This is a genomic window from Salinicola sp. LHM, from assembly GCF_034479735.1.
Lineage (GTDB): Bacteria > Pseudomonadota > Gammaproteobacteria > Pseudomonadales > Halomonadaceae > Salinicola > Salinicola salarius.
In genome coordinates this window covers 1-115,343 of sequence record NZ_CP140261.1, presented here as the reverse complement: position 1 = coordinate 115,343, position 115,343 = coordinate 1, and the positions used below count along the sequence as shown (strand labels likewise).

Sequence of the window (115,343 nt, the reverse complement as noted above, 5' to 3'; positions counted from 1 at the left end):
CACCCCAGGTCGAGATGTAGGGCAGCAGCCGCGTCGAGCCGCCTTCATCGCGCAGGCGCTGGATGTTGGGCAGCACGCCCTCGGCGCAGAAGCGCTCGACGAGCTCGGGGATCAAGCCGTCGACGCCCAACAGCAGGATTTTACGGTTCTGACTCATGTGGCTCTCCTGTGGGCACGGCTTAGCGGATGGTGTAGTGATCGATGATCGAGCGGTCGATCTCGATACCCAGGCCGGGCTTGTCGAGCACCTCGACACAGCCGTTGGCATTGAGCTGGAATTCGCCGCCGATCAACTCCTGGCGGAACGGATGGGCGGACTGGTCGTATTCGAGCATGGGTTCGTCGGGCGTCAGCGACAGCGGTTGCGGCGGCAGCGTGGCGATGAACTGCACCGCCGCCGCCAGCCCGATGCCAGTCCCCCAGACGTGGGGAATCAACGGCACGTGCCAGGCCTGGGCCATGGCGGCGATCTTCTGGCACTCGGTGAGACCGCCGGCGGCGCCGAGATCCGGCTGGATGACATCGAGCACGCCTTCGCTGATCAGGTCGCGATAGCCGATCTTGGTGTACTCGTTCTCGCCGGCGGCAATCCAGGTACGGGAAATCCCCTTGAGCTCGCGATAGCCGTGACGGTTCTCCGGGCTCAGCGGCTCCTCGAACAGGTGCACCCGTGTCTCTTCGAGTTCCATCAGGATGCGCCGTGCCGCCGGCACGCTGTAGGCGCAGTTGGCATCCATCATCAGCGCGATGTCGTCACCCACCGCTTCGCGCACCGCGCGCATGTCGCGAATGTCCGCCTCGATACCGAAACCGGTCTTGAGTTTCATCGCCCGGTAGCCATTGGCCTGGTGGCGCAGCGCCTCCTCGACCACCTCTTCGGGATACTTTCCGCCTTCGCGACGATAGAAGCCGGTGGCGTAAGGCCGGATCTCGTTGCGAAATGCGCCCCCCATCAGGCGATGAATCGGCTGGCCCAGCGCCTTGCCTGCGAGATCCCACAGCGCGATGTCGATCGCGGCAATGCCGAACAGCGCCGCCCCTTTCTGACCGTAGGGCCGGGTGTGGTTGTACATCGTCTCCCACAGCACTTCGCGGTCGAAGATCGAGCGGCCGATCACCAGCGGCTTGAGCGCATGCTCGACCATCGCCTGGGCGACCTGCGGCGGCTGCAACCCGTGATTGATGCATTCGCCCCAGCCCACCAGGCCGTCATCGGTATGAATTTCCACCAGCATTGCCGTGCGCTGATGCACCCAGCCCTGAGAGAAGGAGAAAGGCTGCTCCAGCGGCGCGGCCAGCACGTGGGTCTTGAGGTCAGTAATGATCATGGCAAGAAATCGCTCTGCGGGTAGTATCGGCGAAGGAAGAAAAATCGAAGGTGTCGATGCTCATGCGCGGCTACTCGAAGGCGATACGGGCTCGCGTCGGGCTGCGATCTTCGCCCGCCAATCGAGCACGCCCGCCACCGTCGTCCAGACCAGGAACAGCCCGATCAACGCGAACAGCGTCGTGGCGATGCCGCTATGGGTGAAGAACGAGAAGAAGTCGCCGCGCGAGATCAGAAGCCCCCGGCGTAGCGAGCTTTCCAGCTCCGGCCCCAGCACCATGCCAATGACCAGCGGCGCCAGCGGATAACCGCCGCGTCGCAGCACGTAGGCGAGAATGCCGGTCAGCGCCGCGACCACCAGATCCAGCGGATTACCGCGCACCGACACCGCGCCGATGAAGCTGAACATCACGATGCCACCCATCACGAAGCCCAGCGGCAGCTTGAACAGGTAGCGGAACAGGCCGATGGAGGGTTTGCTGAGAACCAGCATGGCCACGTTGACGATGATCAGCACCACGAACAGCGCATAGACCGTCTGCGCCTGGTCGACCATCAGACGAACGCCCGGCGTAATGCCGTGGATCACCATCGCGCCCATCATCATCGCCGTGACCACATCGCCGGGAATGCCCAGCGCCAGGGTGGGGATGAAGGCGCTGCCGGTCACCGCGTTGTTGGAAGATTCCGAGGCGATGATGCCGTCGGGCTCGCCCTTGCCCAGATTGGCCCGCCGCGGCGACAGCTTCTGGGCCGCGGCATAGCTGATGAAGGCCGCTGCTGCCGCCCCGGTGCCCGGCAGCGCGCCGACGAAGCTGCCGATGAACGAACCCCGCACCAGTTCGATCAGACGGCGGCCGATCTCGCGCAGGTTCGGGAAGCGCAGCCGCGCCTCGGGAATGGTCGTCGCCTCTTCGTCTCGCGCCGAGAAACGCACGAAAACTTCCGACAGCGCGAAGGCCCCCACCACCACCGGGATCAGATCCAGCCCGGAGCTGAGCGCGTAGGTGCCGAAGGTGAAGCGGTCGGCGCCAGTGATCGGGTCACTGCCCACCGTCGAGAAGAAGAAGCCCATCATCCCGCAGACCAGCCCCTTGAGCAGGCTGCCGCGGGAAATCCCGACGATGCACAGCATCGCCAGACAGACCAGCGCGAACACCTCGATCGAGCCGAAATTGACGGCGAACTTGGCCAGCTGAGGGGCGCAGAAGATCAGCAGCACGCAAGAGAGCACGCCGCCGAAGAAGGAAGCAAAGGTGGCCCAGCCCAGCGCTTCGTCGACGCGGCCCTGCTGGGTCATCGGATAGCCATCGAAGGTGGTCGCCGCCGACTGCGGCGTGCCGGGGGTATTGATCAGAATCGCGGTGATCGAACCGCCATAGACCGAGCCGCAGTAGACGCCGATCAGCAGCGCCATGCTGGTAATGACATCCATGCCGAAGGTGAACGGCAGAAAGATCGTCAACCCGACCACCGACCCCAGCCCGGGCAGGCCGCCAATGATGATGCCTGCCCAGGTGCCGATCACGATGGCGAGCAGCGCCTGCCAGGTGAAGGCATCGTTGATTGCCGCCAGAATCACATCCATCTCAGATCACTCCATTCGTGAGCAGCGCCGGCAACCGGATCATCAGCACGTGGTGAAACAGGAACCACAAACCGCCACCGATCACGATCGTGCCCAGCAGCAGCGGCAATGGCCGCCGGATACGAAACAGCCATAGCGTCAACGCCACCAACGGCAACGCCGGGATCAGAAAGCCGAGACTCGCCGTGGCAATCGCCGCGATCAATATCGCCGCCATCAACAGCGGCAGAGGCGTCAGCGTCACGCGTTTCACCGGGACGCGGCGGATCAACTCGCCGATCAGGATCGCCAGCGCCACTACGCACCAGATCGTCAGCACGATGCGGGGGACCAGCATGGCGCTTGCCGGCCCCTGCCACGCGGTGATCGAAAGACCGGCGCCAGCCAGCAACAGGGCCAGCGCGGTCAATACTCGAGGATGGATCAAGAATGCGAACATGGGACCGCGGCTCCTGAGAAATCGAGAGAACAAGAGGTCGAAAGAACGGGTTACGGCGTCAGGCCAGCGTCCTTGAGCACCTGCTTGTTGGCCGCGAAGCGCTTTTGCACGAACGCCTTGAACTCATCCGGTCCGAGATAGGCGATATCCGCCTTGGCCTTGTCGGCGAATGACTTGAACTTGTCCGATTCCACCGTCGCCTTGCACGCCTCGGCATACTGCTGAGTGCGCTCCTCGGAAATTCCCTTGGGCGCGACGACGCCCTGCCAGACGGCGAAGTCCATCTCCGCCAGGCCGAGTTCCTGCATCGTCGGCACGTCGGGATAACCCTCTACTCGGTTCTCTGCAAAGACCGCCAACGGGCGCAGGTCGTAGTTTTCGAGGATGGTCTCGGTATCGGCCATGATCTGGATCTCGTTGCCGGCAAGCGCATTCATCGCCGGGCCGGAACCGCTGTAGGGCACGTGCTCCGCCTTGAGATCGCTGTTGACCGTCAATGCCGCCATGGCGAGGTGAGGCAACGTACCGGGGCCGGAAGAGCCATACAGGAAGGGATATTCCTGCGATTCCTCGACCAGTTGCTTGAACGACTCGATATCGGAGGATTTCGAGACCATCAGGAACATCGGATTGGAAACGGTGCGGCAGATGTAGGTGAAGCTGTCCGAGCCATAGGGCAGCTTCTTCAGCGAAGGCTGGATCGACAGCGCACCGGCGGGTTCGTAGCCGATGATGTTGGGGTTGCCTTCGCTGTTGGCGACCTCCGCCGTACCGACCGTGGCGCTGGCGCCGGCCACGTTACGTACCACCGAGGTGACGCCCAGCTGCTGCGAGAAGATCGGCTCGAAGCTGCGCGCGACGATGTCCGTAGCGCCACCCGCCGCGAACGGCACGATGATATCCAGATTGTCGGCGGCCACTGCCGAATGGGTTGCGCCGATCAGCGCGAGGGCGGCCAGCGAATAACGCAATGATGTCATGGTTAGCTCCATTTTTTCGTAGCGCTGCGAAATCGGCGGAAACAGAACGCTTGGCTGTCGTCATTAGACTCGTGAGCGCCCTTTCGGTCTAGTTCGAACTCTTTCTCTCGCCTAAGCCTTTGGACGAATAACGGATGCCCGCCGAGATGGATTAGAATCGTAGCGCTACGATTTTGACCGGACAATCGCTGCCAATCGTCCATTCGTCGTAGCCTTAGACCAAAGGACAAGTAGCCGCGCCGACACGGCAGAGCGTCGCTTCAGCCCGGACCGTAGCCGGAGAGAAGACGAAGCCTCAGCGTTGACTGGATACACTAGCGAACGGCATCGACACGAAAGCAATGACATTCATACGTTATCAGCGAGACACCGGGTGCGAGGACCGATACACCCCGGTGATCGCGAAGGAAGGGGCCAGAAGCCGTGGCAAGAAGCAGACGCAGTTCCCAGCGCGTGACCATGGGCGAAGTCGCCCAGTTGGCCAACGTTTCGCCGAGCACGGTATCGCTCTACCTGCGTCGTCCCGATGAGGTCTCCTCCCGGCGTGCCGAGAAGATCCAGTCGGCCATCGACCGCCTGGGCTATCTGCCGAATACCATGGCTGGCGGGCTGGCCTCGTCGCGCTCCAATGTGATCGGCGTGCTGGTGCCGACCATCACCAACTCGTTCTTCTCGGAAACGCTCGAGACGCTGGAGCGCCATCTGCGTAGCGCCGGTTATCAGCTGTTGATCGGCAATACCGAGTTCGACGACTCCCGGGAAGAGGAACTGATCCGGTCGATTCTGAGCTGGAACCCCGCCGGCCTGGTGCTGACCGGCTTTCTGCACAACCGCAAGTCGCTGTCGGTGCTCGCCAGCAACGACACGCCCATCGTCGAAATGTGGGATTACGGCCAGCCGGGGCTGGATATGATCGTGGGCTTTTCGCATCACACCTGTGGCCGCCTGGTGGCCGAACACATGTTGCGCCAGGGCCGGCGCCGAATGGCCTTCGTCAGCACCAACTTCCAGCGTGACGTGCGCGCCCGCGACCGCTATCACGGCTTTCGAGACGCGGTCGAAGCTGCCGGCGGCACCGTCGAGCTGCGCGAGCTGAGCGGACGCAGCCATGCCGAGGAGACCGGCCATCTGACCCAGGCACTGATGCAGGCCCACCCCGAGATAGAAGCCATCGGCTGCTCCAACGACATGGTGGCGCTTGGCGTACTGTGCGAATGCCAGCGCCAGGGCTGGGAGATCCCCGGCCGGCTCGCCCTCGCCGGCTTCGGCAACCTGGACTTCACCACCAGCACCGTCCCGCCGCTGACCACCGTCGAGCCACCGCGCCGGGAAATCGGCCAGCACACCGCCCGACTGCTGCTGTCACGCCTCAGGGGGGAACTGCCGGAAAGCGATAAACGGCTGGACCTGGGGGTGAGGCTGGTGGAGCGGGAGAGCGCATGACGATCCGGGGTGTGAGGCAACATAGTGGATCGACGCCTTACGCGGCAGTGGCTGCGCAAGATTCTACAGCATCGCATAGCCAATCATGAACGCGAATGAAATTGAGAAGAATTATCATTATTGACTGACAGGTGTGTCCTCCGGATAATCCTCGAGCCGCCATAAAAAAACCGCGGGTATATAAGAAGAGATCATTCACTTTCGGGGACACCACGATGAGCGGTCGCAATCGCACGATCGTGAGCCGCGAGAAACCGTCATGGTGTCATCACACCACCACGGCGATTCTCTGCGGTTCAGCACTATTCACCATTCCCGCGCTCGGAAACGCGCAGCAGACAGGGAGCGACGATGGGGCGTACCGCCTATCTCCCGTTATCGTCAACGCTCAGGCAGCGCCTGACGACGACGCCGATACCGTCGTAGCGCGGGAGCTTTGGGTAGGCGGGAAGGTCGCTACCAGCATTCAGGACACGCCCGCTTCCGTCTCGGTGATTACCCAGAAAGAGATCGAGCAGCGCGACGCCCAGACTACCGAGGAGGTTCTGCAATACACCCCCGGGGTCATCACTGACTATTACGGTACCGATGACCGCAACGACTATTTCCAGATTCGCGGCTTTCAGGCCACGACCTATCGCGACGGGATGACGCTGGGCTCCATGCGTGGCGTGCGTGAAGATCCATACGCCTACGAGCGCATCGAGGTGCTGCGCGGCTCGAACTCGACGCTGTTCGGCCCCGCCGACCCGGGCGGATCGGTCAACTTCGTCAGCAAGCGACCACGATTCGAGCGCTTCGGCAACGGCTTTCTCTCCTACGGATCGTTCGATCACAAGGAAGCCGGCATCGATGTCGGCGATGTCCTGGATTCCGACCAGACACTGGCCTATCGCTTCACCGGAAAGATTCAGAACAGCGACCGAGAGTACGATCACTCAAAGGATAACAGTGGTCTTTTGATGGGCGGCCTGACGTGGGAACCGACGGATCAAACCACGGCAACGCTGATCGTCGACTATCTCAACCGAGACGACACGCCCAATAGCGGCGGCTATCCGCTCGACCGAGAGTATGACCGCGACGACTTCTTCGGCGAGCCCGGCTTCAACGATCAAGACGTCGATCGCACCAGCATCACCGGCCAGCTGCGCCACGACTTCGAAAACGGCCTGACGCTGAGCACGAACCTGCGTTATAGCGATCTCAAGGATGACTTTCAGTACGTCTATATCAACGATGTCGCTGCGCGCACCAGCACGGTGGTGAACCGAGACTATTTCGGTACCGATACCGAAGCTCACGAGTTCATCGGTAATACCATCCTGCAGTACGATGCTAGCTTCGGCGAGATCGACAGCAGCACCCTCGGTGGTATTGAGTACCGCGACGCCTCGACTGATAGCCAGTCGATCTACGGGAATGCGGAACCCATCGATATCACCAACCCGGTTTATAGTGGCGGTCCCGAAGACCTGACGCCCTACCGGTACGAAAACCAGGATTACCAGACTCGTTCGGTCTTCCTGACGCAAAATCTCTCTTTCTATGATCGCTTCGTGGTCAGCGCCGGCGTACGCAACGACTCGATGGATCTCTCGAGCGAGGGGGAATCCTACGGCGCCGCTTTCGACGACAGCGACGATTTCTCGGAGACCACCGTGCGTGGCGCACTGACCTATATCGTCAACGACGAACTCTCCACTTACGTCAGCTACGTAGAGTCGGTCGCACCGCCCACCATTGGCGTCACGCCGGAGCGCGGCAAGCAGCAGGAGATCGGTCTGAAATACTCGCCCGACGGGATGAACGCCCAGTTTTCTGCGGCGATCTACAACCTGGAAAGAGACAACGTGACCATCGCCGTAGTGCAGGACAATGGCGCCATCGACCAGCAAACCATCGGAACGTCCCGGGCGCGCGGTCTCGATCTCGAGGCCAAAGCCGAGCTGACCGATAATCTGAGCATCGTCGGCGGTTACTCCTATCTGGATACGGAGGTCGAAGAGGGCACGCTGCGTGATGGCACCTCGATCAAGGGCAACGATTTCGCCATCGCTCCGAAACACACCGCGATGCTCTGGGGTTACTACACGCTGCCGGGCGAGAAGATGAGCGTCGGTCTGGGCGCCCGCTACACCGATGGCTACTACTTCGATGCCGCCAATACCTCGAAGAGCGATTCGGCAACGCTGTTCGACGCCGCCTTCGACTATCGGATCGTCCAGAACACCGACTTCACGATCAACGTCAGCAATATCTTCGACGAGCAGCACGTCGTCGGCTCCGGCACGGCCAACTACTACAACCCGGGCCGCGAGATTCGGGCGAAAGTCAGCTACCACTGGTAACGCCAACGATAGCGTTTTAACGTCCTCGAGCGGTCGAGATCGCTCGGGGGGAGTGCTCGTACTTCTACCGTATACGTCGCCTTCGGATTTCCAGTTACAGCGACGCTGCAGAGCGTGCTGACACACAAAACGGCCGGACCTTCTGGCCCGGCCGTCTTCAATGGCGAGACTTGGCTACTGGCTGGCTTGCGACGGATAACGATGCATCAGATCCAGCAGGACGCCGTTGGTCCAGCCGAACCCGTCGACGACATCATATTCACCGCCGCCGCCCACGGCGGGGTCGACCACGTCGTATTTTTCGACCAGCTTGCCGGTCTGTCGGTAGACCGCGCGATTGGTTTCGATCCAGCGCCGGGCGATGGTTTCGGCCAGGTCGTCGTGTCCGTAGCGGTCGAGACCGGAAACCGCCAGCCACTGCAGCGGCGCCCAGCCATTGGGCGCATCCCACTGTTCGCCGGTGTTATGCGTGGTGGTGACCATGCCCCCTGCGCGCAGCAGCTCGCGCCGCACCGTCTCGGCCGTGGCATCGGCCTTGGCCGGGTCGGCAACGCCAAACGCCAGCGGATAGACCATGGCCGCTGAAATCGCGTTGGTCAGATGCCCCTCCCGCCAGTCGTAATCGGTGTAGTAACCCCCGTCAGGTTGCCAGAAGACCCGGTTGATCGCGCTTCGACGTTGTTCGGCCAGCGCCTCGAAGCGTGCCGCCTGGGAGTCATCGCCCTGGACCCGCCACGCGTGCGCCAGGGTGCGTTCGAGCTGGTACAGCAGCGCGTTGAGATCCACCGGCAGGATATCGCGGGTTTCGATGGTGGTCTGGTGCTGGCCATCGGCCATCCAGCGCGAGCTGAAGTCCCAGCCACTTTCGGCAGCGGCTCGTAGATGGCCGTACAGTTCGGGAGCCGGCCGGTCGCTACGCGCGGCCAGCTCGCGTTCGGCGGCGTAGGCTTCCGGCCGGGGCCAGTTCTCGCTTCCGTGATAGCGATTGAGCAAGGTGCCGTCGGCCAGTCGAACCACGTGCTCACGTACCTCGCCGGGGCCGATTTCATCGGCGCCGCGCATCCAATAGTCGTGTTCCCGCATCAATTCGGGCAGATAGCGGCGATAGACGGCTTCTCCGTCATGCTCCGCCAGCAGCGCTACCATCGGAGCGAAGAACGGCGGCTGGCTACGCGTCAGAAAATAGGTCCGCGTACCGTTGGGCACGAACCCGTAAGTGTCGATCAGCCAGGCGAAGTTGTCGACCATGTCGCGCACCAGGTCGAAGCGGTCGCTGCGCGCCAGGCCTAACATGGTGAAGTAGCTGTCCCAATAGAACATCTCATTGAAGCGCCCGCCCGGCACCACGTAGGGCTCGGGCAGCGAGACCAGACTGCTCCAAGGGCCTTCGTCGGTATCCGCTGGGTCCCGTGTCAGATAGGGCCACAGGTTGACGACGTGGGTCTCGATCGAGGTATCGGCCGCCTCGCTAAGGCGCGTTTCGTTCTCCGGACGCGGATCGAAGTTGGCATCGACGAAGGCTTGCAACCGGGCCTTGTCGATTTCCCCTTCCTGCTGCTGCAGCCGTTCGAAGTCGGCCACGATAGCCGCGGGGTCGCGCTTGGGCACCAGATCGACCACCGACTTCCCATCCGGATAGAGCTGCGCCATGGCGACGGCCTTCATTACCGGCCCCCAGGTACGATCCGGGGACTGCCTGGCGGTCTTGGCAGGCGCCTCTTGCACCGGTTCCCGCTCGATGCCCTGCGTGCCGCAGCCGCCCAGCAGCAGCGCTGTCAGCAGTAAGGCGGTCCACCCCAGCCTCATCTGCCGATAATTCCCAAGCCATTCCATTGTCGTTCTCCTCACGGCCATGTGTCGGAAGTCAGTGTCGGAAGTCATAGCTAGCCAGACTTCAGCGACGAAGCCCATGCCGCTTTCGAGGTATGGCGCCTGTCCGAATGACAAACGCCCCGATCATGAATCGAGGCGTTTCCAAGAGTGGAGATTCGAATATCCCCAGCGGTTACAACGCTCCGTCGGCGATGGCTCTGGCCATGGTGGGAGACAGCGGCAATCTGGGCAGCAGCGTTGCCTGATAGGCATGATAGAGATCCGCCTTGCCGCTCCAGATTTCGCTGGATGGGTTGTTGTGGCGGTCGAGTTCCTGCCACCAGCTGCCCCGTTCGCGATCGATCAGGAAACGATCGATGTAATCCCAGAAACGGCGATACCAGGTTTCGTAGGTTGCGTCGCCGGTACGCTTGAGCAGCGCCGCGGCCGTGGCGGCGGCTTCGGCCAGCGTCCAGTGCATGCGCTCGTGAACCACCGGCTGGTTTTTCCAGTCGTGAGTGTAAATGAGCCCTGGCTCGCCATCGACGTTCCACGCCAGCTCGGTCGCGCTATGGAACAGCCCCTGCGCATCCTCCAGCAGCCAGCCCGGCGCCGCTTCGCCATGGCGCAGCAGCCCGCCTTCGAGATGCAACATCAGCCGCGCCCATTCGAAGGCGTGACCAGGCGTGGCGCCGTAGGGTCGGAACTGATCCTTGGGCGTTTCCTGGTTGTAGTCGCGCCATTCGTTCCACTCGCTGTCGAAGTGCTCGACGACACGATAGTCGTTGGGCCTGGCGTGGGCGTGAATGATCCTGTCGACGATGGAGAGCGCCCGCGCCCGCCACTTCGGCTCGTCGAGAACGTCGGCGAGTTGCAGGAAGGCCTCGGTCGAGTGCATGTTGCTGTTGCCGCCGCGATACGCCTCGTCTTCGCGCCAGTCGCGGGAAAACCCCTCGCGCATGCGCCCTTCGTCTTCGGACCAGAACCGGGTTTCGATCACGTCGATGATATCGTCCAGCAGCGGCTTGGCGTCTTCGTTGCCGGCTTGCCAGGCGCTGGCCGCCGCCAGCGCGACGAAGGCGTGAATGTAGGCTTGCTTGGTCTGCGTTTCGCCCGCCTTGGGCCGTTCGCCATACCAGCCGCCGTGCTCATCGTCGTGCAACCCACCTCTCAATGCCGCGACGCCGTGTGCCACCAGCGGTGCCATGCCGGGCTCGCCACGCATGGCGGCCAGCGCGAAACAGTGCGTCATGCGGGCAGTGATCATGGTGTCGGGGTTGGCATCCGCCGGCAGTCGTCCGTCTTCGTCCAGCGCCGCAAAACCGCACTCGGCATGGCGCGAGGCACGATAGAACGCCAGCAGGCGCTGGCCTTCGCACTCCAGCCAGTGATGATGCGCCGGCCGATCCAGCCAGCTGTCCTGACGTGGCGGCAAATTGTGAGTCGTACCTGGCATGTTCGGGGCCTCCTTTTGCCCGAGAATTGCTGTTGGTGCTCGAAGACCCTGGGCGATTCCCGAGCAGGGCTCCATGACTTCGATCTTTGGGTGACCGATCAACCGTTGACGATCATGCCGCCGTTGGGGTGTAGCGTCTGGCCGCTGATGAAGGACGCGTCCAGCGATGCCAGAAAGACATAGCACGGCCCCAGCTCGGACGGCTGCGCGGCCCGCCCCATCGGCGTGTCGGAACCGAAATCTTCCAGCATCTGCGGATCGTGGGCACCCAGGGTGGCGGGTTGCAGCGGCGTCCACACCGGGCCGGGCGCCACCGCATTGACCCGAATGCCGCGCGCCACTACCTGATTGGAGAGCGAACGGGTGAAGCTGATGATCGCGCCCTTGGTGGCGGTGTAGTCGACCAGGAAATCGGGCCCGATATACGCATTGACCGAAGCGGTGTTGATGATCGAATCATCTTCTCCCAGGTACGGCAATGCCGCCTTGGTCAAATAGAACATGCCGTGAATGTTGGTGGCGAAGGTCTGTTCCCACTGGTCATCGTCGAGCTCGGTAAGATCGGTGCACACCTGCTGGGTGCCGGCGTTGTTGACCAGAATGTTGAGCCCGCCGAAGGTGTCGACGACCTGCTGGAGCGCCGAGCGACAGAACGCGGCATCGCGAATGTCTCCGGCAATCGACAGGCAGCGCCGCCCTTCCGCCTCGATCAGACGCTGCGTCTCTCTGGCGTCCTCGTCCTCGCTGAGATACATGATCGCGACGTCGGCACCCTCGCGAGCAAAGTGGATCGCCGCGGAGCGGCCGATGCCGCTGTCGGCGCCAGTCACCAGGGCGATCTTGCCCTCCAGCTTGCCGCTGCCGCGATAGCCCGGCCGGATGAACTCCGCCGGTGGCTGCATCAAGCCTTCCTTGCCGGGTAGTGACTGCTGTTGCGCATGGATTTCGGTCTTCTTGACCATATTGGCCGCTCCTTGGCTTCGGGTTGGATACACTGACTGAATCGAGTCATCCGCGATGCAGAGCGAACGCCAGAGCGCTTGCCCATGAGCGTAGCTTTACTACGCGACGCTATCAGTCTTAGTTGAGCGCTGTTCTCTCGACAAGCCGAGCGCGATCGGAACAGGCAGCAAGCCAGACACGACCGGAACAGGCCGAACGCGAACCCGATCAAGTGCCGACGACGCCGAACACCCAACCGACCCCGGCCGTGGCGGCCATGGCCAGCACACCCCACACGACCACACGGACGACAGCGACCCGCACGCGCGAACCACCCACTTTGGCCGACAGGATCCCCAGCAGGCCGAGTGCCAGCAGCGAACCGATGGCGACGACCAGCACGATCCCCTGACGAGGTGCCAGCAGCGAGGCGACGATCGGCAACGCAGCGCCAGAGAGGAAGGTCAGTGCCGAGGCCATCGCCGCCTGTAAAGGCCGCGCTTCACTGACATGGCTGAACCCGAGTTCATCACGCGCATGGGCCGCCAGCGCGTCGTGGTGCATCAGCTTCTCGGCGACCTCCTGCGCCAGCGTGGAAGAGAGACCCCGCGCTTCGTAGATCTCCGCCAGCTCACGGGTTTCGGACTCGTAGTTGGCGGCCAGCTCGCGACGTTCTCGTGCCAGGTCGGCGCGCTCGGTATCCTTCTGCGAACTGACCGAGACGTACTCGCCCGCGGCCATCGACATCGCTCCGGCCACCGCCCCGGCCGCCCCGGCAGTCAGCACGCCAGCCAGCGTCGCACCCGCCGTCGCCATGCCGATGACCAGGCTGGCGGTGGAAACGATGCCATCATTGGCACCCAGTACCGCCGCTCGCAACCAGCCCACGCGATCCGAGTAGTGACGCTCCTTGGGTATGGACATTCCCGGCTCGTGCCGCAGCTCCGATTTCATGAGACTCCCGTCGCTTGCAGGCTCGGTATGGCCCGATATTCGTCGTTTCGCAGCTCCGTTGGCTTTGGCAATACCTAAGGCATCAGAAGCCACAGTTTCATCCTCAGTATCTTTCGTTCCAACGACAAGGTGCAACACGCGCCCTCGATAAATCGCCCGGGAGAGGACACGGGCGAATCTCGTCGCGCAGCGGCCACGCCAGCCAGCATGAGTTTTCTCGTTCCGAACGAAATCGATGAATCGATCGGCTGTAAAACGTCATTTTCTGACGCCCTATTTTCGCGCGGCTGGCAAGTCCTTATCACAACCTATCGTTAGTAACATTTAATACTTTAGTAGCCTGAGCGAATAGCGCTGTGTGAAAACAAAGTCTTTAACCTATTGTTTTTAAAATTAAATTAGTAAAAACCGCTGGAGTTAGTTTAGACTTTTGTCTTTATAGACCATGGTTACAATGAAAGTTTACGTAGTAATAGAAATAATGGCTCTCAATCGGATAGCCGGCGATAGCGAATAACGAACGGTCGCGTCGCCATTTCGGCTAACGCCTGAACGGTGGGCGTTTGACTGTCTTCAAGGCCATATCATTAAAAGCAGAGCGTGTTACGACGCGAGGAACACTGGCCCAGGAAAATGCCCCAAGCCCAAGGGAACGCAAGAACAGAGATACCGACAATTTCAAAACCCGAATCGACTCATGTCTTCGCTGCTATCGATCACGATGTGAGTACGCCGAGCACGACGCTTTGACAGAGCCTCGCGTGTGTCCCCGGACACGCCGGTTGCGAGTTTTCCAGAGCGTCTTGCGCAGCCGAATGATCCATACGGTTGCCAATGACAGCAGTCAAAAGCAGCAATCAACGACAAGACCACGAGGGACACCGATAATGATTGCCTCACACTCCGTGCTACGCCGGCCGCTCCTCGCCGCGGTCATCGGCGCTTCCTGCGTCATGCCGGCACTGGCCCATGCCGACATCAACCCCAACTTCTTCGGCTACGCCCGTTCCGGCATCGGCTCGACCGCCGGCGGCGGCAGCCAGACCTGCTTCAAGTCAGCGGGTGCGCCAGCCAAGTATCGTCTGGGTAACGAATGCGAAACCTATGCCGAGATAGGGCTCGGCGCGCAGCTTTATCAGCAGCAGGATACGACGTTCGACTTCACCAGCCGCGTATCCTATGTCACCGCGCAGGACAACGATGACGAGTCGCTCAAGGACGATGACAACAACATCGCCCTGCGCGAGATGTTCGTCACCGGCACCAATGTCGTCGACGGCCTGCCCGACGGCGCCCAACTGTGGGCCGGTAAGCGCTTCTACAAACGTCACGACATTCACATGAACGACTTCTACTACTGGGACGTTTCGGGTCCCGGTGTGGGGTTGTCCGACATCGATGTCGGCACCGGCAAGTTGAGCTTCGCCTGGGTCAGAAGCTCCGGCGGCGATAACGGCGATGGCTCCTTTCCGGACGCCGGTCAGCAAATATCCGACGACACCATCGACGTGCGCTGGACCGATATTCCGGTTAACCCCAACGGCTCGCTACAGATCGGTGTCGACTACGGCCGATCGTCGCTGTCCGATTGGCAAAAGGATTACTACGACGATTACGACGTCGACTACGACGACGGTGACAAGGGCTGGATGGGTACCATCGAGCACACACAGAGCAACTGGTTCGGTGGCAGCAACATCATAGCGCTGCAGTATGCCACCGACGGCATCATCACCCGCGACGGCAATGCGGTGGGTCGTGGCACCGGCTCGCTGCGCCAGGAAGGCGACATGTGGCGCGTGCTCGACCAGGGCCAGGTCTGGCTGGTGCAGGACAAGCTCGACATGCTCTACACCGCCATCTACGAAGACAAGGACATGGACGACAACACCGGTCGCAAGTGGTTCTCTGCCGGCGTGCGTCCCGTCTACTACTGGAGCGATATCATGAGCACGGCGGTCGAGCTGGGCTATGACCGCATCGAGCCGCAGGGTGGCGTGAACGGCTATGACAGCGGCGATCACCATCTGACCAAACTGACCCTCGCGCAGCAGTGGTCGGCCGGACGCGGTGCCATGATTCGCCCCACCATCCGTCTGTTTGCCACCTACGCCCAGTGGAATGGCGATGCCTATAACAGCGATGCCGATAACTACAGAACCGCTCACGCGCTGGATGCCGGCGCCGGCCCCAACAATGTCGACATCGACGACAACAACGGGCTGACCTTCGGTGCCCAGATGGAGGTATGGTGGGGGAGTTGATCGTCTCTCGGTCGGCCGCCGCTCGCCGACAACGCTAGCCTAATCGTTTCGATCCTTGAGGCTCCGTCGCACTGTCGGCGGAGCCATTTTTCTTTCGCACTCGGGAGTTCATCGCATGTCACAACGCCCTCTCGCCATCCTGCTCTCGGGACTGGCCCTTACCAGCCTGGCGGGCTGTGCCTCGCTGGGTTCCTCTGACACCCCTGTGGCGCCTGCCAAGCAAAGCCAGCAAGCACTCGATCAAGCCACGGACTGTTGTGACTCGCTCGCCGCCTTGCCTTATCAACCATTGGAGGTCGGCAAATCACAGCCACTGGCACTCGACACGCAGGCCCCGATGCACCGTTTCGAGGACGGGACCAGCTACTTCCAGGCGTTTGAATTGCCACGCACGCGCGAACCGCTGACGTTCGAACTCACCAGCACCATCGCCAATGATCAGGTCTTCGCTCCTACCGTGCTGGTCCTCGATGACGATTTTCAGCCCACGCAGCGCGTCACCAGCGATAAATTCGACTACCTCAGCCCCAACGGTTTCGCCGGTGCGCGTCTGGGTGCCACCTTCGACATCACCCCCGGCCCCGATGCCGCCTATCTGGTGATCTACAGCAACGACACCGCGCGTCAGGACACGACGCAGTATGAAAGCGCGGAAAAAGTCTATGCCCGCGTGCGCGGTTTCGAGCTCCCCCCGGGTCCCGATCCGGTGGCCGAGCACACCGCGACTGGCAACGTCATGCTAGAAAGCGAAGCCCGTGATGCCGCTGGTGGCCTGCTGACACCCATCCTCGGCACGCGCTCACGTTCCGACAATGCACCGACGGATATCCGCACCGCATCTTCGAGCGACAGGCAGGCAAGCACGGCGACCCCGGCCGACGCAGCGGACTTCGATTACCGCCGAATGATCGATGCCGCGCTCAAGGCCGGCGATGTCGAACTCGCGCTGGATCTTGCCGAACGCGCCGAACGCAGCGGGCACCCCGGCACCCGGGCCTGGCTGGCCGAGCGCCTGCAAACCAAGACGCCCTGAGTCATCCCGGGTTTCCGGACTCGCGATTCCCGGCGACGAGACAGTCTCTTTCTTACCATCGTGACGCCTTGCCATCGTGACGCGGCGAACGCGTCACGATGGTAAGCCAGGCTTAAGTCAATCCTAAGCCGGTGATGTCTAGGATGAGGCTGACTCGTTCGCTCAAGGATCATCCACCGTGAACCACTCGTTGTCCAACCGCTATTCGGCCAAGGCCCGCCACTTTCACTGGACCGTTGCCGCGCTGGTTATCCTGGCTTACTCACTCATCCTGTCGACGGATATTTTCCCGCGAAGCACCGGCATACCGGCCTTTCTGCTGCAGAGCCATTTCTGGGCGGGTATCGGTGTGTTCCTTCTGGCGTTCCCCCGATTGATCGAACGCCTGCGTCACTTACCTCCTCCCGTGTCGCCACCACTGCATCCCAAACTCGAGCTGGCGTCGCGCATCACCCACTGGGCGCTCTACGCGTTTCTGTTCGCGCAGCCGCTGCTGGGCATCATGACAGTCTGGCTGAGCAATGGCGCGATCCCGGTCCCCGGCACGTCGCTGGCGGTGCCGTCGCCGTTCGGCGTGACGCCGCATCTCGGCCACTCGCTGGAGTCGATCCACAAGACGCTGGGAACGGCGTTCTACTATGTGATCGGGCTGCATATCGCCGCGGTGCTGTGGCACCAGTTCGTCCGCCGAGACGATCTGCTCAAGCGGATGTGGTAAAGCGATTCAAGCGGACAGGGTGAAATTTGGGCGGCGCGAGGAGGCTCGCGCCGCCGGAGGCGCTCACTCGAGAATGTGGAATCCATCCAGGTGGCGTTGATTGAGCGAGAGCCCCAGCCCCGGCACGTCGTCGGCGAGATCGAGATGGCCGTCGACGGGTTCCGGGTCGCCTTCGAACAGGTAGTAGAAGAGTTCGTTGCCGATCTCGACGTCATGCACCGGAAAGAACTCCGACATCGGCGACGCCAGTGACGACATCGTCAGATGGTAGTTGTGCATCTGCCCGGCATGCGGAATCACCGGCACTTCGAACGCTTCCGCCATGGCGTTGATCTTGCGCGCCACGGTGATGCCGCCGACCCGATTGGTGTCGTACTGGATCACCGAGACCGCGCGCTTCTCCAGCAGCTGACGGAACCCGTGCACGGTGAATTCATGTTCGCCGCCTGAAATCGGCATCGGCGCGATGCGATTGAGCTCGGCGTAACCGTCGATGTCGTCGGCGATCACCGGCTCCTCCAGCCAGCGCAGCTCGAACGGTGCCAGCTTCGGCAGCATGCGTCGGGCGTAGTCGAGATTCCAGCCCATATAGCAGTCGGCCATCAGGTCGATATCCTCGCCGATCACCTCGCGCACCGCCGCGACGCTCTTCACGTTCTCGCGCATGCCCTTGGGGCCATCCTTGGGGCCGAAGCCGAAGCGCATTTTCATCGCCTGGAAGCCCTGGTCGAGATAGCGCTGCGCCTCCGCCTGCATGACGTCGAGATCGTCATGATAGAGTTTGGAGGCGTAGCACGGGATCTTCTCCTTGGTTCGCCCGCCGAGCAGCTTGAACACCGGCTTGTCGAGCGCCTTGCCCATCAGATCCCAGATCGCGATATCGACCCCGGAGATCGCCGCCATGCCGATACCGCGCCGCCCCCAGGCCAGCGTGGCGCGATACATGCGCTGCCACAGATACTCGTAGTCGAACGGATCCTGCCCCACGACCAGCGGCGCCAGATGCTGGTCGACGATGGTCTTGGCGACCCGTGGCGCCAGCGCCACGTTGCCGAGACCGACGAGACCGCTGTCGGTCTCGATCTCGATCACCGTCCAGCCGTGGAAGCGAAAGCTCTGCATGGCGTCGCCGCGATCCCATAGCGCATCCATGGCATTGGTGCAGAAATGCGCCTTGGGCGGCACCGTCTCGCCCTTCCACTCGAACACGCGGGCGCGGACGTGGGTGATTTTCATGTCGGAACTCCTTGTCGTTGGCGTTTTGACCTCGATTCGCCGTGTCGCTTTCAATCTACCGTCGTCTCTCAACCCACGAACGCATTGGCGATCAGCAGCGCCACCAGCCCGGTGGCCCAGCCCAGCGTGGTCGGCACCGACAGCACCAGCAGCTGATGCTTGGCGGTCTTGACCCCCAGCAACCGGTTGACCACCCAGAAATAGCTGTCGTTGAAATAGCTGAAGAAGAGCCCGCCGAGACACGCCGCCTGCGCCGCCAGCACCATGTTGACGTCCGGCATCGAGGCCAGAATCGGCGCGGAGATCGAGGCACCGGTGATCATCGACACCGTGCCGCTGCCCTGCACGAAGCGCACCAGCGTGGCGATGAGGAACGGGATCAGCACCGCCGGCAACGCCAGCCCGGCAATGCTTTCGCCGATGTAGTCGCCTGCGCCGCTGGCCCGCAGCACGGCGCCCAGCGCGCCCCCGGCACCGGTGACCAGCAGGATGATACCGGCGCTCTCGACGCCTTTTTCCAGATGCGCCAGCACCTGATCCTTGGGCATTTTCGGCACCAGGCCGTAGACCGCCGTCAACACGCCGATGCCGACCGCGATCACCGGATGGCCGACGAACTGGACGACCTGCACGAAGAGCCCCGGCGAGTCACTGTCGCCCACCACGGCGGTGACCAGCGTATTGAAGAAGATCAGCACGATCGGCAAGGCGATCGGCAGCACCGACTTGAACAGTGTCGGCAGTTCGCTCTCGGCCAGTTGCCCGCGCATCGGGTCCTCGTCGTCGTCGCGTTTCAGCGATCCCGGCACGTCGCGCTCGATCATCGCCTCGATTCGCGGCCCCATGAAGCGTGCGTAGAGCACCATCACGATCAACGCCGGTGCGGTAAAGACCAGCCCCCAGGCGATCATCAAACCGATATCGACACCAAAGATACCCGCCACCCCCAGCGGGCCCGGCGTCGGCGGCACCGCGCTGTGGGTGACCGCCAGCCCGGAGGCGAGCGCAATGCCCAGCGTCAGCACCGAGCGCCCGCTATTGCGTGCCAGCGCCCTCACCAGCGGGTTGAGAATCACGTAAGCGGAGTCGCAGAAGATCGGGATCGAGACGATATAGCCGGTCAGCGCCATGGCCCAGTCTTCACGCTCCTTGCCGAGCAGCTTGAGGATCGAATAGGCCATGCGCTGGCCGGCGCCGGAGACCTCGAGAACCCGCCCCATCATCACGCCGAAACCGATGACCAGACCGATGGTGGAGAGCGTCGAGCCGAAACCGGTGGTAATGGCACCGATCACCGCGTTGGGAGGCATGCCGCCGATCAGGCCGGCGATCGAGGCGGCGATGACCAGGGCGAGCAGCGCGTGAACGCGGGTTTTCAGCACCAGCGCGATCATCACGAAGATAGCGATACCCAGGCCGATGATGACCTGGGGACCTGCGACAGTAGCATCTGTCATGGCGTGAACTCCTTGAGTGGGGTTTTGTGGTGTTGTTGGCTATCAAGGATCGGCGCTGGGTGCGCCGAGAGGCATTTTGGAACGCCGTCAAGCGCGTCCCGAGTTGTCATTGGGTGCCGGATTCATCCTCCCGGTAGGCGTGAATGATGGCGTCGAAATCGGCATCGGCCTGGAACCCCAACGCCAGCGGCCGCGCGGCATCCAGCCCGCCCGGCCAGCTGGCGACGATGGCATCGATGGCGGCATCGGGTTCGAATCGCACCAGCTGGCGGGCTGCCGGGCCGGCCACACGCTCCAGCGCCTCCAGCATCTCGTTTACCGTGACCGTGATGCCGGGCAGGTTGAGCGTGCGCCAGTCTCCCAGCGGCTCGCCGGACAGCGTCAGCGCATGCACCAGGTTGGCGACGACCGCCCGTGGCGAGGAGAGCCACAGCGGCAGCTCCCCCGCCACCGGGCAGACCGCCTCGATGCCGGAGAGCGGCTCGCGAATGATCGAGCTGGCGAACGACGAGGCCGCCTGATTGGGTTTGCCCGGGCGCACCACGATGGTCGGCAGGCGGCAGACACGGCCATCGACGAAGCCGCGCCGGCTGTAATCGTTGACCATCAGTTCGGCCATCGCCTTCTGCGCGCCGTAGGAAGAGCGCGGCCGAGGGCCGATCGCCTCCGGCACCGGCTGGGAGCGCCCTTGAGAGAGCCCTTGTGACAGCCCCGGCCCGAACACCGCCAGCGAGCTGGCGAACAGGAACCGCAGCCGCTTCGAATGTGCCCGGCACGCCTCCAACAGCGTTCGCGTGGCATCCAGATTGACCCGCATGCCCAGATCGAAATCGGCCTCGGCCTGCGAGCTGACCACCGCCGCCAGATGGCAGACGGCGCCTGTATCCTCGGCCAGCGCCTGCTGGATCAATTCAAGTTCGGCGATATCGCCGGTGAGCGATTCGACACGGTCATCGGCTACCGGACACGGCGCCAGATCGATCGACGTCACCCGCGTGACGGCCTGGCCTTCGAGCACGGTTTCTTCCGACAGCAACCGCTGAATCAGTCTCGCGCCGAGAAAGCCGGCGCCTCCGGTCACGATCACATGCATGGCATTTCTCTCCTCTGGCCTCGCCTTCGTCCATCGCATGGCCCTGGTTCGAATGGCGCTGAATCGAACGGCACTGGTTCGAATGGCGCTGGATTGACGAAAGGCGAATTGCGCTGACGTTTGCGATTTAACATCTTGTCTGACAAATTCAGCCGACAGGCAATATCGCCATTGGTCGGAGAACGTCGTCGCACGCCGCCATGGCAGCATCGACGATGTCGCGACTACGACGAATGCATGAGGAATACCGCAGTGAGAGAAGACACGAGGCAGCCGTCGCGCGGCCCGCAGCTTTCCGAACAGGTCGCCCAGCGCTTGAGCGACGCGATACAGGCCGGCGAATGGGGCCGTGGCGCGCGGCTGCCCACCGAAGCGGCACTGGGCGAGCGCTTCGGCATCAGCCGCTCCGTGGTGCGCGAGGCGATTTCGATGCTGCGCAACGGCGGTCTTGTCACCTCGCGCCGGGGCAGCGGCAGTTTCGTCGCCGAATCCCCGACGGTATCGCTACGGCTGGCGATTCCCGATCCCGGCCTGCAATCGGTGGTCGAGGTGCTGGAGCTGCGTCGGCCGCTGGAAGTGGAAGCGGCACGGCTGGCCGCCGAACGGCGCACGCCGTCCCAGCTACGGCGGATTCGCAACGCCATGGTGGATATCGATGAAGCGGTCGAGGCGGGGCTTTCCGGCGTCGATCAGGATCTCGCCTTTCATCGCGCCATCGCCGAAGCGGCCAACAACACCCATTTCACCGCCGTGCTCGATTTCTACAACCGCTTTCTGCACCACGCCATCCGCGTGACGCGGACCAACGAATCGCTGCGCGAGACCTTCATGCAGCAGGTGGTCGCGGAGCATCAGGCCATTCTCGATGCCATTGCCGCGGGCGATGCCGATGCCGCCGCCCGCGCCGCCGCCATTCATCTGGAACACGCCGAAACGCGCCTGCGCCAGGCGCCTACCGACCTGCTCGAGCGCGTGCAGGCACAGAGCGGATCGGGGCCTGCAGCGTCTTCGATATCGAAATCGCCAGAACACATGGGAGACAAATCGCCATGAGTACGACACAACGAACCCGCGTCGGGGTCATCGGGCTGGGCTCGATGGGAATGGGCATGGCCACGTCGCTGGTGCGCGCCGGCTTCGAGACCTGGGGCTGCGACCTGCGCGAGGAAGCACGAGCGAGCTTTGCCGGTGCCGGCGGCCATGCCGTGGCGACGGCGGCGGAGATGGCTGCCGAGGTCGAGATCGTGCTGACCGTGGTGGTCAACGCCGAACAGACCCGCGCGGTGCTGTTCGGCGACAACGGCCTGCTGCCGGGGCTGAAGCCGGGCAGCGTGGTGATCTCCTGCGCGACCTGCGCGCCGGATGCCGTACAGGCGCTGGGGGCCGATCTCGCCGCCCACGATATCCACCTGCTCGATGCGCCGATCTCAGGCGGCTCGGTCAAGGCGGCCGCGGGCCAGCTGACGATCATGGCGTCCGGCCCGGCGGCGCTGTTCGAGCGTGCCGACGACGTGCTCGACGCCCTTGCCGCCAAGGTCTTTCGTCTGGGGGACGGCCTGGGTCAGGGCTCACAGGTGAAACTGGTCAACCAGCTGCTGGCCGGGGTGCATATCGCCGCCGCCGCCGAGGCAATGGCCTACGGCATTCGCGGCGGCTGCGATCCGCAGACCCTGTATGACGTGATCACCCAGAGCGCCGGCAACTCGTGGATGTTCGAAAACCGGGTGCCCCACATCCTGGCTGGCGACTACACCCCGCACTCGGCGGTGGATATCTTCGTCAAGGATCTGGGGATCGTTCACGACACCGCCCACCGCGACAAATTCCCGCTGCCGCTCACCGCGCAGGCGCTCAACCAGTTCACTGTGGCCTCCGCCCAGGGGCTGGGTCGCGAGGACGACTCGGCGGTGATCAAGGTCTACCCTGGCATCACGCTCCCCGGCACGGCCGCCAACGATGCCGGTTTCGGCAACGGCGACGATTCCGGCCCGGGTAGCGATCTCGACGATGGCCCCAACGACCACGGAGGCGCTTGAACGATGGCGAATACCCCTTCAGGACCGATCCTCGGCTGTATCGCCGACGACTTCACCGGCGCCACCGATCTCGCCAGCCAGCTGGTCAGCGCCGGCATGCGCACGCTGCAGACCATCGGCATCCCCGACACACCGCTGGAAGCGGGCGTGGACGCCGTGGTGGTGGCGCTGAAATCGCGCACCATTCCCGCCAGCGAGGCCATCAAGCAATCGATCCAGGCGCTCGACTGGCTGCGGGAACAGGGCTGCGAGCAGTTCTATTTCAAATACTGTTCGACCTTCGATTCGACGCCGGCCGGCAACATCGGCCCGGTCACCGAGGCGTTGATGGAGGCGCTGGATACCGACTTCACCGTCGCCTGCCCGGCGTTGCCGGCCAACCGCCGCAGCGTGTTCAACGGCTACCTGTTCGCCAACGGCGTTCTGCTCAACGAGAGCGGCATGCAGGATCACCCGCTGACGCCGATGACCGATGCCAACCTGGTTCGCGTGCTCGGCGCGCAGACGACGCGGGAGATCGGGCTGATCGACTACGCCACGCTGCGCCAGGGCGACGCCGCGGTGACCGCGCGCATCGAGGCGTTGAAAGCCGACGGTATCGGTATCGCGATCTGCGACGCCATCGATAACGAGGATCTGTTCGTGCTGGCCCGCGCCTGCCGCGATCTTCCATTGGTGACGGCGGGTTCCGGCCTGGCGCTGGGGTTGCCGGCCAATGTCGCCGATCGACTCGATCACCGGCAGGACGCCGCCCGCCTCGAGCCGATCGCCGGTCGCGAGGCGGTATTGAGCGGCAGCTGCTCGCGGGCCACGCTGGCCCAGATCGACCATGCCAAACAGCACATGCCGAGTTTTCACCTCGATGCTCAGGCGCTGCACGATGACTACGCAAGTGTCGTCGACGCGGCGCTCGCCAGCGCCGAAGCCCATTTCCAGGCGCACGCCGACAACGACGGCGGCCCGGTGCTGATCTACGCCAGCGCCGCCCCGGAGGAGGTGCGTCAGGCCCAACAGCGGCTCGGCGTGCAGGAAGCCGGCGAACTGGTCGAGCGGGCGTTGGCCGAAATCGCCAGCGAACTGGTCGGCCGCCTCGGCGTGCGCCGCCTGCTGGTCGCCGGCGGCGAGACCTCCGGCGCCGTGGTTAGCGCGCTCGGCGTTCAGGGGCTGCGGATCGGCGAGAGCATCGACCCCGGCGTGCCGTGGACGACCACGCTGGGGACCGAAGAACCGCTGGCCCTGGCGCTCAAGTCCGGCAACTTCGGCGCCACCGATTTCATGACCAAAGCCTGGAACCTGATGCCATGACCGCGATTCACACTTCGACCTCCTCGACCGAAAGCCGCCTGCGCGAAGAGATCGCCGAGATCGGCCGCTCCTTCCGCAACCTGGGCATGGCGCCGGGCACCTCCGGCAATATCAGCGCCAAGCTCGACGATGGCTGGCTGATGACGCCGACCAACGCCAGCCTCGGCGCGCTGGACCCGGCGGAAATTTCCAAGCTCGACTGGGACGGCAACCTGCTCGCCGGCAAGCCGCCGACCAAGGAGTCGTTCCTGCACCGGGCTTTCTACGAGCAGCGCCCGGATACCGGCGGCATCATCCATCTTCACGCCACCCATTCGGCGGCGGTGTCCTGTCTCAACGGGCTCGACGAACACTCCTGCCTGCCGCCGATCACGCCCTACTTCGTGATGCGGGTCGGCCGCCTGCCGCTGGTGCCCTACTACCGCCCCGGCGATGCGGCGCTGGGCGAGGCGGTGCGCAACTATGCTGCGGACCATGCCGCCGTGCTGCTCGCCAATCACGGCCCGGTGGTGGCGGGCAAGACGCTGGAAGCCGCACGCAACGCCATCGAAGAGCTGGAGGAGACCGCCAAGCTCTATCTGCTGCTGCGCCACCATGACGTGCGCACGCTGAACGAGAAGGAGATCGACGAGCTGCGTGACGCCTTCGGCGCCCAGTGGTAAGCGCGCATTCGTCTGTCCATACCGTCAACCGGATCACCGAGGAATCAGACCATGCCGCGTTTCGCCGCCAATCTCAGCATGATGTTCAACGAAGTCCCGTTCATGGAGCGCTTTGCCAGAGCCGCCGCGAATGGTTTCACCGGAGTCGAGTTCCTGTTCCCGTATGACTTCGAACCCGAAGCGATCGCCGCCGAGCTGAAGCGCCACGGGCTCGAACAGGTGCTGTTCAACCTGCCGCCCGGCGACTGGGCTGCCGGCGAGCGCGGCCTGGCCGCCCTTCCCGGTCGTGAAGCGGAGTTCCGCGACAGCGTCGATACCGCGATTCGCTACGCCAAGGCGTTGAACTGCCCGCGCCTGCACGCCATGGCCGGACTGGTAGAAGAGCCGACATACGAGACTGTCCCGGAAAACGTTTCCCGTGAAACATTTTCCGATAACCATCAGATTTATCTTGAGAATCTTCGCTTCGCCGCGCGAAAGCTCGCCGAACACGATCTGACGTTGCTGATCGAGCCGATCAATACTCGCGACATGCCGGGCTACTTCCTCAATCATCAGGCCGAAGGGCATGCGATCCTCGCCGAGCTGAACGAGCCCAACATCAAGGTGCAGATGGATTTCTACCATACCCAGATCATGGATGGAGATATCTGGAAGACCTACGAGCGCTACCGCGATGGCGTGGGCCATATCCAGATCGCCGGTGTGCCCGAACGGCACGAACCGGATACCGGTGAGGTCAACTACCCGTGGCTATTCGCCCAGCTCGACCAGGCCGGCTACGACGGCTGGCTGGGCTGCGAATACAAGCCCCGCGGCGAAACGGAAGCCGGGCTCGGCTGGTATCGCGCCTATCGGATGTGACCGGCAATCATTCTTCGATCAGCCGGATGCCATCCTCTTCGATGACGATCCGGCGCTGCTTGTAGAGGCGGCCGATGGCCTGCTTGAAGGCATTCTTGCTGACGCCCAGTCGCGCCTTGATGGCGTCGGCCGGGCTCTTGTCGCCCAGCGCCAGGAACCCGTCGTTGTCGGCCAGCGCCGCCAGCACCTTGTCGCCGACCACATCCAGACGCGCCTGTCCCGGCGGCAGTAGCGATAGATCCAGGCGGGCGTCGTCGCGCACGCGACGGACATAACCTTCCACGCGGTCGCCGCGACGCAGCGGCCGCGACATGTCGTCGTGATACAGCAACCCCCAGAAGCGGCTATTGACCACCGCCTTGGCGCCGAGATCGGTCAGATCGGCGATCACCAGCGATACCCGGTCGCCCGCCTTCAAGCCTTCCGACTCGTCCTGCAGGAAGCGATCGAGCTTCATGCTGGCCACCGGGCGCATGCGGTCGTCGACATAGATCATCACCAGCACACGCTTGCCCTCGTCCGGGCGGAAGCGCTGTTCGCCGAACGGCAGCAGCAGATCCTTGGGGCGGCCCCAGTTCAGGAAGGCGCCAATATCGTTGACCTTCGTCACCCGTAGATAAGCGACATCACCCACGTTGACCTGTGGCTCGGCAGCGCGTGACGATTCGGCGGGAGCGTTATCCCGAGGCGTGCGGGTCATAAGGGGTTCTCTGCTGGCAAGCGATGGATGAGATGCTGCCATTATGGCGGGCGCGCCGGTATCGAGCAAAACCGTTCGAAGGCTCTGGCCGGAATGGGAAACTCGGAGCCGGCTTGGCTGAATTCACACAACCGGAGGGAAAAGGTTTACACTCCAGAGCCAATCCATGGATTCGACCTTAGTATTAATCCTGTCGATAGTCGAATTCACTACGCGTGATTAGCAGACTAAAGAGTCGGCTCCCATAATGTCGCCACAGGTTGAGGCCGAGAGGCCATCAATCAAAAAGACATTTTGGAGGTAACGCCATGAAAACTCGCATTCTCGCAGCCATCGCAATCGCCATTGCTCTGCCCGCCGCCGCCCAGGCCAACAGTGCCGTCGAACAACGTCACTTTGATCAGCAGAGCGAAGCGCTCAATATCGAACAGACCGCGCAGTACCACGCACTGCCGACTCGCTACAGCGCCGACACCGTCGATGGCGGCCACAGCACCGCTGCCGATCAGGCCCTGAAGAACGTGGCCGAATCCACTCAACTGACTACCAGCGTGCAGCCGTCCAACAACAGCCTGATCGGCGAAGGTCAGAGCGCTGCTGCCGGCCAGGCGCTGCAGAACGCTACCCAGACCGTCAGCAATGACAAGGGCAACGTCGAAGTGAACTTCGCCACCCTGTAAGTCTTGCCTTCGGCAAAGTGCTAGCCGCTAGCGTATCCAAGGGAGCCATAGGCTCCCTTTTTAGTGTTATCTACTGCATTCCTGCTTTATATCCAGACTTATCCTCCAAGATCATTCTTATCGATAGCTGATTTCACGTCACTTGATTAGTCATCTAACGGAAATCGCCCGATAATGACATCACAGGTTGAGGCCAAGGGCCCCACGCCACAACAGATGATCATTGGAGGCAACACCATGAAAACCCGCATTCTCGCAGCCATCGCAATCGCCATTGCTCTGCCCGCCGCCGCTCAGGCCAACAGTGCCGTCGAACAACGTCACTTTGATCAGCAGAGCGAAGCGCTCAATATCGAACAGACCGCGCAGTACCACGCACTGCCGACTCGCTACAGTGTCGATACCGTCATCGGCGGGCATAGCGCCGCAGCGGACCAGGCATTGGAGAACATCGCCGACGCCACGCAACTCGCCACCAACATCTCGACCAGCCATAACCCGCTGGTGGGTGAAGGCCAGAGCGACGCCGCCGCCCAAGCGCTGCAGCACGCTACCCAGAATGGCAGCAACGACCGCGGCAACGTGGAAATGAGCTTCGCCAGCAACAGCTAAATTGCTGAGCGAGGAGTAGAACAAGGGCCTTCGGGCCCTTTTTTCGTAGCTGTCATTCTCTTTCTTTCGCAACGTTTCAGCCAAGGGAGCGCTCATCGAGCTGCTGCTGAACACATAGGCGAACGGGATGAAGCGCAAGACGACCGGAACGGAGAAGGCAAGACATAACACGGGGGTTAGTCGAATCTCGACCGGGCTGGCGCACCCGTACCGCGCAACGTAGCGATTCGCCTGTGCAGACATTCGTGCAGTGTTTTCCTAAGCGGATCTTTCCGTACTCTTATCTCTTCGTTAATAAGGCAAGCACTTCGCTTCTTTAGCCCAGCGGAGCAGTTGGACAAGCTGAAGCTTTACACTACCTTGATTTATCAGCTGTAACACCAATGGCTCCCTGCACAGGCCGGCTTCCTCGGTTGCCGATTAATGAAATGCGTAAACGGATTCTTCAAGCACTTCTCGCATGCCTGCTTGCCTTCGCGCTGGCCCCAATTTCCGTGGCACAGGAACCGGCATCGCCGGACTCCTTGGATAGCGCGCTCGTTCCGTTGGAAGCGAACGGGCTGATTACCCAGGCGCTGAGTCAGGTCGGCCGATGGGCCGGCGGCCTCGGCGATCAGTTCGGTCAAATCAAACAGGCGGCCCTCGAGTTACCTGACTGGTTCGGGACGCTCTTCAGCAGCGACGATGGCCGAACGTTGCTGATGCAGGCGCTCATCGGTCTTGCTGCAGTATTCATCATCGGTCTTGTTCTCGAGTGGTGGCTGCGTCGTGTACTGAGCCGGCCCCGCCGCGCGTTGATCGAGCACGCCGAGGAAGCCGAAACGAATGCCCGGAAGGAACAGAACCGCAACGGCGAAACGCAACGCCAGGCATTCGAAAGGAAGCAGGACGAAGAGCGGAACGCGACGCAACTATCAGAACAACGTGCCTTCATGGAGACCGTAACGGCTGGAGGCACTCGCCCAGCGGAGGGGAGTGTGGCGCTGGTGCAGACCCATCGAAACGGCATCGATCGGATAGAAGCCGTCCCGGTCGATCCAGCAAACGCGGCGAGTGGCGGACCGGCGGCGGCACAGCAAGCCGTTGCCAGCGCTAACGAGGCAACCGGAAATGACGATATCGCGGCGGAGAGCGCCCGGCATGATCGTAACGGCGCAGCGCCGAGACCGAGCGAAAACTGGGGCACATTGCGACATCTGCCTTTTGCCGCCGGTGTACTGATCCTCGACCTGTTGCCGTTGGTGCTGTTTTTCTGCGCGTCGGGCCTTGTCATGCATTGGCTAGAAGGCGGTAACGAACGCATCCATGCCGTGACGAGTGAATTCGTCAACGCCTATGTCATCACCCGCGTCACCATGGCTGTGGTGCGTCTGCTGGTTTCTCCCGCAAGCTGTGGCCTAAGCCTGCTGAAGGTGAATCACGATCTTTCGGTCGTTCTACACGTCTGGATACGACGCTTCGTCGTGCTTTCCACGTTCGGCATTGCCCTTGCAGGGGCGGTACAAGCCCTGGGTGCCAGCCCGGCGGGAAGCCTGGCGATCATCAAGATCGCTTCGTTGTTCGTGCACATCTTCCTCGTGATACTGATTTTCAAGCTCCGGCATCCGGTCGGCGAAGCCATTGCAGCACCGGCGGAGGCACACGGGCCGCTTGCTTCAATGCGCAACTGGCTGGCGCAGGTCTGGGCTTTTTTTGCCGCTGTCTTGGTGATGGGTGCCTGGGTCGTCTGGGCGCTTGGCGTCGAGAATGGCTTCCCCAGGCTGATTCATTTCATCAGCGTTTCGGGCGTCATCATTATCGCCGCTCGCGTGGTGGCGATCCTCGCGCTAGGCGCTCTAGAGCGGCTATTTCCCACTGCTGCTTCTGCCGAGACGCAGGACAACGGTACGTATGAGAGCCCCGAAACCGGTATTTTCGGTCGCCTGATCGAACGCTACCATCCATTGATCCGTCGCCTGATTTCGCTGGTCATCACGGCCTGTACGGTTGTTCTACTCTGTCAGGCCTGGGGGCTGAACGCGATAGGCTGGTTTGCGCCCGGGACCATCGGGCGCAGTTTAGTCTCGGCGGCTTTGACTATTCTGGTTGCCGTCATCGTCGCGACCGTTGTCTGGCAGACGGTAAACGCCGCAGCCGAGCGGCGGCTCGCGCTCTGGGATAAGCAGGGTGAACGCATGCGAGTGGCGCGCTTGCGTACGCTGTTGCCGATGCTGCGAACCTGCCTGCTCATTCTCATCGTGTTGATTGTCGGCCTGACAGCGTTGAACGAGCTCGGAATCAACACGACACCGCTGCTGGCCGGTGCCAGCATTATCGGCGTTGCGATAGGCTTTGGTTCGCAGAAGCTGGTGCAAGACTTCATCACCGGGATCTTCTTGCTGATGGAGAATGCGATGCAGGTCGGTGACTGGGTGACGGTAGCTGGCGTATCAGGGGTGGTCGAGTATCTGTCGATTCGCACCGTGCGACTGAGAGCCGGCGACGGTTCGCTGCATATCGTTCCCTTCAGCTCGGTATCGACGGTCAACAACACCAACCGCGGAATCGGTAATGCGGAGGTCAGCATCAGCGTCAGTTACGACACGGATATTGAACGAGCGATTACCGAGCTGAAGGATATCGGTGCCGGCCTGCGCAGTGATCCGGCATTCAAGGACCTGATTCTCAATGACCTCGAAGTGTGGGGTGTCAACGCGGTGGATGGCTCGATGGTGACACTGGTCGGCCGGATACAGTGTGTCGATAAAGGGCGCTGGGGAGTTCAACGTGAAACCAATCGACGCATTCTGGAGCGCTTTCGCAAGCTGGGAATCGAAATCGCCGACCCCCGTATACGTCTGCTGGTGCCGCGCGACGCTACAGGGCCTGACGCATCATCAGCACAGTAGCAGGCCGCGCCCGCAGCTTGAGATCGTAGAGTCGCCTTAGTGAGCCCTTGAGGATTTGAGCTTCATCGTCCGAATGCATGGTTCGAAGCTGCTAATGACCTGGTTCCGCACGCAATAGTCATGTGCCGAATTGGAAGCCAAGGGAGAGCGGTTCGGAGGAAGGGAAAGCGTCGGGATCAATTGATTTGTTGGCGCCCAGCAATTCTATAATCACAGGTAGACACGTGTTTTTAATTATATTTTCTAAGTTTGATAATCCAGGTATACCTTCCGATATACCCCTCAGCCTCGTAAGCTAATCGTATGGTTGCTCATCGCACATCCCGTAGCCGCGGCTCCAAGCCCCCAAGCTAGCCTGTCTCTGGGCACTATGTGCCCACAATGTATGCGACGTCAACTACTTTGGCCGCTTGGCGACAATTAAAATGGCCGGTTGGGTGGGGTAGTTGTCGTCAGTCCGACGACCCAGCTTTTCCTCCTTGTAATTGTCGTTGATAAGCACGCTTACGGTAGCTCTCCCCGCTCAGCTCCATCAGCGTGGCGTGGTGCACCAACCGGTCGATGGCGGCCACGGCCATCATGCTGTCGGGGAAGATACTGTCCCAGGCGCTGAACGGCTGGTTGGCGGTGATGATCAGGCTGGCCGACTCGTAGCGATGGGCGATCAGCTCGAACAGCACTGACGTCTCGGCCTCGCTGCGTTGGACGTAGCCGATATCGTCGATCACCAGCACGGCGTACTTGTCGAGCTTGATCAGGGCGTCGCTCAGGCGCAGTGCCTGCTTGGCAGCCTGGAGCTCCTGGACCAGGCTTGAGGCGGTGGCGTAGCGCACCCGGTAACCCTGGTCGACCAGCGTATGCCCGAGCCCGGCCGCCACGTGGCTCTTGCCGACGCCGGAGGGCCCAAACAGCAGCAGGTTGTGAGCCTGGTCGACCCACTGCGTGTCGCCGGCCAAGGCGCTCAGTTGCTGGCGCTGCTCGGCCGCGATGGCGTCGAACTCGAAGGACTCCAGCGTCTTGCCCACCGGCAGCCGGGCCTCCTTGAGGTGCCGGGCCAGCCGGCGTCGCTCACGCTCGGCCAGCTCGTGCTCGCATAGGGCGGCCAGTGTTTGTGGCAGGCTCCAGTTTTCGGCTCGGGCGCGGGTTTCCAGCTGGGGCCAGCAGGCGGCCATGGTGGGCAGGCGGAGCTGTCGCAGTAGCAGCGGCAGCGTCTGGGCATCAGGCATGGCAGCACACCTCTGTGGTCGGCACGCTGGGCACCAGATGGTTGTAGCTGGCGATGTCATGCTGAGTCACCTGGGGGAAAACCAGCGTGGCGCTCGGCGTGGCGGCGAAGCGGGCCTGGAGCTCGGCCAGCGTCGGGCTCTTCCCGCGCGCCAGGGCGCCCAGCCAGTAACTGGCGATCGCCTCGGCCTGGTCCTGCTCGGCGGCCAACGCCAGAGCGCCAACGATGCGCTTGCAGGCCTCGGCGACCGGCAAGGCGGCGGTCAGCCGGGCGTACAGCTCGCGCCACTCCGCACTCGGCAACAGGTCGTCGCGGAACGTCAGCCCCGCCAGCGCCCGGGGCTTGCGGACCAGCCAGCCGATCACATGGCGGTAATCGATGACCCGCAACCGGCCGCTTTCCGGCGTGGCATGCAGCCGCCTCAGCGTCAGCAATGCTTGCTGTGCGTGATGCAGCACCAAGCGATCATCGTAAAGGTGCACCCGCAGGTTCTCGCCGATCAGCCGGGACGGCACCGAGTAGAGCACCTTGCGCACCTGGATGGTGCTGGAGGTAGTGACGCGCACCGTCACCTCGCTGTAGTCGGTACCGGGCCGGCTGGGCAGTGGCTGCAGCGCGCCACGCTCGACGGTGATCCGGGCCGCGTTGCGGCGGTTGATCGCGGTGGTCACCTCATCGAGGAAGGCCTGGTAGTCATCGAGGCTAGCGAAGTCCTGGGAGCCGCGCAGCGTCAGGCGCTGTTGCAGGCGCCGCTTGAAGTGGCCATGTGGCGACTCGATGCTGGCGTTTTCATGGCCGCGCCCTGGGTTATTACGGGTGGCCGTCATGCCGTAGTGAGCGCACAGGGCAGCATAACGCTCGGTGAGGTCGGCTTCCGCCTCCCGGCCGAGGTTGCGGAAGGCCGCCGACAAGCTGTCGGTGCGGTGCTCCGCGGGGACACCGCCAAGCCGCTCCAGCGCACGGGTCAGGCCTTCAGCCAGCGCCGGGTAGCTCTCGCCACCGAGCACCACCCGGACATAACACCAGCCGCTGTAGGCCAGGCGGAAGTGGTAGAGCCGGTGATCAAGCAGCTCCCCTGCCACGGTAATGACAATCCCCTTGAGCTCGGTGAAGTCGGAGAGGCCGCGCAGCCCGGGGCCATGGGTTTGCGGGAACATTACCTCTTTCTCCGGGCCGTGCGCGGCTCGCCAGCCCTTGACCCGGCGCTGCAGGGTTCGCAGCAGGCTGTCCGGGTACTGGCCGGGGTGCTGCTCCTGCAACCACTCCAGCAGGGTCAGTGCCTGCAAGCCCGGGGCGGCGGCCAGCTGGGGGACGAGCGTGGTCTCCCACACATCGGCGAAGGGGTCGGGCCGGGTTCGCCAGTGCCGTGATGCCGGCGGCTCGGAGGACTCGGCCCGGCGTTCGAGGCGGCGAGCGGTTCTGACGGAGAGGCCGGCCTTGGCGGCGGCGACCTCCTGGGTCTGGCCTTGTTGACGTTGCGACATATAGAGCGTGACCTGTTGGCTGGTGACCGCCATACCGGCTCCCTGGTGGGTCGGGACAAGCGGTCAAGCTTAGGGCAACCGGTCACAGTAGTTGTCGTCGGCCGGCCAGAGTAATTGTCGCTCTATACACAATGATCGCCCGTGGGCTTCTCAATCACGGCCAAGGATATCGATCCATGTCAATTCAAGTGAGAGAAGCGAGAGAGACAGACATCGGGGAGATCTTCGCCATTCGCACCAGCGTGGCGGAGAACCACCTTTCGCTCGAGCAGCTTGCCGGAATGGGCATCACACCCGAGGCCGTTGCCGCCGAGATCGCTCGGGGCCCTTGTGTGTGGGTTGCGGAGATTGATCGAGTACCCGTGGGCTTTTCGATGGTTCGTGACGAGACCGGGTGCGTGTTTGGACTCTTCGTCCGCGCCGACCATGAGGGACGAGGCGTGGGCCGCTCACTCCTTGAGAGAGCCGAGCGCCATCTATTCGCCAAATACGACGAGATTTGGCTGGAAACCGAGATCGGCAGTCGAGCCTATGTGTCGGGTCCCGTGTGATTAACCACCCGCCTGGTAAATAAGTCAGGCCGTTTAGTCTGCCATTCTTTCATCATCGCAATAGGTGATTGATGGTGCAGTGCCTTCTGCGGGATGTGGTGATTGTACAGCCAGGTATAGCGTTTCAGCGTCTGTTCCAGGTCCTCGCCTGAGGCATAGCTCCGAGTCGCCAGCACGTCGCTGATGCGGCCGTTGAAGCGCTCCACCATGCCGTTCGTTTGCGGCTTTCCCGGCTTGATCAGGCGGTGTTCGATGTCATGTGCCTGGCACTCCTGGTCAAACGGATGCCGGCCGCTGGGCTTGCGCTCACCTGCACGTGTGAAGCGATCGGTAAAGGATTTGCCGTTGTCAGTCAGCACCGTCTGGATCTTGAAGGGCGCCTTCTCTTCCACCTGCTTCATGAACGCGCGAGCATCCTTCGCGGACTGACTGCTTCGGATCTCCAGATACACCCAACGCGTGGCGCGATCGATGGCGACGTACAGGTAGCGTTTCTGCTGCTCGTCGGGCATCCGAGGCAGGTGCTTGATGTCGATGTGCACATACCCCGGTTCGTAGTCCTTGAAGGGCTTGTGCCTCGGCTTCTCGTCATCTCCGATGTCCTGCCGAGCCAGTTCCGCCAGTGTCGGCACGCCGCGCCGCTGGAGCATGCGATGCAGGCCGGAGCGAGACAACCGGGAGTTTAGGAACTCACGCGCCACGACGAGGAGATCATCCAGGCCGAGGCGAAGGAATTCGCGTGCTGCGATCAGCACCTCCTCCTGCTCGGGCGTGAGCGTGGCCAGCAGGTTGTGACGCGTGTGCGATCGATCATGGACATCGTCACGGTAGCGCCAGCGCCGTATGGTCGCGGTGGCGACGCCATACTGGCGAGCCAGCTCGCTATCCGTGATGCTGGAGGGCGCTGCCTGGATCTCGGCCCGGATCTTCGGTGTCGTGGTCGCTTGTTTATGCAGCTTGATGTCCATGAACTTGCTCCCGGATGAATTGCTGAAGAAGCTCTCTCGCTGCTAGCAGAGGATAACTTCTATAGGCGATCCGATCATCCGGGACCCTACACCTATGCATTTTACGAGCGTGCCGATTGGCTTCCCGTTGAGAAACGGGATCGCGGCTTGATGAAATTCGTCAAAGTCCGAGGCGCGGCGAATAACCTTTGACTGGCAGCATTAAGCCAGAATAAATATAACGCCCCATTTTCGGGTGGTTTTAAGCGCAGCGAAAAGTGAGATCAAAACGTGAGCTTTTTAATTTTGCTTTGAATAGTGCTTATCGAACTCTTTCTGAATGTTTGGGTTATAAAATATCTTCTTCCCACCATTTGGGTTTTTCGGGTTCAGAAGCCGCTCATACGCATACTTCTTGTTCCCTTCCAGTTTTTTTCTGATTTCGTGATATTTTGCATTCATCTTAAAATCAGAATACCGTTTGGACAAGCGCGTGCTCAGGATGTCATAGTCCCACGGGTACTTATCCGAAAAGTCTTCTTCTGATAGATAAACCGCGGTGGCACTTGGATCATTAGTGACCTGGACAGGTAAACCAGAGATGCTCTTAACCTTCTGAAATTTCACATCAATTCTCAGGGTTAGGTTGTAATCGCCAACATCTTCACTGCTGTCGTATCCTTCCTCTGACTTTCTTATATACTCTAAAACTTTTCGTTCATTCGAATTTAGCGAAACACCGGGAGCTTCAGTAAAATTCCTGAAGAATGATAGGGGCATGAGGTAAAAGTTATATCTTGATAGAACATCTCCAAACCAAGTAGATACAAGATGAAGATAGTTCTGCAGTGATGCACTACCTAGTTCTTGAATTTTCAGAGATAATAGTAGGTCGTCATTCACGAAATGTATTGAATTATCCCTAATTTCAGTCAGCGCGACCAGGTTGTCATATACTGCCTTGTTTATCTTTACGCCATAGTCCTCGGTCGCGATCCGATGGGCTTCATAGAGATTAATTGAAAGAGGGTTTCCTGAGCGATTATATTTTGGTCTTTTTACGGTGGATTTTTTCCCGCTTTTTAACGTTCTGTACTCCATCGCGTAAAGCGAGGCCACTTTATTACTGGCCAAGTTAAGAACTTTTGCTTTTAACAGTAACTCCCAAGAATTAATACATAGAACAGAAAATGTCTCCTCGCGGTACTTGAAGTCCGGCTTATTGTAGATTTCTATTGCAGACAACATAGCCGCGATAGATTTTTCAAGCATCAATCGAGATCGTGACTTCATAGAGCTACCTTGGCTAAATTAACGCCCCAAAACCCAGGCGCAGCTTTGCTGCGTCCAAGTGATTTGTAATGTTAGAAATTCACTTTAGTGATATCACCTACCTCCAAACCTGTAAAAACCACACCATCATCAACCAATAACTTTTTGGGCTCAAATTCAAATGGATTGACGCCTGCCATAATGAGTTCTTGGATCTTGCATTTTTGTGAAGCTTCCAGACTATCCCACCATACTGGAGATATAAACGTATTCTCCGAAACACCAAAGAAAAACCGAATTAGCGCACTAAAAAGGCCATCACTATCTATAGCCAGAAAGGTGTTAATAAACCCTAAAACCTTACTTGATTCTTTTAGCCAACTAAATACCACATAACCCTTACCATCACTGGAAAACGAGTTGAATACTAAGGACTCGGCTGGAACACTTAAATCTCCTAAGTCTTGAATTAGATTGCCTTCAAAATCAGAAACAGGAGATACGATGGATGAGACGGCAACCGGGACGGGTGATTTAGCTCTCACTATCAAATGACTAAAGTTACTTCTCGTTTTACCAAGAAATTGTTCATCCAGTTTCCTTTTGAGTTCAGACAGTTCTTTTTGTGCCGCTTCTACTCCTGACTGGTTACTCGCAGCAAAGTTCTGAATAAATAGTTGATCTATAGGATGTCTACCTTTGTCTCCACCCTTAAGTAATTGTGAGGTTAAAAAGCTTCCTTCTTTTGCATATAGTTCTTTTGCCACAGATCTGTACATTAACGCGTGTAGCTGCCGTTCCGATCCACAAAACTCTTGATCTTCAATGCACGAAAACAACTCTTTATCATGCTTCGCACAAAACCCTGAAAAAGTTGAAGCTTGGTTAATTCCAATTCTTTCTGGTATAAGCCTTCCTTCATGCTTAAAAAAATTGGCAAGATCAATTTTGAGACCCAGCACATGATTAGTAGAGTCAGCTATCTCCTTTAAGCTTCCACTCTTAGAGATAGTGTGTGCATTAATAATTTTTTTATCACACTCACCTTTTAACTCATCAGGAACATAACAGCACTTCCTTGAGCCTATTTTTTTGGATTCTCCAATAGCTTCACCCTTGCTAAGGGGCTGCTCCTTTTCTCGACCATAATGGCAGTATTTAAATTTCTTTTTTGACCCGCACCAGCATTTCTCATTACGACCGATTTTCATGTATTCTCTATACTCGTCTATTCTATCAGCAAGCACTATGCATAATCTTATTTCCTGACAGGTATTAGACAGCGCGCCCGTTTATTGACTTTAACGCGCACGCGCGTTTAATAGTGATATTGCGCATGGAAGCAGACCATCAACCTATTGAGTTTGCTCGCCATCAAGGATGGCTCGGCAACATCACGGCGATCACCCGGCATGCTACATACCCTTAATGAGCGTGCTTCCTGCCTTTGTCGCCCTTGCTACTTTGGTGGGAACCAGTCAGCCTTCTCAAGCCCTGTCAGGAATAACTTTCGTATCAATTTGCCACACTTCGTTTCATTTCTCTATTCAATGCCCCCCGCCTTTCGTCGAGTGGACTGCAAAACGCATCATTCCGCATCACTTTATGGGCTCCGAAATCGCCCTACTATCCCAGTAGTGGCGCGGTTCGCAGCCCCTTGCAACGCTGCATCAAAACCGACCCATTTAGCGCGCAGGCGGGGCGGGGAGTCGACAGCGCGCCGGGAGGAAGCAAGGCCATGGAGAGGCAGGCGGTGGCCACAGGGTGTCCGTTGGCTACTCGGCTCGTTGAATGGTCAAGGCGACGTGCCGTCTCTCTACTCACTCTCTACTCACTCGCTGCCGTCGAGTGAGCTTCTCGAGCCTGGCGGAAGTCTTCCGCGTGCTCGAAGATCCAGAGCCACATAGGGATGATCTTCAAGAGAAATTCCTCCCCCAGCCGAGTCAGCTCGTAATCGACTCGTGGTGGAACTTCCTCGTAATCCTGGCGAAGAATCAGCCCATCGCGCTCGAGCTGCCGCAGCGTTCTCGTTAGCATCCGCTGAGTGACACCATCGAGCCGTCGGCGAAGCTCGGCGTGTCTCAACCGCCCTCCCTCCTTGAGCGCGTGGATCACCCCAAAAGCCCAGCGGTTGCCGGCGTGGGTTAGCACCTCTCTTTCAGCCAGTCGTCCTCGTCTTCCAACGCGTCGCAGAGCACCCGGGAGCGAGTGAGAAGGTCATTTTCGTCTTTCGGTATCACTGATGTACCTACTTATGCGGGGAATCCTGACGTTGCTGTGGATCGAAATCGTCATGTTGTGATTGACGGGAAGTCGGTATTTCCATGGAAGAAGTCGAGGAGCGCACTGGCCGGCACTTCCTCAGCTATATGATGGCCACGACCGATTGGGCATCGAACTCGCACCCGAGCTCGTAAAACCGAAATAATAAAGCCCCGACGGAGCGAGGCTTTGAAAAGATTAGGCAGCGACGCCGCTCATCAGGCTTTCATAGGGGATACGCAGCCCCTCATGCAACCGCTTGATCATTCTGAGGCTGAGTTGACGCTTCCGGTTCAAAACTTCGGAGACACGGCCGCTCGAACCGATGTAGGCCTCGAGATCACGCTGGGTTAGCCCCTGTTGTTCCATCCGGAACTTGATGGCTTCGACCGGATCGGATGGCCCAATCGGGTAGTGCTCGTTCTCGTATTTCTCGATGAGAATGGACAGAACCTCGATCTCATCGGCCTCCGGCGTGCCATCGGCCGCGTCCCACAGCTCATCGAGGCGAGTAAAAGCGGCCTGAAGATCTGCATCGTTGTGAATAGGCTGAATGTTCATTACACAGTCTCCGCATCGACTAGATCGTATTGGGCGTGAGTTCCAACGAAGCGCACCCATGCGATCTGTTGCGAGTACCGGATCGAGACGATGACCCGATATTTGTTGCCACCGATATTGAATACGGCCCGCCCGTATTTGAGGATACTGGCCGTGCCGATATCGGCTTTGAGTTCTTGGGGCGTGGTCCACGATGCTCTAAGCATCATGTTGTACCACTCGGTAAGCGGCGTTTCGGCGGAGTCATGGCCCTGTTCCCAGAACGCCCGCAGTGTACTTTTTGCGATGACTCTCATCGAACCTCCCAATATGGGAGAAATATAGCGTCTCGAGTTTTCCGAGTCAATATTTTGACTGCTTGCGTATCTACGTGAGCCCCCGGCCTCGGTAGGTTTGCCACCAGAGGGCCTCGCATGTCTGGCGGTGCCTGATAGACATAAAGACTCATCGACAGCACAGCCTGCCGGTTATGACTACGAAGTTTCACGCCGAGCGAAGTCCACGATATTTACGTTAGTGACGAGCGTGGCCACACCGGCCACAAAGCGCCCTTCATCCAATCAATTTGAGCTCGAGGACGTGGCGAATGCGTTCGCCATCCCATTCGTAGCCCAAATGCCGGCCCTGCCGCGTGGCGGACATGACTGGCGGGCGTAGCACCGCCGCGCACTCGCCACCAGGATCGCGCACGCTGGGATAGACGATGCCGTCCCCGCTGGCTTCCCAGACTTGCCGGCCGAGCGCTTGCCCTGCGCTCCAATCATCGGGATCTAATAGGGATGTGGCGCTTGGCTCGCCACGCAGGTCATGCAACGTGCCTACTAGGTCCGAGAGATAGACGCGCTGCTGAATTTGCATGGGTGGTTCGCTGGAGTCGCGCAGAAATCGTTCGGCATGATAGCGCGTCTCGGCGATGGCGGTGGCTTCACTCAGAGCGCAGTAGTAGACCCCGAACGCACCATCGCTGAAACGCGAGCCTTGACCGGTGAAGTGGCAAAAAGCCGCCATGACGGGCGTCCAGCCTGGGCCGTAACGACGATCCTCCTTCCGGACCATGTGAATGGCGCCGGCTTCCTCTCGCAACCGGGCGGAGGTCTGCCCTTCCAGCAGATTGAGGAGACCCCAATCGCCGGGAGCAGCCACGCGCTCGAACAGATCGATAGGCGGAAACCGGGAAGGTACGACGCGATAGCTTGGACGCCACTGCACCGCCGAGAGGGGAAACGTCATGCGTGGCTGCCACCACGTACGGCATCGAGATACTGACGCACCACGTAGAGATCGGACACCAGTCCGCTACGCAGTCGCTCGAGAGGCGCTTGCCCGGAGAACAGTGGGTTGCTATTCGGTCGGCGCAGCCAGCTGTCCGCCGCGTCGCTGCGCGGCAAAAGGATCTGCAACGCCTTGTAGATCCCCAGGATCAGCGACATGCGCTCTAGCTGGTTCACGTCCAAAGCGGCCTTGTCGGGTTGCTTCTGCCAGCGGCGGTAAGTCGAGCCCGGCACGCCCAGCAGTAACGCGGCCTCCTGCTCCTTCAACTGCCAATCTCGGGCGATGTTGGGATAGGTCCGCATGGCTGCGGCGCTCATGTCCTGGCGTTGGTCGTGTGACATCTGGCTGATGACCATACCTCCTCCTCTTGCCGTATGGCGATATTTCGTCATTATCCGCCATATGGTATGGCGCTGCCACCCTGCCGGGCTCCGTCCGCGCTCGCCACCAATGCGTAGCAGGCGTCGCCGATGACATCAGCCTTGCGGTAGGTGGCGAGTCAAGAATGCATTCCAGAAGATGCCAAACAAGAAAAAGCCGCCGTCCGATGAGTATCGAACGGCGGCTTTCCGGGGATTCTGGCGCGCCCAGCAGGATTCGAACCTGCGACCCCTGCCTTCGGAGGGCAGTACTCTATCCAGCTGAGCTATGGGCGCGCGATGACATGCGTCGTGCCGAAGCGGCGATGACCGGGGTGGCCGGGGAGCTGCCGCAAACAGCGCGGCCATCCTAACCGCTTGGCCATTGGCTGTCCAGCCATGCTCCACTCGGCTGGCGTGTCGGCTTTCGCCATGCAGGAGTGCGATTATACTGGGAAGGCGACGACACAAGAAACGAACGACACGACCGACGACGAGGACGACATGCGCTTGAGATTTTCTCTGCCGTTAACGGCAATCCTGCTGGCCTCGAGTCTGACAGCACCGGCACAGGCCGCCGACGGTGAAGCCATCTTCGAAGACAATTGTGCCGGTTGCCACGACGGCGGTGGCGCGCCGCAGATCGGCGACAACGACGCCTGGCAATCACGGATCGACGAAGGCATGGATGAGCTGTATGCCAATGCGATCAACGGCGTCGGCGGTATGCCGGCCAAGGGTGGCAACGCGGATCTCACTAATGGCGAGGTCAAGGCAGCCGTCGACTACATCGTCGATGAAAGCGAGTGACGGCATGACCGAGGCACCGCTCCAGACGCGTGAGTGGCAGCAGCGCCTGCTGGCAACACGTGATCATCTGCGCGAACGGGCGCCGCTCGTGCATTGCTTGACCAATCAGGTCACCGTCAATTTCGTCGCCAACGCGCTGCTGGCGGCGGGAGCCTCTCCGGCGATGACCGATCATCCTGAGGAAGCCGGAGACCTGGCCGCAGCAGCGGACGCCGTGCTGATCAATCTGGGTACACCCAATACGGATAGCCTGACCGCGATGCGACGAGCGAGCCAGGCCGCCAACGAGGCCGGGAGGCCCTGGGTGCTCGATCCGGTCGGGGCAGCGGCACTGCCGTTGCGGCGAGAGGTGAGTCACGAACTGATGGCGCAACACCCGGCCGTGATTCGTGGCAATGCGTCGGAGATCATGGCACTGGCCGAGGCCGATACGCGAGGCCGCGGGGTCGATACGCAGCATGAATCCCGGGATGCACTCTCCGCTGCTGACGATCTGCTGAAGCGAACGGAGGGCATCGCCATTTCCGGACAGGTCGATCGCTTGCTGGGACGTTTAGCCGATGCCCGCAATCCCGTGACGATCAGCCTTGCCGGCGGGAGCGCGTGGCAGCCGCGGGTGACGGGAACCGGCTGCGCCCTGGGGGCACTGATCGCCGCCTATCTGGCCGTTGCCGATACGCCGCTGGACGCGATGATCTGTGCCCATGCACACGCCGCCGCCGCAGCCGAACAGGCAGAGCGAACGGCGCGTGGTCCGGGCAGTTTTGCCGTGGCGTGGTTGGACGCGCTGGATAGCGTCGACTTGGCGGGCTTTTTCTCGGATCGCCTGAGGCTAGATTGCTAGCATCGCTGCGCTAGCGCCCACAACAGAGCTTGCTGCTGGAGGGAGCGGGCTGCGCCGACCTTTGCGAATCACGCGGCTTGTCGAGGCAGTGCTGCATTTCCCGTGAAGGTGCCGCGCAACCGGCATCGCCGACAACGCGCGCCGGCACGCCAACCGCCGTGGTATGAGGCGGCACCGTCTTCAGTACCACCGATCCGGCGCCGATACGGGCGCCTTCACCGATCTCGATATTGCCGAGCACCTTGGCGCCGGCGCCGATCAACACGCCTCGCCGAATCTTGGGGTGGCGATCCCCCGCTTCTTTCCCCGTTCCGCCGAGCGTGACGCCCTGCAGCAGTGAAACCTCATCCTCGATCACCGTGGTTTCACCGATGACGACCCCGGTCGCGTGATCGATGAAGACGCCATTGCCGATCCGCGCGGCGGGATGAATATCGGTCTGGAACACTTCGGAGCTGCGGCTCTGCAGGTAACGCGCCATCTGCCGACGCCCGGTCTGCCACAGCACATGCGCGAACCGATGCACCGTCAGCGCATGAAACCCCTTGAGATAGAGCAGCACCTCGGTGACCTGGCGAATCGCCGGATCGCGTTCGATCACGGCGGCGAGATCCTGCCCAATGCCATCGCTGATGGCAGGATCGCCGTCCAGCAGTTCGTCGAACAGCTTGATCAACTGATTGGCAGCCAGATCGGGATGCGCCAGGCGCTGGCCCAGTCGATAGGCCAGACCGGCACCCAGCGTCGAGCGGTTGAGCACCGCGCCCAGCATCAGTGGGGTCAGCAGCGGCTCCTGACGAGAGATCGTCATCGCCTCATCGCGGGCCTGTTGCCACAGCTCGGTGGTGTTCATCGGCATCTCTTGTTGGCGTGGATGGGCATCGAATGACTTCTAGCCTAGCAGCGATCGCAGGCCCGCGATCGCACTCTGGCCCCGCTCCTGTTTCTTCTCGGGGTTTTCCTTGTCGGCGCGACCTTCCCATTCGAGGTCGTCCGCCGGCAGCTCGTCCAAGAAGCGACTCGGGGTGCAGTCGAGCAGTTCGCCGTAGGCCTTGCGCTGGCGGGCGAGCGTCAGGGTCAACGTGCGCCGGGCACGGGTGATACCGACGTAGGCGAGTCGCCGCTCCTCCTCCACGGTGCCGGATTCGATGGAGTTACGGTGCGGCAGCAGCTCCTCTTCCAGCCCCATCAGATAGACGTGGGGAAACTCGAGGCCCTTGGAGGCGTGCATGGTCAGCAACTGGACCCGGTCGGAGTCGTCCTCTTCGGCCTGCTGCTCGAGAATGTCCCGCAGCACCAGCCGCGAAATGGCCGACTGCACATCGTCGGTTTCTTCGCTGGCTTCGCCGTCCTCGTCGTCGCGATGCATCGACTTTTCGAGCTGATCGATCAGCGTCCAGACGTTGGCCATGCGGCGCTCGGCAATGGTCGGTGCGCTGGCGTTCTGATAGAGCCAGGCTTCGTAATCCATGTCGCGGATCATCTCGCGAATCGCGGCGATGGCGTCGCCCTGGTCCATGCGCTTGCGCACGCCGTCGATGAAGTGAGCGAAGCACCCCAGCCTCTCGACGGCGCGGGTCGGCAGGACCTGCTCCAGGCCGAGCTCATGACAGGCAGCGAACATCGAGGCGCCGCGCTCGGTGGCGTAGTTGGCGAGTTTCTCCAGCGTGCCGGGGCCGATCTCGCGGCGCGGCACGTTGACGATGCGCAGGAAGGCGTTGTCGTCGTCAGGATTGATCAATAACCGCAGATAGGCCATCGAATCCTTGATCTCGTTGCGCGAGAAGAACGAGGTGCCCCCGGAAAGCTTGTAGGGAATCTGGTGGTGCTGCAGCTTGAGCTCCAGCAGCCGGGCCTGGAAGTTGCCGCGATAGAGCACGGCGAAGTCGCGCCATTCGGCGCGCTCCTTGATCCGGCGGGTCAGGATCTCGCCGGCAACGCGCTCGGCCTCGGCCTCTTCGTGGCGGTTGACCACCACGCGGATCGGATCGCCCTGACCCATGTCCGACCACAGCGTCTTCTCGTAGACGTGCGGGTTGTTGGCGATCAGGGTGTTGGCGGCGCGCAGAATCGTCGCCGTGGAGCGATAGTTCTGCTCCAGCTTGATCACGTTCAGCCGCGGGAAGTCCTCGCCCAGCGTTACCAGATTCTCCGGCCGCGCGCCGCGCCAGGCGTAGATCGACTGGTCGTCGTCGCCCACCACGGTGAAGGTGGCGCGCTCGTTCATCAGCATCTTGACCAGCTGATACTGGCTGACGTTGGTGTCCTGATACTCGTCGACCAGCATGTACTGGATGCGCTTGCGCCAGCGTGCCAGCGCCTCCGGGTCGGTCTGCAGCAGCACCACCGGCAGCATGATCAGGTCGTCGAAGTCGACCGCGTTGTAGGCCTTGAGATGACGGTTGTAGGCTTCGTAGATTCGTGCGGCGTACTGTTCGTCTTCGTCGGCGGCGTGGGAGATCGCCGGCCCCGGCAGCACCAGGTCGTTCTTCCACTGGGAGATTCGGTTCTGCACCGCGTTGATCTGCTCGGCGTCGGTGTCCGCTTCCTTCTGCATCAGGTCGCGCAGCAGCGCCTTGGCGTCCTCCGGATCGAACAGCGAGAACCCGGGACGGAAGCCGAGCGTCTTGAGCTCGCGGCGGATGATGTTGAGGCCGAGGTTGTGGAAGGTCGATACGGTCAGGCCGTGCCCTTCGCGGCCCTTGAGCATCTGCCCGACGCGTTCCTTCATCTCGCGCGCCGCCTTGTTGGTGAAGGTGACGGCGGCGATCTTGCGCGCGCTCATCCCGCACTCCTGGACCAGATAGGCGATCTTGGTGGTGATCACGCTGGTCTTGCCGGAACCGGCACCCGCCAGCACCAGACAAGGGCCGTCGATGAAGCGCACCGCTTCCTGCTGGCGCGGATTGAGCTTGGCGAGACGTTGGCGAATATCGGACATGAGGGCAGAATCGCAGAGAAAACAAAACGGAGAAGGAAGTGCTTCACCCGTTGACGAGCAAGATGAAACGCGAGGCGCGCAACGCACAGAAACCGGAGCATAGTAGGCTATGTGAGGATTTCGAGCATTGCGCAACAAAGCGTTTCGCGTGCGCAGTCACGAGTGAAGTATTTCCGGGAATGATACACCTCATGCAAATCATACGAGATGATTTACGCGGCCCCGAAATCGCCGCGTTGCTGGAATTCCATCTCAAGGACTTCGAGCCGCACTCGCCACCCGAAAGCCGCCATGCGCTGGACCTCGATGGGCTACGCCATCCGAACGTTCACTTCTACACCGCATGGGAGGATAACGAGTTGCTGGGCTGCGGCGCCTTCAAGCACCTCGATGAAAAGCACGCCGAGATCAAGTCGATGCGTACCGATCCGAGCCATCTACGCAAAGGCGTGGCGCGGGCGATACTCGCACACCTGATCGAGGAAGCGCGTGCCGCCGGCCTGCAGCGGCTGAGTCTGGAAACGGGGCCGATGGCGCATTTCGCTCCGGCCCGGACGCTTTACGAGGCGTTCGGATTCACCTACTGCGAGCCGTTCGGCAGTTACCGCGAAGATCCCTACAGCGTGTTCATGACGCGGGGGCTGCATAACTGACGCCTCGACGCCTAGAGATCCACCGCCCCGGCAAAATCCAGCTGCCGCCAGGCTTCATAGACGATGATCGCGCAGGCGTTGGAAAGATTGAGGCTGCGACTGTCAGGCAGCATGGGCAGGCGCAGACGCTGCGCGGGCGGCAGCGCCTCGAGCATCGACTGCGGCAGGCCACGGGTTTCCGGGCCGAAGACCAGCGCATCGCCTTCACGGTAGTGAACGTGGCTGTAGCCATGACGCCCCCGCGTGGAGACGGCAAAGACACGCTCTGGCCCTACCACTTCGAGAAACGCGGCCCAGTTGGCGTGGACCTGAACCCGCGCCCATTCGTGATAGTCGAGCCCGGCGCGTCGCAGGCGCTTGTCGTCGAGTTCGAAGGCCATCGGTTCGATGATGTGGAGACGAAAGCCTGTGTTGGCGCACAACCGGATGATGTTGCCGGTGTTGGGCGGAATCTCGGGTTCATAGAGCACGATATCAAGCATGGCGGCCGACTCGGAGGCGGGTAACTCTCGCATCATACGCAATCGGCGTCTTTCTCTATAGGGCCCCGAAGCCGGCTCTCGCTCCAGAGCCCCGAAGCCGGCTCTCGCTCCAGAGCCCCGAAGCCGGCTCTCAGGAAGAGACGCCGATTGTTTCAGCGCCCCGAAACCGACGCCAGGCGTAGCTCGTAGCTCGTAGCTCGTAGCTCGAATACCTTAAAACCCGACGCTGACGCCCAACACCGGCCCGCTATCCAGCGTATGGCCGTTGTCGTTGTCGAAGTCGGTACGCATGTAGCGATAGCCGCCATAGACGTAGGTATGCGAGATGATGTTGACCCGCGCCTGGGCGCCGTACTCATAGCTCTTGTCGATGTCGCCGTGGGCCAGCCCTTCCGGCGTGTAGAAGCCGTAGCCACCGATCGAGGTCAGCGGGATGGGCGTATCGACGAATGCGGAGCCGCCGAGCCCCAGACCGCCACCGTTGCCATAGTGGGTATCCTGATACTGGTAACGCCCACCCACGGAAAGGTCGATGCCCGGCAGCCACGGTGTGAACATCAGCGAACCCGAGTAGGCCTTGGCATTGTGACCGCTGTCATCGGTGTTCAGGTAGCCGACACCGGCCCGCAAGGTGGGGAAGATGGTCTGACTGGCTTCGACACCGAAGGATTCATCGCCGCCGTTGGCGGAAACACTCAGCGCCATCGCCTGCTGACTGGCGAACATGAAGGTCGCTGTGGCAAGGGCAAAGCCCCAGGGTTTGATCCTGCTGCGGTTGATCATGATGCGTCTCCCGAAATTGGCGCCAAATCGCATTGGACTAACGGCGTAAGCGTGGCATAATTTTCGAGTTTATCAAACGCTGTTTTTTAAACATTTTGTAACACGCCACGACGACGAGGCTGCGGCTAATCGTAGCAGGCGAGAGCCTCGGAACGCCCTGCCTCGTCACGGACTGCAGGATCAGCAGTCGCTGATGATGCCGTAGCGATCACGGTAGGCGCGGATCGCCTCGGCATGCTGGGCAATGGAAGCGCCATCTTCGCCGCTGCGGGGTTCGCGCGTTTCCAGATAGGCGAGCAGTTGGTCGAGGTTGACGATGCTCACAACCGGCATATGATACGTCGCTTCGACTTCCTGGATCGCGCTGTGCGGCTTCAGACCGTCGGCATCCTGGCCACGTTCCTGACGATCGAGCGCGATCACGACACCCGCGGCCTGGGCTCCGGCATCGTTGATGATCTGCATGACCTCGCGGATCGCCGTGCCGGCCGTGATGACGTCATCGATGATGAGGACCTTGCCGCGCAGTTCGGCACCCACGATATTGCCGCCCTCACCGTGAGTCTTGGCTTCCTTGCGGTTGAAGGCAAAGGGCATGTCGCGCTGGTGATGGTCGGCCAGAGCAACGGCTGCACTCGCCGCCAGCGGTATACCCTTGTAAGCTGGACCAAATAGTACATCGGCCTCGATACCGCTGTCGGCAATGGCGCTGGCATAGAAACGTCCGAGACGGGCCAGCGCACGGCCGGAACGGAATAGACCGGCATTGAAGAAATAGGGACTGACACGACCGGACTTGAGCGTGAATTCACCGAAGCGCAATACTCCTTCGGCGATCGCGAATTCGATGAACTCTTGCTGATACGGCTGAATCTCGACGCTCACCCCGGGGTCCCCCTATTGCCTCATGTTTCTTGAAGACTGCTCTCGTCCTGGCCTGACGCAGCGGTCATTTACCTAAACCTTTCAAGCTCGGGTATCATACACGCGCGACAAAGAAGGAACACTGTATGAAAATCGCCAGCATCAATGTGAACGGGATCCGAGAGGCCGTCGAGCGGGGCTTTCTCGACTGGCTGGCCGAACAGGATGCTGACGTCGTCTGCGTGCAGAACCTGAAGGCCAAGAGCTTCGAGCTCGATGACAGCATTCTCTATCCGGAAGGTTACGAAGGTTATTTCCTGGACGCCGAGCAGGATGGCTTCTCCGGGGTCGGGCTCTACTGTCGCAAGATCCCCAAGGCCATCATGTATGGTCTGGGTTTCGAGCAGTGCGACAACGAAGGGCGCTTCCTGCAGGCGGACTACGACCGCTTCAGCGTCGCGACCTTCCTGATGCCGAGCGGCGACGACGATCCGGCCGCCAAGCAGACGTTCATGACCCAGTATCTCGAGTACCTGAACAAGATGGCTCGCAAGCGTCGCGAGTACATCATCTGCGGCACCTGGCACATCGCGCACAAGACGCTCGATCTGGCCAACTGGACCGACAACCAGACGACGCCCGGCTTCAAGCCCGAAGAGCGCGCCTGGATGGATCAGGTATTCGGCCCGACCGGCTTCATCGATACCTTCCGCGAAGTCAACCGGGACGCCAACCAGTACACCTGGTGGCCCAGGCTCGATCAGGAAGTACCGCGTTCCCGCCAGGAAGGCTGGCGCCTCGACTATCAGGTCGTCGGCCCCAACTTCCGGCGCAACGTGAAAAACGCCTGGATCGATACCGACGCAACCTTCAGCGAGTTCGCCCCGCTGATCGTCGAGTACGATCTCGAGCTGTAATCGCCGCTCGACGCCGCACGCCAGCAGCCGTCAGCGATTCGCAACGAAAACACCCCGCCAGCCGGACATCGGATGGCGGGGTGTTTTTCGAGGCGGGCTGGATTCGGCTACAGATCCCCGAAGTGATGCTGCAACAGCGTCAGCGCCACCACCGGCGCGGTTTCGGTACGCAGAATGCGCGGGCCAAGGGTGAGCGGCTGGAAACCGCCGCGCCGGGCGGCCTCGACTTCGGCCTCGCTGAGCCCGCCTTCCGGGCCGATCAGCAGCGCAGCCGAATCGGCTGAATCCGTCTGTCGCCAGCTGTCGTCGGTGGCGGGATGCAGCACCAGCCTGAGGCTTTCGCCCCGTCCGACCAGCCATTGTGCCAGCGTCTGCGGCGGATGGATCGTCGGCACGCTGGCGCGCCCGCACTGCTCGCAGGCGCTGACTGCCACGCCCTGCCAATGGGCCAGCTTCTTGGCCTCGCGCTCGCCCTTGAGGCGCACGTCGCCATGTTCGACATAGAGCGGGGTGATTGCGGCCACGCCGAGTTCGACGGACTTCTGGATCGCGTAGTCCATGCGATCACCCTTGGAGATTGCCTGGCCCAGATGCACGCGCAACGGCGATTCCCCGCTACCTGCGCTCACCTGCTCGATGCGCGCGACGACTCGCTTGCGACCCACTTCGACCAGCGTCGCCTGCGCCTCGTGGCCGACACCATCGAACAGCGTCAGCGGCGCGCCTTCACGCAGCCTCAGCACCAGCGCCACGTGGCGAGCCGGCCCCTCCGGCAGAACGACATCGCCGCCAGCGACAAGGCTGACGGCGACATGAATACGCGGCTTGGCCATGGGCTTACTGCGTGGTTTCGCTGGCCTGGGCGGTGCGCTGCTTCTTCTGGGCGTACATCGCCTCGAAGTTGACCGGCGCCAGCATCAGCGGAGGGAAGCTGCCGCGGCCGACCAGGCTGTCGATGCATTCCCGGGCATAGGGAAACAGCACATTGGGGCAGAAGGCGCCCAGCGTGTGATCGAGCTGGTCGCCGGCGAGACCGGAAATGCGGAACAGGCCGGCCTGCTCGACCTCGACCAGAAACGCCGTCGCGCCGTCTTCGTTGTTGGAGACCTGCGCGGTCACCTTGACCACGACTTCGTACAGATCTTCACCCACCGATTGGCTGGTGGTGTCGAGATCCAGGCCGACCTTGGGCTTGAACGGCTGCTGGAACACGCCGGGCGCATTGGGCGATTCGAACGAGATGTCCTTCACGTAGATGCGCTGCAGGGAGAATTGCAACTGCGGCTTGTCCTGAGAACCCTGCTGATTGTTGTCTTCCGCCATGATGCGTTTCCTTTACGTTCCTGAATGACTAGCCAGACTGGTTGGCCGAAATGTCGTTGGGATGACTGGCCGGAGGCCCACGCGGCCAGGCCGACTCATTGCCGGGCCGGGATCAGCGCCGTACCACCGGCAGGCCGTCGGCCTGCCATTGGGCCATGCCGCCCTTGAGCTTGTAGACGCGCGAAAAGCCGGCCTGAGTGAGCTCGGTGACCGCGGCACCCGCCGCCTGGCCCTGCTTGCAGACCACGATGACCGGCGTGTCCTTGTACTTCTCGATCTGCGTCAGCCGTTCCTTGAGGCGCGCCTGGGGGACGTTCTTGGCGCCGGCGATGTGCCCGGCCTTGAACTCGCTGCTCTCGCGAATATCGATCACCACGCCATCTTCGCGGTTGATCAGCGAGGTGGCCTCGTTGGTGGAGACACCGGAGGCACCGCCACGCTTGGCCTCGAACGCCAGCCAGGCGAGGAGGACGACCAGGAAGGCGCTGACCAGCAGCGGATGGTTTTCGACGAATTCGAACAACTGATCGATCATGGGTCTGCCGACACTCTAATTCTGGGGCCAATGGGATCGCAAAACGCCGGCATGGCGTGCGACTCCGCCCTTGGCGCGTCTGCGTCAAACCGCGTCTTGCAATCCGGCATGGCGCCTTGGTTGCTCGGGACGCGAACGGCTGAAAATCCTGGCCCGTTAGGAGCCTGTCGGGCTTAGCACTGATCTGCTGCGAATTCCGGGCTTTTGGCCAACTTCATTCGATCGGATGCGTTAAATAGCGGGCTATTCGCCTTATCCGATCGATGAACTTGACTCAAAACCCGTTTTTCTCGCGACGATCGGCCAAGCCCGGCAGACTCCTGGCGGGCGCCGGCCATTATACACGAGGGCGTCGGTGAAACGAGGCAAGGACGGCGGGCGTGCCATTCCCGCCGGATGGCTGACCCGACCCGCCGGGTGCGCTATCCTCTGAAGCCTTGATTCCAGAATGACAGCATCGCGTCTCTCTGGTTCCAAACGCTAGGTTCCGACACGACTCCCGCCGTTCATCCGATTTTTCGAGGCTTGTCATGGCAGATACTTCCAGCATTCCGCGTCCCGTTGCGCTGTTGATTCTCGACGGCTATGGCCAGAACGACAACAGCGCCAACAACGCCGTTGCCGCCGCCGATACACCGGTCATGGATCGCCTCAAGCGCGATTATCCCAACACCCTGATTCATACCGACGGCCCTTACGTGGGCCTGCCCGACGGCCAGATGGGCAACTCCGAAGTCGGCCACATGAACATCGGCGCCGGGCGGATCGTCTATCAGGATTTCACCCGCATCACAAAGGCGATCAAAGACGACGAGCTGAAGACGATCGAAGCGCTGACCGCGCCGATCGACGACGCCGTCGCCAACGGCAAGGCCGTCCATCTGATGGGGCTGCTCTCCCCCGGTGGCGTACACAGCCACGAAGACCACCTGCTGGCAGTCGCCGAGCTGGCCGCCGCGCGCGGGGCCAAGCGAATCTACCTGCATGCCTTCACCGACGGTCGTGACACCGCACCCAAGAGCGCCGGTGCCTCGATCGAGCGCGCCAACGCCAGGCTGGCCGAACTAGTCGGCGCAGATAATGGTTTCGTCGCGTCGCTGGTGGGCCGCTACTTCGCCATGGACCGGGACAACCGCTGGGATCGTGTCGAGAAGGCTTACCGCGTGGTGCGCTTCGGCGAAGGCGAGCATGTCGCCGAAAGCGCCGAAGCCGGGCTGGCCGCGGCCTATGAGCGTGGCGAGACTGACGAGTTCGTCGGTGCCACCGCCGTACGACCCAACGGCGACAAGATCGTCATGGCCGATGGCGACGCCGCGTTGTTTCTCAACTTCCGCGCCGACCGCGCGCGCGAGCTGACCCGTGCATTCGTCAATCCGGACTTCGACGGTTTCGATCGCGGTGAGCAGGTCAAGCTGGCCGGTAAAGGCCTGGTGACGCTGACCCATTACGCCGACGACATCGACGCGCCGGTCGCCTTCCCGCCCCGGGATCTGGTCAACACGCTGGGGGAAGTGGCCGCGAGCCACGGCCTGACCCAGCTGCGTATCGCCGAGACGGAGAAGTACGCCCACGTCACCTTCTTCTTCTCCGGCGGTCGCGAGGCCAAGTTCGAGGGCGAAGACCGGGCGCTGATCCAGTCGCCGAAGGACGTCAAGACCTACGACGAAAAGCCGGAGATGAGCGCCTTCGAACTGACCGACACGCTGGTCAAGGCGATCGAGGATGGCAAGTACGACCTGATCATCTGCAACTACGCCAACGGCGACATGGTCGGCCATACCGGCGATCTCGATGCCGCCACCAAGGCGATCGAGGCTGTCGATGTCTGCCTGGGCCGCGTCGTCGAGGCGATCCAGAAGGCCGGTGGCGAGTGCCTGGTCACCGCAGACCATGGCAATGCGGAGATGATGGTCGACCCTGAAACCGGCAATCCGCATACGGCGCACACCACGTTCATGGTGCCGCTTGTCTATGTTTGCAAAAATCAGGTTTGTCAAAATCAGGCCGGCCGCAACAAGTCCGTCAGGCTCAAGCCGGACGGGCGGCTCTGCGACCTGGCGCCGACACTGCTGCACATGCTGCATCAGCCCATCCCCGAAGAGATGACCGGTAACGTCCTGATCGATGATGCATGACGTCGGCGTACCGCACTTCATCCACCATGACAGGGTCCGCCAGACGTGAGTCGTCAGCGGGATGGGTCTGCTTTTCGGCGCGGGCCGGTCAACGGCGGCATCGTCTGTTTGCTGGTCGGCAGCCTGCTGCTGGCCGGCCCCGTTTTCGGCCAGGCCAACCCTCGGGAGGCCCGCGCCAGGCTGGATAGTCTGGCAACCGACATTCAGGCGCTGCAGGGCAAGCTGGAAGAGACCCAGGCTGCCCGCGGCGACGCCCAGGACGAGCTGGAACAGGTCGAAACGGCGATCGGCCAGACCCACAAGCGCCTGGATGCCCTTCGGACCGAACGCCGTCAGCTAGATGGCGAAGTCGACAAGCTTCAGCAGCAGCGTCAGTCGCTCGCCGCCGATCGCGAACAGCAGCGCGAGGCGCTGGCACGCCAGTTCGATGCGCTCTATCGCCTCGGCACCACACCCCAGCTGAAACTCCTGCTCAACCAGGACGATCCGGCCGAGGTCGATCGGCTGCAGCACTATCTCAATGCGCTGTCGTCGGCCCGCCAGCAGCGACTCGAAGAGCTCCGTTCGCTGAACCGGCAACTGGACGACAACCTGGCGGCACTCGATCAGCGCCGCTCGCGGCTGAGCGAAGTGCAGTCCGATCTCGAGCGCCAGCGCCAGCAACTGGCATCGAGCCTGAAGGAGCGCCAGGCGCTGGTCGCCAGGCTCGACGGGCGCTATGACAGCGAGCAGGCACGGCTCGAGGATCTCAACCAGGATCGCGCGCACGTCGAGCGCCTGCTGGATCGCATGCAGAAGGAGCTGGCCAACCTGAAGAAGCCGCCGCCTTCCACCGCTATCCGCAAGACACAGGGAGATCTGCCGTGGCCGGTGCAGGGATCGATGCTGTCGAGCTACGGCAGCGGCGATGGCGTGAACCGCAACGGCATCCTGATCGGCGCGCCGGCGGGAACCGCCATCAAGGCCGTGCATGCCGGCCGGGTGGTCTTTGCCAACTGGATGCGCGGTTTCGGCAACCTGCTGATTCTCGATCACGGCGATGGCATCCTGACGCTCTACGCGCACCTGCAGCAGATCGACGTCGACCCCGGCCAGCAGGTCGCCAACGGGCAGACCGTGGGCGCCGTCGGCAATACCGGTGGCCAATCGCGTCCGGCGCTCTATTTCGAGGTGCGCCAGAACGGCAACCCGATCAACCCCGGCAACTGGATCGGCAAAGGCTGATCGAGCGCTGGATCATCGACCCGGCGAAACGCTATGCTGGGTTATCAAACGCCGTTCCGTTCTCGGACCGGCTCGGTGTCGTCAGACGCTTTTCCATACGCCGCAGCCATCGGGTTCGGCGTGTCGAGATCGGCGCCGGCAACGCATCTATCCAGCTCGAGTCGCGGAGACTGCATGAATTCAAGCCGCCCGAACCCACGGCCTTTCGGTACAGGTCTGCTCGCCAAAAAGGCCTGCCCGACAGCACATCGCATGCCGAAGACGGTTTCCGCCCCCACGCTTCTCGGCTCGCTGCTGTTCACCCTGGTGCTGGCCATGGGCCTGGCTCCCGCCGCCCAGGCGCAGGACGTCGAGACCGACAACGCGTCCAGCCAGGCCGAGCAGGATGCCGCCAACGGCTTGCCGGTCGAGGACGTCCAGACCTTCGCCGAGGTCTTCGAGCGGATCAAGCGCACCTACGTGGAGCAGGTCGACGACAAGACGCTGCTGCGCAACGCCATGCGCGGGATGCTCAGCCAGCTCGACCCGCACTCCGAATATCTCGATGCCGACGCCTTCCAGAACCTGCGCGAGTCTACCGAGGGCGAGTTTAGCGGGGTCGGTATCGAGGTCGGCCTGCGTGACGACCAGCTCACCGTCATCGCCCCGATCGACGACACCCCCGCCGCCCGGGCCGGCGTTCAACCGGGTGATCGCATCGTGGCCATCGACGGCACTCCGACCAACAATCTGAGCCTGCAGGAAGCCGTGGACCTGATGCGCGGCGAGGCCGGCACCGATATCGAACTGTTGCTGCTGCGCGACGGCGAGCAGGAACCCCGCGACGTGACGCTGACGCGCGAATCGATCCAGTCCGAGAGCGTCTCCAGCCGACTGCTGGAGCCCGGCTACGGCTATCTGCGCATCAGCCAGTTCCAGAGCCGAACCGGCGAACAGACCCGCGAGGCGCTGGCGTCGCTGATGAAGTCCGGGCCACTCGAGGGCCTGGTGCTCGACCTGCGCAACAACCCCGGCGGCGTGCTTTCCAGCGCCGTCGACGTCGCCGACCAATTCCTCTCCAGCGGTCTGGTGGTCTACACCAAGGGCCGGCTGGCCGACGATGACATGCGATTCACCGCCCACGCCAAGACGACCGCTCCCGACGTGCCGCTGGTCGTGCTGATCAATGGCGGCAGCGCTTCCGCGGCGGAGATCGTCGCCGGTGCATTGCAGGATCAGGGCCGCGCCGTACTGATGGGAACGCGCAGCTTCGGCAAGGGGTCGGTACAGCAGGTCATGCCGCTCGGCAACGGGGACGGTCTCAAGCTCACCACTGCGCGCTACTACACGCCCAGCGGCCGTTCGATCCAGGCCGAGGGCATCGCTCCCGATGTCCGCGTGGTGCGCGGGCGGCTGGAGGTCGAAGAGAACAGCGGATTCCAGCTGCGGGAATCCAGCCTTCGCGGCCACCTGCTCAACGGCGATGCCGATCAGGTGTTGGACGATCCCGACACCCCGGTCGCCGCCGACGATTATCAGTTGGGCGAAGCGTTGAACCTGCTCAAGGCGTTGAACGTGGTGCAGCGGCCTCGATCGGGGCAAAGTGCCAAGAGCGGCGAAAGCGCCACCCCCTGAGCGGCGCCTCGAAATCAGACTGGAAAGACGCGAAACGGCTGCCTATCGGGCAGCCGTTTTGGTTCGACGGGTCACAGCTTAGAGGAGTCACAACTTCGGCGGGTCACGACAGGGGTCGATTACCGACACCGCTCGGGCAGGTCGCCATATTCGCCCAACGCCTGACGGATCAACAGCCGTTTGACCGGCATCAGCCGATCGACACCGGAAAGGCCCCAGTTGCGGGCGAGCCGCAGCGCCGGCTGGCGGCTACCGAACAGTCGCTGGAAGCCTTGCATGGCGGCGAGCATGGCCGCGTTGTCGTTGCGCCGGCGACGCTCGTAACGGGCCAGGATGCGCCTGTCCCCCGGCGGGGCGCCGCGATGCCGGGCGCGGATCCACTCCTCGGCGAGAACGGCAGCGTCCATCAGCCCGAGATTGACGCCCTGGCCCGCCAGCGGATGCAGGCTGTGGGCCGCATCGCCGACCAGCGCCAGACCATCGTCGATGTAGCGCTGGGCGTGACGCTGGGTAATCGGGAAATGGGGTGCGGCGTCGATGACCTCGACATCGCCCAGTCGCCCTCCCAACCCCTGCGCCAGCTCGACCCCCAAACGGGCTCGCCCTTCGTCGGTCTCGCCCAGCGCCGTCAGTCGCCGGGCCTCGCCGGGCGTGGTCGACCACACGATCGAGCAATGGTCGTCCCGCCCCTCGACGATCAGCGGCAGGAAGGCCAGCGGGCCGGTGGCGAGAAACGCCTGGCGAGCCACACCGCCATGGCCGACGCCGGTGCGCACCGTGGTGACCATGGCGGCCTGACCGGTATCGCGCTCACGAACCGGGATTCCCGCCATGCCGCGCAGCGGGGAGTTCGCGCCATCGGCTCCGACGATCAGCGGCGCCCGGCGCTGTTCGCCATTGTCCAGCGTGATCACGGCCTGCCCGGCATCGCGAACGTAGCCGGTCAACCGCACGTCCGACAGCCACTCCACGCTGGGCAACGCCTGCAGGCGCTGCGCCAGCGCCGCCAGCAATAGCTCGTTCTCGACGATATGCCCGAGCGCGTCGACACCCACGTCGTCGGCATCGAACCCGATCTCGCCGCTGCCCTCGGCATCCCAGACCTGCATGCCACGATAGGCCGCCACCCGTCGCGCAGCGAGCCAGGGCCAGACATCCAGCGACGTCAGCAGCCGCTGCGATGCGGCGGTCAGGGCGCTGACGCGTAATGCCGGCTTACCCCGTCCCAGGGTTTCGTCGACCTCGGGTGCGGGCGCGGCATCGACGATCGTCACCCGCCAGCCGGCGTCGCCCAGCAGCAGGGCCAGTGTCGAGCCGACGATGCCTCCACCGATGATGAGTACATCGCTGTCATCCATTACGCGTTTTCTCCTGTGTACTCGCATTGTCTAACCTGGCTCGCCTGTCTGATGTGGCTCGCATGCTTAACGCTCGATCCCCATCGCACGCCTCGCCAGCGTCCGGCGCAGCGGCCCCAGCGCATTGAGCCCGATCAGGCCCGCAGCACGCGCATGGCCCAGCGGCGCATGATCGATACCGAAGAGTCGGATCAGACCATCGCTGAAGCGCACGATCTGCCGGGTATCGGCCGCCCGCGCGGCCTCGAACTCTTCCAGCGTCTTTGGATCGCCGGCGGAACGACTTTCCGCCCGTGCCGATTCGATGGCGGCTGCCAGGTCCATGACGCCGCGCAGCGCCAGATTGAACCCCTGGCCGGCAACCGGGTGCAGAGCATGAGCCGCGTTGCCCAGTATGGCGAGATGCGGGCGGGTCGTCTCCCGTGCCGTGACCAGGGACAGCGGATAGCTGTGCCGCTGTCCTACACGGCGGAAGCGCCCCGCGCGGTCGCCGAACGTCTGCTGCAAACGCTCGAGGAACACGCGATCGGAGAGCGCCAGCGTCTTCTCCACCTCGCCTTGCCGATGGGTCCAGACCAGTTCCATCCGGCGGCCGGCGAGCGGCAGCAGCGCCATCGGCCCTTCCCGCGTGAAGCGCTCGAACGCCCAGCCATCGTGTGCCTGGCTGACTTCGATATTGGCGATCAGCGCGGTCTGTTCGTACGGATGATGCTCGCTCTCGATGCCCAGGCGCTCCTTGAAACCGCCACGACCGCCATCGGCCAGCACGGTCAGGCCGGCATGAATGATCTCGCCGGTATCGAGCGCGAGACGATAGCCGCCACGCTCGGCCTCGAGCGATTCGACACGTGCCGGACAATGCCAGTCGATCGGCAGTGACTCGAGACGCGCATGCAGCGTTCGCCCCATCCAGGCGTTGGGAATGACATAGCCCAGCGCCTCGACGCCGAGCTCGTCGGCATGGAGCCGGGTCGCGCCCAGGTGACCGCGCTCGCTGACATGGATATGCCGAATCGGCGCCGCTTCCATTGCCATCGCCGACCAGACCCCCAACCGCTCGAAGTGGCGCCGCGAACCGTAGGCGATCGCGCTGGCGCGGGCATCGAAACTGGGCTGGTAGGCATTGGCTTCGCCGGCGCTGGGCAGCGGCTGGGGTTCGATGATCGCGACACGCAACGGCGCCCGTCCACCCGCTCGCGCTCGTTCCGCCTCGATCAAGCCGCCCAGCGCACAGGCAAGGCTGGCACCCACAAGCCCGCCGCCGATGATCGCCACGTCGACCGTGGTTGCTTGCTGCGTTTGAGACATCTGTGCCAGCCTCTCCATTACGATTGGAAATTCAAAAGCCTCTAATCACGTGGCCTACAGGCCGGTTACACCGGTTACGTAATTTTCGAGACGCCCTCGAGACTGATCAAAAAACGATCAACCTTGGCCTTGCATCAGCGCTTCGATGTCATCCGCCGCCTTGGGTACCTGCGAGGTCAGCACCTCGCCGCCGGCCTCGGTGACGATCACGTCGTCCTCGATTCGAATGCCGATGCCGCGATACGCCGCCGGAATGTCTTCGGCATCAGGGATATACAGCCCAGGCTCGATCGTCAGCACCATGCCCGGCTCCAGCGGTCGAGGCTCGCCATCGACCCGATAGCTGCCGACGTCATGAACGTCGAGCCCCAGCCAGTGCGAGGTCGAGTGGAGATAGAAGCGCTTGTAACGCTGGGATTCGATGCAGGCTTCCAGCTCGCCTTCCAGCAGCCCGAGTTCGATCAGGCCCGCGGTGAGATCGCGCACCACGCCCTGATGAATGGCTTCCAGCGTGGCACCAGGCTTCACCGCGGCCACGGCACGCTCCTCGGCCGCCAGCACGATGTCGTAGAGCGCCCGCTGGGCCTCGCTGAAACGACCGTTGACCGGGAACGTGCGGGTGATGTCGCCAGCGTAGAGATCGAACTCGCCGCCGGCGTCGATCAGCACCAGATCGCCATCCTCGAGCGGCGCGGCGTTCTCGATATAGTGCAGCACGCAGGCGTTGGCACCGCCGCCGACGATGGTGCCGTAGGCGGGCGCCCGGGCGCCGTGCCAGACGAATTCGTGCTCGATCTCGGCCTGCAGTTGATACTCGAAGCGGCCGGGGCGACTGGCACACATGGCGCGACGGTGCGCCAGCGCGCTGATGTGTGCCGCATGCCGCATCAGCGCCAGTTCGGCCTCGCTCTTGGTCAGGCGGAGTTCGTGGATCAGGGCGCTGACATCGGCGAATCGAGTGGGAGCAATCGCTCCGCGCCGCGCTCGTGCGCTCAATTGGCTGCGCACGCTCTCGGCGATGCCCATGGCAGCGCTGTCCGCCAGCGGCAGGTAGAGGGTCTGCCGGCCGTCCAGCAGCTCGGTCAGGTTATAACGCTGGGTATTGTCGAATGCCTCGTCCATGCCGTAGTCGCTCACGGCACCTTCGGGGCCGATGCGAATGCCGGTCCAGGCCTCCTTTTCAGGATCCTTCTCCTGGCAGTAGAGAATGGCTTCGCCGGCTTCACGGCCGGGCAACAGCAGCAGCAGCGCGTCGGGCTCGGGAAAGCCGCAGAGATAGTGGAAATCGCTGTTCTGGCGAAACGGGTATTCGCTGTCGTGGTTGCGCGTCTTGAGCGCGGCGCCCGGCAGCAGCACGGCGCTGCTTTCCGGCAGCTCCGCCATCAGGCGTTCGCGGCGAGCGGCAAACTCTTCCGTCGAGATCGGCGCGGGGCGCGGTAACGGCTCGGGTAACATGCGTTCTCCTTGATCATTGCGCCTCGAATCCGCAGGAGACGCCTGGAGTGTGGGCGTTGTTCGACGTCGTGCCTCGGGCAGCGGATGCCGAGGCGCGAGCGATTCAATGCAGCGACGGCGGCGTTTCACCGTCATTGGCGGCGGCCTTGCCAGCTTCGGTCTCGGCCTGCTCGCCTTCCGGCTGTTCCACCTGGGGCTGGCCGGGGTGCTGCTCGGTATAGAGCAGCATCGCCGCCATGCGGGCGTGCTCGGTCAGCGCGAAGAGATCATTCTCGTTCTCGGGATCGTCGGCGATATCGACATCGATCGCCGACAGCTGGCCGAGATCCTCCAACGCTTCCTTCAGGGGCGACGACCAGCCCTCGTAGGTCTCGCCATCCACTTCGTTGACGACTTCGAGAAAGCCTTGCGTCCACTCCTTGAGGCCCTGGGCCCGCTCGGAGAGCGCAAACAGCTCGTCCGGCAACAGCGGTTCGAAGTTGAGCTCGGCGGCGGACAGGGCATCCAGCGTCTGGCGGCGCCAGCCCAGCAGCACGTCGGCATCGTCGCGGCTTTCCGGCTGCTCGACGTTGAGCGCCAGACAGACTTCCTCCAGCCAGCGCTCCGCGCTCACGTCGTGCAGGCCCAGCTCGGCGCACAGACGCCCGTCGAGAAACGCCGGTGACTGCAGGCTGCCATGCACGAGAAAGACATTGGCGACGGTGGAAAAATCGAGCTGGTCGTTGATGATCGACATGTCGGCATCCATGATTGGTGATCGCGAGCGTTTGCAGGCAAGCAGCGCGGCAGCCGAGGCTGCGCGTCGCGTTGACCGCCCATAATCGGCTCTCTATAGTGACGGATCAATCGCGGTGGCAAAGCGACTGAGGCTTCGAACCCGTTCCCGGCCTGGCCGATCACCGACCGCAGGCAGCGTGCCGAATCCTGGCGATGGCCGCTCGGCCCGCGACGCGAATGCCTGCCATCTTACCGCATCGATCTTCACCGCCCACCCCGGAGCGACATCATGAGCGACACGCCTCGCCCGACGACCGAAGTCACCCTGCTGGGCAAATCCTACGTGATCGCTTGCCCGCCGGAAGAACAGGAGCAGCTGAAACGCTCGGCTCGCTATCTGGATCGCGCCATGCACGGCATCCATGCCCGCGGCAAGGTGCTGGGCGCCGAGAAGATCGCGATCATGGCGGCGCTCAATATCACCCATGAGCTGCTGACGGCGCTGGACTCTCATCGTGCCGGCGAACAGAGCCTGAGCGACCTGAGCGAGAGGCTCGAACGCGCGCTGGCCAAGGTGGGCGAACCCGATCAGAAGACCCCTTCCCCCTGAAGCTTTCCCCTAAAACTTTCCCGAGTACCTCAATCCGTCATTGGGCAAAAAGAGTCGCTCTGCTACGATAGTGGGGTTTCCTGGAGTGTGCGCCAGTCATTACAAGTCCCTCGAGCCTATGCGCAGTACCCAGGGGGCCAAATGCTAGGCAGGCCCGTGTGCATGTCCGCGCGACGGAAAGCCTGAAGGCTTGCCTGCGGCCACCCACCTTGAACCAATAGGTTCAGGGCCAGAATGACAGCGGCACTCTGGGGAACTCTCTTGTCGTTCAAGATGACCACCGCAACGATCACCACCGAATCTGCCAGGACCGCCACGACATCGCCGATCGGCGAGTCGAACGCCAGTGGCAGCCTCGATAGACGCGAGCTGCGTCGCGAACTGCGTCGACGCCGACGCGCCCTGACCCCGCATCAACGACGCCTGGCTTCCCGCGAACTCTGTCGCCGCCTCAGAGGCCTGCCCGAGCTGCAGCGCGCTCGACGCGTGGCGCTGTATCTGCCCAACGATGGCGAGATCGATCCGCGACCGCTGATCGACTGGCTGGTTGCCCGCCGCGCACATGTCTATCTCCCGGTACTGCGCCCGCTATCCGACAACCGGCTGTGGTTCGTGCGCTATCACGCCGGCACGCGGATGACGCGAAATCGCTTCGGCATCGCCGAGCCGGATACCCGCTTCGGCGCCCATCGCGCCAACCGGCTGCCGGCCTGGGCGCTGGATATGGTTCTGCTGCCGTTGGTGGGATTCGACGACGACGGCCAGCGGATCGGCATGGGGGGCGGTTTCTACGACCGCACTTTTGCCTTCGTCCGTCACCGGCGCCCCAGGCCGCGCCTGATCGGGCTCGCCCACGACTGCCAGCGCGTCGGCTCGCTACCCGTGGCCAGTTGGGATGTGCCGCTGGATGCGATCGTCAGCGACCGGCGGATCGTCAAGCCAGGACGCTGAGGATCGGCGACGCTCGAGAGGCCAGGCCAACCCCGCAAACGACGACGGCCGGCAGCGTTTCCGCTACCGGCCGTCTCCAGCCACACCCCATGGCCTCGCTCTCTTCGTCACACGATGACAGCCTGGCGGCCATGCGCCAGACGATCTCGAGTGATTACGGGCCTCAGGCGCCCAGCAATGTCTGCGCGTAGCCCGTTGCCACCACGCCCACACCGAAGATCAATACCAATGCCATTACCAAGTCGGGCTTGCGTTTCATGTCGACTCCGCTGCGTTGGGTTCGGCCGCTGCCCCCCGCAGCGACGCGCACGACTATAGGGTCAGGCCAAAATCTTGACAAGAGCGTTTCCGGCCCAGATGACACCTTTTTCGTTACCCAACAGTATCGGCATTTACACAAAAAGGCTGAATTGGATTTCAGGCACTTTCAGCGTCCATTTCAACCTTTTGCAACGACTCGAGACTCTGCGCGAAGCCATTGCCCGATTCCGTGATGAGCACTGACGGTCGATGGCTTATCGCTGTGGTCTCCACGGGTCTACGCCATGAACATCCGGTAAGCCGTATTATCGGTCTCTTTCCAGTAGCGATAGCCGATCCGGTCGAAATGCTCCTCGGCATGGGCGCGGTCACCATTGGGCATCTGCAACCCGACCAGCACCCGGCCGTAGGCGGCGCCGTGGTTGCGATAGTGGAACAGCGAGATGTTCCAGTCCGCCGGCAAGTGAGTAAGGAAGTTCATCAGCGCACCGGGGCGCTCGGGGAACTCGAAGCGATAGGCCTCTTCCTCGAAGCGTTCCCTGGGCCGACCGCCGCCCAGATGGCGAATGTGGAGCTTGGCTAGCTCGTTGTCGGTGAGATCCTCGACCGGATAGTCCGCCTCGCGCAGCCGGCGAATGACCTCCTCGCGATCCTCCCCGCCCGGCTTGACCTGCACGCCGACGAAGATGTGCGCGCCTTCGGGATCGGCGTAGCGATAGTTGAACTCGGTGACCATCCGCCGGCCGATCACGCGGCAGAACTGCTTGAAGCTGCCTGGCCGTTCGGGAATCTGCACCGCCAGAATCGCCTCGCGCTGTTCGCCCAGCTCGGTACGCTCGGCGACGTGCTGCAGACGGTCGAAATTGATGTTGGCGCCGGAATTGATGCACATCAGCGCCTGATCCCGCGCCTGGGTCTGCTGCACGTATTTCTTCAACCCCGCCAGCGAAAGCGCGCCGGAGGTCTCCGACACGGCCCGCGTATCATCGAAGATGTCCTTGACCGCGGCACACATCTCATCGGTGTTGACGGTGATCACGCCATCGACGTGATGGCGCAGGATCTCGAACGGCGCCTCGCCGATCTGGGCCACCGCGACCCCTTCGGCAAACACGCCGACCTGATCCAGCGTCACCCGCTCCCCGGCTTCCAATGCCGCCTTGAGGCAGGCGGAGTCTTCGGCCTCGACGCCGAACACCTTGACCTCCGGGCGCAGATACTTGATATAGGCCGCGACACCGGCCAGCAGGCCACCGCCGCCCACCGGCACGAAGATCGCGTCGAGCCGACCGGAGTGCTGGCGCAGAATCTCCATGGCCACGGTGCCCTGGCCGGCGATCACATCGAAATCGTCGTAGGGCGGAATGTAGGTATAGCCATGCTCGGCGATCAACTCTCGGGCGTGGCTCAACGCTTCGCCGAAGGCATCGCCCCGGAGCACCACCTTGGCCCCCCAGCCGCGCACCGCGGACACCTTGATATCCGGCGTGACACGGGGCATCACGATGACGGCCTTGACCCCCATCTGCTTCGCCGCCATCGCCAGGCCCTGGGCGTGGTTACCGGCGGAGGCGGCGATCACCCCCTTGGCCTTCTGCTCATCGCTCAGTTGCGCCATCTTGTTGTAGGCACCGCGAATCTTGAACGAAAAGACCGGCTGCAGGTCTTCGCGCTTGATCAGAATACGGTTGGAGAAGCGGCGAGAAAGGGCAGGTAGCGGGGAAATCGGGGTCTCCCGGGCCGCCTCGTAGACGCGGGCCTGGAGGATCTTCTTGACGATATCTTCGAGTTGCATTCGGGTATGTCCTGGCGAACAGCTGGGGTGCAGCGCTCCCGCCTCGAAAACGACGGGTTATAGTGGACCCGTATTGTTAGCAGACGCCAGCCCCGAGCGTCCAGCGCCATCGGCAGCGATAAGCGCTTGCCCTATACTATCGGCCGAGCGAATGCCTCGAACTTCCTTTCAGCCTGCCGGAACCGACATGACTCAGGACGATCTCAAGCGCGCCGTCGCTGCCGCTGCCCTCGAAGACATCGACAACCTTCTGACGCCCGACGCAGTGATCGGCGTGGGCACGGGCTCCACGGCCAATCACTTCATCGATCTGCTGGCGACGCGTCGGCACGATTTTCGCGGCGCAGTGGCCAGCTCGGAAGCGACCGCCACGCGGCTGAAGTCCCACGGCATCGACGTGCTGGAGCTCAATCATGTCGGTACGGTGCCGGTCTATGTCGATGGCGCCGACGAGATCGACGCCAGGCTGCGCATGATCAAGGGCGGCGGCGCGGCGCTGACGCGCGAGAAGATCGTCGCCGCCTGCGCCGAACGCTTCATCTGCATCGCCGATGCCAGCAAGCGGGTCGAAGTGCTGGGCGGATTCCCGCTGCCGGTCGAAGTCATTCCCATGGCGCGCTCCTACGTTGCCCGCGAGATGGTCAAGCTGGGCATCACCCCGGTCTATCGCGACGGCGTGCTGACCGACAACGGCAACCGCATTCTCGACGGCTACGACAAGCTGTTCGACGAGCCGGAAGCGATGGAAACGGCGCTGGACGCTATCGTCGGCGTGGTCACCAACGGCCTGTTCGCCCGCCGCCCGGCCGACGTGCTGCTGCTCGGTGGCGCAAACGGTGTCGAGCGCTTCACCCGCTGAGACCACCGGGCCCCGGCCGAGCGCGTTGCTAGGTCTAAACGACACAGGATCAACGCGGCACAGGATCACAGCGGCACAGAATCCAGGTCGTATGGGATCAAATTATGGCCCTCCCGGCCGATATACTGGCGACGGCCAGTATCCTCGTGCTCCGGCAGCCCTGTTTTGACCGACCTTGTGTTGACCACCCGGTCTCGACCAGGCCCGGCTCGGGACTCGATCCGGGGCGTGGCGTTCGAATACTGGCTCCGTCGTCCTGGCCATCGTCGATATCGATGGCGTGACTGCCTGAGGGGCCTGGTCCTTCAGGCCCGACTTCGATCAGAGGACCCCCATATGACGACCGCCAAACTCGGCTCAGTAGCCGACATCATGAGCCACAATGTCGTGACATTGCGTCTGGAACAAACGCTTTTCGACGGCAATGAGTTGATGCGGGAGCACAAGATACGTCATGTGCCGGTGCTGGATGAACAGGACCAGCTGGCAGGCTTGCTCGACCAGAAGGTCGTATTGCGGGAAGCCTTAAGGATTGCCAATGACCATGGCACGCACCGCCTGGACCATTACCTCAAGCAGGTCCCGCTTGCGGATGTCATCCATCAGGATTTTCTGACACTGCCCATCGATACGCCTCTTATCGAGGCAGGACAGCGACTGCTTTCCCATAGACAGGGCGCCCTGCCTGTCGTCGACGACGGCCGCCTGGTCGGCATCCTGTCCTCGGTGGACTTCGTCCGCTTGGCCGTGAACCTGCTCGAAGCGTGATAGCCTTTCGCGCGTAAGCGTCGGGCAGCCGCGAGTCCGGATAGCTGCCCTATGATTGCCCTATGATTGCCCTATGATTGCCCTATGGTTGCCCTATGGTTGCCCTATGGTTGCCCTAGAGCCGATTGGGGCAGTCGATGCCTTCGGCGAAGGCGACCAGGTTGGCGCAGGTCACCTGTGCAATCTCGCGCAGCGCCTCGACGGTGAAGAAGCCCTGGTGGCCGGTGATCAGCACGTTGGGGAAACTCGTCAGGCGGGCGAAGATATCGTCGTCGATGATCTCCGCCGAATGGTCGCGGAAGAACAGTTCGCTCTCCTGCTCGTAGACATCGATCGCCAGCGCGCCCAACTGACGCGACTTGAGCGCGGCAATCACCGCCGGCGTATCGATCAGCGCCCCGCGCGAGGTATTGACCAGCATCGCGCCGGGCTTCATCGCCGCCAGCGCATCGGCGTCGATCAAGTGATGCGTCTGCTCGGTCAGCGGGCAGTGCAGCGAGACGATATCGGAGCGGGCCAGCAGGGCCTCCAGCGGCACCATCTCCCCGTAGGCAGGAAAGGCATCGCTTGGATAGGGGTCGTAGCCCAGCACCTCGCAGCCGAGCCCCTTGAGAATGCGCGCCATGCACAGGCCGATGCGACCGGTGCCGACCACGCCCGCCGTCTTGCCGTGGAGCGTTACACCCAGCAGGCCATCGAGGGCGAAATTGCCCTCGCGCACGCGATTGAATGCCCGGTGGGTCTTGCGGTTAAGCGTCATGATCATCGCCAGCGCGTGCTCGGCCACCGCTTCCGGCGAGTAGGCCGGCACGCGCGCCACGAACAGGCCAAGCCGATGAGCGGCATCGAGATCGACATTGTTGAAGCCGGCGCAGCGCAGCACGATGGCCCGGATGCCCAGTGCGGCCAGTGCCTCGATCACCTCGGCATCGAGGCAGTCGTTGACGAACACGCAGACGGCATCGCTGCCTTCCGCCAGCGCCACGGTGCCGGCCTCGAGGCTGGCCGTCTGATAGAGCCACTCGAGGCCGGCATCGGCAAAGCGGGACTCTCGGATCTCGTCGAAGAAGCGACGATCGTAGGGCTGGGCACTGTAGACCGTAATTCGCATCACATCACACTCGCAGCGGCAGGAATCTTTCCCTAGGGTCGGTTGGCATTTCACGCGCAGCAACGCGGTTTGCGCTGGAACGTCAACAGACCCTAGCGTAGCGAATTCCCGCATCGCCACCAGAGACCAGTCGCCGCACCCACAGGAGATATCGTGACCCTGCCGATCATCCACCACCCCGGTTACAGCTGCGAATGGCCCGAGCGGCACCCGTTCCCGATGGCGAAGTTTCGCGCCCTGCGGGAGCGCCTGTCGACGCTGGGGTTCGACGCTCTCGACGAGGTTCGCTGGATGACGCCGCGCCCGGCGAGTAGCAAAGCGCTACTGCGCACTCATACCGCAGATTACCTGCAGCGATTCTACCTGGGCGAAATCGCGACCACCCGACGCACGCCCAGCGGCTTTCCCTGGTCGCCGGCGCTGGTCGAACGCACCTTGCTGGAAGTGGGCGGCACGCTGGCCACCGTGGAGACGGCGCTGGAAACCGGCCTGGCGCTCAACAGCGCTGGCGGCACCCACCACGCCTATGCCGATCGTGCCAGCGGCTACTGTCTGCTCAACGACCTGGCGGTCGCGGCACATGGCCTGCTGGCCGAACATCGTCTCGAGCGGATTCTGATCGTCGACTGCGATGTCCATCAGGGCGACGGCACCGCCTGGATCTTCCGCCATGAACCGAGAGTCTTCACGTTCTCGATCCATGGCGAGGCCAACTTCCCCTTCGAGAAAGTCCAGAGCGATCGCGACGTCGCGCTACCCAAGGGAACCGGCGACGACGCCTACCTGCGCTGCCTCGCCCGGGAACTCGATCCGATCCTGAGCGATTTCCGGCCGCAGTTCGTGCTGTTCGATGCTGGCGCCGACGTGCACGCCGGTGATCGGCTGGGGCATTTCTCGCTGAGTACCGAGGGTCTTTTCCGCCGGGACCGGTTCGTCCTCGCGCGGTGTCGCGACCTGGGCATTCCCGTTGCCGCCGTCATCGGAGGGGGCTACGACCGCGATCTCAAGGCACTGGCGGATCGTCATGCCCAGTTGTTTCTCGCCGCATTGGCGCTGAACCCCGAGTCCAGCCGTAGCGGCGAGGGCTCAGCGGCGAACTGACCGGAAAGCACGAAGTACTTGTGCATCACCAGCAGCGAAATCAGCCGTTCGCGACGCGGGTCGAGAAACTGTGCCCCGTGCGCGTTGGCATTGCGCACGATCGCCTCCGCCTCGTCGGGATGAGCGGTGTAGTAATCCATCTTGGCTTCCAGATCGCTGCAGTCATCGGCCAGCGGCACGTAGTGGACGTAGGGCTCGAGCGTGCCTTCCCTGAACCGGGCGAAGATACATACGGGAACATCCATCAGCCAAAAGGTCCGAGCCCTGGGAAGAGTGTCGCAGTCATATCTGACACGCTTCTGACAGGCCGAGCTTTTTTCTGACAGACCAAGCCTTCGGTGATTCCCCTGGATAACGTTACGAATCGTTCAGAAGTGCAGCGATCTTTGCTCGCGTTCGTGCCAGCGCACCGCGATTGGCGGCCACGACCGCTCGCCCCGCTTCGCCCAGCTCGTGACGATGCGCGTCGTCACTCAGCAGGGCCACGAGGGTCTCTCCCAGCGCCTGGCCGTTTTCGACCTGAACCCGCGCATCGCTCTGCGCCAGGGTATCGGCGATCTCGCGCAGATTGTCCAGATGGGGGCCGCTGACCACGGCAACGCCCAGCGCCGCCGGCTCGAGCAGGTTATGCCCGCCGATCGGCGCAAGCGATCCGCCCACGAAGGCCACATCCGCGCAGCCGTAGAGCTTCATCAGATCGCCCATGGTGTCGCCCAGCAGCAGGGTCGTCGAAGCGGTCAGCGCAGGACCGGCGCTCAGACGCTGCACCCGCTCGCCCGCCTCGAGACAGTGAGCATTCACTTCGTCGAAACGCTGCGGATGGCGTGGCACCAGGATCAACAGCGCGTCCGGGAAGCGGCGCCTGAGCGCGGCGTGAGCGATCAACGCCTGCTCCTCCTCGCCCGGATGGGTGGAGCCCGCGATCCAGACCGGCCGCGGCCCCCAGCTTGCCCGCAATTGCCGGCTGGCCTGCCGAGTCGCTTCGTCCACGTCGAGGTCGAACTTCAACGCCCCGGTGACGGCCACTCGTGCCGATGGCGCACCCAGCTCGACGAAACGATCCGCATCCAGCGCCGACTTGGCACCGATCCAGGCGATCGTTTCGAGCATGCCTCGGCTCAGCGCGCCGAAGCGCTGATAGAGGCGAAAGGCGCCCGCACTCAAGCGACCGTTGGCGATCACCACCGGCACGTTCCGCCGTTGACAGGCCGCCAGCAGATTGGGCCAGAGCTCGGTCTCGGCGATGATCGCGAGGCGTGGATTCAACCGCGCGATGAAGCGCCGCGCGCTACCGGGAAAGTCCAGCGGGAGAAAATGGTGAGTAACTCGATCGCCGAACGTCTGGCGGACACGTTCGGCGCCCGTGGCGGTCATGGTCGTGATGACGAGGTCGTGATCCGGATGATCCTCCAGCAACGCCCGGATCAGAGGCGTTGCCGTGACGACTTCCCCCACCGAGGCTGCGTGCAGCCAGAGACGCGGGCGGCTCCCGCTGACCTGAATGAAACCCAGACGTTCTCGGCGCTTGTAAGTGGGCGCCCACTCACGCCATACCCGCCACCATATCAGGGGCGAGAGCAGCGTGATCGTCAGCGAGTAGAGCCAGCGCGCGAGTCGCGACGATCGTCCGGAACGGGAACGCACCGCGGCTCAGCGCTCGCGGTCGAGAATGGTGTCGATCATGGTGGTGGTCGACACACCATCCTCGAAGCCCAGCACCAGCACTTCACCGCCGTTGGCGATGACCGCTTCGCCGCCGGCGATATCCTCGGGGCGATAGTCGCCGCCCTTGACCAACCGGTCCGGCAGGATCGCCTCGATCAGCCGCGCCGGCGTGTCCTCGCTGAAGGGAACCACCCAGTCCACCGCCGCCAGCCCCGCCAGCACCTGGGCCCGGCGCGCCAGGGTATTGATGGGCCGCTTGGGCCCCTTGAGCCGCGCCACCGAGGCGTCGTCGTTGACCGCGACGATCAGGCGATCGCCCAGGCGCTTGGCCTGCTCCAGATACGCCACGTGGCCGGCGTGCAGGATGTCGAAGCAGCCGTTGGTCATCACCACGCGCTCGCCTCTTGCCTGAGCCGCACGCACCGCGCCGATGAGCGGCTTTTCCTCGATGACGCCGTACTCGGCGAGGCTGTCGCCGTGAAGCGCGGTGTAGAGCTCCGCCACCGAGAGCACCGCGGTGCCGGGCTTCGCCACGACCAGGCCGGCAGCGAGATTGGCCAGCATCACCGCTTCGCCGAAGCCGTGGCCGGCCGCCAGCGCCAGCCCCAGCACGCCGATCACCGTATCGCCGGCACCGGTCACGTCGAAGACTTCGCGGGCATGGGTCGGCAGATGCAGCGGCGCGAGACCCTCGCGGATCAGGGTCATGCCGCGTTCGCTTCGCGTGACCAGCAGCGCTTCGAGCTCCAGCGTCGCCCGCAGTTGCTCGCCCTTCTCGGCCAGTTCGGCATCGCTGGCGCACGGCCCGACGATCGCCTCGAATTCGGTCAGGTTGGGGGTGATCACGCTGGCACCGCGATAGCGGCTGAAATCGCTGCCCTTGGGGTCGACCAGCACCCGCTTGCCGGCGGCCCGGGCGGCGGCGATCAACGCCTCGACCCGGTTGAGGCTGCCTTTGCCGTAGTCGGACAGGATCACCACATCGGCATCACCCAACGCCGATTGGACCTTCTCGATCAGCGGCGTGGTATCGACATTCCACAGCGGCGACTCGAAGTCGAGACGAATGAGCTGCTGGTTGCGACTCATGACACGCAGCTTGGTGATCGTTGGCACGTCGGCGCTGCGGTGAAAGTAAGCACTCACATTGGCGGCTTCCAGCGCGCGCTCGAGATGGCCGGCATTGTCATCGTCTCCGACCACTCCGGCCAGGCTGGCCTGCCCGCCCAGGGAAGCGATGTTCAGTGCCACGTTGGCCGCCCCGCCCGGGCGATCGTCGGCGTCTTCCACCTTGACCACCGGGACCGGCGCCTCGGGAGAAATACGTGACGTGCCGCCGTGCCAATATCGATCGAGCATGACATCACCCACCACTAGCAGGCGGGCATGCTCCAGTTGCGACAGATCAATCTTCATGCGGGGGCTCCGTTACGTCTTCGGCCTGGGCAGTATCGCTCGTTGCGGCTATCAGCCGATCCAGATGCTCGACCACGTCGTCCAGCGTGATCAACGCCATGGCATCGGCGTGACGCACGCGTGTGCCCCAGCTGACGGCCTCGATGGGCTTTTTCAGATAGCGGCGAACGGCATCAGGGTACCGATTGACCACATGGTCCCGCCACAGATACGGCGCCGCACGATCCGGGTTGGTGGTGGCGTACAGTCCCAGCGTCGGTGTGCCAAGCGCATTGGCCATGTGAACCGGGCCGGAATCCGGCGCGATCACCACGCGGGCGCGATCGAGCAGGGCCAGCAAGCCTTTGAGCGAGGTGCGGCCGATGGCGTCGATGATCTCGATATCGGGACACAAGCGCCGGATCTGCTCGCCCATGTCGCGCTCCTGCGGGCTGCCGCCGCCACTCATCACGGTTCTCAGGCCATGGCGTTGCCAGGCGTGCTCGATGACCGCCGCATAGCCCTCCGCCGACCAGTTGCGGAAATTGCGCAGGCGCGGATTGGCACAAGGGCTGATGACCAGATAGGGCTGATCGCCGGTCAACTGGCGGGCCTCGTCATAGGCGGCCTTCGGCACCGGCAGCGACCAGTCGAGGCATGTATCCTCGACGCCCAGCAGCCGTGCGAAATCCATGAAGGACTCCAACACATGCGCCCGTGGATTCGGCGCCAGTTGGCGATGCGTGAACCAGTGCTGCCAGTCCTTGGCCCGCGCCTTGTCGTAGCCCACGCGGACATCGCACTTGAGGCCCAGCGACAGCACGCTGGCCCGCAACGCCTGCTGCATGTGCAGCAGCACGTCGAAACGCACGTCCGCGAGCTGGCGCCATATCTCGCGCATGCCCTTGAACCCGGTGGATTTGTCGTACACGACGAGATCGACGCCATCGAGCCCATCCAGCAGACTGTACTCGGCCTTGCCGACGATCCAGGTGATGCGAGCCTCGGGCCACTGGCGCTGCAAGGCACGCACCGTGGGGACCAGATTGCAGACATCGCCCAGCGCGGAAAGGCGCAGGATGCCGATGTGTCGAGGCTGCTCTGGCAGAGAATGCTTCATGGGGTTGACCGAATTCCCATTGGGTAAAAGCATTCATTCTAACGGAAGTTGATCAAGAAGCGTGACCGCTGCCTGCGTTCACTAAAGTTCGACAGCGGTACGCGAAGCCTTACAGAACGGGACTATCCAGATCGGCTTGCGTCTGCAAAGATAATTGACGCGGCAGGTCAAACCATTCCCCCTACTTTTCATCCATGCTATGTGGCACGAAGCGCTCAAACCCGCTGCCCGGAGTAAAAGTCATCTCACCGAAATAAACTTTTCCACTGATAGCATAAAGATCTACTCTGACATAGGAAAAGCCCTGCGACAACACGTCAGCAATCTTAATGAGATCATTTAAAGCCGGCGGCTTTTTTAATGACTCGGTTTTCTGGCTATTAGGGTATTTCACAGTCAAACATATTCTTTCCCACTCAGATGTGTAATAGTCTCGCACATGACCATTAAAGCGATCACTATCCACCTGAACAATAAAGCGCTTATTTCCTTGGCAATCAAAGCAATGAATCTTATAATCTTTAGATATCTCTCCATTCTCATCCAGCATTAGTTTTTCAACAACTATAAAAGGGGATATGTTGCAATACTGAGTCTCTCTCGAACCCATATAGAAATTACGAGTCAGCCAACAGTTTCTTTCTTCAAGTTTTTATAGTTAACATCCCTTTTGTTACGAACGATCTTGTTCATGGCACTGCCATGATTAGCTTTTATGACAAACTGAGGCGGCAACAGATCGAACATATCACGCGTCAATGTGGTACCACTTGCAAGCAAAGGAATCAGGTGTTCGTTACCAATTCGCTCGGTCACGAACCGCCTAACCGTAAGCTTGTCCGCTAGATCGCGAAAAATTGGTTTATCCGCATCCAGCTTGTAACAAGTGAGCTTCTCATTCCAAGTACTGGGACAAGTCGGGCGGATGGCCAAAGCGTTTCTCGAATTGGCGAATTGCCTCTTGGCGGTCGCTACGCTTCAAGCGACGATACGCTTCTAATAAGCGCCTAGCTTTTTTTCGCCAATAAAGATCCAACCACATATCAACAAAGCCTCTCTTTCAACACTTTCACATATCTATTTAAAACAGCCACTTCCAAAAATTCGTAATAGCGAAGTCATCTAGAGACATCTTTGAATAAAAACAGGAAAGAACTTCTCAGCTTTTCCGTTTGCTGACGATAAGAGTAATCAATCACCAGGTGGGAAAGGTTCGTACCCAGAGAGTCGAGACTTGGCTCCTCCAGCATCCGCTCGAGACGATCGACCCAGGCTTTGGTATCCCGACTTTCCAGAATCAGGTCGGCGTGGTCAGCCTCGAGCAACTCGGCGGCGCCAGTGGTCGAAGAAAGCAATACCGGCGTGCCACAGGCCATGGCCTCGAGCGAGACGCGTCCGAACTCTTCGATATGGGCCGGCAGAACGAATATGTCGAGCGCCCCGTAGAGCGTCTCGACGTCACTGACCGTAGTGCGCCAGATGAAGCGTTCGGCGATGCCGGCTTGTTCAGCCTGGCGTTGATAGGGTGAAAAGTCGTCCTTGCCCACGACCAGAAAGCGGCACCGGCCGGGCAAGCGCTGATCCAGTCCGGCCGCCATCTCGACGAATCCCGCCACGTTGCGTTTGGTGAAGTTGCCGGAGGTGATCAGGCCGATCAGCCGGGTGTCGTCATCGATACCCAGTTCGCGTCGCCGCACCGGGCGTCCTGCCGTGGCCCGCTCGAGATTGAATATCTCGGGGTCGTAGCCGGGGTAGCTGATTTCGATTCGCGACTCGTCGATGCCATAGCGATCACGGAAATCATTAGCCATCATGCGCGAATTGACCGCCAAACGGCGGAACTTGCCGCCTTTCAGCACGTGATCGTGAATCGCGGCAACTTCATGGCCCGGTGGCAGATCGCGCCCGTGAATGCGCTGGCTGGCGAGATGGACGCAGTTGTGCATGTAGACGACATCGGGCGTCTCGACATCGCCATGGCTGACCAGCATGGCTGGTCGATGACGCCGACACCAAGCCTGCACCCGGCGATTGAACCAGAAGCGCCGAAAAGGCCCTTTGAACGGCCAGCGCTTCAGCCGAACCAGCTCGGCGCCGGCCGCTTCCGCCAGCTCGCGCCGGCCGCGCTCGGCCAGAATCGCCACGCGATAGCCCAGCGCTTTCAGTGCGATGGACTGTTCAAAAGCGTTGCGACTGGCGCCGGTACTCTTTTCCACCTGACGAATGGCGATCACGGCTAACGGCGCTTGCGAATCTTCAGTCACGACGGCTTCCTTGCGATGTTCGATGGGTCCCGGGCGGTGAAACGCCGACATGCGGTGACGGGGTTGCCCGGTTACAATGCGCCCCGGCGGCTCGTTGCCGTCTATTCTGTCTCTTTTCGCCGGCCCGCTACGATTCAAACGCACCAGGCCCAACGTCAAGGATCGGTCATGTCGTTATCGACCTATCATCATCGAGACGCGCATATCTTATACGATCCTGCGCGTCTCGCTCAGCCTGACCTGCCGATTCTACCTGCGTTCGGTGAAGCGTGGCTCGACCCGGATGCCTGGGCCGAACGCGGCCTGGTGGTCGGCTCGGCGCCGGGACGCGGCGCCAGCCAGTTTCTCGCGGTGGACGACCATCAGTGGGTGCTGCGGCCTTATCGCCGTGGCGGCATGGCGGCCAAGGTCAGCCAGGCCAACTATCTCTGGACGGGACTCGAGCGCACCCGCGGCTTCCGTGAAATGCGCCTGACACGCGCCCTGTTCGAACAGGGGCTGCCGGTACCGGCGCCGGTGGCAGCCATCGTGGTACGCCGCGGTATCACCTATCGCGCCGCGCTGATCACCGAGCGCCTGACAAAGAGCCAGGCATTGGCAGAGCGCCTGGCAAGTGCCTCGCCGCGGTTGCTCGCCGATGTCGGCGCCACCATTCGGCGGTTTCACGATGCCGGTCTCGACCACGTCGATCTCAATGCGCGCAATTTGCTCGTTTCAGCCGACGATAAGGTTTGGCTGATAGATTTCGACCGCTGTCGATTGCGCTCGGAAGGCGCCTGGCGCCAGCGCAATCTGTTACGGCTCAAGCGCTCTCTCCTGCGTTTCTCACCCGCCAACGCGGAACCATTTTTCACCGCCCTCGTCGATGGTTATCGGAGCGTTCCGGCGGATCACGATAAGGTTTGACCCTGCATGCAAGACACGCTGAGGCGCCGTTGGCGCAGCACCCTGCTTTTTGCCCTGTTTCAACTACCGCTCGTCTGGCTGATCGCCCTGCGTTACGTGCCCTATCTCGCGATTCCCCATGACCCCATGGGAATCGCCTATCTGATCCTGACCTGGATCGGCCACTTCGGCATGCTGGTGCTGCTTGGCTGGCTGCCGCTTGCCGTGCTGGCCGTCGTGACAAAGGCGCGCTGGCTATGGCTGCCGGCCACGCTGCTTGGTGCGCTGGGTCTGAGCGCGCTGCTGCTGGATACGGTGGTCTATGCCCAGTATCGCTTTCATGTGAACGCCTTCATGGTGTCGCTGTTCCTGAACGACAAGAACGGCGAGATCTTCAGTTTCGCCACCTCCACCTGGCTGGTGGTCGTAGGTTGCGTGGCTGTCGCCTTGGCACTCGAAGGCTGGCTCGCGCATCGTCTGATCGTGGGCAGGCGCGGCCAGCGGCTGCCGGCAGGGCTCGCCTGCGGCACGATCCTGGTGACGCTGATCGCCAGCCACGCCCTGCACGTCGTCGCCGACGCCCGCTATCAGCGCAGCGTGACCCAGCAGGTCGGCATCTATCCGCTGTTGTTCCCGGCCACTGCCAAGGACTTCATGGAGAAGCACGGCTGGCTGGATCCCCGCGCGGCTCGCGCCGAGCGTGCCGATATCGACACCAAGCAGGCACAAAATCTCGACTGGCCCAGGAACCCGCTCAGTTGCCAGGCCGAGGCTCCGCCCAACGTCCTGGTGGTGCTGATCGACTCCTGGCGCGCCGACGAATATGGCCCCGAGAACACGCCGAATCTCTATGCCGCACTGAACGACAGCGGCCGGCGCTACCTCGACCATTACAGTGGCGGTAACGCCACCCGTAACGGCACCATGAGCCTGTTCTACGGGCTCACCGGCAACTACTACGCCTACCTGGACGATACCCAGACGCCGCCGCTGCTGATCACCCAGTTGCAGAAGCAGGGCTATGCGATGGGCATCTTCTCGTCGGCCAGCCTCGATGGTGTCGGCTTCGATCGCACGATCTTCTCGTCGGTCAGTCCGCTGCGGCTGAGCACACCGGGGAATTCGCCGGCGGGCCGGGACCAGAAGATGACCGAGGACTGGCTGGACTGGCTCGATCAGCAGGAGCAGCAGGACGATTCGCCCTGGTTCGGCATGCTGTTCTACGATGCGCCCCACGGTTACGACGTGCCCGACGACGCCGAACAGCCGTATCAGCCATCGGTCAAGCGAATGGATTATCTCGATCTGGGCCCCGATACCGATCCAACACCCTACTTCAATCGTCACCGCAACTCGGTCCACTACGACGACGAACTGCTCGGTCGGGTGATCGCTGATCTCAAGGCCAAGGGCGAGTGGGACGACACGATGCTGGTCGTCACTGCCGATCACGGTCAGTCGTTCAACGATTTCGGCAGGAACTACTGGGGCCACAACAGCAACTTCGCTTCGCCGCAGGTCCTCGTGCCGATGATCGTCAATGGCCCCGGCGTCGAGCCCGGCCGCGTCGAGGGCATGACCAGCCATCTCGACGTCGCGCCAATGCTGATGCGACATGCCCTGGGCTGCACCAACCCGCTCTCCGACTACGCCATGGGCAAGGATCTTCTCGCTCCCGGGATCGATCACCCCTGGATACAGTCCAGCAGCTATATCGATTACGGAATCGTCGAGCCGGACCGTATCACCGTGGTCGACGGCACCGGGCAGTGGGATATCGTGGATCGGCAGCTCAAGCCGATCGACGACGCCGAATTCTCCCCGGCGGTGTTCGAAGCCATGCAGTGGTTCCGTCAGTTCTATCGATAGCCCTGTCAGCGCTACAATGACCGAGGCGCTATCCGGAGCCCGATCACCGGGCGTCGCGACGAAGCGGGTCGCGACGCCCGCTGTCGTTTTCGATAGGTCTATCCACCGACGATACAGGACCGCTCATGGCCGCCATCACCGGCGTAGTGATTACGCTCAACGAAGCCGACAACATCGAGGCCTGCCTGGCGTCGCTGAAGCGAGTCTGCGATGAACTGATCGTCGTCGACTCCGGCTCCCGCGACGACACCGTGGCCCGGGCCGAAGCATTCGGCGCCAGCGTGATTCACCAGCCCTATCTGGGCGATGGCCCGCAGAAGAACGTCGGCCCGCGTGCCGCCAGCCACCGCTGGGTGCTGTCGCTGGATGCGGATGAGCGGCTCACCGACGACGCCGTGGCGGCCATCCAGGCGCTCGATCTGGATGCCGAGTCTAACGGAGAGGGCAACCACGACGCCTACGCGCTGCGTCGCCGCAATTTCATCGGCAGCCGCTGGATCCGCCACTGCGGCTGGTATCCGGACTACTGCATTCGGCTCTTCGATCGCGATCGCACCGGATTTTCCGAGAGCCGCCAGCATGCTTCCGTGCAGGCGACGCATCCGCGGCGCCTGGACGCCGATCTGGAACACTATTCGTTCGCCAACCTCGGCGAACTGTTCGGCAAGGCCAGCGGCCGCTTCTCCAATCGCGCCGCCAAGATCATGTATCTCAAGGGCAAGCGGGCCAACGCCTTCTCACCGTTTTTGCATGGCGCCAATGCCTTCGTGCGCAAATACGTCTTTCAGCGCGGCTTCCTCGGCGGGCTCGATGGCGTCTCCGTCGCGCTGTCGGCGGCGATCAACGCCTACCTGAAATACGCCAAGCTGCTCGAATTCCAACGCGACGCGAAGGTTCGCGACGCCGAAGACTTCGACCGGATCTGGTGAATCGATGCCACGCGAACCGCTGCATATCCGTCACGTCAATCTCGCCCGAGGCTTCCGCGGCGGCGAGCGCCAGACGTTGCTGCTGATCGAGGCACTGGCTCGAATCGACGATGAACAAGGTAGCGTGGAACAGAGCCTGGTCTGCCGGCGCGACTCGCCGATGCGCGCGGCGCTGGCCGACACGGATATCGAATTGATCGACGCCGATCATGCGCTGGCCGGCCACGCCCACCGCCCGCGCGCGAGCCTGACCCACGCTCACGAGGCCAAGGCGGTGCACTGGGCGTGGGTCGAACGTCACCTGCGCGGAACGCCGTATATCCTGACCCGGCGTGTCCCGCAGCCGGTCAAGGACAAGCGCTTCAACCGCTGGACCTATCGCGGCGCGGCGACCGCCGTGGCGATCTCCTCGGTGATCGAAACCCATCTTCGCCAGCGGGACTGGTGCCCCGTTGCCCGTATTCCCAGCGTGCTTTCCGGCCAGCCGAGCGACCCGACCGAGGTCGCGAAGCTGCGCGAGCGCTTCGCCGGACGCCGGGTGATCGGCCATATCGGCGCGCTGGTGGATCGCCACAAGGGGCAGCGGGTACTGCTCGAGGCAGCGCGACAGTTGCGCGAGACGCATCCGGACGCTTGCTTCCTGCTGCTCGGCGATGGCGCCGATGGCGAAGCGCTGAAGGCCGAGAGCGCGGATCTGGATAACGTGATCTGGGAAGGCTTCCGGCCGAACGTCGGCGATTATCTCGAGATCATGACGCTGTTCGCGTTTCCTTCACGCAACGAAGGGCTCGGTTCGACGCTGCTCGATGCCATGGACCACGGCGTGCCGATCGTGGCCAGCGATGTCGACGGCATTCCGGACCTGATCGAGGACGACGTCAGCGGGCTGCTGGTGCCTCCCGGTGATGCGGAGGCGCTGGCAACGGCGCTGATGGCTCTGCTGGAAGATCCCGAGCGCAGCCGACGCCTGGCCACGGCTGCCGGACAGCGTCTCGCCGACTTCACCCCCGAGGCCATGGCCGCAGCCTATCTCGCCCTCTATCGCCGCCTCGCTGCCCGCTGATTCGCCGGTTGAGCGAGGCAGCCGGTATTCGGCCTGCCCGGGCAATACTTACACAGCGGGAACGTGGCATCATGACGCCCGACAGGCCGCAGCCGAGCGGCGTCGAGATCGTTAGCGAAGTGGAGCAGAACTATGAGCAAGATTCGGGTTGGCGTCATCTGCGGCGGCAAATCGGCGGAGCATGAAGTGTCGTTGCAATCGGCCAGGAACATCGTCGATGCGCTGGATCGCGAGCGTTTCGAGGTCACGGTCATCGGCATCGACAAGCAGGGCCAGTGGCATATCAACGATGCGGCCGACTTCCTGCTCGATGCCGACGACCCTCGACGCATTGCGCTCAACCCGTCCGCCGGCGATATCGCCCTGGTGCCCGGCCGCGAGCACCGGCAGCTGATCGCCACCGAGGCGTCTCAAGGGGCATTGAACCAGCTGGACGTGGTCTTCCCCATCGTTCACGGCACGCTGGGCGAGGATGGTTCGCTGCAGGGGCTGCTGCGCATGGCCAATCTGCCCTTCGTCGGTTCCGGCGTGCTCGGCTCGGCTGCCGGGATGGACAAGGACGTCACCAAGCGCCTGCTGCGCGATGCCGGCATCCCGGTGGCACCTTTCGTCACCCTGACCCGCCGCACGGCCGCCAGCGCCGATTTCGACGCCCTGCGCGACGAGCTGGGCACGCCGCTGTTCGTCAAGCCGGCCAACCAGGGGTCGTCGGTCGGCGTCAGCCGGGTGGAGAACGCAGCCGAGTTCCAGCAGGCGCTGGCCCTGGCCCTGGCATTCGATCACAAGGTGCTGGTCGAATCCGCCGTGGTCGGACGCGAAATCGAGTGCGCGGTGCTGGGCAACGACGCCCCCGAAGCGAGCGTCTGCGGTGAGATCGTGGTCGAGGGCGGTTTCTATTCCTACGACACCAAGTATATCGACGACGATGCGGCCAGGATCGCCGTCCCCGCCGATATCGATCCTGAGGCCAGCGAGGCGATCCGCGAGCTCGCGGTGCGCACGTTCCAGGTGCTGGAATGCGCCGGCCTGGCTCGGGTCGATGTCTTCCTCACGCCGGAAGGCAAGGTCGTCGTCAACGAGATCAACACCTTGCCGGGCTTCACCCGCATCAGCATGTACCCCAAGCTGTGGCAGGCGAGCGGCATGACTTATCCGGCGCTGGTGACACGCCTGATCGAGCTCGCCATGGAACGCCATGCCGACGACCTGGCATTGCGAAGTTCACGATAGCGCCGGGAACTCGTCGCTAACCTGCTTGTCTTGGATTCGTCATGATAGAGTCATAACGACTCCTCATGCGGTGCCCGGACCCGGCACCGGTAGAACACGACGTTCACGGATCGAAGCGCGTCATGACCATCTCTCGTAACACTCGACGCTGGTGTGCACTCACTTATATCGGCCTCTGCATCGGTTACGCCATCATGGTGGTCTGGGTACTGCCATGGTGGACGCCCGCCGCCATCACGCTGGGCTGGCTCGCTATCGGCTACCACTTCCGCTGGGGGCATGTCTCTCAGCGCGCCACGCAGCGCAGGGCGTGGCCATGGTCGCTGCTGCCATTGGTGCTGTGGTGGGTCTATATCTATCTCGACGACAGCTTCGGGCAACTCGACCTGGGCGCGGTGATCTTTCACCTGCAGGCCGGCATCGAGGAGAACGGCAGTACCGACCGCCAGATTGCCGGCGTGATCTACACGATGGCGGCCATCGTGATGCTGATGGCGGTGACCTGGCTGGTGCGGGCCGACCATCGCTGGCGCTTGTGGGAGCGGGTCTTGAGCCTGTTTCTGCTCGCCTTCAATCCGCTGCTGTTCGGGTTGTCGCTCCGTGGCGCTTCGGCGATCGACGACGACGAGTCCTGGCTCAACGACCGTTACCAGCCACCGGAAATCGTAGCCGCGCCGCGCCAGCCGCCAAACCTGATCTATATCTACATGGAGAGCACCGAGCGCACCTACAGCGATACCCAACGCTTCGGTAACGCTTACGAGGATCTGGCGCAGCTGGGCAAGGAAGGCGTGGTCTTTCGCGGCGTCAAGCAGCTCGACAACACGGGCTGGACGATGGCCGGCATGGTCGCCAGCCAGTGCGGAGTGCCGCTGATGCCGGCGGGCCTGATGCACGACAACCAGTTCGAGCCGCTGTCGGACGTGCTCCCCGGCGTCAGTTGTCTCGGCGACCTGCTCCACGCGCGGGGTTACGACCTGACCTACATGGGCGGCGCCAGCACGAAATTTGCCGGCAAGGCGAAGTTCTATCAGGGCCACGGCTTCGATACGGCGCTGGGTCGCGACGAACTGGAAGACAAGGCCCCCAACGGTTACCTCAACGACTGGGGGCTCTATGACGACACGCTGCTCGGTCTGGCCGAGAAGCGTATCCGGCACCTGCACGACAGCGACAAGCCCTACGCCTTCTTCGGTCTGACGCTGGCCGGGCACCCACCGTTCGGCAATCCGTCGCAATCCTGTATCGACAATCAGGGCCCCTTCGACGGGACCGATATTCTCTACTCGATCAAATGCACCGGCTGGCTGGTCAGGAATTTCATCGAGCGGCTTCGGTCCGAAGGGCTGCTGGACAATACGCTGGTCGTGGTGGCCAGCGATCACCTCTCGATGAAGAACTCCGCTTGGGAGGATCTGATTGCCGAGGAGCGGGAAAACACCCTGATGATGCTGGGCAACGGTCTGCGCCCCGGCGTCATCGAGCGGCCAGCCAGCATGGTGGACGTGCTGCCGACGCTACTGGAAGCGATGAACTACACCATCCCTGACCATCGGGCCGGGCTCGGGGTATCGCTGTTCTCGTCGATCCCGACGCTGGTGGAACGTTATTCGCTGGAAGAAATGAATCAGCGCATGCGCAGCGAGAATCTTCTGCAGGAGCGGCTCTGGAACGGCGTCAACTGAGCCCGTCCGCACATGGGTCCGGATGGCGCGGCGCCGGCCATTCGATGGGCCCCTGGTCCTCGCCAGGATCCCGTTTGCCCGGCCGGGTTTCGGGGGTGGTGTGCTGCAACGCCTCGGCGACTCGAGCCAGTGCCGTCTCCCCTCGCTCCCCTTCGACCACGCGCTCCCACCAGTCGCGGTGGACGGCACGAACGACCACGGGGACGGATGCCAGGCCCAGGCGTTGAGCCATCGCCAAACGGTGCAGGCCGCGATTGATCTTGAGCAGCCGGCCGTCACGGGTGACCGCGACACCCAGATCGTCTTTCCCCAGCTCGGCATTGAATCCGTGAGCCGCCATATCGTCGAGAAAGCCCAGATAGGTCCGCAGGTAGGCCATTATCTTTTCTTCCGTATCGAGCAGAATGCCCTGTTGATAGGAAGACCAGGGATACCCCGACTCGAGCCGCGAACGGTACTGGCGGAAGCGCTCGGTCTGGCTGAGATCGTCCCTGTGCTCGTCGAGATCGCTGATGAAGCGATAGCGAGAGCCGCGACGCAGGTCGCCGCGGCTCTGATCCCATTCACCGTCCCAGATGAAGGCGGAAGACGATGGGCGCTTGCCACCGATTCCCTTGGCATTGAAGTCGCGAATCAGCGCACGGGGATCGACGTGCACGATTAACGCCTGCCCCAATCTCGCTTCGATCGATCGCCGTGGCAGGCCGCGGCGCTCAGCCCACCGACAGCCTGCCTTTCCGGTGGCCCAGCGCCGAAACAGAGACTCTTCCACTGTCTCGCCAACGCTGCGCTGAAAAGCCGCTTTCAAACTCGCCTGCAGACGTGCACGCCGGATCCCCCACTTCATGCGGGGGTCGAGCAAATCGCGAAACGCTACATCCTCGACGGGCAGGCGCGGAGGAGAAGGCGAGTGGTTTTGTGAAGCGCGCACCATGAAAGCCTACACGTTCGAGTACAGAAAAAGCGGAATTATCAAACGCTGTTCTTCTGCTGTATAGCATACCACTCTCATAAGCATGCTATGCAATTAGCTGTAATGATCCCGTATCCGGCTCTTCGTGTCGACATGGCTCCGCCTAGGTCGTTGGCAAGTCGAGGAATTGCTGCATGATGCGGGTATCACGGAAACGCTCAATCAGCTCGGGATCCGCCTCGATCGATGGCGGATTCATCATCCCTTCACGAATCTTCACGGCCAGTCCTTCTATAGAATTTTCCGCGATCAATCGGGCCTGATCATGGATCAACACGTTGCGCACGCCACCCGGGCAATCCACGGCGACACATGGCGTGCCGCAGATCATGCTCTCTGCCAGCACGATACCGAACGCTTCACTGCGCGAGCTCAACACGAAAAGTCGAGCGTGCTTCATCCAGGGGTAAGGATTGGGTCGACTACCGACGAAATGGATGCGCTCGCGAGCGCCGAGCTCGCCGACCAGTTTTTCGAGACTTTCACGCTTGGGGCCGTCGCCGACAATGACCAGATCTTCCTCGATATCGGCCTTCAGATAGGCACGAATCAGCCACTCCTGACGTTTGACGTCGGACAGTCGAGAGACATGGACGATAAAGGGCCTGGCGGGCAGCTCGACAGGCTCGTCGGCCTGGCGGCGGATGGCCTCGATGTCGCAGGGGTTCATGATGGTGGCCCAGCGTTTGGGCCGGATATCATAGTGTCCTAGCTGACGCTCGAGCTGCTCGCGTACGTTGGGCGTATTGCAGATTACCTGCTTGCCCTCGTATAGCTTGCGCAGATATATCCCCTTGAGCCGGCTGCCATAATCGCCAGGCCAGGAAACGGTTACCTGCCATAGACGCGGGTCCCGCCAGGACCAGACCGTCTCGAAAGCGCCTTGTCCACGCATGATGACACGGTCGATCGGGCCATGTTCCCTTTCGAGCCTGACCACGAAGCGCTCGAGGTAGGAACCGCCATACCAGCCCCGCCACAGGAATCCCGAACCCGGCAGAAGCGGTTTCAACAATGCCCGCGTGAGCAGGTCGTACACGAGTCCCAGCCCCGTCTTGCGAAAGGCCTTGTCGAAATCCACCCGGTGAACCGTCACCGCAGGGTCCGGCGCCAGTTCGTAGCCGCCTTTGAGCACCAGCACATGGACGTCGTGACCCTCTCTCGCCAGCACGTTGGCCAGGTTGACGGTGACACGCTCGATGCCGCCGATACTCAGTTTGCGGACGACCAGCAGGACTCGTTGGGACATGTATTCACCGTTCTATGTATGTAGCGGGTCATCACCCGATAGATCGTCGCGAGACTCGAAGATCAGCGACTTGAGCTCCGGGTAGCGAGCAAGGCAATTGGCAAACTGCCTGTCGTTTCCACCGCGTTTGACGTTGTCTTCATGCAAGGCCGACTCCCCGGATGCTGGCGTGGACAGGAAGTCGACATTGCGTGAATTGACCCGCACGCAGCGCGTTCCCGCCTTGAGAGAAGCCATCTTGAACCAGATATCATCGGCATTGGGTGCCAGGGCCTGAAAGGCTTCGACGTCGAAAACCATAGGGTCCAGTACTCCTGGCGGATACAGCACCCCACCACTACCAGTCGGCATCAGTGCGAAGTTGGGTTGCATGGCGCCCGGATCCTGACGGGTCCTGACCTCTTTATAGGAAATTTCACCCGAGCCCGGCGAGCTCTCACAGAGCATATGGCCACGGTGGCAGACGATACAGCCGGGAAACCGATTTGCGCCATCTACCAGGCGCCTTGCCCAATCCGAGGGATACAGCATGTCATCGTCGGCAGTGATGATCGTCGCTTGCGGATATGCTTCCAGCGCATGCACCAACTTGTCGTAGGAACGCAAGTCGATGTCAGTCACGACGATCTTCACACCACGTCGCGTCAGGCGCTGAAGTGACCTTGGCAGGTCACCGACGGCTTCCTTGTCGCGCCGCGAAAGATAGAGATGGACATCGAATGCTTCGATATCCTGCTCGCAGAGAGATTCCAGCGTGGCAAAGACCTGGCGTATACGGGGCGGATGGGTGGTCAGCGAGATGATGAGTCGCTCGCCACTCGAAGGGACCTGCCGGGAGGACCATACGTTCTTCATGCGGTAGTGCAGGAAACGAAGCGCCGAGCGCAACTTGCGCTTTCGTTTGGCAGTCAGTAGCACCATGGTCGCTCTCGATGATTATGGCAATGGCCGGCCTCACCGGCAGCCGTCTATCAGTGATCCCTGAATCGCTTGTTCGATTCTATCGGGCACCATCTGCTTAAGACAGTTGCGGTGCCCCAGCGGGCAAGTGCGCTCGAAACAGGGTGAGCAGGAAAGACCTAGATAATGAATATAGGCGTTGTCGGTCAACGGTGGTGTATAGATCGGCGACGACGAGCCGTAGAGCGCCTGGATACGCGTGCCGACAGCTGCAGCCACGTGCATCAGCCCCGAGTCGTTAGTGACCACTTGCTTACAGGCAGCGAGCAGATCGACGGCATCCGCCAGCCGGGTCTTGCCGCACAGATTGTGAGCGTGCTCGAGACGCTCGGTAATGACCGCACCGGCCTCGGCGTCCTTTGGCCCGCCCATGACCCAGACCGAATATCCCCTGCCGATCAGGGATTCGGCGAGTTCGCGGAAATGTTCGAGCGGCCACTGTTTGGCCGGCCCATATTCGGCCCCCGGCATCATGCCGATGGCGGGACGCTCTCCCAGACCGAGCGACTCCCGCAGCTCGTCCTGATGCCGAGAGTCGACGCTGAGCCTTGGATGGGGAAGGGCGAAGTTGCCGCGTACGGCTTCCTTGGCATCGAGACCCAGTGCGACGAAGCGCTTGACGGTCTGATTCAGGACCGCCTTGTCGAGTTTGCGGCGATCGTTGAGCAGCAGGTAGCGCTGTTCGCCGGTGAAGCCCGTCCGGCGAGGGATGCCGGCCAGAAACGGCACCAGCGCCGACTTCAGCGAACGCGGCAGCACGATGGCGTGATCGAAACGCCCCTTCAGGGAGCGTGCGATCTCACGCCGGGTCTTCCAGCCGAACTCGCCATGTTTCACATCCAGCGCAATGGCTTCGTCGACTTCCGGCATGCGCTCGAGGATCGGCAGCGACCAGCCCGGCGCCAGCACACCAATCGTCGCGTCCGGGTGGCGTTGCTTGAGTGTGATGAACAGACTCTGCGCCATGACCATGTCGCCGACCCAGGAGGGGCCAACGACGAGAAGACGCGGCCCGGCTTTGGCATTGACCGCCGCGGTATCAGCCATTCAGCCATTCCAGATAGGCGGAAACGCCCTCGCGCACCGTCTTGAACTCGGCGGTATAGCCGGCGTCGCGCAACCGGCCGATATCGGCACGGGTATAGCTCTGGTAGCGCCCCTTGAGTTCGTCGGGAAAATCGATGTACTCGATCTCGCTCTTGACCCCCTGGTTGCGCGAATAGAAATCGATGGCGGTTTCGGCGATCGCCTTGAACGGCTCGGCGCGTCCGGTGCCCAGATTGAAGATGCCGGAAATCTCGGGGTTATCCAGGAACCACAGGTTGACGTCGACCACGTCGCCCACATAGACGAAGTCGCGGCTCTGCATTCCGGCATCAAAGCCGTCCCAGGCGCCGAACAGCTTGGGATTCTCCCCGCGCTGGACCTGCGTGTGGTGGTGGTAGGCGACACTGGCCATCTTGCCCTTGTGCTGCTCGCGCGGGCCATAGACATTGAAGTAGCGAAAGCCCACGACCTGCGAGTCGAAATCGTCCCAGCGCGCACGGACGTACTGATCGAACAGCAGCTTGGAGTAGCCGTAGACATTGAGCGGTTTCTCGTGAGCCGGGTCCTCGACGAACACTTCGCTGCCCCCGTAGGTGGCGGCGGAAGAGGCGTAGAGAAACGGAATGCGCTTGGCCTGGCAATACTCGAGCAGCACCTTGGAGTACTCGAAGTTGTTCTCCAGCATGAAGCGGCCGTCCCATTCGGTGGTATCCGAACAGGCTCCTTCGTGGAAGATCGCCTCGATCGGCGGCAGACCGCCGATCTCGCCTCGTATCTCACCACACAGTTCGGCCTTCACTCTCGCCAGGAAATCGTCCTTGTCGAGATAATCGCCCAGCGTGCAGTCCGCCAGATTGACGAACTTGGTGCCGTCGCTGAGATCGTCGACCACCATGACGTCCTGGTGGCCGCGCGCGTTGAGTGCCTTGACCAGATTGGCCCCGATGAAGCCGGCCCCGCCGGTGACTACGATCATGTCGCTTTCCTCTTGTCTCGACTCGGTCGTCGAATGCAGCCGCCGCCGCTGCGAAAACCGTCGCGAACCCGCTCGACGCCGATTGGCGGCGGTGCCTATAACCGATTGAGCGCTAATTGTATACTTGGCGGCTCACGAATTCATGGGCAACGGTGCGCAGTCAATGACAGACTCGACGGCAGATGCGAAAACCTTTCAGGGGCTGATACTGGCCCTTCAGCAATATTGGGCGGAAAAGGGCTGTGTCGTGCTGCAGCCACTCGACATGGAAGTGGGTGCCGGCACCTTTCATCCGGCCACCTTCCTGCGCTCGATCGGCCCGGAGAGCTGGAACGCCGCCTATGTCCAGCCGTCGCGCCGACCCACCGATGGCCGCTACGGGGAAAACCCCAACCGCCTGCAGCACTACTATCAGTTCCAGGTGGTGATGAAGCCCTCGCCGAAGGATCTGCAGGATCTCTACCTCGGCTCGCTGGAGCGTCTGGGTATCGACCCGCGAGTCCACGATATCCGCTTCGTCGAGGACAACTGGGAATCGCCCACGCTCGGCGCCTGGGGGCTCGGCTGGGAAGTCTGGCTCAACGGCATGGAAGTCACCCAGTTCACCTATTTCCAGCAGGCCGGCGGGATCGAGTGTTACCCGGTGACCGGCGAGCTGACCTACGGTCTCGAACGTATCGCCATGTATCTGCAGGACGTCGACAGCGTCTACGACCTGGTATGGACGATCGCTCCCGACGGGGCCCGCGTCACTTACGGTGACGTCTACCTGCAGAACGAGCGCGAGCAGTCGGCCTACAACTTCGAACATGCCGATGTTCCCTATCTGTTCGAGGCATTCGACCATTGCGAGACCGAGTGCAACAAGCTGCTCGAGGCCAATCTGCCGCTGCCGGCCTATGAGCAGGTGCTCAAGGCCTCGCACACCTTCAACTTGCTGGATGCGCGCCACGCCATCTCGGTTACCGAGCGTCAGCGCTACATCTTGAGAGTGCGTACGCTGGCCCGCGAGGTTGCCCACGCCTACTACGCGTCACGGGAGGCTGCAGGCTTTCCGATGGCGCGGGAAGCCCTGCGCCGCGAGCTGCTGCAGGAACCGTCAGAAACCACTCAGGGAGACGCATGAGCATGGCAGTCAACACCCTACTGATCGAACTGGGCGTCGAAGAGCTGCCGCCGGGCGCACTCGCCAAACTCGCCTTTGCTCTGCGCGACGGCATCGTCAAGGGTCTCGACGATGCCGAAGTTCCCCATAGCGAGGCGTATGCGCTTGCCTCCCCGCGCCGTCTCGCCGTCCGTATCGAAGCCCTCGCCGGCAAGCAGCCGGATCGTGAGGTCGAGAAGCGTGGCCCGGCGCTGGCGGCAGCCTTCAAGGACGGCCAGCCCACCAAGGCGGCCGAAGGCTTCGCCCGCTCCTGCGGTGTGACGGTCAATGAACTGATCCACCTGGAGACCGACAAGGGGACCTGGCTCGGCTATCGTGAACAGCAGCAGGGAGATACCGTCGAGGCGCTGCTACCGGCGATCGTCAATTCCGCCATTCATGCCCTGCCGGTTCCCAAAAACATGCGCTGGGGTGCCTCGCGCATCGAATTTTCACGCCCCGTGCACTGGCTGGTTCTGCTCTATGGCGACCAGATCGTCCCGGCCAGCGTGCTGGGTCTGGAGTCCGGCCGCACGACCCGGGGCCATCGCTTTCACGCCCCCACGCCGATCGAGCTCGCCCATGCGGACGACTACGAAACCGCGCTCGAAAATGCCTACGTGCTGGTGGACCTCGAGCGCCGTCGCGAACGTATCCGCGAGCAGGTACTGGCCGAGGCGGAAGTGCATGACGCCCAGGCGGTCATCGACGAAGACCTGCTGGAAGAAGTCAACGGACTGGTCGAGTGGCCGGTAGCGTTGACCGGCAGCTTCGACGAACGCTTCCTCGAAGTGCCGGCAGAGTGCCTGATCTCCTCGATGAAGGCCAACCAGAAATACTTTCACCTGCTCGATGCCGGCGGCAAGCTCAAGCCGCAGTTCATCACGCTGGCCAACATCGACAGCGAAGATCCGCAGCAGGTCATCTACGGCAACGAAAAGGTCATTCGCCCGCGTCTGGCCGACGCCGCCTTCTTCTTCGAGACCGATCGCAAGCAGACGCTGGAGAGCCGCCGCGAGTCGCTGGCCAATGTCGTCTTCCAGCGCGAACTCGGTTCGCTCGCCGACAAGGCCGCCCGTACCGAAGTCGTCGCCCGCTTCATTGCCGGCAAGATCGACGGAGATTCCCAGGCAGCCGCGCGCGCAGCCCAACTGGCAAAGTGCGACCTGGTCACCGAGATGGTGCTCGAGTTCCCCGAACTGCAGGGGATCATGGGCACTTACTACGCGCGCCACGACGGTGAGCCGGAAGCCGTGGCCGAAGCCATCCATGAGCAGTATCTGCCCCGCTTCGCCGGCGACGAGATCCCCAGGACATCCACCGGACTGTCGATCGCGCTGGCGGATCGTCTGGACACGCTGACCGGCATCTTCGGCATCGGCCAGCGTCCCACGGGCGCCAAGGATCCGTTCGCCCTGCGCCGGGCCACCATCGGCGTGCTCAATATCCTGATCAAGGGCGAGCTGGATCTCGATCTGCGCGAGCTGCTGGAACTGGCGGCCTCCCAGCACCGGGACCTGCCCAAGGCGGAAGGCCTGGTCGACGATGTCCTGACTTACATGTTCGATCGTTTCCGCGCCTGGGCGCAGGACGAGGGCTTACCGGTCGACGTCTACCTGGCGGTACGTGCCCGTCCGGTAACGCGTCCGCTGGATTTCGCCCGCCGCCTGCGTGCCGTGCACCGTTTCGGTCAGCGCGAGGAGGCCGCTGCCTTGGCTGCGGCCAACAAGCGCGTGTCGAACATCCTGTCCAAGCAGCAGCATGACGGCAGTACCGAGGTGAACGGCGACCTTCTCGCCGAGGAAGCGGAAATCGCCTTGGCCAACGCCGTCAGCGACTGCCGCGACCAGGTCGAACCGCTGTTCCGAGAAGCCGAATACGCGCAGGCCCTCGATATCCTGGCCACGCTACGCGCACCGGTGGATCATTTCTTCGATGACGTGATGGTCGCCGTCGAGGATGACGCCGTCCGCGCCAATCGACTGGCATTGTTGGCAGGCCTGCAGGCGCTCTTCCTGGAGGTCGCGGACATCGCCGAACTGCAATCGTAGCGCCAATCTTTCGTTTCACGTGAAACATTCGCCCGGCCAAGCGCCGGGCGTTCTTATTCTCTCCCCTTTTCCGCTTTCCTGTTCTTCCCATTCCTCACCGCATCGGCCCTGCAACTCAGGCTCGCTGCTCGATAATCGATGTTCCACGTGAAACATCACAAAGCTTCGATCGCCTCATGTCTATCAGAGGCTATGTCGTCGTTTCCGCTGGGTAATAGTTCTCGATGCCCGCGAACACACTGATCTCCGTTAATAACAGCGGCACGCCATTGGCGTATTGTCAGAATTCTACGAAGCTCAGACTCAAATTTCAGGAGGACGCCATGGCCGACCAGAATGATGCCATGATCAGCTCGCTGATCGATTACATGCAGAAGGAAGGGCTCGTGCTGACCACTGCCGAGTCCTGTACTGCCGGCCTGATCCTGTCGGAATTCGCCAGTGTTCCGGGGTCCGGCAGTCTGGTGGACTGCGGCCTTGTGGTCTATTCGCCGCAGGCCAAACAGCGTTATCTCAAGATCGATGACGAGATTTTCGAAAAGCACTCGATGACCAGCGAAACACTCTCTCGCGAGATGGCGATTGGCGCACTCGACTACACGCAGGCGAACGTGGCGATCGCCAATACCGGTATCGCAGGGCCAGAGCCGGCGGAGGACGGCACGCCCGTGGGTACGGTTTGCTTTGCCTGGGCCTTCCGCACGGGTGAAGGCGACAGCGTCTACTGCGAAACACGCCGCTTCGACGGTGGTCGCAACGACGTTAGACTCGCCGCCGCGCGCTATTCACTGGAGCGACTGACGCACTACCATGCTGAAAGCCAAGGTGCCGAAACGGCTATCGGTAGCCAGTGACATTGGCACCATGACGCCCTGCCTGCCAAGCTATTGCATGGCGCCACTCATCATCACTCCCAGGAGCAGACAATGACTGCAACGACCCAACAACAGATCATCGAATCGCTGGGCATCGAGCCGACATTCGATGCACGCCGAGAAGTCGAACGCCGTATCGATTTCATGGTGCGCTACCTGGAGAAAACCGGCACTCGAGCATTGGTGCTGGGTATCAGCGGTGGCGTCGATTCGACCACCGCTGGCCGGCTATGTCAGCTTGCCGCCGAGCGCCTTCGCGACCGTGGCGGGGAGGCAACCTTCTATGCGATGCGCCTGCCTTATGGCGATCAGCATGACGAGGACGACGCCCAGGCCGCGATCGACTACATTCGCGCCGATCAACAGCTCGATGTCGATATCAAGCCCTGTGCCGATGGCTTGCTTGCGAGCCTTGAAACGGGGAAGCTCGCTTTTCAGAATGAGTACCAACGCGACTTCGTGCATGGCAATATCAAGGCGCGAGCGCGGATGATGGCGCAATACGCCGTAGCAGGAACGCACAACGGCCTGGTCGTAGGAACAGATCATGGCGCCGAAGCCGTCATGGGCTTCTTCACCAAACATGGGGACGGCGCTTGTGACATCACCCCACTGGCAGGACTCACCAAGCGCCGGGTCAGAGCGCTTCTGAGCGAGCTTGATGGTCCTGAAGCATTGGTCAATAAGATCCCTACTGCCGATCTCGAGTCGCTCTCACCAGGACGCACCGACGAAGAAGCGTTAGGCGTGAGCTACGATACGATCGATGACTTTCTCGAGGGCAAGGAAGTCGACCGCGACGCAGCAGATCTGATTATCCGCACCTTCGACCGAACCGCACACAAGCGGGCGCTCCCCGTCGCGCCATAGATGCGTTCGGCTATTTCCCGGCAGCTCCATTCCAAGGAAGGCCGCCGGGATAGCGATATTGACTTTGGCTGCCAATCGACCTCTTGTTCTAGCTCTCTTTTGCGCTCCCTTCTAAGCCAGCCTTTGCGAGCCTGGGCCTCCGCTGCATGCACAGAATGTTTGTTTCACGTGAAACACGAGAGGCTTTTGCGTCTCGCAGCATGACATCCGATAATCGGCTTCTCTTTTCTCAGAGCACGATTGCACATGGTCAAGCTCGTCATACTCGATCGCGATGGCGTCATCAATCGAGACTCTGATGCCTACATCAAATCGCTGTCGGAATGGCACCCCTATCCCAGCGCCATTGAAGCGATCGCGCGGCTGCACCAGAACGGATGGACAGTCGCCATTGCCACGAACCAGTCCGGCATTGGAAGAGGCTACTATGACATCCGGACGCTCGAGCAAATTCACGATCGATTACGCTCGCTGGTCGAACAAGCCGGCGGGAAGATCGCAGCGATCGAGTACTGCCCCCACCTCCCATCCGACGACTGCGCTTGCCGCAAGCCGCGTACCGGCCTGCTGGAACGGATAAAGGGTCGATTGCATTTGCAGACGCTGGAGGGTTGCTGGATGGTCGGCGATAGCCTGCGTGACATTCAGGCAGGCATTACCAGCGGTTGCCAGACGGCACTGGTGCTTACCGGCAAAGGGCAACGCTCTCGGCACGAGCTGGACGACACGCTTGCCGACACCTGGATCTGTAACGATCTGGCAGATTTCACCAGCCGTCTGCTGAATCAGAGCTCGTAAGCCAACAACGCCGCTTCTCCACAACGGCGCCTCTCCAGCCTGGCGAATGTTTCATGTGAAACATCGGTTTTTCCCGAGTTCCCGCAACTGATCCCAACGTCATGCTCAGCCTCGACTATCCTTGGAGAGACACTTCAAGGATGGAAACAGGGCCATGACATTGGGGAAGAAGATTGCGCTAGCCGTAGTAGCGATCGTCTTGTTGTCACTCATAGCGCTAATCGTCGTCTTTGTGACATTCGACTGGAACCGGCTCAAGCCCACGATCAACGAGCGCGTCTCGGCAGCCATTCACAGGCCCTTCGCCATCGAAGGCGACCTCGATCTGTCCTGGGCGTCCCCGGAAGATGAATCCGGTTGGCGCAGCTGGATTCCATGGCCTCATATCCACGCCGAGGATATCCATGTCGGTAGTCCGGAAGCCGTCACCGACGAAGATCTGCTCAGCCTCGCCTCGTTGGATATCGAATTCTCCCTGCTCCCGCTCATGGACAAGACGGTCTCCATTCCCCATATCCAATTCTCGGGTGCCGAGGCTTCTCTGGTCCGTCTTGAAAACGGCAAGAACAACTGGACATTTGCGCTCGGAAACGGTGAGCAGGATACGGCAGCCGAACCCTCGAACAGCGACAGCGGCTGGACAGTCGATGTCGGAGATATCGCTTTCGATCCGGTGAACGTTCACTACGATGACGCCGTACTGACGGCAACCGCCGATGCCACGGTCCGACTCCTCGGCGAGCCCATCGCCTTCAATGACGTTGCGGAGAAAGGCAGTGCCGCTCGGCAAGCCGTCGGGGATCGAGATGTCGCCGATTACGTATTTGGCTGGAAGGCCGAAGGTGAATATCAGAATCAGGCTTTCGACGGAGAAGGCCGGCTCGGCGGACTGGATGCCTTGCGCCTTCGCGATGCACCCTACCCCCTTCAAGCTACAGTAGAAGCGGGAGCAACCCGGGTGTCCGTCAATGGCACCTTGATCGACCCGTTAGCGCCCAAGAAAATCGATATGGATCTGCAATTTGCCGGCCAGAACCTGGGCGATCTTTACGGGATCATTGGCGTGACTCTGCCCGACACACCGCCCTACTCTACCCAAGGCCATCTGACAGCCAATCTCGATACCCAAGAAGCGCTCTCCTTTCGTTATCGCAATTTCGACGGACAGATTGGAGACAGCGACATTCATGGCGACCTTACCTACCAGATGGGCGAACCACGGCCATCGCTGGAGGGCGAGGTCGTTTCGCAGCAATTGCGCTTTGCCGATCTCGCCCCGCTGATCGGTGCCGACTCGAATGCGGAAAAGGCAGACCGAGGAGAAGCCAGCCAGCAGCCGGAAGACAAGCTGCTTCCGGTCGAAGAGTTCGATACGGCGCAATGGAAGACGATGGATGCGAACGTGAAATTCACCGCGCAGCGCATCGAGCATGGCGACTCGCTGCCTCTGGAGGATCTCTATACACATATCACGTTGGAGAACGGGGAGATTCTGCTAGACCCGCTTCGGTTCGGCGTCGCGGGAGGCAATCTCAATACCACGGTACGACTCGACGGTAGCCAAGAGCCGATGCAGAGCCGCGTGGACATGCATATCCGCCATCTCTTGCTGAGCCGTCTGTTTCCCGACGTTGAGCTGATGCAGAACAGCCGCGGAGAACTCAACGGGGGCGCCACGCTGAGTGGCACCGGCAATTCCGTTGCCAGCATTCTGGGCACCAGCAATGGTGACCTGCAGATGCTGGTCAATGATGGCCTTATCAGTCAGAACCTGATGGAACTGGCAGGCCTCAATGTCGGCAACTACCTGGTCGGCAAACTGTTCGGAGATGAACAGGTCAATATCAACTGTGCGGCAACTAATCTGGAAGTCACCGATGGACTGGCCAAAACCCGCTTCTTTCTGATCGATACGGAAAATGCGCTGATCAAGATCGACGGCACCGTCAACTTCGCCACCGAAGCGCTGGATTTCACCATCGAACCGGAAAGCAAGGGAGCACGTGTCTTCACGCTACGCTCGCCACTTTATGTGAAAGGTACGCTCAAGAACCCGTCTCCGGGCGTCGACACCGGATCACTGCTGGCTCGAGGCGCTGTGGGCGCGTTCCTGGGAACCGTGGCGACTCCCGCCGCGGCACTGCTGGCGCTGGTCTCGCCAAGCGCGGACGAAACGACACCCTGTAATGATTTTCTGAGTCAGATTAAAACCGGCACCTCTTCTCAGTAAGCAGTAAATGAACGCTTTCTCGATAAGTGCTTGTTTCACGTGGAACACGTCTACGACTTTGTTTCACGTGAAACCAGGCATCCATTTCCTCAAAGCGCAGCGCGCCAATATCTGACCTGGCGATCAAGCCTGATCAACGAATAGCTTCCGAACGGGAAGCGAGGGATCATTGAGATTGAATAGAGCCCGGCGCGATAGAGTGATACTAGCGCCGGGCCTCGAAAGAAAGAGGCTTACCGGGAGGAGTCGTTCTTGTACTTCTCGCCCAGCGATTCCAGTGCACTGATGATCTTCTCGATCTCGGTATCGAAGCGCTGTTGCTGCTGTGCATAGAAATGCCGCGTATAGGATGCACCCTTGTGCTTATCCACCAGATTGGAAAACTGGGATTCCAATTGCTCTGTGTGGTAACGCAAACGCTCCGTGAGAAACGAGGCATGGCCCTGGTGACAAGCCACATCCATCAAGGCTCTCACCTGAACCGTGAGCAGATACAGCTGAAGCACGTTGCGATCCTGAACTTCCTTCTGCGTGGAGACGCTATCATCGAGCAGGTTGATCGAACTCATCTGGCAGCAGCCGCTGTCGTCGGCCAGCGGGCGATTCTGAGTCGATTGATCTCGAGTCTGCAACATGGTCAGACCCTCCTTAGGTCGTTGAACCACACGGTTCATAGTAACACCGCGACACTGCCTGACCGTTCATCATTGGTCGAAGGGCTACGCGTCATCAGGGTCGCCTAAAGCGTAATGGCGAGAGCGCATCAAGGGGCGCAAATTGGTAGAGAAATCCAGCAATCGGTCACCGATTCAACAGGAGCACCTCACCATGCGTTACGCCAACCCGAATACCTCGGACGCCATCACCCAGTTCGAGAAGCGCTATGACAACTATATCGGCGGTGAATGGATACCACCGGCCGAGGGACGATATTTCGAGAACATCACGCCAGTCACCGGCGAAGTCTTCTGTGAGGTCGCTCGTTCCAGCCAGAAGGATATCGACCTGGCGCTGGATGCCGCTCACAAGGCTGCCCCCGGCTGGGGCAAGACCTCCGTTCAGGAACGTTCAACGCTGCTACTCAAGATCGCGGATCGTCTGGAGCAGAATCTGGAAATGCTGGCCGTCGCGGAAACCTGGGACAACGGCAAGGCCGTACGCGAGACATTGGCCGCCGATATCCCGCTGGCCATCGACCACTTCCGCTACTTCGCCGGTTGCATTCGTGCCCAGGAAGGCACCACTGCCGAGATCGACGAGAACACCGCCTCCTATCACTTCCACGAGCCGCTCGGCGTCGTCGGCCAGATCATCCCCTGGAACTTTCCGATCCTGATGGCTACCTGGAAGCTCGCGCCGGCACTGGCCGCGGGTAACTGCGTCGTGCTCAAGCCGGCCGAGCAGACCCCGGTCTCGATCTTCAAGGTCATCGAGGTGATTCATGACCTGCTGCCCAAAGGTGTGATCAACATCGTCAACGGTTACGGCGAAGAGGCCGGGCAGGCACTCGCCACCAGCAAGCGCATCGCCAAGATTGCCTTTACCGGTTCCACGCCCATCGGCTCGCACATCATGAAATGCGCTGCGGAGAACATCATTCCCTCGACTGTGGAGCTGGGCGGCAAGTCGCCGAACATCTATTTCGAGGATGTCATGTCCGCAGAGCCTGCGTTCATCGACAAGTGTGCCGAAGGCCTGGTGATGGGCTTCCTCAATCAGGGCGAAGTCTGTACCTGCCCTTCTCGCGCCCTGGTCCAGGAAAGCATCTACGACGAGTTCATGTCGCGTGTCATCGAACGGATCAAGAAGATCAAGCGCGGCCATCCGCTGGATACCGAAACCCAGGTCGGTGCCCAGGCTTCGCAAGAGCAGTTCGACAAGATCATGTCCTATATGGACGTGGCACGAGGCGAAGGCGCCGAATTCCTGGCCGGCGGCGAGCGGGAGTCACTTGGCGATGAGCTATCCCGCGGCTACTACATTCAGCCGACCCTGCTGAAGGGCAACAACAAGATGCGGGTGTTCCAGGAGGAGATCTTCGGGCCGGTGGTGTCGGTCACGACGTTCAAGGATGAAGCGGAAGCACTGGCCATTGCCAACGATACGGAATTCGGCCTCGGCGCCGGCGTCTGGACCCGCGACATCAACCGCGCCTACCGCATGGGTCGTGGCATTCAGGCTGGCCGCGTATGGACCAATTGCTATCACCAGTATCCGGCCCATGCCGCCTTCGGGGGTTACAAGAAATCCGGCGTCGGTCGCGAAACCCACAAGATGGTGTTGGAGCACTATCAGCAGACCAAGAACCTGCTGATCAGCTACGACATCAATCCCATGGGATTCTTCTAACTATCTGACCAGGCGTTCCGATGGCATCGGAGCGCCTGAGGTCGACGGCTGCCCCGTCGATCATCGCGGCGGGCCTGTCCTGAGGAGATCGACAGCAGGCATGCCCGCCGCTTCTCTGTCAGCCACATGGTCAGTCACGTGTCGTCAGCGATGTGTTTCATGTGGGCTATTCCTTCGCGCCCTGAATCAGCTCGGCGAACTGGTTCAGGTCGACGTTCCCTCCGGATAGGATGATTCCTACCCGCTGCCCCTCGACGGCCACCCGGCCACTCAGGGCCGCTGCCGCCGCCAGGCAACCGGTCGGCTCGATGAACTGCTTCATCCGCCCGGCCATGAAGCCCATGGCATGAACGAGCTCGGCATCGCTCACGGTAACGATGTCGTCGACGCACTCTCGAAGTACCGGGAACGTCAGGCTGCCCAAGGCCTGGGTCTGGGCGCCGTCGGCGATGGTGCGCGGCGTGGCGATGGAAACGATCTCGCCGCTGGCCAGGCTTCTCTGCGCATCGTTGCCGGCTTCCGGCTCGACCCCGATCACACGGCAATGGGGATATCGCGCCCTGGCGACCGTGGCACAACCGGAGAGCAGCCCGCCGCCCCCCAGAGGCACCAGCAGCGTATCGAGCTCACCAACTTCATCGAACAGCTCCTTGGCGGCAGTGCCCTGCCCGGCCATCACGTGGGGATGGTTGAACGGCGGGATCAGTGTCAGGCTCTCGGCCTCGGCGAGCTCGCGACCCAGCGCTTCACGATCCTGGGTGTAGCGATCGTAGAGAACCACCTCGGCACCATACCCCTGCGTGGCAGCGATCTTGATCGCCGGGGCATCTTCCGGCATGACGATGACGGCGCGAATGCCATGCAGCCTGGCCGACAGCGCGATCGCCTGCGCATGATTGCCCGAGGAGAACGCGATGACGCCGGCAGCCTTCTGTGCGGCGTCGAACTGGTTGATGGCGTTGTAACCGCCCCGAAACTTGAACGCGCCGATACGCTGGAGATGTTCCGCCTTGAAGTGAAGCGACGCGCCGACAAGATCGTCTGCCGTCGTCGAGCGCAGCACCGGTGTTCGATGCGCGATTCCCTCCAGCCGCCGGTGCGCCGCCACCACGTCGTCGTAATCGATTGCCAGATTGCTCATGTCGTCATCGCTCTCCCAAGAATCATCGCCACTGACATTTTTCGAGGCGCTGCGTAAGATGCCGTTTCGAATGCCTGGATACGTATCGTCCATATTCAGATGTCCATATCCAGATAAAGCGCTTCGATCATGATGGCTGAACGGCGGCGAGGGAAGAGACAGATGGCATCATACGACTGGACATGGCAGACCGGCCCCGAGCTCGATCCCGGCGAACTCTATGCGCTGCTGTCGTTGCGGGTAGCTGTATTCGTGGTGGAACAGCAGTGTCCTTACCAGGAGCTGGATGGCCACGATCTGCACGCCTCGACGCATCATCTGAGGGTGCTGACGAAGCATCATCTCGCGGCGACGTTACGTCTCAAGGTGCCGGAGGAGAGAGATAAGCCCGTTTCCATCGGTCGCGTGGTCATCGATCCCGACCACCGCGGCAACGGTCTTGGCCATGATCTGCTGCAAGCCGCACTGATGCGAATCGAATCGCTCTGGCCGGGACGCCACGCCCGGCTGTCCGCCCAGGCACATCTACAAGCCTACTACGGTCGTCACGGTTTCGAGCCGGTCGGCGAGATCTATGTGGAGGACGGCATCCCGCATATCGACATGCAGCGGGATGCCGGCCAGCAGGAAAAGTAAGCGGTCACTGACATCCGCGTGCAGGCAGGCCTTCATGAAAAAACCGACACTGGTCGCCAGTGTCGGTTTCTTGTGATGACCACCACCGCCCGTCAACGGACGGCGGCTGTCGATCAGGCGCCGAATTCGCTCAGCATGGCCTCGATCAGATCGAGCCCTTCCCCGAGCACCTCGTCACTGATGGTGACCGGCATCAGGAAGCGGATCGTGTTGGCATACAGACCGCAGGAGAGCAGGATCAGGCCACGCTCGCGCGCCTCGCGACACAGCTTGCCGGCCAGCTCTGCGTTCGGCGCACCGCTCTCGCCACTGACCAGATCGAATGCCGCCATGGCGCCCAGGTTGCGCGCGTTGGCGACGCTTGAGTACTCCTGCTGCCACTTGTCGAAACGTGCCCTGAGCTTCTCGCCCAGCGCCTGGCTCTTCTCCAGAATGCGCTCTTCCTCGAACACTTCCAGCACCGCCAGCACCGCAGCGCAGGAAACCGGGCTGCCGGTATAGGTGCCGCCCAGCGAGTTGCCGCCGGACGCATCCATCACCTTGTCCGTCCCCACGACCGCGGAGATCGGCATGCCGTCCGCCATGCTCTTGGCCATGGTCATGATGTCCGGCTCGACGCCGCTGTACTCGATGGCAAACAGCTTGCCGGTCCGCCCGAAGCCGGACTGCACCTCGTCGACGATCATCAGGATGCCGTGCTCGTCGCAGATCTCGCGGATCGCTTTCAGGAAGCTCGCGGGAGCCGCATGGAAGCCGCCCTCGCCCAGCACCGGCTCGATCACGATCGCCGCGGTGTCGTTGACGTTGGCGTCGGTCTTCAGCGTCATCTTCAGATGGCGCAGCGCCTCTTCCTCACTGACGCCGATGGACGGTACCGGATAGGGCGCGCGATAGACCTGGCCGGGCATCGGACCGAAGTCGTTACGATACGGCGCCACCTTGCCATTCATCGCCATGGTCATGAACGTCCGGCCATGGTAGCCGCCGGTGAAGCAGATCACGCTGGAACGGCCGGTAGCGGCGCGTGCCACCTTGACCGCGTTCTCCAGTGCCTCGGCGCCGGAGTTGGCCAGCATCACCTTGGCGTGGCCGCGTACCGGCGTCAATTCGCTGAGCTTCTGCGCCACCCGCACGTACCCCTCGTACGGCATGACGGTCTGGCAGGTATGCATCACCTTGTCGAGCTGCGCCTTGACCGCCTCGACCACCTTCGGATGACGATGGCCGATGTTGAGCACGCCGATACCACCGGCAAAATCGATGAAACGCTTGCCATCCTCGTCCCACAGCTCGGCGTTCTCCGCACGAGCGGCGAACTGGCCGGCGGGGCTTGCCGCCCCGTTGGCGACATAGCGCTGCTTGAGCTCGTTGAGTTCCGCATTGCTCATGGATTTACTCGTCATGGAACACTCCTCCTGACGCGGCACCTCGTGCCGCTAACGTGGATTGCGCGTCGTCGTCGGCTTCGGCAGGCGGCGCGCCATGAAAATCGGGATGCCGACCTACGACTGGTTGTCGTAGGCCGCCTTGATCAAACGATCGCCCATCTCTCGACCGTAGTGCCGTCGAGCCCATCCGTACAGGGCCAATCCGGCGATCATCCAGGCGCCGAAGATGGACCACTCGACAGGCGTCAGCGCCGACGGGCTGCCCGGCAGGTAGAGACAGGTCATGCCCAGCGACAGCAGCACCGCCAGCACGCCGACCAGCTTGCCGGCACCGACATGGTAAGGACGCGGCATGTCAGGTTCGCGATAGCGCAGAATCACAAACGACAGCGCCACGAACAGATAGGCAAGCACGATGCCCAGCCCGCCGGCATCGACCAGCCATACCAGCGCCGGGCGGCCGAAGAAGGGGGCAGCGGTGGAGAGCACGCCGATCAGGATGATCGCGTTGGTCGGTGTCTTGTAGCGGGGATGCAGCTTGCCGAGGAAGGCGGGAAGCATGCCGGAATGGGCCAGTGCGTAGATCGCCCGCGACCCACCGATGTAGAACGCGTTCCAGCTGGTAATGATCCCGGCAATGCCCGCCAGTACCATCAGATTGCCGGCCCAGGAAGCATCGAATACTGCCGTCATCGCGTCCGGTACGCTGAGCGAACTGCCCTGCAGCGCCTCGTTGTCGAGCATCAGGCTGGTACCGAGAATGATCAGGGTATACCAGCACACCGCCATGATGACCGAAAGCACCAGCACCTTGCCGATGTCCCGGAACGGCAGGTTGATCTCTTCCGCCGCCTGGGGAATGACGTCGAAGCCGACGAACAGAAACGGCACCAGCACCAGTACCGCCACGATGCCGCCGAAGGCGTCATGCTCACCGCTGGCGAACAGCGGCTGCATGTTGCCACCATCACCGGTGAACAGCGACCCGGTCACGAACATCACCCCCGCCACCAGAATCAGCCCGGTGACGACTTTCTGCAGCAGCGCGGCGGTGGAGATCCCCAGATAGTTGACCGCCATCATCACGATCGAGCCGATCACACCGACCGCGACCCAGGTTGCCTTGACCTCCCAGCCGGCGATGGTCCACAGATCACCGACGGCGTAACCGGGAAACAGATGCTCGAACACCGTGGGTAGCGCCACCGCCTCGAACGACGCCACGCTGACGTAGCCCAGCACGATGCTCCAGGTACAGACGAACGAGGCGAAATGGCCGAGCGCACGATAACTGTAGACGTGTTCGCCACCGACTTGCGGCATGGCAGACGCCAGTTCGGCATAGGTCAGTCCCACCAGCAGCACGGCAATACCGCCGATCACGAAGGCGAGCATGGCGCCCACGCTGCCGCCGTCGAGAATGGCGCTACCGGTAAGGACGATCCAGCCCCAGCCGATCATGGCGCCAAAGGCCAGCGCCAGAACGTCCGCACGAGCCAGGACCCGCACGAACTCCGGAGGTTGAGAAGCGTTCGACATGACGGAATTCTCTTCAGGTTGTTATTGATAAGCCGATCGTTTCTGGAGCAACCCAGTGCTCGGCCCTGACGCCACGCTACCACCCCGGCGCCTCGCCGGGACTAGACCACTTTTCCACGACTGTAGACCACCTACCGCTCCCCCACGCATAATCCGAACCTTTCCGCGTCCGCGAGGGAGAGATCATGGACGACCGCCGCCGGGCGCTGGATCGCATCGCGCAGGTTTATCAGGCCCAGCCGCGTCATCTGACCAAGCATTGCCGCCTAGAACAGACCTTGCTGAGGCTGATCGATAGCGGGTGGCAGGATGGTCAGCGATTGCCTGGCCATCGGGCGCTATGCGCCGAACTCGGCGTGGCTCGCAACACGCTTGCCGGTGTCATCGAGAACCTGACCCGCCAAGGTCAGCTGGTTACCGACCACGGCCGCGGCACCTGGGTAAGTCAACGCTTGCATTCGCGGGAGCGAGAGATGGCCGATATCGGTCCGATCTCTCGCCGTGCCAACGACATTCTCGGCGATGTCGGTGCCAGCCCGCTGCAAAGCGGCGCCTTCGTGCCTGGCGTCCCCGATATCGCGCACTTCCCGATCGCCCGCTGGCGCCAGCTCTACTCGCGTATCACCGTGCCCCACAATACGCTGCTGCTCTCCTACGCCTCGGGTGGCTATGGTCCCCTGAAACGCGCCATCGCCGGCTACCTGGCGCGATGGCGAGGTATCGACTGCGCGCTGGATCAGATCGTGATCACCGAAGGCGCCCACCATGGCCTGCAGCTCTGCGCGCTGACACTGGCCGATAACGGAGATCGCGTAGTCATGGATTCGCCGTTCTACTGGGGCGCTCGCAACGTCTTCCAGGCCGGCGGCCTCGCCATCGAACACGCCATCTGGGAACCGCAGCAAGGCTACGTAAGGACCCTGCCACGGACTCGTCCCAGGTTGCTCTACTTCACCGGATCTCACCATTATCCGTTGGGCGTGAGGTCAGTAAACGCTCACAAACATGATCTCATCCGACGCCTCGGACCGGACTGGATACTGGAGGACGACTATGAATTCGGTGACGGCCATCACCGGGAGCTGGCGTTCGACCCCGACGCCGGCAACCAGATCCTGATCGGATCGTTTTCCAAGCTGATGTTTCCGGGTCTGCGGCTGGGCTACCTGGTGGTACCGAGAGGCCTGAGCGACGCGATCAACCGGGTACGTACCGGCGTCTTTCGCGAAGGTCGGCTGCTGGATCAGGCAGTGCTCGCCACGTTCATCGATGATGGCGATCTGGATGGCTGGTGCCGCCGCATGGCGAGCGAATATCTTCGGCGTCAACAGCGGCTACATGATCTGCTCGTCGGCACGCCCGGAGTCATTGGCGTTTCACCACCGGCCGGCAACATCAGCTTGAGCCTGGCGCTCTCGCCGACGCTGGACGACGAGCGCTTGTCGAAGTCGCTGCTGACTCGACAGCATCTGATCACCCGTCCGCTGAGCCGGGTCTGTGCTACCGGCGATCACCGACGCGGCCTGATACTGGGCGTCGGCATGGTCGAAGGCGAATCACTGGAACGCCAGGGCCGGCGCCTGGCCGAGGGCATTCGCGAATTCGTCGGGCAACAGCGCTGACTGAACTCGCGATGCCGCTCCTTCCTTCCGCCTTCTTTTCCGTGTCAGGCCGTCTCCTCTAGCGCCGAATCGATCATTTGTTCATCGCGGATTCGTCTTTCGGACTCGGGATCGAACATCACCATTCGTGAGACGTCGAAAGCGAATCGAGTCCGTTCTCCCGGCCGCAACGGCGTGCCGGGACGCATGCGCGCGTTGACGCTGGCGTCACCGAGCGTGGTGACCACGTACAGGTCCGCCCCGGTCGGCTCGATCAGATCGACCGGCAGTTCCGCTTCGTGAATGTTGCCATTGCGCTGGTTGGCGCTGGCCGGATCGGTGATCGCCTCCGGCCGCAATCCCAGGATGACATCGCGCCCGCACCAGTCACGCAGCGCTTCACGATCGCGCACGATGGGCAGTGCCAGTGTCGTATCGCCCGTTGCCACCTGTGCCACCAGCACACCATCGTGCTCGACGATTCGCGCCTTAACCAGATTCATCGAGGGTGAACCCATGAAGCCGGCAACGAACAGGTTGTTGGGATCGTCGTAGACTTCGTGGGGCGTCCCCAGTTGCTGCAACTCACCGGCGCGCATGACCGCGATGCGAGTCGCCAGCGTCATCGCCTCGACCTGATCGTGCGTCACGTACACGATGGTGGTCTTCAGTCGCTGATGCAGTTGCTTGATCTCGCTACGCATGTCGACCCGCAACTTGGCGTCCAGGTTCGAGAGCGGCTCGTCGAACAGGAAAAGTTGCGGGTCGCGCACCAGCGCCCGTCCCATTGCCACACGCTGACGTTGCCCGCCGGAAAGCTGACCCGGCTTGCGATCGAGCAGGTTTTCGATCTGCAACAGCTTGGCGACTCGATCGACCGCCTCGCGCCGCTCCTTGCGAGGCACCTTGCGCATTTCCAGCCCGAAGCCGATGTTGCCCGCCACCGTCATGCTCGGATAGAGGGCGTAGGACTGGAAGACCATCGCGATATCGCGCCGGGAAGGATGTACGTCATTGATACACCGGCCATCGAGCAATAGCTCGCCCTCGCTGATCGAATCCAGCCCGGCGATCATGTTCAAAAGCGTCGACTTGCCACAGCCGGACGGCCCCACCAGTACCAGAAAGTCGCCCTGCTCGATCGCGATGTCGACCCCTTTCAGGACGTGAGTCTCGCCGAAGCGCTTGTGTACGTTGTTGATATGCAGAAAGCTCATGTGATCCTCAGCCCTTGACCGATCCCGACATCAGCCCGCGCAGGAAATACTTGCCCGCGAGGATGTAGACGATGAGTGTCGGCACGGCCGCCACCATCGCCGCTGCCATGTTGACGTTGTAGGCCTTCACCCCGGTGGAGCTATTGACCAGATTGTTGAGCGCCACCGTGATCGGTGCGCTATCGCCGGAAGCGAACGAGACGCCGAACAGAAAGTCGTTCCAGACGTTGGTGAATTGCCAGATGATCGTGACCACGATGATCGGCACCGACGCTGGCAGCAGTATCCGGAAGAAGATGGTGAAGAAGCCGGCGCCATCGAGCTGCGCCGCCCGCACCAGTTCGTCCGGGAAGCTGGCGTAGAAGTTGCGGAAGAACAGCGTGGTGAATCCGATACCGTAGACGATATGAACCAGCACCAGGCCACCCGTGCTGTTGGCCAGGTGCAGAATCCCCAGTACGCGGGCCATTGGCAACAGGATGATCTGGAACGGAATGAAGCAGCTGAACAGTATCAGGCCGAACACGATCTTGTGGCCGCGAAACTTCCATTTGGTCAGCACATACCCGTTGAAGGCGCCGAGCAGGCCGGAGATCAGTACTGCGGGTATCACGATCTTGATGCTGTTGAAGAAGTAACCGTGGACGCCGTTGCATTCGAGCCCGATACAGGCACTTCCCCACGCTTCCCGCCAGGGTGCCAACGTCCATTCGCCGGGCAGCGCCAGCATGTTGCCCTGATGGATTTCCTCGAGCGTCTTGAACGACGTGGTCAGCATCACGTAGAGCGGCATCAGATAGATGACCGCGAAGACCAGCAGAATGGCGTACAGTACGACACGCGTGGCAGCGCCTCGGCGTGCGGCAGGAGATGCGGCACTCATGATCGGGGCTCCCGAAGCTCGGAGTAGAGATAGGGGATGATCAGCGCTGCGATCACCGCCAGCATGAACACCGCGCTGGCCGCGGCGATGCCCATTTCGTTGCGCGAAAAGGCGTAGGAGTACATGAAGGTCGCCGGCACCGCGGTGGCATTGCCCGGCCCGCCGCCGGTCATCGCCACGATCAGATCGAAGCTCTTGATCGCCAGGTGCGCCAGCACCACGACGGCGCTCAGGAAGACCGGCCGCAACTGCGGGATGATGATGCGCGCGTAGATTTTCCAGGCCGGAGCACCATCGATCTGGGCCGCCTTGATCATCTCGCCATCGATACCGCGCAACCCCGCCAGAAACATCGCCATGACGAAACCGGTCGCCTGCCAGACTGCCGCGATCACGACCGTATAGATCGCCATGTTGGAATCGATCAGCCAGTTGAAGCTGAAACTCTGCCAGCCCAGGTCGTGCATGGTCTTCTCCAATCCCAGGCCGGGATTGAGAAACCACTGCCAGGCGGTACCGGTGACGATGAAGGAGAGCGCCATCGGGTAGAGATAGATGGTGCGCAGCACGCCCTCGGCCCGGATGCGCTGGTCGAGCAGGATCGCCAGTATCAGACCCAGCACGATGCAGCTGACGATATAGAGAAGCCCGAAGACCCAGATATTGTGAAGGGCGATGCCCCAGGTCCAGGAGGTCCACAACCGCGACCACTGATGCAACCCGACCCAGGTATAGTCCGGCATCATGCCGGAGTCGCTGAACGAGATGTAGCTCGTCCAGGCGATGAAGCCGTAGACGAAGAACAGGACTAGGACGCAGGATGGCGACAGCACCAGCTTCGGCAGCCAGCGCTGAAGGCGCTCCCGCGCTCCACCGTCCCGATCCGGGGAAGCATTGGACATCGGATCACTCTCGATTCGTGAATGAGAAGCCCCGCCGAGAGGCGGGGCAGATCATCAGGACGTGGCGCTCTGTATCGCCGCGGCCAGCTGCTCGGCGGCGACATCGCTGGGCATGTCGCTGTTGACGAAGGAGGAAATGATGTCGAAGACGGCATTCTTGACGGACGCCGGCGCGGCGTAGCCATGCGCCATGCTGCCCATCAGCGTGTGGTTCTTCGCGGCAGCCTGAACCTGCTCGTAACCGCTCTGGGCACAGGCATCCAGCTTGTCGGCGGAAAGATCCATGCGCGCCGGCACCGAGCCCTTGATCTGGCTGAAGGCGATCTGGAACTCGGGTGAGCCGATGATCTTGGCCATGGTCTGCTGCATCTTCTGCTGTTCGGCGTCATCGGTATCGAACATGATCATCAGATCGCTGTTGAAGGTCACGGCATCCTGCGTGCCTGGCGTCCGGAAGCACATGAAGTCCTTGCCCGGCTCGAGGTTGGCATTGAGGAACTCGCCCTTCGCCCAGTCACCCATGAGCTGATAGAGCGCCTTGCCGTTGATGACCATCGCCGTAGCCAGGTTCCAGTCACGGCCGGGAGAGTTGTCGTCCTTGTACTTCAGCAACTCGCGCAGATGATCGAAGGCCTGGGTCATGGTGGCGGAATCGAGCGCCTGCGGGTCGAGATCGATCAATGCCTTGCGATAGAAATCGGCACCGCCAGTCGCGAGGACCACGTTCTCGAACACCGTAGAGTCCTGCCATGGCTGGCCGCCGTAGGCCAGACCGATATAACCCGCGTCCTTGGCCTTCTTCATCGAGGCGATGAAATCGTCCCAGGTCTTGGGCTGCTCGATGCCCAATTCGTCCATCAGCGACTTGTTGGCCCAGACCCAGTTGGTCGAATGGATCTCGAACGGCGCCCCGATCCAATGGCCGTCGTACTTGGCGAATTCCTGCAGCGGTTGCGGAAAGACTTCGTTCCAGTTTCCTGCCTTGGCAACCTCGTCGAGCGAACTTAGCGCATCGCGCTGGGCCCAGTCCTGCGCGTCGTAGCCGAGTACCTGCGCTGCCGTCGGCGGGTTGCCCGAGGTGATACGCGAGCGCAGCACAGCCATGGCGTTGGTACCGGCACCGCCAGCTACCGGCATGTTCTTCCAGCCGATGCCCTGATCCGACAGGCCATCCTTCAACGCACCCAGCGCCTTGGCTTCACTACCCGAGGTCCACCAGTTGAGAACCTCGACCTGATTATCCGTTGAAGTATCAGCCGCCATCGTATTCGTGGATAGCGCCAAAGCGAATGGAAGTAGCGCAAATCCCAGACGATTGACGAGGGTCCTATTGTGATTGCTGTGCATCCCTTAATTCCTCTTTTTGTAGGGCAACATCTAGTTCTTTTACGAAACGACCCACCTCATTTGGCGCACCAAGTGGGATAATTAAGACTATTACCTAACTGCGTTTACCTAACAATACAACCATGGACGCACACTCGATCGCTGTGAGCCCCGTTCGATAACGCCGCCACGCATGGCAATGCGGTTTATGGGTGACTATTGCCTGGTTCTACTCCTAAGTCGTATCGACTAATGCGCTATATCACGAGGCCCGAACTCCTCGATCTTTCTCTCGCCTTGCAACAGCGCACAAAAAAGCGGCCCATCCCGAAGGATGAGCCGCTCTTTGTTGGTCAGGCTCGATTGGCCAAAGGGACATTACACGTCCAGATTGGCCACCAGCGCGAAACGCTCGATGAAGTCGCGTCGCGGCTCGACTTCGTCTCCCATCAGCGTGTTGAACATCTGATCGGCGGCGACGGCATCCTCGATGGAGACACGCAGCATGCGTCGAGAGCCCGGGTCCATAGTGGTTTCCCACAGCTGGTCCGGGTTCATCTCGCCCAGCCCCTTGTAGCGCTGAATGCTGAGACCGCGCTGCGCTTCCAGCATCAGCCACTCGAGTGCATCGTAGAAATTCGCAATGGGCTTCTGACGTTCGCCACGGGCGATATAGGCGCCCTCTTCGATCAAGCCATCGAGCGTCTCGCCCAGATTGGCCAGCGCGCGATAATCCGCGCTGCGAAAGAAGTCGATCCCCCAGACATAATCCGTGGTCACGCCATGGGCGGTGAGCGCCACGCTCGGCATCCACAGGCCGCGTTCGGTATCTTCCTGGAGCTGGAAGGTATAGCGCGGGCCGCCTTCGTGGGCGATCAGCGAATCCATCTCCACCTGCAGCGCATCGATCCAGGTCTGCATGGTGCTTCGGTCGTCGAGGTTGCTTTCGTCGAGCTTGGGGGCGTGGACCATCTTGCGCAGCACGGCGTTGGGATAGACCCGCGACAGACGGTCGATACGCTTCATCACGTCGCGATACTGATTGACCAACGCTTCCAGATGCTCGCCGGCGATACCCGGCGCATCGGCATTGACGTAGAGGCGGCCGCCATCCAGTGCCGTGGTGGTGAGATAGTCGGTCATCGCCTGCTCGTCTTTCAGGTACATCTCCTGCTTGCCGCGCTTGATCTTGTAGAGCGGCGGCTGGGCGATGAACACGTGGCCGCGCTCGATCAGTTCCGGCATCTGACGGAAGAAGAACGTCAACAGCAGCGTGCGGATGTGGGAACCGTCCACGTCGGCATCGGTCATGATGATGATCGAATGGTAACGCAGCTTGTCCGGGTTGAACTCCTCGCGACCGATCCCGCAGCCCAGCGCGGTGATCAGCGTACCGACCTCGGCGGACGAGAGCATCTTGTCGAAGCGCGCCTTCTCGACGTTGAGGATCTTGCCCTTGAGCGGCAGGATCGCCTGGGTACGACGATCACGGCCCTGCTTGGCACTGCCGCCGGCCGAATCACCCTCGACCAGGTAGAGCTCGGAGAGGCTCGGATCCTTCTCCTGGCAGTCGGCCAGCTTGCCCGGCAGCCCGGCGATGTCGAGCGCACCCTTGCGTCGTGTCATGTCACGGGCCTTGCGCGCGGCTTCACGGGCGCGCGCAGCGTCAATCATCTTGTTGACGATCGCCTTGGCTTCGTTGGGATGCTCGATCAGGTAGTCCGAGAACTGCCGGCTCAACTCCTGATCCACCGCCGTCTTCACCTCGGAAGAGACCAGCTTGTCCTTGGTCTGCGAAGAGAACTTGGGATCCGGTACCTTGACCGAAATGATGGCCGTGAGACCTTCGCGGGCGTCGTCACCGGCCGTCGCGACCTTGGCCTTCTTCTGGATATCTTCCGCTTCGATGTAGCTGTTGAGCGTTCGCGTCAGCGCCGCGCGGAAACCCGCCATGTGGGTACCGCCATCGCGCTGCGGAATGTTGTTGGTGTAGCAGAAGACGTTCTCGGCGAAAGTGTCGTTCCACTGCATCGCCACTTCGACGACGATGCCATCCTCGCGCTGCGCCTCGAAGTGAAACACTGGATTGAGTGCGGTGCGGTTGACGTTGAGGTGATCGACGAACGCCTTGAGACCGCCCTCGTAATGAAACAGCTCTTCCCGCCCATCGCGCTCGTCGACCAGACGAATGGCCACGCCGGAGTTCAGAAACGAAAGCTCCCGCAGGCGCTTGGCGAGAATGTCGTAATGAAACTCGATGTTGGCGAAGGTGTCGCTCGACGGCTTGAAGCTGATCTGCGTACCGGATTTCTCAGTCTCGCCGACCACGCTCAACGGCGCCTGGGGCACGCCGTGATGGTAGATCTGCTCGTGCACCTGGTTGTTGCGCCAGATCGTCAGCTTGAGCTGCTCGGAAAGCGCGTTGACCACCGAGACACCGACGCCATGCAAACCGCCGGAGACCTTGTAGGAGTTGTCGTCGAACTTACCGCCAGCGTGCAGCACAGTCATGATGACTTCCGCCGCGGAGACGCCTTCGGCGTGGATGTCGGTGGGAATGCCGCGACCGTCATCAGAAACGGTCACCGACTCGTCCGGATGGATGACGATCCGGATCTCGCTGCAATGACCGGCCAGCGCTTCGTCGATGGAGTTGTCGACGATCTCGAACACCATGTGGTGCAGCCCGGTACCGTCATCGGTATCGCCGATGTACATGCCGGGACGCTTGCGCACCGCGTCCAATCCCTTGAGGACCTTGATGCTCGATGAATCGTAGGCCTGTTCGCTCATTGCTCACTCCATGGTGAAATCATTCCGAATGCAGCCGTCCGTCGGCAAGTGTCGATGCCATCACATCCGTGCTTGGCTGCCAGACGCCGGCCAGCGCCTCCTGATCGACGCTGGTGATGAAGACCTGACAATTGAGCTGCTCGAGCCACTGACAGAAGATCCGCCGGTGATTGCCGTCGAGCTCTGCCGGCAGGTCATCGATCAAATAAAGGCAGGTGCGCCCCGTCAACTGTTCGAGCAGGTGCCCCTGGGCCAGTTTCAGTGCGCTGACCACCAGCTTCTGCTGACCCCGCGACAACACTTCCACCGCAGGGTGGCGGCCGACGCGGATGCGCAGATCGGCACGCTGTGGTCCCTGCTGGGTGAAGCCCATCTGGCGATCGGTGTCACGCCCGGCCTCGAAAACCTCCAGCAGCGCCCGTTGACGATCCCATCCTCGCGAATAACGCAGGGTCAGATCTGGCAGCGGCAACAATGCCGCCAAGGTCTCTTCGAACACCGGCACGAAACGCGTCATGTAGCGTTCCCGCAAACCATCCAGCTGTTCGCTCCAGTGTGCGAGTTCACGCTCCCAGATGCGTATCGACTGAAGGTCGATTCTATCATGTCTGAGCAGCGCATTCCGATGTTTCAAGGCCCTTCGGACCCGCTTCCAGCCGTCCAGAAAGTCACGTTCGGCATGGAAAACGCCCCAGTCGAGAAACTCGCGGCGGGCGGCCGGCGAACCCTCGAGGAGACGGAAGGCATCGGGATTGATCAATTGCAGCGGCAGCGCTTCGGCCAGTTGGGTGATCCGCGCGGCACGCTCCCCTCTGATCCGGATATCGAGCTCGGCGCTATCGCGGCGGCGGCGTACCCCGACCGGCAGTGGCGGGTCGCCGGCCACCCGCCCGAACAGCGTCATCTCGTCGCTGTCATGATCGATCAGCGACTTGAGCTTCTGGGTACGAAAGGAGCGCGCCATGCCGAGGACGTGAATACCCTCCAGCAGCGACGTCTTGCCGCTGCCGTTGGCACCGCTGATGAGGTTGATATGCGGCCCGGGGGCCATCTCGAAGGCGCGCAGGTTGCGCAAGCCGTGAAAACTCAACCGATCAAGCGGCATGGATACTCGGATTGCAGGGCGAAAGGGAGTTGGATCGAAGCCGACATGGAGGGTATTCGTCTTCCGACGTCAAAGAAACTGGCGAGCGATGGCCAAGCTCGCCATCACTCGCGGGTAATCGGCGAGCGTGATGAAACACGCGGCGCACGACGCTCAAAAAGCGAGACATAACAACGGGGTTAGGCGAGCTTTGAGAGCGGCGTGCAACAAAGTGGTTCGCACGCGCAGGCATTACCCTTAATCAGAGGCGCATCGGCATGACAACGTAACGGGCATCCCCACCACCCGGCTCTTCCATCAAGGCCGAGCTGTTGGCGTCGGAGAGCGTCATCTGCATGCGATCGGCATCCAGCACGTTGAGCACGTCGATCAGATAGCCGACGTTGAAGCCGATCTCCAGCGCGTCGCCGCTGTATTCGATGCTGACGTTCTCTTCGGCCTCTTCCTGCTCGGGGTTGTTGGCCATCACCTTGAGGTTGTTCTCCTCGAGATGGAGGCGCACACCGCGATATTTCTCGTTGGAGAGGATCGCGGTACGGGCGAGGTTCTGGCGCAGCTCGCTGCGTTCGGCGATGAAGACCTTGTCGCCGCCCTTGGGAATGACCCGGTCGTAGTCTGGGAACTTGCCGTCGACCAGCTTGGAAGTGAACGTGAACTCGCCAGTGTTGGCGCGAATGTGGTTGGAGCCCAGCATCAGCTCGACCGGCTCGTCGCTGCCGTCGAGCAGGCGGGTCAGTTCCAGCACGCCCTTGCGCGGCACGATCAGCTTGCGCGAGGTTTCCATCTCGATATCGGCGCTGCGTTCGCAGACTGCCAGACGGTGCCCGTCGGTGGCCACCGTGCGCACCAGGTGGTTCGCCAGCTCCAGCAGCATGCCGTTGAGGTAATAGCGCACGTCCTGCTGCGCCATCGCGAACGAGGTCGCGTCGATCAAGTATTTCAGCGTCCCGCGCGGCAGCGACAGCGTGGTGTCGTTCTGGCCATCCTCGATGTTGGGGAACTCGGCCACCGGCAGCGTGGAGAGCGTGAAGCGCGAGCGTCCGGCACGCAGCACCACGCGCCCGTCTTCCAGCGAAAAGCTGATGGCGGACTGATCCGGCAGCGACTTGCAGATATCCATCAACTTGCGCGCCGGCACCGTCACCGAGCCGGGCTCGTCGACCAACTCCGGCGTCGCACGGCCGATCAGTTCCACCTCGAGATCGGTACCGGTCAGCGCCAGCTGATCGTTCTGCACTTCGATCAGTACGTTGGAGAGCACCGGCAACGTCTGGCGGCGCTCGACCACCCCGGCCACCAGCGTCAGCGGGCGCAGCAGGGCTTCGCGAGAGATGGAAAATTTCATTGGGGCTCCGTTGTTGGTTCAATAAGCCTGAAGTCGAATCCAGTAACCGGTGGATCGATCCTGATCATGAGAATAGACGGCGAGAGCCGTCGGGCCGCGCCGATCCATTCTTGCCTCGGCGGGCGCTACCCGCAATCCCTGTGGTGGTGGAAGTTGGCGGGATGCCGACTCAACTCGTCAACAGCCGCAGCAGATTCTTGTAATCCTCGCGGATGTCCGCGCTCTCTTCCTTCAGGGCCACGACCTTGCGGCAGGCGTGCAATACGGTGGTGTGATCGCGTCCACCAAAGGCGTCGCCGATCTCCGGCAGGCTATGATTGGTCAGTTCCTTGGCCAGCGCCATGGCGACCTGACGCGGACGCGCCACCGAGCGTGACCGGCGCTTGGACAGCAGATCGGCGAGCTTGATCTTGTAGTATTCCGCCACCGTGCGCTGGATATTCTCGATGCCGACCTGCTTGTCCTGCAGCGCCAGCAGATCCTTGAGCGACTCGCGGATGAAATCCTGGGTGATCGGTTTGCCCATGAAGTGGGAGTCGGCGATCACCTTCTTGAGCGCCCCTTCCAGCTCGCGCACGTTGGACCGGATCTTCTGAGCGATGAAGAAAGCCGCGTCATGGGGCAGATCGACCTCGGCCTGATCCGCCTTCTTCATCAGGATCGCCACGCGCGTCTCGAGCTCCGGCGGCTCGATCGCCACCGTCAGACCCCAGCCGAAGCGGGATTTCAGCCGCTCCTCGACCCCGCTGATCTCCTTGGGATAGCGATCCGAGGTCAGGATCATCTGCTGGCCGCCTTCCAGCAGGGCATTGAACGTATGGAAGAACTCTTCCTGGGAACGCTCCTTGCCGGCGAAGAACTGGATATCGTCGATCAGCAGGGCATCAACGCTCCGGTAGAAGCGCTTGAAATCATTGATGGCATTGAGCTGCAGCGCCTTGACCATGTCGGCGACGAAGCGCTCGGAGTGCAGATAGACGATCTTGGCGTTGTCGCGCAGCCCTGCCAGATGATTGCCCACCGCATGCATCAGGTGGGTCTTGCCCAGACCCACGCCACCGTAGAGAAACAACGGATTATAGGCACCGCCAGGGTTTTCGGACACCTGGCGCGAGGCGGCGCGGGCCAACTGGTTCGACTTGCCTTCGACGAAGGTTTCGAACGTAAAATTGGGATTGAGCCCGCTGCCATGCTTGAGGCTGCCCTCGACCTGGACCTGACGCTGCCCTCCGCGCCGGCCGTTCTCTTCCCGTTCCCGCGAGCGGTCGACCTGTCTTTCCTCGGCCGCCTCGTCAGACCGCGTCGCCGTCTGCACACTGGGCGAGGATGGCCGTTGCGGCGGCCGACTGGGCGCGGAAACGGGGGCACCCAGATCTCGCGGAGAGACCGCGGCTGCCCGGCGACTTCCCACCGTCAAGCGCACCTTGGGCGGTTTGTTGCTGGACGCGACCTCACGCAACAGTTCGTTGATTCGCTTCAGGTACTTGTCGCTGACCCAGTCACGGACAAAACGGTTGGGCGCCAATAGACAGAGTTCGTCCACTTCGCCGTCCTCTGCCTGCAGGGGACGAATCCAGGTATTGAATTGCTGAGAGCTCAACTCATCCTGCAGCGAGTTCAGACATTGTTGCCAGAGAGCGACCGACAC

Annotated in this window: 102 protein-coding genes, 1 tRNA gene and 1 other RNA gene (1 of these 104 running past the window's edge); 42 read left to right on the top strand and 62 right to left on the bottom strand. The window is 61.8% G+C overall.

Going from position 1 to position 115,343, the window contains the following annotated elements; translation table 11 throughout:
* The 5 genes in view from R5R73_RS00515 to R5R73_RS00495 are tightly spaced (at most 60 nt apart) and all read right to left on the bottom strand, a layout consistent with a single transcriptional unit that may run on beyond the window.
* Positions 1-157 carry the start of an alkaline phosphatase family protein gene (locus R5R73_RS00515; protein ID WP_322528471.1) on the bottom strand. It extends 1,622 nt beyond the left edge of the window, so 157 of the gene's 1,779 nt are visible here — the first part of the coding sequence; its start codon is at positions 155-157; its stop codon lies beyond the left edge, outside the window.
* A gap of 22 nt (positions 158-179) precedes the next feature.
* Complete coding sequence (locus R5R73_RS00510) at positions 180-1,328, bottom strand: mandelate racemase/muconate lactonizing enzyme family protein (RefSeq protein ID WP_322528470.1); 1,149 nt, start codon at positions 1,326-1,328, stop codon at positions 180-182.
* Positions 1,329-1,388: 60 nt separating this feature from the next.
* Positions 1,389-2,915, bottom strand: a complete 1,527-nt coding sequence (locus R5R73_RS00505; RefSeq protein ID WP_071232366.1) for a tripartite tricarboxylate transporter permease — start codon at positions 2,913-2,915, stop codon at positions 1,389-1,391.
* A 1-nt stretch (position 2,916) separates the two neighbouring features.
* Positions 2,917-3,354: a tripartite tricarboxylate transporter TctB family protein gene (locus R5R73_RS00500; RefSeq protein WP_322528469.1), complete on the bottom strand. Its 438-nt coding sequence runs from the start codon at positions 3,352-3,354 to the stop codon at positions 2,917-2,919.
* Between the two features lie 50 nt (positions 3,355-3,404).
* Positions 3,405-4,334: a tripartite tricarboxylate transporter substrate binding protein gene (locus R5R73_RS00495; protein WP_322528468.1), complete on the bottom strand. Its 930-nt coding sequence runs from the start codon at positions 4,332-4,334 to the stop codon at positions 3,405-3,407.
* A gap of 423 nt (positions 4,335-4,757) precedes the next feature.
* Here R5R73_RS00495 and R5R73_RS00490 point away from each other — a divergent pair, with 423 nt between their 5' ends.
* Together R5R73_RS00490 and R5R73_RS00485 are read left to right on the top strand one after the other, a co-directional pair.
* Positions 4,758-5,777, top strand: a complete 1,020-nt coding sequence (locus R5R73_RS00490; protein WP_322528467.1) for a LacI family DNA-binding transcriptional regulator — start codon at positions 4,758-4,760, stop codon at positions 5,775-5,777.
* A gap of 215 nt (positions 5,778-5,992) precedes the next feature.
* Positions 5,993-8,128 carry a TonB-dependent siderophore receptor gene (locus R5R73_RS00485; protein WP_322528466.1) on the top strand — a complete coding sequence of 712 codons (2,136 nt, stop codon included), beginning with the start codon at positions 5,993-5,995 and terminating at the stop codon, positions 8,126-8,128.
* Positions 8,129-8,302: 174 nt separating this feature from the next.
* Here the strand turns inward: R5R73_RS00485 and treA are convergent, their stop codons facing one another.
* The 4 genes from treA to R5R73_RS00465 form a co-directional block, all read right to left on the bottom strand.
* Positions 8,303-9,961 (bottom strand): alpha,alpha-trehalase TreA, encoded by a 1,659-nt coding sequence (gene treA / locus R5R73_RS00480; RefSeq protein WP_322528465.1) that lies wholly within the window; start codon positions 9,959-9,961, stop codon positions 8,303-8,305.
* Positions 9,962-10,133: 172 nt separating this feature from the next.
* On the bottom strand, positions 10,134-11,396 hold the full coding sequence (locus R5R73_RS00475; RefSeq protein ID WP_110635960.1) for an AGE family epimerase/isomerase: 1,263 nt from the start codon (positions 11,394-11,396) through the stop codon (positions 10,134-10,136).
* A gap of 98 nt (positions 11,397-11,494) precedes the next feature.
* Positions 11,495-12,358, bottom strand: coding sequence for an SDR family oxidoreductase (locus R5R73_RS00470; protein WP_071232373.1), 864 nt, complete (start codon positions 12,356-12,358; stop codon positions 11,495-11,497).
* A 208-nt stretch (positions 12,359-12,566) separates the two neighbouring features.
* The gene (locus R5R73_RS00465) at positions 12,567-13,262 is read right to left on the bottom strand and encodes a VIT family protein (protein WP_322528464.1); all 696 of its coding nucleotides are present in this window, start codon (positions 13,260-13,262) and stop codon (positions 12,567-12,569) included.
* A gap of 917 nt (positions 13,263-14,179) precedes the next feature.
* Between R5R73_RS00465 and R5R73_RS00460 the strand changes: the two genes are divergently transcribed.
* From R5R73_RS00460 to R5R73_RS00450, 3 genes are all read left to right on the top strand, one after another.
* The gene (locus R5R73_RS00460) at positions 14,180-15,556 is read left to right on the top strand and encodes a maltoporin (protein WP_322528463.1); all 1,377 of its coding nucleotides are present in this window, start codon (positions 14,180-14,182) and stop codon (positions 15,554-15,556) included.
* 115 nt (positions 15,557-15,671) lie between these two features.
* Positions 15,672-16,589, top strand: a complete 918-nt coding sequence (locus R5R73_RS00455; protein WP_322528462.1) for a MalM family protein — start codon at positions 15,672-15,674, stop codon at positions 16,587-16,589.
* A 178-nt stretch (positions 16,590-16,767) separates the two neighbouring features.
* The gene (locus R5R73_RS00450; RefSeq protein WP_322528461.1) at positions 16,768-17,307 is read left to right on the top strand and encodes a cytochrome b; all 540 of its coding nucleotides are present in this window, start codon (positions 16,768-16,770) and stop codon (positions 17,305-17,307) included.
* Between the two features lie 63 nt (positions 17,308-17,370).
* Here the strand turns inward: R5R73_RS00450 and R5R73_RS00445 are convergent, their stop codons facing one another.
* From R5R73_RS00445 to denD, 3 genes are all read right to left on the bottom strand, one after another.
* A complete protein-coding gene (locus R5R73_RS00445) occupies positions 17,371-18,543 on the bottom strand; it encodes an L-rhamnonate dehydratase (RefSeq protein ID WP_322528460.1) in 1,173 nt (390 codons plus the stop codon).
* A 68-nt stretch (positions 18,544-18,611) separates the two neighbouring features.
* Positions 18,612-20,000 (bottom strand): gluconate:H+ symporter, encoded by a 1,389-nt coding sequence (locus R5R73_RS00440; RefSeq protein WP_322528459.1) that lies wholly within the window; start codon positions 19,998-20,000, stop codon positions 18,612-18,614.
* 106 nt (positions 20,001-20,106) lie between these two features.
* A complete protein-coding gene (gene denD / locus R5R73_RS00435) occupies positions 20,107-21,093 on the bottom strand; it encodes a D-erythronate dehydrogenase (RefSeq protein ID WP_322528458.1) in 987 nt (328 codons plus the stop codon).
* Positions 21,094-21,345: 252 nt separating this feature from the next.
* Between denD and R5R73_RS00430 the strand changes: the two genes are divergently transcribed.
* From R5R73_RS00430 to otnI, 5 genes are read left to right on the top strand one after another with little or no spacing between them, the layout of a single operon-like run.
* Complete coding sequence (locus R5R73_RS00430; protein ID WP_322528457.1) at positions 21,346-22,146, top strand: FadR/GntR family transcriptional regulator; 801 nt, start codon at positions 21,346-21,348, stop codon at positions 22,144-22,146.
* The gene (gene ltnD, locus R5R73_RS00425; protein WP_322528456.1) at positions 22,143-23,129 is read left to right on the top strand and encodes an L-threonate dehydrogenase; all 987 of its coding nucleotides are present in this window, start codon (positions 22,143-22,145) and stop codon (positions 23,127-23,129) included. The genes R5R73_RS00430 and ltnD overlap by 4 nt, the downstream gene beginning before the upstream one ends.
* Positions 23,130-23,132: 3 nt before the next feature.
* Positions 23,133-24,434 carry a 3-oxo-tetronate kinase gene (gene otnK, locus R5R73_RS00420; protein ID WP_322528455.1) on the top strand — a complete coding sequence of 434 codons (1,302 nt, stop codon included), beginning with the start codon at positions 23,133-23,135 and terminating at the stop codon, positions 24,432-24,434.
* Entirely contained in the window at positions 24,431-25,096 is a 666-nt protein-coding gene (gene otnC, locus R5R73_RS00415; RefSeq protein ID WP_071232382.1) for a 3-oxo-tetronate 4-phosphate decarboxylase, read from the top strand. Before otnK ends, otnC begins: the two co-directional genes overlap by 4 nt.
* A gap of 51 nt (positions 25,097-25,147) precedes the next feature.
* The gene (gene otnI, locus R5R73_RS00410) at positions 25,148-25,960 is read left to right on the top strand and encodes a 2-oxo-tetronate isomerase (RefSeq protein ID WP_322528454.1); all 813 of its coding nucleotides are present in this window, start codon (positions 25,148-25,150) and stop codon (positions 25,958-25,960) included.
* 7 nt (positions 25,961-25,967) lie between these two features.
* Here otnI and R5R73_RS00405 read toward each other — a convergent pair whose 3' ends face one another.
* Positions 25,968-26,660, bottom strand: a complete 693-nt coding sequence (locus tag R5R73_RS00405) for a S1 RNA-binding domain-containing protein (protein WP_071232384.1) — start codon at positions 26,658-26,660, stop codon at positions 25,968-25,970.
* 308 nt (positions 26,661-26,968) lie between these two features.
* On the opposite strand from R5R73_RS00405, the gene R5R73_RS00400 reads away from it, so the two are divergent.
* The 3 genes from R5R73_RS00400 to R5R73_RS00390 all read left to right on the top strand — a co-directional run bounded on the left by R5R73_RS00400 (position 26,969) and on the right by R5R73_RS00390 (position 30,840).
* The gene (locus R5R73_RS00400; protein ID WP_071232385.1) at positions 26,969-27,340 is read left to right on the top strand and encodes a hypothetical protein; all 372 of its coding nucleotides are present in this window, start codon (positions 26,969-26,971) and stop codon (positions 27,338-27,340) included.
* A gap of 174 nt (positions 27,341-27,514) precedes the next feature.
* A complete protein-coding gene (locus R5R73_RS00395) occupies positions 27,515-27,952 on the top strand; it encodes a hypothetical protein (RefSeq protein ID WP_322528453.1) in 438 nt (145 codons plus the stop codon).
* Between the two features lie 428 nt (positions 27,953-28,380).
* A complete protein-coding gene (locus R5R73_RS00390; RefSeq protein WP_322528452.1) occupies positions 28,381-30,840 on the top strand; it encodes a mechanosensitive ion channel family protein in 2,460 nt (819 codons plus the stop codon).
* 452 nt (positions 30,841-31,292) lie between these two features.
* On the opposite strand, the gene istB is transcribed toward R5R73_RS00390, so the two are convergent.
* Positions 31,293-32,066, bottom strand: a complete 774-nt coding sequence (istB, locus tag R5R73_RS00385; RefSeq protein WP_322527534.1) for an IS21-like element helper ATPase IstB — start codon at positions 32,064-32,066, stop codon at positions 31,293-31,295.
* Positions 32,059-33,582: an IS21 family transposase gene (gene istA / locus R5R73_RS00380; protein ID WP_416221188.1), complete on the bottom strand. Its 1,524-nt coding sequence runs from the start codon at positions 33,580-33,582 to the stop codon at positions 32,059-32,061. The genes istB and istA overlap by 8 nt, the downstream gene beginning before the upstream one ends.
* Before the next feature lie 143 nt (positions 33,583-33,725).
* Here istA and R5R73_RS00375 point away from each other — a divergent pair, with 143 nt between their 5' ends.
* A complete protein-coding gene (locus tag R5R73_RS00375; protein ID WP_322528451.1) occupies positions 33,726-34,100 on the top strand; it encodes a GNAT family N-acetyltransferase in 375 nt (124 codons plus the stop codon).
* Here the strand turns inward: R5R73_RS00375 and R5R73_RS00370 are convergent.
* From R5R73_RS00370 to R5R73_RS00335, 9 genes are all read right to left on the bottom strand, one after another.
* Positions 34,079-35,068 (bottom strand): IS481 family transposase, encoded by a 990-nt coding sequence (locus tag R5R73_RS00370; protein WP_322527567.1) that lies wholly within the window; start codon positions 35,066-35,068, stop codon positions 34,079-34,081. The genes R5R73_RS00375 and R5R73_RS00370 overlap by 22 nt on opposite strands.
* A 279-nt stretch (positions 35,069-35,347) precedes the next feature.
* Complete coding sequence (locus R5R73_RS00365; protein WP_322528450.1) at positions 35,348-36,319, bottom strand: DUF3644 domain-containing protein; 972 nt, start codon at positions 36,317-36,319, stop codon at positions 35,348-35,350.
* Positions 36,320-36,411: 92 nt separating this feature from the next.
* A complete protein-coding gene (locus R5R73_RS00360) occupies positions 36,412-37,530 on the bottom strand; it encodes an SEC-C metal-binding domain-containing protein (protein WP_322528449.1) in 1,119 nt (372 codons plus the stop codon).
* Positions 37,531-38,146: 616 nt separating this feature from the next.
* Entirely contained in the window at positions 38,147-38,434 is a 288-nt protein-coding gene (locus R5R73_RS19245) for a winged helix-turn-helix transcriptional regulator (RefSeq protein WP_416221229.1), read from the bottom strand.
* A 345-nt stretch (positions 38,435-38,779) separates the two neighbouring features.
* A complete protein-coding gene (locus R5R73_RS00355; protein WP_322528448.1) occupies positions 38,780-39,142 on the bottom strand; it encodes a helix-turn-helix domain-containing protein in 363 nt (120 codons plus the stop codon).
* Complete coding sequence (locus tag R5R73_RS00350) at positions 39,142-39,438, bottom strand: type II toxin-antitoxin system HigB family toxin (RefSeq protein ID WP_322528447.1); 297 nt, start codon at positions 39,436-39,438, stop codon at positions 39,142-39,144. Before R5R73_RS00350 ends, R5R73_RS00355 begins: the two co-directional genes overlap by 1 nt.
* Positions 39,439-39,694: 256 nt before the next feature.
* The gene (locus R5R73_RS00345) at positions 39,695-40,372 is read right to left on the bottom strand and encodes an RES family NAD+ phosphorylase (protein WP_322528446.1); all 678 of its coding nucleotides are present in this window, start codon (positions 40,370-40,372) and stop codon (positions 39,695-39,697) included.
* Entirely contained in the window at positions 40,369-40,770 is a 402-nt protein-coding gene (locus R5R73_RS00340) for an MbcA/ParS/Xre antitoxin family protein (protein WP_322528445.1), read from the bottom strand. The genes R5R73_RS00345 and R5R73_RS00340 overlap by 4 nt, the downstream gene beginning before the upstream one ends.
* A gap of 223 nt (positions 40,771-40,993) precedes the next feature.
* Positions 40,994-41,070: transfer RNA gene (locus tag R5R73_RS00335), tRNA-Arg, on the bottom strand.
* A 207-nt stretch (positions 41,071-41,277) separates the two neighbouring features.
* On the opposite strand from R5R73_RS00335, the gene R5R73_RS00330 reads away from it, so the two are divergent.
* Together R5R73_RS00330 and thiM are read left to right on the top strand one after the other, a co-directional pair.
* Positions 41,278-41,583 (top strand): c-type cytochrome, encoded by a 306-nt coding sequence (locus R5R73_RS00330; RefSeq protein WP_170835886.1) that lies wholly within the window; start codon positions 41,278-41,280, stop codon positions 41,581-41,583.
* Positions 41,584-41,587: 4 nt separating this feature from the next.
* Entirely contained in the window at positions 41,588-42,427 is an 840-nt protein-coding gene (gene thiM / locus R5R73_RS00325) for a hydroxyethylthiazole kinase (protein ID WP_322528444.1), read from the top strand.
* Between the two features lie 10 nt (positions 42,428-42,437).
* On the opposite strand, the gene cysE is transcribed toward thiM, so the two are convergent.
* On the bottom strand, positions 42,438-43,280 hold the full coding sequence (gene cysE / locus R5R73_RS00320; RefSeq protein WP_071232400.1) for a serine O-acetyltransferase: 843 nt from the start codon (positions 43,278-43,280) through the stop codon (positions 42,438-42,440).
* A gap of 39 nt (positions 43,281-43,319) precedes the next feature.
* Positions 43,320-45,368: a DNA helicase Rep gene (gene rep, locus R5R73_RS00315; RefSeq protein WP_322528443.1), complete on the bottom strand. Its 2,049-nt coding sequence runs from the start codon at positions 45,366-45,368 to the stop codon at positions 43,320-43,322.
* 191 nt (positions 45,369-45,559) lie between these two features.
* Here rep and R5R73_RS00310 point away from each other — a divergent pair, with 191 nt between their 5' ends.
* Positions 45,560-46,021 (top strand): GNAT family N-acetyltransferase, encoded by a 462-nt coding sequence (locus R5R73_RS00310; protein WP_322528442.1) that lies wholly within the window; start codon positions 45,560-45,562, stop codon positions 46,019-46,021.
* A gap of 11 nt (positions 46,022-46,032) precedes the next feature.
* Here the strand turns inward: R5R73_RS00310 and trmL are convergent, their stop codons facing one another.
* The 3 genes from trmL to pyrE form a co-directional block, all read right to left on the bottom strand.
* The gene (trmL, locus tag R5R73_RS00305) at positions 46,033-46,503 is read right to left on the bottom strand and encodes a tRNA (uridine(34)/cytosine(34)/5-carboxymethylaminomethyluridine(34)-2'-O)-methyltransferase TrmL (protein ID WP_071232493.1); all 471 of its coding nucleotides are present in this window, start codon (positions 46,501-46,503) and stop codon (positions 46,033-46,035) included.
* Between the two features lie 213 nt (positions 46,504-46,716).
* On the bottom strand, positions 46,717-47,286 hold the full coding sequence (locus tag R5R73_RS00300; RefSeq protein WP_071232403.1) for a YfaZ family outer membrane protein: 570 nt from the start codon (positions 47,284-47,286) through the stop codon (positions 46,717-46,719).
* Between the two features lie 180 nt (positions 47,287-47,466).
* Entirely contained in the window at positions 47,467-48,171 is a 705-nt protein-coding gene (gene pyrE, locus R5R73_RS00295) for an orotate phosphoribosyltransferase (protein WP_071232404.1), read from the bottom strand.
* A 125-nt stretch (positions 48,172-48,296) separates the two neighbouring features.
* Here pyrE and R5R73_RS00290 point away from each other — a divergent pair, with 125 nt between their 5' ends.
* Positions 48,297-49,067 (top strand): exodeoxyribonuclease III, encoded by a 771-nt coding sequence (locus R5R73_RS00290; protein ID WP_110634974.1) that lies wholly within the window; start codon positions 48,297-48,299, stop codon positions 49,065-49,067.
* A 107-nt stretch (positions 49,068-49,174) separates the two neighbouring features.
* Here R5R73_RS00290 and R5R73_RS00285 read toward each other — a convergent pair whose 3' ends face one another.
* From R5R73_RS00285 to R5R73_RS00275, 3 genes are all read right to left on the bottom strand, one after another.
* Positions 49,175-49,900, bottom strand: a complete 726-nt coding sequence (locus R5R73_RS00285) for a 16S rRNA (uracil(1498)-N(3))-methyltransferase (RefSeq protein ID WP_110634971.1) — start codon at positions 49,898-49,900, stop codon at positions 49,175-49,177.
* A gap of 4 nt (positions 49,901-49,904) precedes the next feature.
* Positions 49,905-50,390: a protein-export chaperone SecB gene (gene secB / locus R5R73_RS00280; protein WP_071232407.1), complete on the bottom strand. Its 486-nt coding sequence runs from the start codon at positions 50,388-50,390 to the stop codon at positions 49,905-49,907.
* A 112-nt stretch (positions 50,391-50,502) separates the two neighbouring features.
* Positions 50,503-50,925, bottom strand: coding sequence for a rhodanese-like domain-containing protein (locus R5R73_RS00275; RefSeq protein WP_071232408.1), 423 nt, complete (start codon positions 50,923-50,925; stop codon positions 50,503-50,505).
* 530 nt (positions 50,926-51,455) lie between these two features.
* On the opposite strand from R5R73_RS00275, the gene gpmI reads away from it, so the two are divergent.
* The 3 genes from gpmI (at position 51,456) to R5R73_RS00260 (ending at position 55,898) form a co-directional block, all read left to right on the top strand.
* Positions 51,456-53,060: a 2,3-bisphosphoglycerate-independent phosphoglycerate mutase gene (gene gpmI, locus R5R73_RS00270; RefSeq protein ID WP_322528441.1), complete on the top strand. Its 1,605-nt coding sequence runs from the start codon at positions 51,456-51,458 to the stop codon at positions 53,058-53,060.
* Between the two features lie 45 nt (positions 53,061-53,105).
* Positions 53,106-54,284, top strand: a complete 1,179-nt coding sequence (locus R5R73_RS00265; RefSeq protein ID WP_244179912.1) for a murein hydrolase activator EnvC family protein — start codon at positions 53,106-53,108, stop codon at positions 54,282-54,284.
* A 252-nt stretch (positions 54,285-54,536) separates the two neighbouring features.
* Positions 54,537-55,898 (top strand): S41 family peptidase, encoded by a 1,362-nt coding sequence (locus R5R73_RS00260; RefSeq protein WP_322528440.1) that lies wholly within the window; start codon positions 54,537-54,539, stop codon positions 55,896-55,898.
* Positions 55,899-56,017: 119 nt separating this feature from the next.
* On the opposite strand, the gene R5R73_RS00255 is transcribed toward R5R73_RS00260, so the two are convergent.
* The 4 genes from R5R73_RS00255 to R5R73_RS00240 form a co-directional block, all read right to left on the bottom strand.
* Complete coding sequence (locus R5R73_RS00255; protein ID WP_322528439.1) at positions 56,018-57,256, bottom strand: UbiH/UbiF/VisC/COQ6 family ubiquinone biosynthesis hydroxylase; 1,239 nt, start codon at positions 57,254-57,256, stop codon at positions 56,018-56,020.
* A gap of 66 nt (positions 57,257-57,322) precedes the next feature.
* A complete protein-coding gene (gene ubiH / locus R5R73_RS00250; protein WP_322528438.1) occupies positions 57,323-58,564 on the bottom strand; it encodes a 2-octaprenyl-6-methoxyphenyl hydroxylase in 1,242 nt (413 codons plus the stop codon).
* Between the two features lie 117 nt (positions 58,565-58,681).
* Positions 58,682-60,019: a Xaa-Pro aminopeptidase gene (gene pepP, locus R5R73_RS00245; RefSeq protein WP_322528437.1), complete on the bottom strand. Its 1,338-nt coding sequence runs from the start codon at positions 60,017-60,019 to the stop codon at positions 58,682-58,684.
* 103 nt (positions 60,020-60,122) lie between these two features.
* The gene (locus R5R73_RS00240; protein WP_071232495.1) at positions 60,123-60,755 is read right to left on the bottom strand and encodes a UPF0149 family protein; all 633 of its coding nucleotides are present in this window, start codon (positions 60,753-60,755) and stop codon (positions 60,123-60,125) included.
* 270 nt (positions 60,756-61,025) lie between these two features.
* On the opposite strand from R5R73_RS00240, the gene R5R73_RS00235 reads away from it, so the two are divergent.
* The 3 genes from R5R73_RS00235 (at position 61,026) to R5R73_RS00225 (ending at position 62,297) form a co-directional block, all read left to right on the top strand.
* Positions 61,026-61,346 (top strand): cell division protein ZapA, encoded by a 321-nt coding sequence (locus tag R5R73_RS00235; protein ID WP_071232414.1) that lies wholly within the window; start codon positions 61,026-61,028, stop codon positions 61,344-61,346.
* 74 nt (positions 61,347-61,420) lie between these two features.
* Positions 61,421-61,605: non-coding RNA, 6S RNA (ssrS, locus tag R5R73_RS00230), on the top strand.
* A gap of 2 nt (positions 61,606-61,607) precedes the next feature.
* On the top strand, positions 61,608-62,297 hold the full coding sequence (locus R5R73_RS00225) for a 5-formyltetrahydrofolate cyclo-ligase (protein ID WP_322528436.1): 690 nt from the start codon (positions 61,608-61,610) through the stop codon (positions 62,295-62,297).
* A gap of 538 nt (positions 62,298-62,835) precedes the next feature.
* On the opposite strand, the gene ilvA is transcribed toward R5R73_RS00225, so the two are convergent.
* Entirely contained in the window at positions 62,836-64,353 is a 1,518-nt protein-coding gene (gene ilvA, locus R5R73_RS00220; protein WP_322528435.1) for a threonine ammonia-lyase, biosynthetic, read from the bottom strand.
* 187 nt (positions 64,354-64,540) lie between these two features.
* On the opposite strand from ilvA, the gene rpiA reads away from it, so the two are divergent.
* Positions 64,541-65,212 carry a ribose-5-phosphate isomerase RpiA gene (rpiA, locus tag R5R73_RS00215; RefSeq protein ID WP_110634947.1) on the top strand — a complete coding sequence of 224 codons (672 nt, stop codon included), beginning with the start codon at positions 64,541-64,543 and terminating at the stop codon, positions 65,210-65,212.
* 336 nt (positions 65,213-65,548) lie between these two features.
* The gene (locus R5R73_RS00210; RefSeq protein ID WP_322528434.1) at positions 65,549-65,980 is read left to right on the top strand and encodes a CBS domain-containing protein; all 432 of its coding nucleotides are present in this window, start codon (positions 65,549-65,551) and stop codon (positions 65,978-65,980) included.
* 115 nt (positions 65,981-66,095) lie between these two features.
* On the opposite strand, the gene R5R73_RS00205 is transcribed toward R5R73_RS00210, so the two are convergent.
* On the bottom strand, positions 66,096-67,091 hold the full coding sequence (locus R5R73_RS00205) for a 2-hydroxyacid dehydrogenase (RefSeq protein WP_322529628.1): 996 nt from the start codon (positions 67,089-67,091) through the stop codon (positions 66,096-66,098).
* 153 nt (positions 67,092-67,244) lie between these two features.
* On the opposite strand from R5R73_RS00205, the gene R5R73_RS00200 reads away from it, so the two are divergent.
* Entirely contained in the window at positions 67,245-68,192 is a 948-nt protein-coding gene (locus tag R5R73_RS00200) for a histone deacetylase (RefSeq protein WP_322528433.1), read from the top strand.
* Here the strand turns inward: R5R73_RS00200 and R5R73_RS00195 are convergent.
* The 7 genes from R5R73_RS00195 to R5R73_RS00165 all read right to left on the bottom strand — a co-directional run bounded on the left by R5R73_RS00195 (position 68,114) and on the right by R5R73_RS00165 (position 74,636).
* On the bottom strand, positions 68,114-68,437 hold the full coding sequence (locus R5R73_RS00195) for a glycosyl transferase family 90 (protein WP_322528432.1): 324 nt from the start codon (positions 68,435-68,437) through the stop codon (positions 68,114-68,116). The two genes, R5R73_RS00200 and R5R73_RS00195, sit on opposite strands and share 79 nt — an antisense overlap.
* A gap of 112 nt (positions 68,438-68,549) precedes the next feature.
* Positions 68,550-69,836, bottom strand: a complete 1,287-nt coding sequence (waaA, locus tag R5R73_RS00190; RefSeq protein ID WP_322528431.1) for a lipid IV(A) 3-deoxy-D-manno-octulosonic acid transferase — start codon at positions 69,834-69,836, stop codon at positions 68,550-68,552.
* A 6-nt stretch (positions 69,837-69,842) separates the two neighbouring features.
* A complete protein-coding gene (hldE, locus tag R5R73_RS00185; protein ID WP_322528430.1) occupies positions 69,843-71,273 on the bottom strand; it encodes a bifunctional D-glycero-beta-D-manno-heptose-7-phosphate kinase/D-glycero-beta-D-manno-heptose 1-phosphate adenylyltransferase HldE in 1,431 nt (476 codons plus the stop codon).
* Positions 71,263-72,372, bottom strand: coding sequence for a glycosyltransferase family 9 protein (locus R5R73_RS00180; protein ID WP_322528429.1), 1,110 nt, complete (start codon positions 72,370-72,372; stop codon positions 71,263-71,265). Before R5R73_RS00180 ends, hldE begins: the two co-directional genes overlap by 11 nt.
* 181 nt (positions 72,373-72,553) lie before the next feature.
* Positions 72,554-72,982 (bottom strand): ATP-grasp fold amidoligase family protein, encoded by a 429-nt coding sequence (locus R5R73_RS00175; protein WP_303856939.1) that lies wholly within the window; start codon positions 72,980-72,982, stop codon positions 72,554-72,556.
* Positions 72,983-72,996: 14 nt separating this feature from the next.
* Positions 72,997-73,305 (bottom strand): ATP-grasp fold amidoligase family protein, encoded by a 309-nt coding sequence (locus R5R73_RS00170; protein ID WP_087721123.1) that lies wholly within the window; start codon positions 73,303-73,305, stop codon positions 72,997-72,999.
* A gap of 185 nt (positions 73,306-73,490) precedes the next feature.
* Positions 73,491-74,636, bottom strand: a complete 1,146-nt coding sequence (locus R5R73_RS00165) for a glycosyltransferase family 4 protein (protein WP_256961331.1) — start codon at positions 74,634-74,636, stop codon at positions 73,491-73,493.
* 168 nt (positions 74,637-74,804) lie between these two features.
* Here R5R73_RS00165 and R5R73_RS00160 point away from each other — a divergent pair, with 168 nt between their 5' ends.
* The 6 genes from R5R73_RS00160 (at position 74,805) to R5R73_RS00135 (ending at position 82,297) form a co-directional block, all read left to right on the top strand.
* Positions 74,805-75,542 (top strand): 3-deoxy-D-manno-octulosonic acid kinase, encoded by a 738-nt coding sequence (locus tag R5R73_RS00160; RefSeq protein WP_071232425.1) that lies wholly within the window; start codon positions 74,805-74,807, stop codon positions 75,540-75,542.
* 6 nt (positions 75,543-75,548) lie between these two features.
* Positions 75,549-77,390 carry a DUF3413 domain-containing protein gene (locus R5R73_RS00155; protein WP_322528428.1) on the top strand — a complete coding sequence of 614 codons (1,842 nt, stop codon included), beginning with the start codon at positions 75,549-75,551 and terminating at the stop codon, positions 77,388-77,390.
* Between the two features lie 125 nt (positions 77,391-77,515).
* Positions 77,516-78,319 (top strand): glycosyltransferase family 2 protein, encoded by an 804-nt coding sequence (locus R5R73_RS00150; protein WP_110634917.1) that lies wholly within the window; start codon positions 77,516-77,518, stop codon positions 78,317-78,319.
* A 4-nt stretch (positions 78,320-78,323) separates the two neighbouring features.
* Positions 78,324-79,382: a glycosyltransferase gene (locus R5R73_RS00145; protein WP_322528427.1), complete on the top strand. Its 1,059-nt coding sequence runs from the start codon at positions 78,324-78,326 to the stop codon at positions 79,380-79,382.
* Between the two features lie 132 nt (positions 79,383-79,514).
* Positions 79,515-80,612: a D-alanine--D-alanine ligase gene (gene ddlA, locus R5R73_RS00140; RefSeq protein WP_322528426.1), complete on the top strand. Its 1,098-nt coding sequence runs from the start codon at positions 79,515-79,517 to the stop codon at positions 80,610-80,612.
* 122 nt (positions 80,613-80,734) lie between these two features.
* The gene (locus R5R73_RS00135; protein WP_322528425.1) at positions 80,735-82,297 is read left to right on the top strand and encodes a sulfatase-like hydrolase/transferase; all 1,563 of its coding nucleotides are present in this window, start codon (positions 80,735-80,737) and stop codon (positions 82,295-82,297) included.
* Here the strand turns inward: R5R73_RS00135 and R5R73_RS00130 are convergent.
* The 5 genes from R5R73_RS00130 to rfaD all read right to left on the bottom strand — a co-directional run bounded on the left by R5R73_RS00130 (position 82,290) and on the right by rfaD (position 87,502).
* Positions 82,290-82,955, bottom strand: coding sequence for a hypothetical protein (locus R5R73_RS00130; RefSeq protein WP_322528424.1), 666 nt, complete (start codon positions 82,953-82,955; stop codon positions 82,290-82,292). The two genes, R5R73_RS00135 and R5R73_RS00130, sit on opposite strands and share 8 nt — an antisense overlap.
* A 418-nt stretch (positions 82,956-83,373) precedes the next feature.
* Complete coding sequence (locus R5R73_RS00125) at positions 83,374-84,519, bottom strand: glycosyltransferase (protein WP_322528423.1); 1,146 nt, start codon at positions 84,517-84,519, stop codon at positions 83,374-83,376.
* 12 nt (positions 84,520-84,531) lie between these two features.
* Positions 84,532-85,440, bottom strand: coding sequence for a hypothetical protein (locus R5R73_RS00120; RefSeq protein WP_110634901.1), 909 nt, complete (start codon positions 85,438-85,440; stop codon positions 84,532-84,534).
* A 33-nt stretch (positions 85,441-85,473) separates the two neighbouring features.
* Entirely contained in the window at positions 85,474-86,526 is a 1,053-nt protein-coding gene (gene waaF, locus R5R73_RS00115) for a lipopolysaccharide heptosyltransferase II (protein WP_322528422.1), read from the bottom strand.
* Positions 86,519-87,502, bottom strand: a complete 984-nt coding sequence (gene rfaD / locus R5R73_RS00110; RefSeq protein WP_087720318.1) for an ADP-glyceromanno-heptose 6-epimerase — start codon at positions 87,500-87,502, stop codon at positions 86,519-86,521. Before rfaD ends, waaF begins: the two co-directional genes overlap by 8 nt.
* A 163-nt stretch (positions 87,503-87,665) precedes the next feature.
* Here rfaD and glyQ point away from each other — a divergent pair, with 163 nt between their 5' ends.
* The 6 genes from glyQ to R5R73_RS00080 all read left to right on the top strand — a co-directional run bounded on the left by glyQ (position 87,666) and on the right by R5R73_RS00080 (position 95,470).
* The gene (gene glyQ / locus R5R73_RS00105) at positions 87,666-88,628 is read left to right on the top strand and encodes a glycine--tRNA ligase subunit alpha (protein ID WP_322528421.1); all 963 of its coding nucleotides are present in this window, start codon (positions 87,666-87,668) and stop codon (positions 88,626-88,628) included.
* Positions 88,629-88,630: 2 nt separating this feature from the next.
* Positions 88,631-90,697, top strand: coding sequence for a glycine--tRNA ligase subunit beta (gene glyS / locus R5R73_RS00100; protein ID WP_322528420.1), 2,067 nt, complete (start codon positions 88,631-88,633; stop codon positions 90,695-90,697).
* Positions 90,698-91,020: 323 nt separating this feature from the next.
* Complete coding sequence (locus R5R73_RS00095; protein WP_071232436.1) at positions 91,021-91,551, top strand: CinA family protein; 531 nt, start codon at positions 91,021-91,023, stop codon at positions 91,549-91,551.
* 72 nt (positions 91,552-91,623) lie between these two features.
* Positions 91,624-92,442 carry an ammonia-dependent NAD(+) synthetase gene (gene nadE, locus R5R73_RS00090; RefSeq protein ID WP_071232437.1) on the top strand — a complete coding sequence of 273 codons (819 nt, stop codon included), beginning with the start codon at positions 91,624-91,626 and terminating at the stop codon, positions 92,440-92,442.
* A 246-nt stretch (positions 92,443-92,688) separates the two neighbouring features.
* Positions 92,689-93,240, top strand: coding sequence for a D-glycero-beta-D-manno-heptose 1,7-bisphosphate 7-phosphatase (gene gmhB, locus R5R73_RS00085; protein ID WP_071232438.1), 552 nt, complete (start codon positions 92,689-92,691; stop codon positions 93,238-93,240).
* A gap of 154 nt (positions 93,241-93,394) precedes the next feature.
* Positions 93,395-95,470: an AsmA family protein gene (locus R5R73_RS00080; protein ID WP_071232439.1), complete on the top strand. Its 2,076-nt coding sequence runs from the start codon at positions 93,395-93,397 to the stop codon at positions 95,468-95,470.
* Between the two features lie 233 nt (positions 95,471-95,703).
* Here R5R73_RS00080 and R5R73_RS00075 read toward each other — a convergent pair whose 3' ends face one another.
* Positions 95,704-96,105, bottom strand: a complete 402-nt coding sequence (locus tag R5R73_RS00075) for a hypothetical protein (RefSeq protein ID WP_071232440.1) — start codon at positions 96,103-96,105, stop codon at positions 95,704-95,706.
* Between the two features lie 193 nt (positions 96,106-96,298).
* Here R5R73_RS00075 and R5R73_RS00070 point away from each other — a divergent pair, with 193 nt between their 5' ends.
* On the top strand, positions 96,299-97,819 hold the full coding sequence (locus tag R5R73_RS00070) for an aldehyde dehydrogenase family protein (protein WP_322528419.1): 1,521 nt from the start codon (positions 96,299-96,301) through the stop codon (positions 97,817-97,819).
* A 166-nt stretch (positions 97,820-97,985) separates the two neighbouring features.
* Here R5R73_RS00070 and R5R73_RS00065 read toward each other — a convergent pair whose 3' ends face one another.
* Entirely contained in the window at positions 97,986-98,960 is a 975-nt protein-coding gene (locus R5R73_RS00065) for a threo-3-hydroxy-L-aspartate ammonia-lyase (RefSeq protein WP_322528418.1), read from the bottom strand.
* Between the two features lie 162 nt (positions 98,961-99,122).
* On the opposite strand from R5R73_RS00065, the gene R5R73_RS00060 reads away from it, so the two are divergent.
* On the top strand, positions 99,123-99,596 hold the full coding sequence (locus R5R73_RS00060) for a GNAT family N-acetyltransferase (protein ID WP_110634886.1): 474 nt from the start codon (positions 99,123-99,125) through the stop codon (positions 99,594-99,596).
* A 113-nt stretch (positions 99,597-99,709) separates the two neighbouring features.
* Here R5R73_RS00060 and gabT read toward each other — a convergent pair whose 3' ends face one another.
* Together gabT and R5R73_RS00050 are read right to left on the bottom strand one after the other, a co-directional pair.
* The gene (gene gabT / locus R5R73_RS00055; RefSeq protein ID WP_322529627.1) at positions 99,710-100,984 is read right to left on the bottom strand and encodes a 4-aminobutyrate--2-oxoglutarate transaminase; all 1,275 of its coding nucleotides are present in this window, start codon (positions 100,982-100,984) and stop codon (positions 99,710-99,712) included.
* Between the two features lie 114 nt (positions 100,985-101,098).
* Positions 101,099-102,523 carry an APC family permease gene (locus tag R5R73_RS00050; protein WP_322528417.1) on the bottom strand — a complete coding sequence of 475 codons (1,425 nt, stop codon included), beginning with the start codon at positions 102,521-102,523 and terminating at the stop codon, positions 101,099-101,101.
* Between the two features lie 185 nt (positions 102,524-102,708).
* Between R5R73_RS00050 and R5R73_RS00045 the strand changes: the two genes are divergently transcribed.
* Positions 102,709-104,145: a PLP-dependent aminotransferase family protein gene (locus tag R5R73_RS00045; protein ID WP_322528416.1), complete on the top strand. Its 1,437-nt coding sequence runs from the start codon at positions 102,709-102,711 to the stop codon at positions 104,143-104,145.
* 44 nt (positions 104,146-104,189) lie between these two features.
* Here R5R73_RS00045 and R5R73_RS00040 read toward each other — a convergent pair whose 3' ends face one another.
* The 8 genes from R5R73_RS00040 to dnaA all read right to left on the bottom strand — a co-directional run bounded on the left by R5R73_RS00040 (position 104,190) and on the right by dnaA (position 115,343).
* Positions 104,190-105,341 carry a sn-glycerol-3-phosphate ABC transporter ATP-binding protein UgpC gene (locus R5R73_RS00040; RefSeq protein WP_322528415.1) on the bottom strand — a complete coding sequence of 384 codons (1,152 nt, stop codon included), beginning with the start codon at positions 105,339-105,341 and terminating at the stop codon, positions 104,190-104,192.
* A 7-nt stretch (positions 105,342-105,348) separates the two neighbouring features.
* Positions 105,349-106,224, bottom strand: a complete 876-nt coding sequence (locus R5R73_RS00035) for a carbohydrate ABC transporter permease (protein WP_071232446.1) — start codon at positions 106,222-106,224, stop codon at positions 105,349-105,351.
* On the bottom strand, positions 106,221-107,126 hold the full coding sequence (locus tag R5R73_RS00030; RefSeq protein ID WP_071232447.1) for a carbohydrate ABC transporter permease: 906 nt from the start codon (positions 107,124-107,126) through the stop codon (positions 106,221-106,223). Before R5R73_RS00030 ends, R5R73_RS00035 begins: the two co-directional genes overlap by 4 nt.
* Before the next feature lie 54 nt (positions 107,127-107,180).
* Complete coding sequence (locus R5R73_RS00025) at positions 107,181-108,389, bottom strand: ABC transporter substrate-binding protein (RefSeq protein WP_322528414.1); 1,209 nt, start codon at positions 108,387-108,389, stop codon at positions 107,181-107,183.
* Positions 108,390-108,830: 441 nt separating this feature from the next.
* Positions 108,831-111,245 (bottom strand): DNA topoisomerase (ATP-hydrolyzing) subunit B, encoded by a 2,415-nt coding sequence (gyrB, locus tag R5R73_RS00020; RefSeq protein ID WP_322528413.1) that lies wholly within the window; start codon positions 111,243-111,245, stop codon positions 108,831-108,833.
* Positions 111,246-111,264: 19 nt separating this feature from the next.
* Complete coding sequence (gene recF / locus R5R73_RS00015; RefSeq protein WP_322528412.1) at positions 111,265-112,350, bottom strand: DNA replication/repair protein RecF; 1,086 nt, start codon at positions 112,348-112,350, stop codon at positions 111,265-111,267.
* A 241-nt stretch (positions 112,351-112,591) separates the two neighbouring features.
* Positions 112,592-113,695, bottom strand: a complete 1,104-nt coding sequence (gene dnaN / locus R5R73_RS00010; protein ID WP_071232450.1) for a DNA polymerase III subunit beta — start codon at positions 113,693-113,695, stop codon at positions 112,592-112,594.
* 169 nt (positions 113,696-113,864) lie between these two features.
* On the bottom strand, positions 113,865-115,343 hold the full coding sequence (gene dnaA, locus R5R73_RS00005) for a chromosomal replication initiator protein DnaA (RefSeq protein WP_071232451.1): 1,479 nt from the start codon (positions 115,341-115,343) through the stop codon (positions 113,865-113,867).

What these genes read in the sequence shown, in the direction of transcription:
- R5R73_RS00455 (WP_322528462.1), top strand. Translation starts at nt 15,672, where the DNA reads ATGTCACAACGCCCTCTCGCCATCCTGCTCTCGGGACTGGCCCTTACC.
- R5R73_RS00340 (WP_322528445.1), bottom strand. Translation starts at nt 40,770, where the DNA reads ATGGTCATCAGCCAGATGTCACACGACCAACGCCAGGACATGAGCGCC.
- R5R73_RS00505 (WP_071232366.1), bottom strand. Translation starts at nt 2,915, where the DNA reads ATGGATGTGATTCTGGCGGCAATCAACGATGCCTTCACCTGGCAGGCG.
- hldE (WP_322528430.1), bottom strand. Translation starts at nt 71,273, where the DNA reads ATGAAGATTGATCTGTCGCAACTGGAGCATGCCCGCCTGCTAGTGGTG.
- R5R73_RS00145 (WP_322528427.1), top strand. Translation starts at nt 78,324, where the DNA reads ATGCCACGCGAACCGCTGCATATCCGTCACGTCAATCTCGCCCGAGGC.
- R5R73_RS00135 (WP_322528425.1), top strand. Translation starts at nt 80,735, where the DNA reads ATGACCATCTCTCGTAACACTCGACGCTGGTGTGCACTCACTTATATC.
- R5R73_RS00120 (WP_110634901.1), bottom strand. Translation starts at nt 85,440, where the DNA reads ATGGTGCTACTGACTGCCAAACGAAAGCGCAAGTTGCGCTCGGCGCTT.
- R5R73_RS00460 (WP_322528463.1), top strand. Translation starts at nt 14,180, where the DNA reads ATGATTGCCTCACACTCCGTGCTACGCCGGCCGCTCCTCGCCGCGGTC.
- R5R73_RS00310 (WP_322528442.1), top strand. Translation starts at nt 45,560, where the DNA reads ATGCAAATCATACGAGATGATTTACGCGGCCCCGAAATCGCCGCGTTG.
- ilvA (WP_322528435.1), bottom strand. Translation starts at nt 64,353, where the DNA reads ATGCAACTCGAAGATATCGTCAAGAAGATCCTCCAGGCCCGCGTCTAC.
- R5R73_RS00255 (WP_322528439.1), bottom strand. Translation starts at nt 57,256, where the DNA reads ATGGATGACAGCGATGTACTCATCATCGGTGGAGGCATCGTCGGCTCG.
- R5R73_RS00035 (WP_071232446.1), bottom strand. Translation starts at nt 106,224, where the DNA reads ATGAGTGCCGCATCTCCTGCCGCACGCCGAGGCGCTGCCACGCGTGTC.
- R5R73_RS00050 (WP_322528417.1), bottom strand. Translation starts at nt 102,523, where the DNA reads ATGTCGAACGCTTCTCAACCTCCGGAGTTCGTGCGGGTCCTGGCTCGT.
- R5R73_RS00405 (WP_071232384.1), bottom strand. Translation starts at nt 26,660, where the DNA reads ATGACCCGCACGCCTCGGGATAACGCTCCCGCCGAATCGTCACGCGCT.
- rpiA (WP_110634947.1), top strand. Translation starts at nt 64,541, where the DNA reads ATGACTCAGGACGATCTCAAGCGCGCCGTCGCTGCCGCTGCCCTCGAA.
- R5R73_RS00485 (WP_322528466.1), top strand. Translation starts at nt 5,993, where the DNA reads ATGAGCGGTCGCAATCGCACGATCGTGAGCCGCGAGAAACCGTCATGG.
- gmhB (WP_071232438.1), top strand. Translation starts at nt 92,689, where the DNA reads ATGGTCAAGCTCGTCATACTCGATCGCGATGGCGTCATCAATCGAGAC.
- R5R73_RS00080 (WP_071232439.1), top strand. Translation starts at nt 93,395, where the DNA reads ATGACATTGGGGAAGAAGATTGCGCTAGCCGTAGTAGCGATCGTCTTG.
- R5R73_RS00155 (WP_322528428.1), top strand. Translation starts at nt 75,549, where the DNA reads ATGCAAGACACGCTGAGGCGCCGTTGGCGCAGCACCCTGCTTTTTGCC.
- R5R73_RS00495 (WP_322528468.1), bottom strand. Translation starts at nt 4,334, where the DNA reads ATGACATCATTGCGTTATTCGCTGGCCGCCCTCGCGCTGATCGGCGCA.
- R5R73_RS00355 (WP_322528448.1), bottom strand. Translation starts at nt 39,142, where the DNA reads ATGAACATTCAGCCTATTCACAACGATGCAGATCTTCAGGCCGCTTTT.
- R5R73_RS00045 (WP_322528416.1), top strand. Translation starts at nt 102,709, where the DNA reads ATGGACGACCGCCGCCGGGCGCTGGATCGCATCGCGCAGGTTTATCAG.
- ubiH (WP_322528438.1), bottom strand. Translation starts at nt 58,564, where the DNA reads ATGTCTCAAACGCAGCAAGCAACCACGGTCGACGTGGCGATCATCGGC.
- otnC (WP_071232382.1), top strand. Translation starts at nt 24,431, where the DNA reads ATGACCGCGATTCACACTTCGACCTCCTCGACCGAAAGCCGCCTGCGC.
- istB (WP_322527534.1), bottom strand. Translation starts at nt 32,066, where the DNA reads ATGCCTGATGCCCAGACGCTGCCGCTGCTACTGCGACAGCTCCGCCTG.
- otnI (WP_322528454.1), top strand. Translation starts at nt 25,148, where the DNA reads ATGCCGCGTTTCGCCGCCAATCTCAGCATGATGTTCAACGAAGTCCCG.
- rfaD (WP_087720318.1), bottom strand. Translation starts at nt 87,502, where the DNA reads ATGATCGTAGTCACCGGCGGGGCCGGCTTCATCGGGGCCAATCTGGTC.
- R5R73_RS00400 (WP_071232385.1), top strand. Translation starts at nt 26,969, where the DNA reads ATGAAAACTCGCATTCTCGCAGCCATCGCAATCGCCATTGCTCTGCCC.
- R5R73_RS00390 (WP_322528452.1), top strand. Translation starts at nt 28,381, where the DNA reads ATGCGTAAACGGATTCTTCAAGCACTTCTCGCATGCCTGCTTGCCTTC.
- R5R73_RS00445 (WP_322528460.1), bottom strand. Translation starts at nt 18,543, where the DNA reads ATGAAAATCACCCACGTCCGCGCCCGCGTGTTCGAGTGGAAGGGCGAG.
- R5R73_RS00395 (WP_322528453.1), top strand. Translation starts at nt 27,515, where the DNA reads ATGACATCACAGGTTGAGGCCAAGGGCCCCACGCCACAACAGATGATC.
- R5R73_RS00030 (WP_071232447.1), bottom strand. Translation starts at nt 107,126, where the DNA reads ATGTCCAATGCTTCCCCGGATCGGGACGGTGGAGCGCGGGAGCGCCTT.
- R5R73_RS00175 (WP_303856939.1), bottom strand. Translation starts at nt 72,982, where the DNA reads ATGGGTTCGAGAGAGACTCAGTATTGCAACATATCCCCTTTTATAGTT.
- ltnD (WP_322528456.1), top strand. Translation starts at nt 22,143, where the DNA reads ATGAGTACGACACAACGAACCCGCGTCGGGGTCATCGGGCTGGGCTCG.
- R5R73_RS00345 (WP_322528446.1), bottom strand. Translation starts at nt 40,372, where the DNA reads ATGACGTTTCCCCTCTCGGCGGTGCAGTGGCGTCCAAGCTATCGCGTC.
- nadE (WP_071232437.1), top strand. Translation starts at nt 91,624, where the DNA reads ATGACTGCAACGACCCAACAACAGATCATCGAATCGCTGGGCATCGAG.
- R5R73_RS00370 (WP_322527567.1), bottom strand. Translation starts at nt 35,068, where the DNA reads ATGGACATCAAGCTGCATAAACAAGCGACCACGACACCGAAGATCCGG.
- R5R73_RS00025 (WP_322528414.1), bottom strand. Translation starts at nt 108,389, where the DNA reads ATGGCGGCTGATACTTCAACGGATAATCAGGTCGAGGTTCTCAACTGG.
- R5R73_RS00290 (WP_110634974.1), top strand. Translation starts at nt 48,297, where the DNA reads ATGAAAATCGCCAGCATCAATGTGAACGGGATCCGAGAGGCCGTCGAG.
- waaF (WP_322528422.1), bottom strand. Translation starts at nt 86,526, where the DNA reads ATGGCTGATACCGCGGCGGTCAATGCCAAAGCCGGGCCGCGTCTTCTC.
- R5R73_RS00350 (WP_322528447.1), bottom strand. Translation starts at nt 39,438, where the DNA reads ATGAGAGTCATCGCAAAAAGTACACTGCGGGCGTTCTGGGAACAGGGC.
- R5R73_RS00465 (WP_322528464.1), bottom strand. Translation starts at nt 13,262, where the DNA reads ATGTCCATACCCAAGGAGCGTCACTACTCGGATCGCGTGGGCTGGTTG.
- pepP (WP_322528437.1), bottom strand. Translation starts at nt 60,019, where the DNA reads ATGTTACCCGAGCCGTTACCGCGCCCCGCGCCGATCTCGACGGAAGAG.
- R5R73_RS00160 (WP_071232425.1), top strand. Translation starts at nt 74,805, where the DNA reads ATGTCGTTATCGACCTATCATCATCGAGACGCGCATATCTTATACGAT.
- R5R73_RS00065 (WP_322528418.1), bottom strand. Translation starts at nt 98,960, where the DNA reads ATGAGCAATCTGGCAATCGATTACGACGACGTGGTGGCGGCGCACCGG.
- R5R73_RS00060 (WP_110634886.1), top strand. Translation starts at nt 99,123, where the DNA reads ATGGCATCATACGACTGGACATGGCAGACCGGCCCCGAGCTCGATCCC.
- R5R73_RS00260 (WP_322528440.1), top strand. Translation starts at nt 54,537, where the DNA reads ATGCCGAAGACGGTTTCCGCCCCCACGCTTCTCGGCTCGCTGCTGTTC.
- istA (WP_416221188.1), bottom strand. Translation starts at nt 33,582, where the DNA reads ATGGCGGTCACCAGCCAACAGGTCACGCTCTATATGTCGCAACGTCAA.
- R5R73_RS00240 (WP_071232495.1), bottom strand. Translation starts at nt 60,755, where the DNA reads ATGTCGATCATCAACGACCAGCTCGATTTTTCCACCGTCGCCAATGTC.
- dnaN (WP_071232450.1), bottom strand. Translation starts at nt 113,695, where the DNA reads ATGAAATTTTCCATCTCTCGCGAAGCCCTGCTGCGCCCGCTGACGCTG.
- R5R73_RS00360 (WP_322528449.1), bottom strand. Translation starts at nt 37,530, where the DNA reads ATGAAAATCGGTCGTAATGAGAAATGCTGGTGCGGGTCAAAAAAGAAA.
- cysE (WP_071232400.1), bottom strand. Translation starts at nt 43,280, where the DNA reads ATGAACACCACCGAGCTGTGGCAACAGGCCCGCGATGAGGCGATGACG.
- R5R73_RS00475 (WP_110635960.1), bottom strand. Translation starts at nt 11,396, where the DNA reads ATGCCAGGTACGACTCACAATTTGCCGCCACGTCAGGACAGCTGGCTG.
- R5R73_RS00180 (WP_322528429.1), bottom strand. Translation starts at nt 72,372, where the DNA reads ATGAAGCATTCTCTGCCAGAGCAGCCTCGACACATCGGCATCCTGCGC.
- R5R73_RS00125 (WP_322528423.1), bottom strand. Translation starts at nt 84,519, where the DNA reads ATGTCCCAACGAGTCCTGCTGGTCGTCCGCAAACTGAGTATCGGCGGC.
- R5R73_RS00440 (WP_322528459.1), bottom strand. Translation starts at nt 20,000, where the DNA reads ATGACAGATGCTACTGTCGCAGGTCCCCAGGTCATCATCGGCCTGGGT.
- R5R73_RS00195 (WP_322528432.1), bottom strand. Translation starts at nt 68,437, where the DNA reads ATGGATGTTCCCGTATGTATCTTCGCCCGGTTCAGGGAAGGCACGCTC.
- recF (WP_322528412.1), bottom strand. Translation starts at nt 112,350, where the DNA reads ATGCCGCTTGATCGGTTGAGTTTTCACGGCTTGCGCAACCTGCGCGCC.
- R5R73_RS00470 (WP_071232373.1), bottom strand. Translation starts at nt 12,358, where the DNA reads ATGGTCAAGAAGACCGAAATCCATGCGCAACAGCAGTCACTACCCGGC.
- R5R73_RS00150 (WP_110634917.1), top strand. Translation starts at nt 77,516, where the DNA reads ATGGCCGCCATCACCGGCGTAGTGATTACGCTCAACGAAGCCGACAAC.
- R5R73_RS00500 (WP_322528469.1), bottom strand. Translation starts at nt 3,354, where the DNA reads ATGTTCGCATTCTTGATCCATCCTCGAGTATTGACCGCGCTGGCCCTG.
- R5R73_RS00285 (WP_110634971.1), bottom strand. Translation starts at nt 49,900, where the DNA reads ATGGCCAAGCCGCGTATTCATGTCGCCGTCAGCCTTGTCGCTGGCGGC.
- gabT (WP_322529627.1), bottom strand. Translation starts at nt 100,984, where the DNA reads ATGAGCAATGCGGAACTCAACGAGCTCAAGCAGCGCTATGTCGCCAAC.
- otnK (WP_322528455.1), top strand. Translation starts at nt 23,133, where the DNA reads ATGGCGAATACCCCTTCAGGACCGATCCTCGGCTGTATCGCCGACGAC.
- R5R73_RS00235 (WP_071232414.1), top strand. Translation starts at nt 61,026, where the DNA reads ATGAGCGACACGCCTCGCCCGACGACCGAAGTCACCCTGCTGGGCAAA.
- thiM (WP_322528444.1), top strand. Translation starts at nt 41,588, where the DNA reads ATGACCGAGGCACCGCTCCAGACGCGTGAGTGGCAGCAGCGCCTGCTG.
- gpmI (WP_322528441.1), top strand. Translation starts at nt 51,456, where the DNA reads ATGGCAGATACTTCCAGCATTCCGCGTCCCGTTGCGCTGTTGATTCTC.
- R5R73_RS00375 (WP_322528451.1), top strand. Translation starts at nt 33,726, where the DNA reads ATGTCAATTCAAGTGAGAGAAGCGAGAGAGACAGACATCGGGGAGATC.
- R5R73_RS00365 (WP_322528450.1), bottom strand. Translation starts at nt 36,319, where the DNA reads ATGCTTGAAAAATCTATCGCGGCTATGTTGTCTGCAATAGAAATCTAC.
- R5R73_RS00070 (WP_322528419.1), top strand. Translation starts at nt 96,299, where the DNA reads ATGCGTTACGCCAACCCGAATACCTCGGACGCCATCACCCAGTTCGAG.
- rep (WP_322528443.1), bottom strand. Translation starts at nt 45,368, where the DNA reads ATGTCCGATATTCGCCAACGTCTCGCCAAGCTCAATCCGCGCCAGCAG.
- trmL (WP_071232493.1), bottom strand. Translation starts at nt 46,503, where the DNA reads ATGCTTGATATCGTGCTCTATGAACCCGAGATTCCGCCCAACACCGGC.
- R5R73_RS00205 (WP_322529628.1), bottom strand. Translation starts at nt 67,091, where the DNA reads ATGCGAATTACGGTCTACAGTGCCCAGCCCTACGATCGTCGCTTCTTC.
- glyQ (WP_322528421.1), top strand. Translation starts at nt 87,666, where the DNA reads ATGACAGACTCGACGGCAGATGCGAAAACCTTTCAGGGGCTGATACTG.
- R5R73_RS00095 (WP_071232436.1), top strand. Translation starts at nt 91,021, where the DNA reads ATGGCCGACCAGAATGATGCCATGATCAGCTCGCTGATCGATTACATG.
- gyrB (WP_322528413.1), bottom strand. Translation starts at nt 111,245, where the DNA reads ATGAGCGAACAGGCCTACGATTCATCGAGCATCAAGGTCCTCAAGGGA.
- ddlA (WP_322528426.1), top strand. Translation starts at nt 79,515, where the DNA reads ATGAGCAAGATTCGGGTTGGCGTCATCTGCGGCGGCAAATCGGCGGAG.
- treA (WP_322528465.1), bottom strand. Translation starts at nt 9,961, where the DNA reads ATGGAATGGCTTGGGAATTATCGGCAGATGAGGCTGGGGTGGACCGCC.
- R5R73_RS00330 (WP_170835886.1), top strand. Translation starts at nt 41,278, where the DNA reads ATGCGCTTGAGATTTTCTCTGCCGTTAACGGCAATCCTGCTGGCCTCG.
- R5R73_RS00275 (WP_071232408.1), bottom strand. Translation starts at nt 50,925, where the DNA reads ATGATCGATCAGTTGTTCGAATTCGTCGAAAACCATCCGCTGCTGGTC.
- R5R73_RS00300 (WP_071232403.1), bottom strand. Translation starts at nt 47,286, where the DNA reads ATGATCAACCGCAGCAGGATCAAACCCTGGGGCTTTGCCCTTGCCACA.
- R5R73_RS00510 (WP_322528470.1), bottom strand. Translation starts at nt 1,328, where the DNA reads ATGATCATTACTGACCTCAAGACCCACGTGCTGGCCGCGCCGCTGGAG.
- glyS (WP_322528420.1), top strand. Translation starts at nt 88,631, where the DNA reads ATGGCAGTCAACACCCTACTGATCGAACTGGGCGTCGAAGAGCTGCCG.
- R5R73_RS00075 (WP_071232440.1), bottom strand. Translation starts at nt 96,105, where the DNA reads ATGTTGCAGACTCGAGATCAATCGACTCAGAATCGCCCGCTGGCCGAC.
- denD (WP_322528458.1), bottom strand. Translation starts at nt 21,093, where the DNA reads ATGCATGTGATCGTGACCGGAGGCGCCGGCTTTCTCGGCGCGAGACTG.
- R5R73_RS00040 (WP_322528415.1), bottom strand. Translation starts at nt 105,341, where the DNA reads ATGAGCTTTCTGCATATCAACAACGTACACAAGCGCTTCGGCGAGACT.
- secB (WP_071232407.1), bottom strand. Translation starts at nt 50,390, where the DNA reads ATGGCGGAAGACAACAATCAGCAGGGTTCTCAGGACAAGCCGCAGTTG.
- R5R73_RS00210 (WP_322528434.1), top strand. Translation starts at nt 65,549, where the DNA reads ATGACGACCGCCAAACTCGGCTCAGTAGCCGACATCATGAGCCACAAT.